The sequence below is a fragment of the Clostridium sp. Marseille-P7770 genome (assembly GCF_902143525.1).
GTDB lineage: Bacteria > Bacillota > Clostridia > Lachnospirales > Lachnospiraceae > Pilosibacter.
On the sequence record NZ_CABFVC010000002.1, the window covers coordinates 57672 to 173014 of the forward strand.

At 45.4% G+C, this 115343-nt stretch carries 103 protein-coding genes, 1 tRNA gene, 5 pseudogenes and 1 other annotated feature (2 of these 110 cut by a window edge); of the genes and pseudogenes, 99 read left to right on the forward strand and 10 right to left on the reverse strand.

Annotation, left to right across the window (positions count from 1 at the left end; all coding sequences use genetic code 11):
- From ppdK to ilvN, 3 genes are all read left to right on the forward strand, one after another.
- Positions 1-916, forward strand: partial view of a pyruvate, phosphate dikinase gene (gene ppdK, locus FN001_RS04030; protein WP_142410901.1) — the final stretch only. 1724 nt of this gene lie to the left of the window's left edge; only the last 916 of its 2640 coding nucleotides appear in the window; its start codon lies beyond the left edge, outside the window; the stop codon is at positions 914-916.
- A gap of 617 nt (positions 917-1533) precedes the next feature.
- Positions 1534-3156, forward strand: coding sequence for a biosynthetic-type acetolactate synthase large subunit (ilvB, locus tag FN001_RS04035; RefSeq protein ID WP_142410902.1), 1623 nt, complete (start codon positions 1534-1536; stop codon positions 3154-3156).
- Positions 3157-3168: 12 nt separating this feature from the next.
- Positions 3169-3642 carry an acetolactate synthase small subunit gene (gene ilvN, locus FN001_RS04040; RefSeq protein ID WP_117505587.1) on the forward strand — a complete coding sequence of 158 codons (474 nt, stop codon included), beginning with the start codon at positions 3169-3171 and terminating at the stop codon, positions 3640-3642.
- A 63-nt stretch (positions 3643-3705) separates the two neighbouring features.
- Here ilvN and FN001_RS04045 read toward each other — a convergent pair whose 3' ends face one another.
- Positions 3706-4605, reverse strand: a complete 900-nt coding sequence (locus FN001_RS04045) for a ribokinase (protein ID WP_142410903.1) — start codon at positions 4603-4605, stop codon at positions 3706-3708.
- A 219-nt stretch (positions 4606-4824) separates the two neighbouring features.
- Between FN001_RS04045 and FN001_RS04050 the strand changes: the two genes are divergently transcribed.
- The 21 genes from FN001_RS04050 to FN001_RS04150 all read left to right on the forward strand — a co-directional run bounded on the left by FN001_RS04050 (position 4825) and on the right by FN001_RS04150 (position 26950).
- Entirely contained in the window at positions 4825-5565 is a 741-nt protein-coding gene (locus FN001_RS04050; protein ID WP_185911835.1) for a LytR/AlgR family response regulator transcription factor, read from the forward strand.
- Positions 5562-6398, forward strand: coding sequence for a GHKL domain-containing protein (locus FN001_RS04055; protein ID WP_142410905.1), 837 nt, complete (start codon positions 5562-5564; stop codon positions 6396-6398). The genes FN001_RS04050 and FN001_RS04055 overlap by 4 nt, the downstream gene beginning before the upstream one ends.
- A complete protein-coding gene (locus FN001_RS04060; protein WP_142410906.1) occupies positions 6395-7276 on the forward strand; it encodes a hypothetical protein in 882 nt (293 codons plus the stop codon). Before FN001_RS04055 ends, FN001_RS04060 begins: the two co-directional genes overlap by 4 nt.
- Positions 7277-7573: 297 nt before the next feature.
- Positions 7574-7771 (forward strand): hypothetical protein, encoded by a 198-nt coding sequence (locus FN001_RS04065; protein ID WP_142410907.1) that lies wholly within the window; start codon positions 7574-7576, stop codon positions 7769-7771.
- Positions 7772-8008: 237 nt separating this feature from the next.
- On the forward strand, positions 8009-8320 hold the full coding sequence (locus FN001_RS18670; protein WP_142410908.1) for a LytTR family DNA-binding domain-containing protein: 312 nt from the start codon (positions 8009-8011) through the stop codon (positions 8318-8320).
- A 197-nt stretch (positions 8321-8517) separates the two neighbouring features.
- Entirely contained in the window at positions 8518-9351 is an 834-nt protein-coding gene (locus FN001_RS04075; protein WP_142410909.1) for a helix-turn-helix domain-containing protein, read from the forward strand.
- Positions 9352-9760: 409 nt separating this feature from the next.
- Positions 9761-10540: a VWA domain-containing protein gene (locus FN001_RS04080; RefSeq protein WP_142410910.1), complete on the forward strand. Its 780-nt coding sequence runs from the start codon at positions 9761-9763 to the stop codon at positions 10538-10540.
- Positions 10541-10550: 10 nt separating this feature from the next.
- A complete protein-coding gene (locus FN001_RS04085) occupies positions 10551-11645 on the forward strand; it encodes a PP2C family serine/threonine-protein phosphatase (protein WP_142410911.1) in 1095 nt (364 codons plus the stop codon).
- A gap of 242 nt (positions 11646-11887) precedes the next feature.
- Entirely contained in the window at positions 11888-14500 is a 2613-nt protein-coding gene (locus FN001_RS04090; RefSeq protein ID WP_142410912.1) for an NPCBM/NEW2 domain-containing protein, read from the forward strand.
- 40 nt (positions 14501-14540) lie between these two features.
- Positions 14541-17879: an FtsK/SpoIIIE domain-containing protein gene (locus FN001_RS04095; protein WP_142410913.1), complete on the forward strand. Its 3339-nt coding sequence runs from the start codon at positions 14541-14543 to the stop codon at positions 17877-17879.
- A 13-nt stretch (positions 17880-17892) separates the two neighbouring features.
- Positions 17893-18171 (forward strand): hypothetical protein, encoded by a 279-nt coding sequence (locus FN001_RS04100; protein ID WP_142410914.1) that lies wholly within the window; start codon positions 17893-17895, stop codon positions 18169-18171.
- Positions 18172-18181: 10 nt separating this feature from the next.
- Positions 18182-18460 (forward strand): hypothetical protein, encoded by a 279-nt coding sequence (locus FN001_RS04105; protein WP_142410915.1) that lies wholly within the window; start codon positions 18182-18184, stop codon positions 18458-18460.
- Positions 18461-18474: 14 nt separating this feature from the next.
- Entirely contained in the window at positions 18475-19686 is a 1212-nt protein-coding gene (locus tag FN001_RS04110) for a C39 family peptidase (protein WP_142410916.1), read from the forward strand.
- 8 nt (positions 19687-19694) lie between these two features.
- Positions 19695-20213, forward strand: a complete 519-nt coding sequence (locus FN001_RS04115; protein WP_142410917.1) for a hypothetical protein — start codon at positions 19695-19697, stop codon at positions 20211-20213.
- A 495-nt stretch (positions 20214-20708) separates the two neighbouring features.
- The gene (locus FN001_RS04120) at positions 20709-21803 is read left to right on the forward strand and encodes a hypothetical protein (protein ID WP_142410918.1); all 1095 of its coding nucleotides are present in this window, start codon (positions 20709-20711) and stop codon (positions 21801-21803) included.
- 22 nt (positions 21804-21825) lie between these two features.
- A complete protein-coding gene (locus FN001_RS04125) occupies positions 21826-22896 on the forward strand; it encodes a transglutaminase domain-containing protein (RefSeq protein WP_142410919.1) in 1071 nt (356 codons plus the stop codon).
- Between the two features lie 73 nt (positions 22897-22969).
- Complete coding sequence (locus FN001_RS04130; RefSeq protein WP_142410920.1) at positions 22970-23668, forward strand: type III secretion system chaperone family protein; 699 nt, start codon at positions 22970-22972, stop codon at positions 23666-23668.
- A 126-nt stretch (positions 23669-23794) separates the two neighbouring features.
- Positions 23795-24679 carry a metalloprotease gene (locus tag FN001_RS04135; protein WP_142410921.1) on the forward strand — a complete coding sequence of 295 codons (885 nt, stop codon included), beginning with the start codon at positions 23795-23797 and terminating at the stop codon, positions 24677-24679.
- Positions 24680-24711: 32 nt separating this feature from the next.
- Complete coding sequence (locus tag FN001_RS04140; protein WP_142410922.1) at positions 24712-25482, forward strand: hypothetical protein; 771 nt, start codon at positions 24712-24714, stop codon at positions 25480-25482.
- A 221-nt stretch (positions 25483-25703) separates the two neighbouring features.
- Positions 25704-26393 (forward strand): hypothetical protein, encoded by a 690-nt coding sequence (locus tag FN001_RS18585; protein WP_142410923.1) that lies wholly within the window; start codon positions 25704-25706, stop codon positions 26391-26393.
- Positions 26394-26710: 317 nt separating this feature from the next.
- Positions 26711-26950: a hypothetical protein gene (locus tag FN001_RS04150; RefSeq protein WP_142410924.1), complete on the forward strand. Its 240-nt coding sequence runs from the start codon at positions 26711-26713 to the stop codon at positions 26948-26950.
- A 172-nt stretch (positions 26951-27122) separates the two neighbouring features.
- Here FN001_RS04150 and FN001_RS04155 read toward each other — a convergent pair whose 3' ends face one another.
- On the reverse strand, positions 27123-27506 hold the full coding sequence (locus FN001_RS04155; RefSeq protein WP_118298823.1) for a metal-dependent transcriptional regulator: 384 nt from the start codon (positions 27504-27506) through the stop codon (positions 27123-27125).
- Between the two features lie 517 nt (positions 27507-28023).
- Here FN001_RS04155 and FN001_RS04160 point away from each other — a divergent pair.
- The 3 genes from FN001_RS04160 to FN001_RS04170 all read left to right on the forward strand — a co-directional run bounded on the left by FN001_RS04160 (position 28024) and on the right by FN001_RS04170 (position 29430).
- Positions 28024-28305, forward strand: coding sequence for a DUF2325 domain-containing protein (locus FN001_RS04160; protein ID WP_118298822.1), 282 nt, complete (start codon positions 28024-28026; stop codon positions 28303-28305).
- Between the two features lie 22 nt (positions 28306-28327).
- Complete coding sequence (locus tag FN001_RS04165; protein WP_182426567.1) at positions 28328-28915, forward strand: DUF3793 family protein; 588 nt, start codon at positions 28328-28330, stop codon at positions 28913-28915.
- A gap of 80 nt (positions 28916-28995) precedes the next feature.
- Positions 28996-29430 carry a flavodoxin gene (locus FN001_RS04170; RefSeq protein ID WP_118298820.1) on the forward strand — a complete coding sequence of 145 codons (435 nt, stop codon included), beginning with the start codon at positions 28996-28998 and terminating at the stop codon, positions 29428-29430.
- Positions 29431-29687: 257 nt separating this feature from the next.
- On the opposite strand, the gene FN001_RS04175 is transcribed toward FN001_RS04170, so the two are convergent.
- The gene (locus tag FN001_RS04175; protein ID WP_142410926.1) at positions 29688-30998 is read right to left on the reverse strand and encodes a hypothetical protein; all 1311 of its coding nucleotides are present in this window, start codon (positions 30996-30998) and stop codon (positions 29688-29690) included.
- 426 nt (positions 30999-31424) lie between these two features.
- Between FN001_RS04175 and gdhA the strand changes: the two genes are divergently transcribed.
- From gdhA to tnpA (FN001_RS04200), 5 genes are all read left to right on the forward strand, one after another.
- Positions 31425-32777: an NADP-specific glutamate dehydrogenase gene (gene gdhA / locus FN001_RS04180; RefSeq protein ID WP_142410927.1), complete on the forward strand. Its 1353-nt coding sequence runs from the start codon at positions 31425-31427 to the stop codon at positions 32775-32777.
- A 443-nt stretch (positions 32778-33220) separates the two neighbouring features.
- The gene (locus tag FN001_RS04185) at positions 33221-34165 is read left to right on the forward strand and encodes a D-2-hydroxyacid dehydrogenase (RefSeq protein WP_118298817.1); all 945 of its coding nucleotides are present in this window, start codon (positions 33221-33223) and stop codon (positions 34163-34165) included.
- 271 nt (positions 34166-34436) lie between these two features.
- Positions 34437-35618 carry a M20 metallopeptidase family protein gene (locus FN001_RS04190; RefSeq protein WP_142410928.1) on the forward strand — a complete coding sequence of 394 codons (1182 nt, stop codon included), beginning with the start codon at positions 34437-34439 and terminating at the stop codon, positions 35616-35618.
- Between the two features lie 309 nt (positions 35619-35927).
- The gene (locus FN001_RS04195; protein ID WP_118322340.1) at positions 35928-36671 is read left to right on the forward strand and encodes a zinc ribbon domain-containing protein; all 744 of its coding nucleotides are present in this window, start codon (positions 35928-35930) and stop codon (positions 36669-36671) included.
- Between the two features lie 281 nt (positions 36672-36952).
- Positions 36953-37408 carry an IS200/IS605 family transposase gene (gene tnpA / locus FN001_RS04200; protein WP_142410635.1) on the forward strand — a complete coding sequence of 152 codons (456 nt, stop codon included), beginning with the start codon at positions 36953-36955 and terminating at the stop codon, positions 37406-37408.
- Positions 37409-37614: 206 nt separating this feature from the next.
- Here tnpA (FN001_RS04200) and FN001_RS04205 read toward each other — a convergent pair whose 3' ends face one another.
- Positions 37615-39048 carry an amino acid permease gene (locus FN001_RS04205; RefSeq protein ID WP_142410929.1) on the reverse strand — a complete coding sequence of 478 codons (1434 nt, stop codon included), beginning with the start codon at positions 39046-39048 and terminating at the stop codon, positions 37615-37617.
- 634 nt (positions 39049-39682) lie between these two features.
- Here FN001_RS04205 and FN001_RS04210 point away from each other — a divergent pair.
- Positions 39683-40990, forward strand: coding sequence for a putative ABC transporter permease (locus tag FN001_RS04210; RefSeq protein ID WP_142410930.1), 1308 nt, complete (start codon positions 39683-39685; stop codon positions 40988-40990).
- Between the two features lie 140 nt (positions 40991-41130).
- Here the strand turns inward: FN001_RS04210 and FN001_RS04215 are convergent, their stop codons facing one another.
- Positions 41131-41511 (reverse strand): desulfoferrodoxin family protein, encoded by a 381-nt coding sequence (locus FN001_RS04215; protein WP_118298811.1) that lies wholly within the window; start codon positions 41509-41511, stop codon positions 41131-41133.
- Positions 41512-41903: 392 nt separating this feature from the next.
- On the opposite strand from FN001_RS04215, the gene tnpA (FN001_RS04220) reads away from it, so the two are divergent.
- Positions 41904-42344 (forward strand): IS200/IS605 family transposase, encoded by a 441-nt coding sequence (gene tnpA, locus FN001_RS04220; protein WP_142410931.1) that lies wholly within the window; start codon positions 41904-41906, stop codon positions 42342-42344.
- Positions 42307-43425 carry an RNA-guided endonuclease TnpB family protein gene (locus FN001_RS04225; RefSeq protein ID WP_142410932.1) on the forward strand — a complete coding sequence of 373 codons (1119 nt, stop codon included), beginning with the start codon at positions 42307-42309 and terminating at the stop codon, positions 43423-43425. The genes tnpA (FN001_RS04220) and FN001_RS04225 overlap by 38 nt, the downstream gene beginning before the upstream one ends.
- Before the next feature lie 445 nt (positions 43426-43870).
- Here FN001_RS04225 and pckA read toward each other — a convergent pair whose 3' ends face one another.
- On the reverse strand, positions 43871-45475 hold the full coding sequence (pckA, locus tag FN001_RS04230; RefSeq protein WP_118298810.1) for a phosphoenolpyruvate carboxykinase (ATP): 1605 nt from the start codon (positions 45473-45475) through the stop codon (positions 43871-43873).
- A 435-nt stretch (positions 45476-45910) separates the two neighbouring features.
- Between pckA and FN001_RS04235 the strand changes: the two genes are divergently transcribed.
- The 21 genes from FN001_RS04235 (at position 45911) to FN001_RS04340 (ending at position 70095) form a co-directional block, all read left to right on the forward strand.
- Positions 45911-46408 carry a MarR family winged helix-turn-helix transcriptional regulator gene (locus FN001_RS04235; protein ID WP_118607238.1) on the forward strand — a complete coding sequence of 166 codons (498 nt, stop codon included), beginning with the start codon at positions 45911-45913 and terminating at the stop codon, positions 46406-46408.
- A 128-nt stretch (positions 46409-46536) separates the two neighbouring features.
- A complete protein-coding gene (locus tag FN001_RS04240; RefSeq protein WP_142410933.1) occupies positions 46537-48354 on the forward strand; it encodes an ABC transporter ATP-binding protein in 1818 nt (605 codons plus the stop codon).
- Positions 48351-50108: an ABC transporter ATP-binding protein gene (locus tag FN001_RS04245; protein ID WP_142410934.1), complete on the forward strand. Its 1758-nt coding sequence runs from the start codon at positions 48351-48353 to the stop codon at positions 50106-50108. The genes FN001_RS04240 and FN001_RS04245 overlap by 4 nt, the downstream gene beginning before the upstream one ends.
- Before the next feature lie 133 nt (positions 50109-50241).
- Positions 50242-50460, forward strand: coding sequence for a hypothetical protein (locus tag FN001_RS04250; RefSeq protein WP_142410935.1), 219 nt, complete (start codon positions 50242-50244; stop codon positions 50458-50460).
- 82 nt (positions 50461-50542) lie between these two features.
- Positions 50543-50821 (forward strand) — a binding site (T-box leader).
- A gap of 231 nt (positions 50822-51052) precedes the next feature.
- Positions 51053-52486 carry a proline--tRNA ligase gene (proS, locus tag FN001_RS04255; RefSeq protein ID WP_118321528.1) on the forward strand — a complete coding sequence of 478 codons (1434 nt, stop codon included), beginning with the start codon at positions 51053-51055 and terminating at the stop codon, positions 52484-52486.
- A complete protein-coding gene (locus tag FN001_RS04260) occupies positions 52486-53052 on the forward strand; it encodes a biotin transporter BioY (RefSeq protein ID WP_118298805.1) in 567 nt (188 codons plus the stop codon). The genes proS and FN001_RS04260 overlap by 1 nt, the downstream gene beginning before the upstream one ends.
- 116 nt (positions 53053-53168) lie before the next feature.
- Positions 53169-54431 (forward strand): CCA tRNA nucleotidyltransferase, encoded by a 1263-nt coding sequence (locus FN001_RS04265; protein WP_118298804.1) that lies wholly within the window; start codon positions 53169-53171, stop codon positions 54429-54431.
- Positions 54432-54521: 90 nt separating this feature from the next.
- Positions 54522-55574: a protein kinase family protein gene (locus FN001_RS18355; protein WP_243121930.1), complete on the forward strand. Its 1053-nt coding sequence runs from the start codon at positions 54522-54524 to the stop codon at positions 55572-55574.
- 260 nt (positions 55575-55834) lie between these two features.
- Positions 55835-56290, forward strand: a complete 456-nt coding sequence (nrdR, locus tag FN001_RS04280; RefSeq protein WP_118298799.1) for a transcriptional regulator NrdR — start codon at positions 55835-55837, stop codon at positions 56288-56290.
- Positions 56291-56348: 58 nt separating this feature from the next.
- Positions 56349-56882 (forward strand): YqeG family HAD IIIA-type phosphatase, encoded by a 534-nt coding sequence (locus FN001_RS04285; RefSeq protein WP_118298798.1) that lies wholly within the window; start codon positions 56349-56351, stop codon positions 56880-56882.
- 102 nt (positions 56883-56984) lie between these two features.
- Positions 56985-57542: an elongation factor P gene (efp, locus tag FN001_RS04290; protein WP_118298797.1), complete on the forward strand. Its 558-nt coding sequence runs from the start codon at positions 56985-56987 to the stop codon at positions 57540-57542.
- A gap of 397 nt (positions 57543-57939) precedes the next feature.
- Entirely contained in the window at positions 57940-59277 is a 1338-nt protein-coding gene (gene mgtE / locus FN001_RS04295; RefSeq protein ID WP_405580503.1) for a magnesium transporter, read from the forward strand.
- Positions 59278-59350: 73 nt separating this feature from the next.
- A complete protein-coding gene (gene gltX / locus FN001_RS04300) occupies positions 59351-60808 on the forward strand; it encodes a glutamate--tRNA ligase (protein ID WP_118513876.1) in 1458 nt (485 codons plus the stop codon).
- Positions 60808-62781, forward strand: coding sequence for an ATP-dependent helicase (locus FN001_RS04305; protein ID WP_118513878.1), 1974 nt, complete (start codon positions 60808-60810; stop codon positions 62779-62781). Before gltX ends, FN001_RS04305 begins: the two co-directional genes overlap by 1 nt.
- 110 nt (positions 62782-62891) lie before the next feature.
- Positions 62892-63422, forward strand: coding sequence for a cob(I)yrinic acid a,c-diamide adenosyltransferase (locus FN001_RS04310; RefSeq protein ID WP_142410937.1), 531 nt, complete (start codon positions 62892-62894; stop codon positions 63420-63422).
- Positions 63423-63561: 139 nt separating this feature from the next.
- Positions 63562-63894 (forward strand): DUF1292 domain-containing protein, encoded by a 333-nt coding sequence (locus FN001_RS04315; protein ID WP_142410938.1) that lies wholly within the window; start codon positions 63562-63564, stop codon positions 63892-63894.
- A gap of 298 nt (positions 63895-64192) precedes the next feature.
- Positions 64193-66184 (forward strand): excinuclease ABC subunit UvrB, encoded by a 1992-nt coding sequence (uvrB, locus tag FN001_RS04320; RefSeq protein WP_142410939.1) that lies wholly within the window; start codon positions 64193-64195, stop codon positions 66182-66184.
- 273 nt (positions 66185-66457) lie between these two features.
- Positions 66458-66688, forward strand: coding sequence for a FeoA family protein (locus tag FN001_RS04325; RefSeq protein ID WP_118298846.1), 231 nt, complete (start codon positions 66458-66460; stop codon positions 66686-66688).
- Positions 66685-68679: a ferrous iron transport protein B gene (feoB, locus tag FN001_RS04330; RefSeq protein ID WP_118529364.1), complete on the forward strand. Its 1995-nt coding sequence runs from the start codon at positions 66685-66687 to the stop codon at positions 68677-68679. The genes FN001_RS04325 and feoB overlap by 4 nt, the downstream gene beginning before the upstream one ends.
- A 196-nt stretch (positions 68680-68875) precedes the next feature.
- A complete protein-coding gene (locus FN001_RS04335; RefSeq protein WP_142410940.1) occupies positions 68876-69652 on the forward strand; it encodes a threonine/serine exporter family protein in 777 nt (258 codons plus the stop codon).
- Positions 69649-70095 carry a threonine/serine exporter family protein gene (locus FN001_RS04340; RefSeq protein ID WP_118298788.1) on the forward strand — a complete coding sequence of 149 codons (447 nt, stop codon included), beginning with the start codon at positions 69649-69651 and terminating at the stop codon, positions 70093-70095. The genes FN001_RS04335 and FN001_RS04340 overlap by 4 nt, the downstream gene beginning before the upstream one ends.
- Positions 70096-70143: 48 nt before the next feature.
- On the opposite strand, the gene FN001_RS04345 is transcribed toward FN001_RS04340, so the two are convergent.
- Entirely contained in the window at positions 70144-71070 is a 927-nt protein-coding gene (locus FN001_RS04345; RefSeq protein ID WP_142410941.1) for a DUF5688 family protein, read from the reverse strand.
- A gap of 579 nt (positions 71071-71649) precedes the next feature.
- Between FN001_RS04345 and FN001_RS04350 the strand changes: the two genes are divergently transcribed.
- Positions 71650-71988: a cupin domain-containing protein gene (locus tag FN001_RS04350; RefSeq protein ID WP_118298595.1), complete on the forward strand. Its 339-nt coding sequence runs from the start codon at positions 71650-71652 to the stop codon at positions 71986-71988.
- A gap of 157 nt (positions 71989-72145) precedes the next feature.
- Here FN001_RS04350 and queA read toward each other — a convergent pair whose 3' ends face one another.
- Entirely contained in the window at positions 72146-73171 is a 1026-nt protein-coding gene (gene queA, locus FN001_RS04355) for a tRNA preQ1(34) S-adenosylmethionine ribosyltransferase-isomerase QueA (RefSeq protein WP_142410942.1), read from the reverse strand.
- A 230-nt stretch (positions 73172-73401) separates the two neighbouring features.
- Between queA and FN001_RS04360 the strand changes: the two genes are divergently transcribed.
- The 25 genes and pseudogenes from FN001_RS04360 to FN001_RS04480 all read left to right on the forward strand — a co-directional run bounded on the left by FN001_RS04360 (position 73402) and on the right by FN001_RS04480 (position 96587).
- On the forward strand, positions 73402-73983 hold the full coding sequence (locus FN001_RS04360) for a cysteine peptidase family C39 domain-containing protein (RefSeq protein WP_118321540.1): 582 nt from the start codon (positions 73402-73404) through the stop codon (positions 73981-73983).
- 110 nt (positions 73984-74093) lie between these two features.
- Positions 74094-74165, forward strand: a tRNA-Arg gene (locus FN001_RS04365).
- A gap of 187 nt (positions 74166-74352) precedes the next feature.
- Complete coding sequence (locus tag FN001_RS04370; protein WP_486463477.1) at positions 74353-75366, forward strand: pseudouridine synthase; 1014 nt, start codon at positions 74353-74355, stop codon at positions 75364-75366.
- A complete protein-coding gene (gene ligA, locus FN001_RS04375) occupies positions 75342-77312 on the forward strand; it encodes an NAD-dependent DNA ligase LigA (protein ID WP_142410944.1) in 1971 nt (656 codons plus the stop codon). The genes FN001_RS04370 and ligA overlap by 25 nt, the downstream gene beginning before the upstream one ends.
- A complete protein-coding gene (gene metA, locus FN001_RS04380) occupies positions 77302-78222 on the forward strand; it encodes a homoserine O-acetyltransferase MetA (protein WP_118604892.1) in 921 nt (306 codons plus the stop codon). The genes ligA and metA overlap by 11 nt, the downstream gene beginning before the upstream one ends.
- Before the next feature lie 174 nt (positions 78223-78396).
- A complete protein-coding gene (locus FN001_RS04385) occupies positions 78397-78810 on the forward strand; it encodes a MerR family transcriptional regulator (protein WP_142410945.1) in 414 nt (137 codons plus the stop codon).
- Positions 78811-79114: 304 nt separating this feature from the next.
- Positions 79115-79822 (forward strand): CpsB/CapC family capsule biosynthesis tyrosine phosphatase, encoded by a 708-nt coding sequence (locus FN001_RS04390; protein ID WP_142410946.1) that lies wholly within the window; start codon positions 79115-79117, stop codon positions 79820-79822.
- A 16-nt stretch (positions 79823-79838) separates the two neighbouring features.
- Positions 79839-80531: a YveK family protein gene (locus tag FN001_RS04395; RefSeq protein ID WP_142410947.1), complete on the forward strand. Its 693-nt coding sequence runs from the start codon at positions 79839-79841 to the stop codon at positions 80529-80531.
- Positions 80532-80558: 27 nt separating this feature from the next.
- The gene (locus tag FN001_RS04400; RefSeq protein ID WP_142410948.1) at positions 80559-81434 is read left to right on the forward strand and encodes a CpsD/CapB family tyrosine-protein kinase; all 876 of its coding nucleotides are present in this window, start codon (positions 80559-80561) and stop codon (positions 81432-81434) included.
- Complete coding sequence (locus FN001_RS04405; RefSeq protein WP_142410949.1) at positions 81404-82456, forward strand: LCP family protein; 1053 nt, start codon at positions 81404-81406, stop codon at positions 82454-82456. Before FN001_RS04400 ends, FN001_RS04405 begins: the two co-directional genes overlap by 31 nt.
- 30 nt (positions 82457-82486) lie before the next feature.
- Positions 82487-83077 (forward strand): hypothetical protein, encoded by a 591-nt coding sequence (locus FN001_RS04410; RefSeq protein WP_142410950.1) that lies wholly within the window; start codon positions 82487-82489, stop codon positions 83075-83077.
- Between the two features lie 175 nt (positions 83078-83252).
- Positions 83253-84704: a sugar transferase gene (locus tag FN001_RS04415; RefSeq protein WP_142410951.1), complete on the forward strand. Its 1452-nt coding sequence runs from the start codon at positions 83253-83255 to the stop codon at positions 84702-84704.
- Between the two features lie 162 nt (positions 84705-84866).
- Positions 84867-85136: a hypothetical protein gene (locus FN001_RS04420; RefSeq protein WP_486463478.1), complete on the forward strand. Its 270-nt coding sequence runs from the start codon at positions 84867-84869 to the stop codon at positions 85134-85136.
- A 683-nt stretch (positions 85137-85819) separates the two neighbouring features.
- Complete coding sequence (locus tag FN001_RS04425; protein ID WP_142410952.1) at positions 85820-87013, forward strand: glycosyltransferase family 4 protein; 1194 nt, start codon at positions 85820-85822, stop codon at positions 87011-87013.
- Positions 86946-87572 (forward strand): annotated as a pseudogene (locus FN001_RS04430) (sugar phosphate nucleotidyltransferase); the annotation flags it as partial. The gene FN001_RS04425 and the pseudogene FN001_RS04430, both read left to right, overlap by 68 nt.
- 120 nt (positions 87573-87692) lie before the next feature.
- Positions 87693-88124 (forward strand): VanZ family protein, encoded by a 432-nt coding sequence (locus FN001_RS04435; protein WP_142410953.1) that lies wholly within the window; start codon positions 87693-87695, stop codon positions 88122-88124.
- Between the two features lie 4 nt (positions 88125-88128).
- A complete protein-coding gene (locus FN001_RS04440; protein WP_142410954.1) occupies positions 88129-88737 on the forward strand; it encodes a hypothetical protein in 609 nt (202 codons plus the stop codon).
- Positions 88734-89816, forward strand: coding sequence for a glycosyltransferase (locus tag FN001_RS04445; RefSeq protein WP_142410955.1), 1083 nt, complete (start codon positions 88734-88736; stop codon positions 89814-89816). Before FN001_RS04440 ends, FN001_RS04445 begins: the two co-directional genes overlap by 4 nt.
- Position 89817: 1 nt before the next feature.
- Positions 89818-90711, forward strand: a complete 894-nt coding sequence (locus FN001_RS04450) for a glycosyltransferase (protein WP_142410956.1) — start codon at positions 89818-89820, stop codon at positions 90709-90711.
- Between the two features lie 143 nt (positions 90712-90854).
- Positions 90855-92201 (forward strand): O-antigen polymerase, encoded by a 1347-nt coding sequence (locus FN001_RS04455; protein WP_142410957.1) that lies wholly within the window; start codon positions 90855-90857, stop codon positions 92199-92201.
- A gap of 10 nt (positions 92202-92211) precedes the next feature.
- Complete coding sequence (locus FN001_RS18590) at positions 92212-92877, forward strand: DapH/DapD/GlmU-related protein (RefSeq protein WP_142410958.1); 666 nt, start codon at positions 92212-92214, stop codon at positions 92875-92877.
- Complete coding sequence (locus FN001_RS04465; protein ID WP_142410959.1) at positions 92864-93832, forward strand: capsular polysaccharide synthesis protein; 969 nt, start codon at positions 92864-92866, stop codon at positions 93830-93832. The genes FN001_RS18590 and FN001_RS04465 overlap by 14 nt, the downstream gene beginning before the upstream one ends.
- On the forward strand, positions 93829-95223 hold the full coding sequence (locus FN001_RS04470; RefSeq protein WP_142410960.1) for an MATE family efflux transporter: 1395 nt from the start codon (positions 93829-93831) through the stop codon (positions 95221-95223). The genes FN001_RS04465 and FN001_RS04470 overlap by 4 nt, the downstream gene beginning before the upstream one ends.
- Positions 95224-95314: 91 nt before the next feature.
- On the forward strand, positions 95315-96217 hold the full coding sequence (locus tag FN001_RS04475; protein ID WP_142410961.1) for a sugar phosphate nucleotidyltransferase: 903 nt from the start codon (positions 95315-95317) through the stop codon (positions 96215-96217).
- A gap of 40 nt (positions 96218-96257) precedes the next feature.
- Positions 96258-96587, forward strand: a complete 330-nt coding sequence (locus FN001_RS04480; protein ID WP_142410962.1) for a hypothetical protein — start codon at positions 96258-96260, stop codon at positions 96585-96587.
- A 71-nt stretch (positions 96588-96658) separates the two neighbouring features.
- On the opposite strand, the gene FN001_RS04485 is transcribed toward FN001_RS04480, so the two are convergent.
- On the reverse strand, positions 96659-97213 hold the full coding sequence (locus FN001_RS04485; protein WP_185911836.1) for an ImmA/IrrE family metallo-endopeptidase: 555 nt from the start codon (positions 97211-97213) through the stop codon (positions 96659-96661).
- Positions 97214-97258: 45 nt separating this feature from the next.
- Complete coding sequence (locus FN001_RS04490) at positions 97259-97660, reverse strand: helix-turn-helix transcriptional regulator (protein ID WP_055185268.1); 402 nt, start codon at positions 97658-97660, stop codon at positions 97259-97261.
- A gap of 280 nt (positions 97661-97940) precedes the next feature.
- Here FN001_RS04490 and FN001_RS04495 point away from each other — a divergent pair, with 280 nt between their 5' ends.
- The 17 genes and pseudogenes from FN001_RS04495 to FN001_RS04575 form a co-directional block, all read left to right on the forward strand.
- Positions 97941-98147: a hypothetical protein gene (locus tag FN001_RS04495; protein ID WP_142410964.1), complete on the forward strand. Its 207-nt coding sequence runs from the start codon at positions 97941-97943 to the stop codon at positions 98145-98147.
- A 430-nt stretch (positions 98148-98577) separates the two neighbouring features.
- Positions 98578-99216 carry a sigma-70 RNA polymerase sigma factor region 4 domain-containing protein gene (locus FN001_RS04500; protein WP_142410965.1) on the forward strand — a complete coding sequence of 213 codons (639 nt, stop codon included), beginning with the start codon at positions 98578-98580 and terminating at the stop codon, positions 99214-99216.
- 396 nt (positions 99217-99612) lie between these two features.
- Positions 99613-100512: a DUF6017 domain-containing protein gene (locus FN001_RS04505; protein ID WP_142410966.1), complete on the forward strand. Its 900-nt coding sequence runs from the start codon at positions 99613-99615 to the stop codon at positions 100510-100512.
- A 13-nt stretch (positions 100513-100525) separates the two neighbouring features.
- Positions 100526-101221 (forward strand): phage antirepressor KilAC domain-containing protein, encoded by a 696-nt coding sequence (locus FN001_RS04510; protein WP_173016727.1) that lies wholly within the window; start codon positions 100526-100528, stop codon positions 101219-101221.
- 4 nt (positions 101222-101225) lie between these two features.
- Complete coding sequence (locus FN001_RS04515; protein ID WP_118539045.1) at positions 101226-101411, forward strand: hypothetical protein; 186 nt, start codon at positions 101226-101228, stop codon at positions 101409-101411.
- Positions 101412-101452: 41 nt separating this feature from the next.
- Complete coding sequence (locus FN001_RS04520; RefSeq protein ID WP_142410968.1) at positions 101453-101953, forward strand: PcfB family protein; 501 nt, start codon at positions 101453-101455, stop codon at positions 101951-101953.
- A 110-nt stretch (positions 101954-102063) separates the two neighbouring features.
- Positions 102064-102693, forward strand: a pseudogene (locus tag FN001_RS04525) (type IV secretory system conjugative DNA transfer family protein); the annotation flags it as partial.
- A 687-nt stretch (positions 102694-103380) separates the two neighbouring features.
- Entirely contained in the window at positions 103381-105252 is a 1872-nt protein-coding gene (gene ltrA / locus FN001_RS04530) for a group II intron reverse transcriptase/maturase (RefSeq protein ID WP_142410969.1), read from the forward strand.
- Between the two features lie 144 nt (positions 105253-105396).
- Positions 105397-106545 (forward strand): annotated as a pseudogene (locus tag FN001_RS04535) (VirD4-like conjugal transfer protein, CD1115 family); the annotation flags it as partial.
- 248 nt (positions 106546-106793) lie between these two features.
- Positions 106794-106922 (forward strand): annotated as a pseudogene (locus FN001_RS04540) (Maff2 family mobile element protein); the annotation flags it as partial.
- Positions 106923-107639: 717 nt separating this feature from the next.
- Positions 107640-109517, forward strand: a complete 1878-nt coding sequence (ltrA, locus tag FN001_RS04545; RefSeq protein ID WP_142410971.1) for a group II intron reverse transcriptase/maturase — start codon at positions 107640-107642, stop codon at positions 109515-109517.
- Positions 109518-109673: 156 nt separating this feature from the next.
- Positions 109674-109772, forward strand: a pseudogene (locus tag FN001_RS04550) (Maff2 family mobile element protein); the annotation flags it as partial.
- A gap of 64 nt (positions 109773-109836) precedes the next feature.
- Complete coding sequence (locus tag FN001_RS04555) at positions 109837-110673, forward strand: VirB6/TrbL-like conjugal transfer protein, CD1112 family (RefSeq protein WP_336308449.1); 837 nt, start codon at positions 109837-109839, stop codon at positions 110671-110673.
- A gap of 79 nt (positions 110674-110752) precedes the next feature.
- Complete coding sequence (locus FN001_RS04560) at positions 110753-111130, forward strand: PrgI family protein (protein ID WP_097776609.1); 378 nt, start codon at positions 110753-110755, stop codon at positions 111128-111130.
- Positions 111131-111137: 7 nt separating this feature from the next.
- Positions 111138-113525, forward strand: a complete 2388-nt coding sequence (locus FN001_RS04565; RefSeq protein WP_243121954.1) for a VirB4-like conjugal transfer ATPase, CD1110 family — start codon at positions 111138-111140, stop codon at positions 113523-113525.
- Positions 113522-113842, forward strand: a complete 321-nt coding sequence (locus FN001_RS04570; protein WP_142410972.1) for a hypothetical protein — start codon at positions 113522-113524, stop codon at positions 113840-113842. The genes FN001_RS04565 and FN001_RS04570 overlap by 4 nt, the downstream gene beginning before the upstream one ends.
- A 28-nt stretch (positions 113843-113870) precedes the next feature.
- Positions 113871-115343, forward strand: partial view of a C40 family peptidase gene (locus tag FN001_RS04575; RefSeq protein WP_142410973.1) — the 5' portion only. The gene runs 549 nt beyond the window's last position; 1473 of the gene's 2022 nt are visible here — the first part of the coding sequence; its start codon is at positions 113871-113873; its stop codon lies beyond the right edge, outside the window.

Below are 115343 nucleotides of genomic sequence, written 5' to 3' on the forward strand. Positions count from 1 at the left end.
CAACTTAAGAAGAATGATCGTTTCCGATACTGTAGAGGCAAGAGAGGAAGCATTAAGCAAACTCCTTCCGTACCAGAAGAGCGATTTCAAGGCTATGTACAAGGCACTCGAGGGCAGACCAATGACAGTCCGCTACTTAGATCCGCCGCTGCATGAGTTCACTCCTAAGACAGAGGAAGAGATGGCAGAGCTTGCAAAGGATATGGGCAAGACTGTTGACGAGATCAAGAAGAAATGCGATGAGCTTCATGAGTTCAACCCGATGATGGGTCATCGTGGATGCCGTCTTGCAGTTACCTATCCGGAGCTTGCAAAGATGCAGACACGTGCGATCATGGAAGCAGCGATCGAAGTAAAAGAAGAAGATGGATATGATATCATTCCGGAGATCATGATCCCGCTCGTTGGCGAGAAGAAAGAGCTCAAATTCGTGAAAGATATCGTTGTTGAAGTTGCTGAGCAGGTTAAGAAAGAGAAAGGCTCCGATATGCAGTACCACATCGGTACAATGATTGAGATCCCGCGTGCAGCTCTTACTGCAGGCCAGATCGCAGAGGAAGCTGAGTTCTTCTCCTTCGGTACAAACGACCTGACACAGATGACATTCGGCTTCTCCCGTGATGATGCCGGTAAGTTCCTTGATTCTTACTACAAAGCAAAGATCTACGAGTCTGATCCGTTCGCAAGACTTGACCAGACTGGTGTTGGCCGTCTCGTAGAGCTCGCAGTTAAGGAAGGACGCGCAACACGTCCGGAGTTAAAGTGCGGTATCTGCGGCGAGCACGGCGGAGATCCGTCTTCCGTAGAGTTCTGCCACAAGGTTGGCTTAAACTACGTAAGCTGCTCACCGTTCCGTGTACCGATCGCAAGACTTGCTGCTGCACAGGCTGCTCTTCATGAGAAAGGTTACAAATAGGATATAAGATCGTAAGATCATAGAGAGTCCCTGGGATGATTCCCGGGGACTCTTTTTCTTACCTTACAAATATGAAGAAATATACATGATATATAATGGCAATAAGGTTTATTCAAATAAAAAAGATACAGTAAATGCAGAGGAACTACCCTGGCAGCCCATTTTGCATTCATGTATCTTCAAGTAAATATATTTTAGCTGATAAAGTTTGATTTGTCAATTAGGGGAAATGTGATTCTGTTGCAAACAAAAATTAGGCATAACTAACTCTGCGACATGCTCTTTGTCTAAGGCTAAACCGTCTTATTGAGAAAATTTCTTATTTAACAAACCGCTTTTCAGCGATTTGTCTGGCTGTTTTAGGTCAATAAGACCACTATTTCACTCATGCGCTGTTAGCAGCCACCTAATATCCATCCGCCGTCGTGTTTGTCAGACATATACCCGTCGACATCTGGTAATTTCCATGGATATCATGCCTTTCCACATTGACATCCCCTCTCAAAATGCGATATAATTCTTATTAATTATTCTCAAAGATTATAAGGGCAAAATCATCATTTTTTTGCCCCCAGACATCTTTTAAACGCTTACTTGAGGGGGTATTTTAAGTTATTATGAATGGTGCAGAAGCTATGGTCAAATGCCTCGAGGAGGAGGGCGTAACCAGGATCTTCGGATATCCGGGCGTTGCGATCTCCCCGTTTTATGAGGCCTTATATAATGCCGGAACCATCGAGCATGTCCTTGTCCGTCAGGAGCAGGCGGCCGGACACGCCGCAAGCGGTTATGCCCGCATCTCCAGAAAGGCCGCCGTCTGCGTCACATCTTCCGGTCCTGGCGCGACGAACCTGATCACGGCGCTGGCAACGGCCTACGCCGACAGTATTCCGCTTATCGCGATCACCGGACAGGTAAACTCCAATCTCCTTGGACGTGACGTATTCCAGGAAGCCGATATGCGTGGTTCCACCGAGTCCTTCGTAAAATACAGCTATCTTGTAAAGAGCGCTGACGATATTCCGCGTATCTTTAAGGAAGCTTTCTATATTGCTTCCACCGGAAGAAAGGGACCGGTCCTCATCGACATCCCCTGTGACGTCCAGATCGACCTCTTAAAGAAGTCTTTCGACTACACGTCCGAGGTCAATATCCGCGGATACAAGCCAAGCACAAAGGGAAATAACCCACAGATGCATAAAGTGGTCGCTGCGATCAATAAAGCGAAAAAGCCTCTGATCTGTGCCGGCGGCGGCGTGATCCTCGGAAACGGCGAGGAGTGTGTCCGCCAGTTCTGTGAGAAGAACAATATCCCGCTTGTAACAACGATGATGGGCATCGGCGTTATGCCGAAAAACCACCCGCTGTACTTCGGAATGCTGGGAAATAACGGAAAACCGTATGCAAACCGTGCCGTGGCAAACAGTGACCTTCTGATCATTGCCGGTGCGAGGATCGCCGACCGTGCCGTTCCCAAGCCGGAAAATCTGGAACAGCAGGTCAATATCATCCACATCGATATCGATACCGCCGAGATCGGCAAAAACCTCGGACCTACGATCCCGCTTGTCGGTGATATCAAGAGTATCTTCGATCGTCTGCTGCAGGAGAATATTTCCATCGATACCACAAACTGGATCGAGACACTTCAGGATATCAAGAAAAGTACGGTAGACCACCGTGTCTTCAGTGATAAACTCGTAAATCCGATGCTTTTAGTCCAGCATCTCTCTGAGAAGATGGACGATGACGCAATCTATGTTGCGGATGTCGGACAGAACCAGCTCTGGTCTGCCGACAACTATGTGATGAAGAACGGTCGTTTCCTCACAAGCGGCGGTATGGGAACCATGGGCTACTCAATCCCGGCCGGAATCGGAGCGAAGATGTGTACGCCGGACAAACAGGTCGTCGTTGTCTGCGGTGACGGTTCCTTCCAGATGTCCATGTACGAGCTTGGAACTATCGCGGTAAACAAGGTACCGATAAAGATTCTTGTCATGAGAAACCACTATCTCGGTCTCGTCCGTGAGCATCAGGAAAAGACTTACGAGGAACATTATTTCGGTGTTCAGCTCTACGATTATCCGAAATATGCTGAAATCGCCGCTGCCTACGATATGGACTACTTCCACTGCGAGAGCAACGAGACTCTCGACGCAGAGCTCGACCGTTTCCTCGCTTGCGATAATGCCTGCATCATGGTCTGCGAAGTCGACAGCCACAACAACACAAAATAAGGAGAACGCAAGATGAAAGGTATTTTTTCTGTACTTGTAGAAAATAAAGACGGTGTTCTCTCCCAGATATCCGGTCTTTTCGCGAGAAGAGGCTTCAACATCGACAGTCTGGCCGTAGGCGAGACGGAGCGCCATGATATTTCCAGCATGACCATCGTCTCCACCGGCGACCAGCGCACTGTCGATCAGATTGAGAAACACTTAAACAAGAAACTGGACGTGATCAAAGTCCGCCGCCTCGAGGAGACCCGCAGCGTCCTCCTGGAGATGATGCTCATCAAAGTCTCCTACTCTGCGACAAACCGCAGCTCTTTGATCGAGCTCTGCAGCGTCATGGGCGCCAAGATCGTCCACGTCTCCCCAAAAAGCATGGTCATCGAGTTCCATGCAGCACCGGACGTGATCACAGATTTTATTGAACTTGTGAGAAGCTTTGGTATTCTGGAGCTTCAGAGAACGGGGACGATTTGTATGTCAAAAGACTGATTATAGGCAAAAATGTCATGGATACAGGGCTTTCCTGTTTCCATGACATTTTTTTGTTATGGTTTATTTTCGCTTTGCCACAAATGTCTCCACTTCGTCATACTCCGGAATACTCGGAGCCGCCCCGTTCCGGCTTACGGCGATGGCACTGGCGGCACTTGCCGTTTTCAGGATCTCCGGAATCTCTCTTCCTTTTGTAATTCCGGAAAGGAAATATCCACAGAAGGTATCCCCCGCCGCAGTGGTATCCACTGCTTTAACTTTATAAATATCCTGTTTGAAGCACCGGGTCTTATCAAAATACCAGGATCCTTTCTCCCCCAATGTCAGGACGAACGCAGCGTTCGGATATTTCACTTTTAACTTCTCCATGATCTCTTCCGGTTCCTCGCTCTCCGCCCTGGAGATCTCTTTTCCCTCGATCTCGTTAAGAATAAAATAATCCACCAGATCCATCGGGATTGTCTTCAGGTTCTCGTTAATCGGGGACGGATTCAGCGCGATCTTCGCTCCGCTCTTCTTCGCCGTCTCAGCTGCATATCCCACATTGGAAATTTCGTTCTGGAGAAGAACGATATCTCCCTCTTCCACCATTTTTACCGCCTCATCAATCATCTCTTTCGACACGGAATCATTGGCCCCGCCGCAGATAATAATATTATTCTGTCCGCTTTGATCTACTTGGATCACCGCATGTCCGCTGGCACCAGAAAGTTTTTTTACTCCCTCTGTGTGGACCCCTGACTGGTTCAGAACGCCCAAAAGCATCTCGCCATCCGCGCCCACAGCACCTACATGATATACTTCCGCCCCAGAACGCGCAATGGCGATAGACTGGTTTAGTCCCTTTCCGCCGCAGGCCTCAGAATATGTTCGCGTCTTAATTGTTTCTCCCGGCTGTACAAAATGTTCCACGCCGTAGATACGGTCAATATTTAAAGAACCAATATTAATAATCTTCATATTATCCCCCCAACTTTGGTTTGTTCTATAGAAACTTACAAATATATTATTCTAAATCTGACTATATCACAGTGCACTCTATCAAGTCAATAATAGCAATACTTATATTAATTGAAGCGTTATTGTGGGAATTTATTGAGAATTCCGCGAACTTGAAGCGAAAAGGAAAGTATGTTATGATTGATTGGTGAAAATTGAAATACATGGGGGAACATGGAAATGAACATTGCGGTATGCGATGACCAGCCGGAAGTGCTGGATGTCGTCGAAAATATGCTGAGAGAGATTCCGGAGGTGGAGCGTGTCGAAACTTACCAGGATATCCGGCATATGAGGGATGGATTTGAAGATGGAAAACGACCGGATGTCCTGATCATGGATATCTGCCATGAATATAATACAAAAATTCCGGAGACGGAAGAGCGGCAGGAGGGAATCGATTATGCCTATGAGTTGAATCAGAAATTCCCGGAGATGCAGATCATTTACCTGACTGGATATACGACGAGATATTCCCAGCATATTTTCCTGAAGCCGGTAAACCTCGTGGGATATCTCACGAAGCCGGTGAATGCGGATATCCTTGAAAAGCTTCTTAAGATCGCAAAGGAACGACGGGCTCAGGAAGATGAAAAGCGGGTGACGATCATGTGCCGGAACCAGCAGCAGATCTTTTATCTCAATGAGATCTGGTATCTGGAGAGCAGCGCCCACCGGACCATGATCCATACATACGAAAATGTGCAGGTGTGCCATGATAAGATTTCAGATATGGAGGAGCGGATGGGTGAAACCTTTGTACGGTGTCATCAGAGCTTTCTTGTAAATATGAAGTATATCCGGCGGGTGGATCATGACCGGTTTAAGCTGGAAAACGGGGAGGAGATCCCCATCAGCAAAAAGCGGTACATGGAAGCGCGGACGAGGTATTTTCAGTATCTGGAGGACGCGGTATCATGATCGTTCTTATATTGTTTACCATCTGCCAGTTTACGCTTCTTATAATGAACCATATGCTCTTTCAGGGCATCCCGTCAGCCTGGAATCAGATAAGTATTCCGGTGGTCGCCATCAGTTTTTTTACGGAAGCAGTGCTGGTCGTAAACGGTTACCGGAACAGTAAAAATAAGGTGCTGGAGCAGAAAAAAGAGCGGCTGGAACATGAACTGAACAGAAAAAAAATGGAAGTGAAGAGCGCCGAAGTGCAGGCGGAGCGCCTGAACAAGAGGCGGGAAGATCTTCTGCGGATCGTGAAAGAGGCTGAAAACGATCTTCACACAGAAGACCGGGGATCTGCGGCGGCAAAGCTTCAGAAGGAGATCGAGAAGAACCAGGCAGGCCAGTACTGTTCCAACATGATCCTAAATGTACTTCTTGAGGAGTACGAGATCAGATGCCAAAAGGTGAAGATCCGGTTATCCGTCGATGCGCACGTGGGGGAGCTTCTGGGAATTTCAAGGATCCACCAGTGCAGCATTCTTTCAAACCTCATGAACAATGCCATGGAGGCGGTGGAATATCTTCCGGAAAGTGAGAGATGGATCCGGGTCGATATCCATGTGAAGGCAGACTATCTCGTGATTGCTGTGGAAAATCCGTTTGCTGAGAAGTATCTCGGAATGGAAAAAGGCGGCGAGCGCGGATATGGCAGCAGGATCCTTCGGGAGATCGCAAAGATGTATGGCGGAAACTGCAATGTGAAGATCGACAGTGAGAAAAAGATATATAAGAGCACGGTGATCCTGGACGCGGCGGGAACCGGTGCGGAAGAGGATAGGGGGAGATCGGCATGAACACGGATGCGGTTTTGCGCATACTGATCGGCGCACTTGGCCTGATGCCCACGACCTTTTTTCTGATGCAGACACTGAAATGGCGGGGGACAATTACAAAGGTGCTGATCCTGCAGATCATTTTCAATATTCTTTCATGCAGCGCGAAAGAATATATGAATTTGCTGAGTGATCAGGAAGTGATTGGAATGACGAGCTGGGTACTGATGGGGATCTATCTGAGTGGCATCTTTCTGTGCTTTGGCGATTCCCTGAAAAGAATCATATTGATGGTGGTAATCGCGATCGGATGCACGACGGTTGTGGAGCTTATCTGTAATGCAATATTTGTAAATAATGGCTGGCTGGTCACAGGCTCATTTTGGGGGGTCTACGATTATGTACGTGCCATGACATGCGAGACCATACTTTTAAGTCTGATCCTCATGGGAATGGTTTTCCTCATAAAGTGGAGACGATCTCTGTTCCGCGAAAAAAGCCAGATAGTCACAGCACTGATCGCAGTCAGCGTTCTCGCCGGAATGTATCCCTACATGGATTATATTTCGAAAAAGCAGCATGTGGTTTCTATCGGTCAGCAGTTCCTTTTTATCCTGATCATTATGATCTACATGTTCCTTCCGCTCATCGCTCAGGAGACAGAAAAACGTCAGGAAAATGAGAAAATGTTAAAAGCGCTGAATGACCAGTTTGAGATCGAAAAAAGTCACTTAAAACTCATGGAAGATTTCGAGACCGACCAGCGAAAACTCGAACACGATTTTAACAACCAGATGATGGTCGTTATGGGAATGATGGAGATGGGCGAGTGGACGGCCGCGGAGGATATGCTGGGGGAGATGGAGATGAGGATCGGGAAGGGTAGGAAGGGGAAGTAACAAGAGAATATAGGAGAATTGGAATGTGGGAGAAATGTCTTCGGGAGAGGATGTTTCTCTCTTTTTTGTTTATGCCAATATGTCCGGCAGGATTCGTTAGATTACTACTTTATTACTGATATTAGAACTATTTTTGTCGAAAACCGGTATGATTTTGATGACAGAGAAAACTGGAAGGGCGCATATTGTATAATTCGTAATTAAGAGGAAGTTATGTAGTTCTATAAATGAGTAAGCTAAATAGCGGAAAGGAGAAGATAAAAAATACAAGTACAAATTGTATAAGGGGATAAACAAATGAGGATTGCAGTATGTGACGATCAGATGGAAGTGTTAAACGCTATTGAAGATATACTAAAAAATGCAAAAGATTCGAATATAGAAAGTGTTGAGATTTATCAGGATATCAGACATTTGAAGAAAGAATTTCAAGATGGAAAACAACCGGATATATTGATCATGGATATCTGCCATGAATTCAACTCATCAATTTAGGAGTCGAAAGAAAGACAGGAAGGAATCGACTGCGCATACGAATTAAATCAGGAACATCCAGAACTTCAGATTATTTATATGGCTGAAGATACGACAATATATTCCCAACGTATTTTTTTAAAGCCTGTAAATTTACTTGGCTATTAAAAAAAGCCAGTTGATCCGAGAATCCTGAAACAGCTTCTCGAAATAGCAAAAGAGAGACTAAAACAGGATGAGGAAAAACGAGTAACGATCATGTGCCAGAATCACAAACAGGTATTCTATCTAGATGAGATTAGGTATCTGGAAAGTAACGCACATAGGACGATTATCCATACGTTGGGAAGTGAGTATGTATGTTATGAGAAGATATCTGACCTTGAAAAGAAAATGGTAGACTCGTTTGTACGCTGTCATCAGAGCTTTTTGGTTAATATGAAATATATTCGGAGAATTGAGAATAAAAGTTTTATGTTGGAAAATGGAGAGGAAATTTTAATCAGTAAGAGTAGATATGTGGAGACGAAGAAGCGGTATTCTGGATATTTAGATGAAGTGATGATGTGAGAAATTATGGACATTGTGGATTTTAAAGAAGAGATGAAAGATCCATACGTGAAATCAGAAATTTTGAAATTATATATTCCAGTTTGACTTGAGTACAAGATAAACATATTCAATTTGAAGATGCTGGTATTTTTTGGAGTAGAGTCTATAATGTGTTTGTAAAGATACATAAGAAAGTACTTTTGGAGGAATGGGCTGTGAGTATTGGTTCACAAGTTGCAAAGCGAAGAAGAGAGTTGAGGCTTACACAACAGAATTTGGCTGAAAAGATGGGAGTATCGTTTCAAGCGATAAGTTCTTGGGAAAGAGAAGAGTTTCTTCCAGATATAAATAAATTACAAAAATTAGCTGCGATATTAAATACTAAAATTTCTTATTTATTAGAGGAAAATGATACTGTAAGAGAATGGGATCTTCATGATATGATGTTCTCTCCTGAAAATATGCTTCGAAGAGTACGTATGTATTCACAGGCGAAAAATATGTGCGAGACGCAAAAGGCAATAAAACTCATGCTTAAATACCACGCAGGCGCTACTCGAAAGAGCAATAGAGGAGAAAAAGTTCCGTATATTACACATCCTCTTATGATGGCTTGCCATGCATTTGCATTAAGAATTGACAGTGATAATTTGATAGCGGCAATTCTTCTGCATGACGTAATAGAGGATAATGAAACGGTTTCACTAAAAGATCTTAATGTAAATGAGTCAATAAAAAAAATAATAGATCTTGTTTCATTTAGGATTGAAGAAGGGATGACAGAAGAGGAATCGAAAAGAATTTACTATGAAAAAATCGGAAAGAATAAAAGTGCATCGATATTAAAACTCTTAGATCGTTGTAATAATGTTTCGACTATGGCGATGGGGTTCACACTCGAAAAAATGAGGGAGTATATTGAAGAAACAGAAAAATACGTCTTGCCATTAGTTAATTGTGTAAAGTATGAACAGGAATATTATGATGCAGCGTTTCTGATTAAGTATCAGCTCTTGAGTGTGATTGAAACATTGAAACGTACTCTATAGATTAACTGCTTATTGTAACAAGCTTTACGGTAAAATTCAATATAGATTTTAATTTGAATAAATCTATATTGAAAGAAAAAGGCATTAATATTACTCTATAGATATAGAAAATAAGAGAGAAAGATGATTGGTAAATGTATTTTACCACATGATTTGGCTTAATACATTCAAAAGAAAAGAGGAATAGTAATATGTCAGTAGGTTATCATACTTGTCGTCATTGCAATGGAAGTGGGTATTCACCATGCCCGGTATGTAATGGAGATCGGAGAGGAAATGGTCATATGTCAAATGGAAAAATTTGTTATATGTGTCAGGGAAAAGCGGTGGTGCGATGTCCTGTATGTGAGGGGACAGGGAAAGTTGCAGATTAAAAAGATATAACTTTAAAGAATGGAGAGGACTTATTATGACAATCTTTCAAAGAGCGTTCGGTCAGAAGAAGGGAAACAATGTACAGAGATCAGTAAACAATACGACAACAAATGATAATCCAGTTATTGAGGATGTGGGAAGAGGCGGAATTCAGTGGATTACTGAGCGTCATGTCGCTTGTGTTTTCTTGCTTGACACTTCTGCTTCTATGACTGCAAATGATGCGATTGGAAAACTGAATGCTGGTCTTAGAACTTTCAAAGAACAGACAGTGAATGACTCATCTTTTGATGAGCATACAAAGGCGTGCATTGATGTTGCACTTGTTTCTTTTGGACCTGATGTCCAGGTTCAACAGAAGTTCACTGCCGTAAGTGAGATGGTGCCGCCGACATTGACAGCCAACGGTGGAACACCAATGGGTGCCGCCATTGATAAGGCATTGGATATGATTACAGCGCAGAAAGCCAGATATAACGAGATAGGAACTCCTTATTACCGTCCTTGGATTTTTTGCATTACAGATGGCGGTCCTAATGACTCATATGTTGCGGCGGCACAAAGACTCAGGAAAATGGAAGACGAAGAAAGAGTTCTTGGTTATTGTGTTGGGGTAGCAAACTTTGACCGACGCACAATGGCTAGTATTTTCAATACAGAAAGAATTTTTGAACTAGAGAATCTCAATTTCCCGGCTCTCTTCAAGTTTGTTTCCAGTAGTCTTGCAACAGTAAGGAATAGTGATCCAAATGGTGGTAGAACCATGGCCATAGAGGCACCTAGTGATTTACATACGATTAACATCGCTTTTTAAGGAGAATACCATGCTTGGTTATTATAAAATGTCAATAATAGGAACAGCACACCAAGCAAAGAAAGATGGTGTATGCCAAGATGCGAGCGATGTGGTTGTCCTTAAAAATGGCTGGGTGGTTGCTGCAATAGCTGATGGACTTGGAAGCGCAAAAAAGTCTGAGGTTGGCTCGACAACAGCAGTTAAAACTGTCCTGTCCTTTGTGAGCGAAAATCATCCAGATAAATGGCATGAAGAGAGTCTTATGTCTTTACTTAGAACTGCTTATCATAAAGCATTAAAGACAATTGTGGCTTTGTCTGAAGAGAACAGGGATGAATTATGTGATTACGATACGACATTGACGACAGTTATCTATAATGGGACAAATGCTGTTTATGGGCATGTCGGCGACGGTGGAATTGTTGCATTGTCATCATACGGGGATTATTCTGTTCTAACAAAAGCACAAAAGGGGGAAGCTTTTAATGAGACCAGTCCGCTTCGCGCCGGTCCGGAGAATTGGTCTTTCGGTGTCGCAAAAGAAGATGTTTGTTCTTTGATAATGATGACGGATGGTATCTTCGATGTTGCTTACCCTTGGCTGTTGGCAAAAACGGCTCAGCCTATCTATGTAAACTATGTGCGACCTTTCATGGATATCAGTATTTTGAAAGTCTCGACTCCTGCTGATTTTGAGAACGTCCAAGCTGAAATAACCGATTTCTTCAAGGGCTCATATAGCAAACAGATTACTGATGACAAGACCATAGTAGGAATTATCAACACGGACGTTACACCCGAAAAAAAGCCGGATGAATTCTACATGGAGCCAGACTGGAAAACGCTGGCGAAAGAGCATCACGACAGATTGTATGAACACAAATCTTCCACTAAAGATGCGGATGGATTAAACCAGGATATGGAAGTGCAATCTGATGAAGAACAAGTAGAGGGATACAACCAAAAATCTGTAGGAGCTGTTTCTTCAGAAGAGAAAGAAAAAGGTGAGCCTACAGGAAAATCCAGTCCTTCGATAGTTTCTTTGGACAAGAAAGGTACTGCTGCCGACAGAGATGCGCATAAAAAGAAGGGATTCTGGGGTAAGCTGTTTGGAAAATCGTAATATAGAATAGGGCATGCTGATATGCAGATAAACGATGTAAAGAGAAATGTAGAGAATCTATGGTCTGAAGCATCAGCTTCGTGGCAAGATGATATGTCTAAAAAGTATAAGATTGCAGTGATAGATCAAATGGAAAAACTTTTAAGTTCCATGGAGCGTTCTTGTAGTCGGCTGATACTTGCAAACGAGGAGGCGCTAAGACAGCTAAAAGAGATACAAGAATAATTATGAAGGAGTAATCAATGGCTGAATATAAAGGACTTTCCGGCAAGTTATATCAAACTCAGAATGCACCATTTGCAGGCGGCGGGGAAGGTGATGTATATGATGTTATTGGCGCATATAGCTATGTTGCGAAAGTATATAAGCCAGACAAGCGTACTACAGAGCGTGAACGTAAATTGTCTATAATGGTATCTAACAAGCCAAGTGTTATGGAACAATACGCTTGGCCAATAGATGTCCTTTATGAAAATGGACAATTCATTGGGTATGTTATGCCTAAAATCAACGGCAAAGAAAAGCTGCGAAATATTTATGTCTATGACAAGCGAAAAGGAAAACCCTGGTCTTTATTTATTGCTATTGCAAAGAACCTTTCTGCTGCTGTACATAATGTCCATGAGATTCATCAGGTGGTTGGTGACTTGAACCCCGAAAACATCTTGGTAAATCCCAAGGATGGTATGGTAACTCTTGTCGACACGGATTCGTATCACATTTCCGATTCAAACAGGACATATCGTTGCGGAGTAGGTATGCCCGAGTTCGTTGCACCAGAGCTTCAGGGTATTCACTTTCCTTCTGCTCCTTTGCCGACGTTCACGCCGGAATCTGACCGCTTTGCGCTGGCGGTGCTTATTTTCGCATTGTTGATGAATGGTGCGCATCCATTTTCATGCAAAGTAATTAGCGGGTCTTCATCGAAATTTCAGCCAATTGATAATATGCAGAATGGCAAATGTGCTTTTTTCTCGGACAGCCGTTCAAGCAACATGGATATTCCGCGTTATGCACCAGAGTTAAGTTCGTTGCCGAATAATATTCAGAGGTTGTTTAGGCGTGCTTTTGTGGCTGGTCGTAGCACTCCTTCCCTACGTCCTTCAGCTGAAGAGTGGTATAACGCTCTTGAACAGTTGGAAGATAACCTCAAAACATGTCTTAAAGACACTCAACACATCTACTACTATGGTGCAAAAGAATGCCCATGGTGTAAGGTAAATGAGAAGATGCGTTTCATCTCTCAATCGGTATTTAATAGCTTCAGTCAATCTGGCTCCAACTCTGGTTCTGGTTTTCAACCAGCGACTGCGGGGGGACAAGCACAGCAGTTTATGCCAAGTAGCTATAAGTACACACCATCTTCAAGTGTTTCAGGAAGCCAACCTTCAAAGAAAAAATATGGGGGGATTCCTATTGTTATTGTCGTCATTGTTTTTATGTTGATTATTAAATCATGTATCAACACTTCTTCTGGTAATAAGAACAATGATGATAATTTGTCTGGAGTGAGTGGATATTCTTATAGAATCACAAATAATGATACTTCAGATAAAGACAATTCAGAACAAAATACCAATAATTATGCTCTTCAAGAGACTTACGTCGAAGATGCGTGGTTGACAGATCTTGATTATGTTAAAAAAGGATCCGTTACAATTAAGCCTGATAGCACAGGACAGTCAAATACTGGAATAGAGTATTCTCATTATATGTTTTCAACCTCACCTTATAGTGAAATAGTTTACCAGTTGAACGGTGATTATGATACTTTAACTGCCTTATGGTCCATTTGTTATACTAACAGAAATACTATTGATAATAACAGCTTTGAGATTTATGCGGACGAGGTGCTCGTATATTCATCACCATCAATTACAGGAGGGGACATCCCTGTTGATGTCTCGGTTGATATTAGCGGGTGTAACTTGCTGACCATTCTATTTAAGGAAGGTATTGGTTGTGCAGAACTAGCTAATATTCGTTTATCTACAAATACAAATCGAACTCCTAATGGAACGGTGTATGAAGTTACTAATCTTCCTTGCTGGTTGACGGATTTGGATTATTTAACCAATTCAGAGGTTAGTGTGAGCGGTAGTAATATTGGAGCAACAAACACAGGAGATACATATTCGCATTATATGTCTGGAAGCTCTGGCAGTGAGATTGTTTATTATCTTAACGGTGGTTATTCAAGGCTTACGGGATTGTGGACTATTTGTCAGACATATAAAGATACAAATAAAAATAATAGCTTTGAGATTTATGCTGATAACAACTTGGTTTATAGCTCACCAAGTCTTACAGGAGGAGATTTACCAGTTGAATTCGAAGCTGATATAAATAATTGTGAAAAATTAAGAATCGTGTTTACAAACGGTAATGGAGCAGGTGAACTCGGAAATATTAGAATATATCCGGGAGAAGATTCTTCTCCTATAAATAGGTCTGTTGCGCAAATAGGAGTAGGTGGAACATGGCTTACAGACTTGGATTATCTCATGAATAATGGTGTATCGTTGAAGGGAAATAGTACGGGTACAACCAATACAGGAGAAAACTATTCACACTATATGTTTGGAAGTTCTGGTTCCGAAATCGTGTACTATTTAAATGGCAGGTATTCGTCAATCTCAGGTTTGTGGACTATTTGTCAGACAAATAGAGATACAAATAAAAATAACAGTTTTGAACTATATGCAGATGAAGTTCTTGTCTATTCATCACCAGCTCTTACGGGGGGAGATTTACCCATAACTTTTGACGTTGGTATCAATGGGTGTCAAAAGCTTAAAATTGTTTTTACTGCTGGCAACGGAGCGGGTGAACTTGGTAATATTTCTCTAAAGTAGTTTTGATTGCCGATAAAATGGTATAACGGAGTGTGTTTTCATGAACGAGTCATTATTTATTCGGGCGGTTAAGATTTCAAAATATTTTGATTCAATATTACAAGAAGATAAAGATGTAGATTCTATCTATAATAGTAACAAAGCTGAAATAGAAAAAAAATATAAAGCTAAACTTACCGAATTGGATTCAAGGAAAACCCAAAGAATCTCTTTTGCTTTAGCAAAAGATCAATCCGCTCAAAGAAATGTCCAAGATGCATTGAAAGCTTTGGCTGAAGCGGAGGCAAAAATTTCGAAAAAGTTTAAGAAGAAATATCGTCCAACAAGCCTCACACCTAAATTGCCTGATTTCCAGGAGATAGATGAGCTTGCAGTCAAGATTAATGATGGTTCATTTAGTAGTGTGATTAAGCGGCTGACCGGCATTGACGGCTATTTATCAATGATGGATATGGTAAATGACTATTTTGATTATATTGAAGCAGGAAGAATGTACCTTTGTGGAGAGCTGCAGAAAAGTTCCAGATATCTTGCTCAAGAAAAAGCAGCAGCGAACACAGAGTATGCCCGCGAAAAAGCAGTAGCAGATCAGAAAAAGAGCATCTTGATATCTCAAAATGATCAGGCGTATAACCAAGCTGGAAATGCTTTGCAAAATAAACTATTGACAGCTATTAGTGATCCTACCTTGGTGCATTATGATACCGATCTTGCCGATACATTAGAACAATTAGGTGCATTCGATGAAACCTGGGACTGTTATGAACCGAGCTTATTGTACCCTGGCCAGATTATGATAGGAGCCATTTCTGTTCCTTTTAGCATTCCTTCTCCGGTAGATCAGATGATTCAGGAAAAAATGCCTGTTGCATTCAGCTCTGGCAGAGGATTTTGTGTGCCCATGACTGTGGATATGGCAAAACCATTGCAGCTGCTTATTAACTATGATGATCGTTGTAAGACTGAAGTTATGGAGGGAATTCAGAGTATCATTTTGAAATGGATTAGGTTTATGCCCCCCTACTCATTTACCCTTACATACATTGATCCTGATGATCGAGGTTCAAATTTGGGGCAACTACAAAAACTTGAAGAAATAATTACATGGGATATTTGCAAAAAGGTATATGCATCTAGAGAAGATATTACCAGACGACTCAAAGAACTTGAAAAGTTTGTTGATGCGACCTGCTCTCGTCTTGCAGGCGTAGGTTCAGCTTACGATTACAATTTAAGCAACGAACCTGTGATTGTTCAGCATCTTGTCGTTATAAACGATTTCCCTGAAAAGATGGATCGTGCCGCTGAAGAGGCTTTGGATGTTCTAATCAACAACGCTACGAAATGTGGCATTAGTATGATCTTTACGAAAAAAGGAAATTTGTCCGAACTGCCAAATGCCGTTCAAAATACATTCATCAGAATCAATGCGTCAGTAAATGGTCATACTATTCCTCTTGAGGGTAAAATATATGATTTCCATTTTGATGGCGTATGTTCGTTTTGCGAAAAATTTATTGATGAAGTGAAAGCAACGTATAATGAGGGATTTAAAGTAGATAACAGTTTTGCTAATTTCTTCTCAACTACCTCGTTCAATGGCTACAGAGAATCCACACAGGCGTTAGCCATTCCATTTGCGGTCGACTCAAGAAAGAGGATTGTTGAACTTGAATTGGGTGGCGCATTAACGGCCCATGCCCTGATATCAGGATCAACTGGATCAGGAAAATCTACTACTTTGCATATGCTCATTACATCCATTATTCTGAATTATCATCCGGATGACGTTGAACTGTGGCTCGTGGATTACAATAAGGTTGAATTTGCAGAATACCTCTCCAATATGCCACCTCATGTTAAGCTTATAGGATTGGAACGCGGTACAGAATTTACATTTAGTTTGTTGTCAAAGGTCAACGAAGAATGCCAGCGTAGGATGGAATTATTTAAGCAGGTCGGTGTGAGCAATATTACCGAATACAAGCGCAAATTTGGTGTTCGGTCACTTCCACGAATCATTCTGATTATAGATGAGTTCCATCAAATGACACAGGCGATTCAAAATGAACAGGAGTACGTTCTTATACTGGAAAATATGCTTTCTGAATACCGTAAGTTTGGTCTTTCCTGTGTATTTAGCGATCAGGCAATAGGCGATGGTCTTAGGGGATTGACAGAAAAAGGAAAGAAACAGATTCGGACTAGAATTGCAATGGCCAATGATATGTCTGAGATTCGGGAAACCCTTTCGATTGACAACAGCTTCTATGATGATGCATTGAAGAATAAAATCAATCGCATGGATAAGGGGGATGTAATTTTTAAACGAGGAATCAAAGATGCTGTGGGTGAAACACAGATTGTCATTGATAGATACCGTACTGTTTATGTTACAAGGAATGAGAGAGTCAAAAGCATAGAATTAGCCAAGAGGATTCTTGGTAGTGCATATTTAAAACCAGATGTATTGGTTATTGACGGAAAGGGACGCAAGTACTGTGATGAATTGGTTATTGAAAAGTATGAGAAAGTTAATGGAGGGCCAACACCATCAAATATTCCGATATATATTGGTACTCCAACAAATCTGAACCCCTGTTTTTGCTTTTCATTACAGGAGCGTCTAGACTCAAATGTTATGGTTATCGGAGCCGATACCGAAATGAGGGCAAGCGTTATTATTTATACAATCAGCTGCTTTTCTCGGATTTTGGAATCTGAAATTGTTATTATTGCTGATAAAAAAGATGAGCTTTACACACAATTTAAAACCGAGTTGGAATTACTCTCTGATGAACACGTTCACATTATAACGGACTTAGAAGAAGTATGTGCGTATACTAATGGACTTCTTGAAAGCGGCAGAAATGGCAATCATCCTAAAACGCTCATGGTGTGGTTGGGCATTGAATCTATCGGTGCCGATTTGAGCATGTTTCCTAATAAGCTGAATATTCGGACTGAAAATACAACCATAAATCACAATGCGGTCAATGATTTGATGAACGAGATTGACTCTCTGCTTGCCGATTTTGATGAGCCGGGAATCAGCAAAACTGATTCAGAAATTGACAGAGAAGAATCTTCTGATAGTATTGTTTATGATGCTAGAGACGATATCTGTGAGTTGATTTCAAAGGGGCCGAGATTTGGTATCCACAGCCTTGTCACCTACTCTTCGGTAAAGATGCTTAGGCAGTCTCGCTTTGTAAAGCTTGAATGCTTTGAACATAAGATTGCTTTTGCAATGAGTCGTGACGATTGGAGTAATTACATGGAGCGGATTCATTACATCGCCGATTTGGATAATATTTCGGCCGTGTATTATGATGGCGGCTCTACAACTCACATTTTTAGACCATATTTGCTTGGATGAAGGAGAAATTAACATGAGTGAGGGTATGATAATCAGAGATCCCGATGAGATAGAGAAGTTTGCCTTGGAAGTTGAGGCCTACTGTGCTGAGATGAAGACTGCTTGCAACAACCTGAAGAGTAGGCTTTCAAGTGCAGAATCTGGAATGAAAGACAGAGTATCCCGAAAAGCTTTGCAGCGTATAGAACAGCTGGCAGAAGATTTACTGGTCGGTCTGCCTGCTGTTGAGGGAACAGCAGAGATGCTCAAGAAAGCAGCTAAACCATTGAAACAGGCTCGTACTTTGATGTGAGGTGATTAGAATGAGTGAACAGATTGAAGCTTCGTCAAGATCAATAATAGAATTAACGAAAGGCATCAATGAGTGTATTAAAAAGATTTCTTTTCTGAACAAAGAGTTATCCGATCAGCTTAAGACGTTGGGAAACACTTTCCAAGATGAGGGTTATGCAGTAATTCAAGGCTATGTTTCAAGTTCTCAAGCCAAAGTAAATGAAGCGGTTCCAGATTTGAAAGTTGTTATGGAAAAGCTGATTGAGTATGCACATTTGCTGCAAGAATCCGAGAAGAGCATTACTTGATGGTGTGAAAGAATATGATTGGACAAATAATTGCAAATGCATCTAAGTTATTTGCACTGGATGATGATCTAAAAAATACTACATCACAGATTGATTCCGTTATCGCTGATAACGAAGATTTAATTCGGAATACGAATCAATATATATTAGATGTTCTTGATATTTGGAAGGAACGTCAGACCCAAGCATATGAAAAGTTGATGTTTGCGCAAGAGAGATTAGCCAGGGCTGAAGAAGGCGATAGAGATAGCGAAGATGGGGATGTTCCTTATTATTACTATCAAGCTGTAGCTACCTGTCAGGCTGAGTATGATGGAATATCGGATGTTTGTGTAGCAATTGAAAGGATAAATGATGACTTTCTAGCTGCTTCTTCATCATATAAGAGGGAAATGGAGGCATCACGGCATGAATACATCAGTGCTCTTCAAAAAAGTTCACATGTGCTTACTCAATATGCTGAATTGGTTAGAAAATCCTCCTCGATAACATCTGGTGGCACTTCAGTTGTAGGAACTGGTTTCATTGCTGGTCAATCTGGAAGTGACAATACAACGTCGACAGGACAATCATCTTCTGAACATGGTGAGGGAAGTTTTAATCACACATTTGGACTAAGTTCTACAAAACAGACTTGGGCAATTGAATCTGATGGAAGCATGGTATTTAATACTCCTGTTGAAACAGGTGGGAAGCTCGACTCAAAACAAGGGAAAGTAAATGGTTTTTGGGGAACATGTGGGTTGGTTTCATGTGTCAATGTTCTTCGCCTTGCAGGATATCCAGCTACAGAAAGCGAAGTGGTTGAATATGCATCGATGACTTCTGCTGGGTCTGGCAGAGGTACGTTGTGCACTACAAATTCTTTCCCCGAAGATAATGGGGGAACATCCGCCAAAACGCGGCAGCAAATTCTTCAACACTTTGGGATAAATAGTGAACTTAGTGAAGCTTCAGTAGATAACATTGCTGATGCTATATCCAATGGACGAGGTGTAATAATCTCAGTATATGCAGGAATGCTCTATAATGGATGGTCAAATCACAGAGATCTCCATGCCATAACAGTCACGAGCGTAAAAAAAGATCGCTATGGAAATGTGTTGGGATTTTATGTGTGTGATTCCGGTACGGGGGGCGTGGATAATTCAAAATTCTACACTACTTTCCAGGTCGGAAACGCACTGTCGGGCAGGCCAATGAATGTTACATCAATTATCCGATAGGAGGATTTATGGGCGAAGAAATGTCATACGATCAAATATATAAGGTTCTGCTGTCAGAAGGAATTGAGGAGTATGTTCCTGATGGCATCTCCATTTCTCATCCTGTGGTGGATTTTAGAGATGGCACAATAGTTGATTGTTTTCTGCTTTTTTCAATTTCCTGTGATGGATTGAAATATACTGTTCCAACTGCTAGGATTCTCATTGATTCTGCAAAGAAAGAAGTAGTGGAATACAAAACGGCTGAAGAAATGCCTTTTTCTGTTTATGATGGGACTGATTATTTTACAATCGATATCACGAATAGTGATGCAGAGAAAACGCAGAATATAGAACGAGAATATCAGACTTTGTATATGAAGATTAGAGAGCTTGCCTTTAAAGAGAAACTATCAACAAATGATAGAAAAACCGTTGTCCAATATATTAAAATGTTAAAAAAAGTTGAACTAAAGAATATACAACCGTTTCTATTCGAATTAGGGCAGTCATTTTTCAAATGGGCAAAAAATGTAATCAAAAAGTGATATGTTTTTGATGATAGTGTAGTTGCTCTTTTCTGAAGGCGTTTCATTACAACATTTTAAGAGATTTATGAATATCTGATAATGCTCTGGAATTATGGCTAATTTTGTTCGCAAGTTGAGTCATTGGGTATAGAGGGCATATTCCGCAGAATCTGGGTTTGCAAATTACGCTCAAATGGAATGCCAGTTCCGCTACTGCGGAACGGCTATTCCATTTTTAACGGTACGAAGTACCGTTAAATGACCTCATTCTGTTTCACGCATATTTATACCGTTCATCTCAAGACGATATGTATGGTGCTTATCTGTGATTCGTGTAAGGCACGCATCAGCATAGGTATTATCAGCAAACATATTGGGGTATTAAAAGAAAATATCATTGCTATACAACGAAAAATGATCATGCAGAATTATTTTTAATGGAAATTGATGATACGTTGGAAAAAGAGACTTGCGAAGAATAAGGGATTACCAATGGGATAAGGAGAAACTACAATGAGAAAAAGCTTATCGACATTTTACCGCGATAGTCTTTCAGACACAGCCCAATTTTACTATGAAACTATCAACAAACTTGCTATTGAACGTGAAGATAAATTCAAAATAAATTTTACCGACCCTGAGCTTGATGAAAATATCACCGCATCGATAGAGGCATTGCGCAATGATCACCCAGAGTTCTATTTCTTAAATGGATTTTCAGTAGAGGGGGATGAAATTCAGCTCACCTACAAGATGTTAACCACAACCGCTGACCTGGATAAAGTAATGGACAGAATCACTTTTGAGGCAAGAAGAGGTTCAAGCCGTTTCTTTCAAGCGGCAGCGGTATACGATTATATCGTAACACATATCTCAGAGCGTCCAAGGTATGAGTCGCCGTTGCTTCACGATTCAACTATCATTAATCCGGCACTCTTTCATATAGGAAATAATGAAGGTTGTTGCCGTTTGATGGTTTATGCGATGCGTTATCTCGGCAATAATGCTGCTGTCATGTGCCAGGGAGACGCCTTTTACTGCCTTCTGAATCTTGATAATGTTCTATTTAAGGTGGACTTTTTGAAGAATAAAAAAAACGCACTTGAACAGTGCCCTGAAAGCGAAAAAAGCAGCGAATGGCTCTTGGATCTTCCAGTAGAGGTGGCTGCCAGAGAGCTAAATTATATGTCGAGTCCTTTATTCCAACAGGTGGTACGCGATTTGGTTGAGACTGAAGATGGACGTCAGCTTTTATGTACATACTTTATGAAATACGAATTTACATTTGAAAATTTATCCTGGGATTTTCTGCGTGCTATTTCCAAAACAGGATATGATACCAACACGGAACAGATGTTGGAACAGATGGCGAATGTACATTTTATAAAAGCTTTGAATGCTCAAAATGGCTCAGCGTATTATCTTGAAGAGAATCGGAATCAGTATATGCAGGTCATGACACAGCTGCATCCTGAAACACCGGAAGAAATTTTATGGGTGCAGATAGGAAAGAAATATCCTGATATCGCAAACAAATATAAAAAACGCCTTAATGAGTGGATCTATAGATGCGACATGACTGAAATTACACCTTTTTGGAAGGCATAAACGCGGCCGGGAGTAATCAAAGATGAATCATATAGTGGAAATCTGCGTGTCGACTCCAGAAGAATTAAAAGAAGCGATGAGTTTATCCAAATACTGTTTTTGGAGAAAAAGCGTCATTTCCATACAATATAGTTATGGAGTTGAAAAAATTAGACGTGAGATTCGAGAAATCGATAGCGATTTTGGTTATTGTTTTGCTGGCACGCAGCTTGAAGAATATTCAACTGATATATCTACAGAATTGGGAAAGGGTTATAATGTAGGTATTACATCTATCTTTAATGCTGACGTTGAAGACTTGATTTATCTGGGCTCAGAGATTGCTGAGATTTTGAATCAGGAAATCCTGAATAGCGAAGATCCATATGAAAAGATAAAGAAATTCGATGAGTTTATAAAAGAAAGTTTTCAGCTTAAAAGCCCAAATAAGATTGGCAGATATCTGGCCAATATATTGTCAAAAAATAGCGCTAAGCTGTATCAGACAGTTAGCGCAATCGCAACCCTGACACTCTCTCAGATGGGTATCAAAACTCTTTTGATATATGGTAAAGCACATGAGATACATAGTTGGAAACCCCATGTGTGGAATGCTGTAAAAATTCATGGGGCGTGGGTTCATGTCGATTTCGGATATTCCATAAGTTCCATGTTTCTCCCTAATAGCATGTCTCTTTTGGAGGAAAAGTCTTTCGTTGCGACACATTTGTGGAATCACGAAGTGTATAATGACACATCAATGGAGTTGGCATGGCAGAAAACATATCCACGATATAAAGCATCTATCCGGGCGGATGAGAAAACCATTGTGCTCAATGGAGTGAGCATATTATTGGAAGAGCCTTTAATGATCTATAGAAACAATCGGCTATGGATAGATTTGTTGAGCTTGATACGGATATTAGGCGGATTTTTGTTGGTGGATCCAGACTCAGGCTTCACAAATATCTATTTAAACAACTGTAAAAAGCCTTTAAAAACCAGAATGGAACAATATAAGAACCGTTTTTTCGACATAAAAATCTTAGATGATTTCTGCAGCTGCTTCCATGACGGAATGAACATCGAAATTGATATTTATTTCGGAAATTAGAGTTGCTGCTTCATAGTACTATACAGGGCGTCAATGGATTAAGAATAACTATACGTATGGAGATGATCGTGAAATGGACAAAAACAATAGGACGGATTTTGATGGTATTAAATCTGGTGATGAAGACGAACTTGATATATCCGGTTCTCTCGATATAATTGCACAGATGAAAGCCGCACTCGCTGAACTTGAGAGAAGAGAAAAAGAACTTGATCCAGAAGAAGAAAAACTCTTTATGTGTGTTCAGGAAACCTTATTAGAACACGGATTGAAATATATCTATGACGCAGACACTCAGAGAGTGATCGAAGTTATGCTCGGGGAAGATAACATGCCATTTCGGATGCAAATTAACCTGAAAGATTCAAGGCTGGTCTGCAGGTCGACTTTCCCATTTCGAATTCAGTGCAATTCGTTGGCATTAGTTGCGCTGTACATAACTGAATTCAATGCGAAAAGAGAGCTTCCAAGTATAAAAATGGACATGGAAAAAGGCGAAGTCGTCATGGAATATTCGTATTTTCTTAAGACGTCGATAGAATATGATAAAAAGCGTTTATGGTTCTATATAGATGCCTTGATTAGTCCGATGTTCGATGCTTACCAATGCCTGCATCGATTAGCAGTGGGAAAAGTCTCCAAGGATTCGAAAGATTATTATAGAGCACTTCTCGAAAAGTCGCTGGCAGTTATTGATGGTCACGAAGAAGATGAGCAGTATATTAATTATGGATCAAGCGGGCTGAAAGGGGCGTTGGAGTTTAAAGACTGATGACAAGAAAATGTCATGAGAGAGTGAAGGCGAACATGCGGAAGGGAGATATATAATGTATCCGGTCCTAAAAAAGGGACACGTTTGCGGGGCTTCATAGACAAGAATCACCGTATACGCCCCTATATGGAAAATGCTTATGGAAAATTTGAACTTGAAAGAGGGCTGTTCTATGAACTCTTAGATGCAGATGGAACGGAGCCATTTAAACCGCCGTACAATGACCCACAGATACTTGCTGATTTGAAAAAGTACGGCTTAATTGAAACACCAAGATTTATGCGAGTCGGGCGAGAGACGCTCTTCATTCTGATAAATCTTAATAAAAAATTTAAACATAGAAGCATTTTTAAGGTATTAAACATGTTTCTTCCAATTGTATCTGTCAGTATCTTTGTATTAGGGGTATGTCAGCCGGGAATAAAAAACGTGCATGTTGGAGATGAGTGCAGCATGCCGCTTCTCATTTTCCTTAGTATGTGTTCGGTCATTTTACATGAAGCGGGACACTTACTGGCAGCTATTTCAGCTGGCCAGAAAATCGACCATATAGGAATCACGTTTTGGAGCATAATTCCGACGGGGGCATATGTATCTGTCGATGATAAGATAAATTCACGAAAAAGTGAGCAGATGCAGTTCGGACTGGCTGGGATTGAAGTAAATCTTTTGATTACAGGGATTTGTCTGATTCTGATCGGCAGACATTATGATTGGGCTTATGAGCTGGTTAACATTGCGTTTTTCAACATTATTCTTATAATTGGTAATATAGTGCCAATTCCAGGGCTTGATGGTGAGAAGGCATTAAGTGTACTTTGTGGAATAAGCAGTATTGGTAAAGTTGCTCAAAAGAGTCTGTTCGATAAGAAAAGGCGGCAGCGTCTTTTGCGTACGGGCTGGTCAGGATATATCTGCTTTTTTATTTTCTGTCTGGTTATGTTTTCGCGAGTCATTCCTTTACTGTTTCTACTGCTTGAGTGGAAAATATTATGTTCCATACCTTCTTAAATAGAAAAATACAAAGGGGAATTATAAAAATCATGAATATTTTGTATAAAATAGGCGATCTCTACAATTTGTTGGTAGATGCATTGTTTTGGTTATTGTATGACAAAATTGGCATTAAAAAGGTAAAGCGATTCTATTTGAACGTTCTAATTTTGATTAGCATTCCGACATTATTATTGGTCATGCTTTCATTTGTTTTTTCGTTGGAGCTGGCATTCGATCCATACAGGCTAGTAGGCATATTTGGGAAGAAAACATACTCAATGTTGATTACTTTGCGCCGTCCGGCGTATGTGGTGAGTGTTGTTGCTTGTGTGATTTTTATTAAGAGAACGAAAAAACAGTTGAGAAGTGCCGGCTTGGATAAAAGGACACGTTTAGGGCTGCTGATATTCCTGTTGATGACGGTAGTGTTTGTGTCTGGCAAGGTAATTAGAACATGTGAGAATTATATATATAAGCACTATGGTGAAGCACATACATCGGACTACATAGATTATGAGTTTGCTTATCCGAATATATCGGTGGAGATACTCACCTACCCGAATGAAACCTGGTTTCAAAAAGCATTAAAAACACAGGCGACCTTTGAACGATTTGTAGGGGAAATTGTACCCGATGTGGGCGGCAAGGCCCTGAGAACGGAGGAAGTTCCTGAAGACTGGTGGAGACTGAAAGTGTGGCGTAGAATTGCCTGGTTAGAATATTACTCTGGTGACTTCTTTTGGTTGGTTTTTTGTTGGTGGCCGCTAGGGATGGTTACAGGGGCTGTCAGGACGAGACCGCGTAGACGGGAAAAATGATGAAAGTAATCGACATGGATGGCTTCTATCTTTTAGCCTAATGGCCTTATAGCATAAGACGAAAGTGGTTTCAAGATTCAAAGAATATTTTCTCATGTCATTTCCTTCCGCCCCCATTTTGCCACTTTTTCATAAGAGAAGCGTAAGACTCGTCAAGTTGCATTTCGTCCAGAGATAAGCTATAATGGAATGAGTGCTAAATTTAAGTGAGGTGGATCGCTATGAAAAAATCGATCAAGACAGCCATTTTCACCTGCGTTTTCGCAGTGGCATTCCAGATCACGGCGTTTGCGAGCTTTTCCTGGAAGGTGGAGAATGCGGAGAGTTCTTATGTGGGAACGACGAATGCGACTGTGACGAATACATCAGGAAAGAAGGAGACGGAGGACGCTCCGATCGTAAAGAGAGGAACCGTCGTGACGTTTACGGAGGCGGCAGCGAGTGCGACTTATACGGTAAAGGCATATGATGGGATGGGAAATCCGATCCGGGATTTCAGCGCGTCTCTCGGAACGGTAAGGAAAGGCGGTACTCTCCAGTATACACTGGACTGGAACGCGAGAAAGTCGGAAGGAAAGTCCTCGTACACAGGACAGGCCGGTGTCTTTGAGATCCAGGCGAAGGATTCCGACGGAAAGACATGGAGACAGAGATTTGTGATCAATAATGTCTGCGCGTCAGGTGTGCTCTCCAATATGTACCTCTACAGCAAAGGCGCTCTCTACCAATGGAAGAGCAATTCCAAAGGCTGGTGGGTGGACAAAAAGTCCGGCGGCTACCTCACAAATGCATGGTTCCAGTCTCCGGTGAGCGGACTCTGGTACTATATGGGCTCTGACGGATATATGCTGACGAATACGACAACTCCGGATGGATATAAGGTCAATGCAAGTGGTGTGTGGGTGAAATAGCACTGCACTATAAAAATTCTGGAAAAGTCATGGCAGGAAAAGCCCTGTGTTCAGATATTCTACGGATCTGAAATGCGAAATATCGGTAAAATGTCGCCATAGTGTGCGTGTAAAAAAATCGCATGTCATAAATGATAATTTACTTAAATGAGAAAAGTTCTCAATAAGAATCTTCCATTTTCTGCAAAAAGGTGTATGATAAAAATAGTTAGCAACACCTAACAAACGGCTCGCGATCCACCCGGATCACATGAAAAACTTCCGATGGGAACGGCCGCTTTTAACGTAACTCCTGCGGGAGGGAAATGGAGCAGTTCATGGGAAGATTTTATCAGCTTTCAAAGAAGATTTCGGAGCAGGAGGCATCGGAGATCATGCGGGAAGTCCTGGAGCTTCCGGATATCCGGGATGCCGAGCTTGTCGATGACCGCAGCCGGGTCAGAGTTGAGACGAAGGACAATGCGTTTGTCGATGTGATGAGTACGGTTGTAAATATTTTCCGCCGCGTGGCAGGCGGATGCGAGCTGTCCTTTGCGGGATTCGCTTATAAGGACTGAGGAGCAATAAAAAGAAAAGTGTGCGGAAAATCGCGCGCGGCAATAAAAAGCGCAGGATCATGGACTTATTGGAGTCTGTGATCGCTGCGCTTTTTTTTGTTGAATTGCATTTCAGACATTTTTAAGGACGTTCATAATGAAAATGGAACTTTCGAGAGAAGTTTTACATTACTCAATTCTTCGCTTCAGAAGAATATTTCTTAATATGTTCCTTGATCGCCGCAAAGCTCTCTGCACTGATATCATGTTCGATCCTGCATGCATCCTCGAGAGCTGTCTTTTCACTGACTCCGAGGTCCATCAGCCATTTGGAGAGGGCCGTGTGGCGCTCATAGATTGTCTCGGCGATCCGGCGGCCTTCGTCGGTCAGCGTAATGTGTCCCTCGTCATTTACCAGGATCAGATTGTTGACCCGGAGATTTTTCATTGCGACACTGACGCTTGGTTTCGAGAAGCCGAGTTCGGTCGCGATATCGATAGAACGCACATACGGCTGTTTTTCACTTAACATTAAAATTGTCTCAAGATAATTTTCAGCGGATTCCTGGATTTTCAAATAATTACCCCCATATATTGGAACATCATGCAGCTTTGTGCCGGAAATCTCCGGATTAAACAGAGCTGCGTCTGCAGGTGTCAGTCAGTTAAACGAAGTTTACAGGATTCTTTATCTTCCTGTTCATGTCTTATCACAGTCAGCATAACGTGTGTGCAAGGTTGCCTTTTCACGGGCATGGAGTGCCCGTGTATTGTAACGAGTGCAGACCTGTTGAACAGTTATAATTCGTCCTTCTACTATAACACAAGATATGGACTGAGTCAAAGTTAATTCCACTTGTTTTTGAAAATCTATAAAGATTTTTGAACCGAAAAGTCCAGATCGGCAGCATGAGTGATCGGGCTGTTCGCTGCCATTTCGCGTGGCGGGATAAATGCGATAGGACCATACGATTAACTAAAACTAACTAATGAGAAAAACTCTCAATAGCAGATATTGACATTGAAGTTAGTATATGCTAACCTTATATCATCAGTTAGACGGAACTAACCTTTAAGCAAAGGAGGAATATTACATGAGCGTTGTTATTATCGGCGGACATGACCGCATGGTCAGACAGTATAAAGAAATTTGTGAAAATCATAAATATAAAGCGAAAGTTTTTACCCAGATGAAGACAGGACTCGATAAGCTGATCGGAAGACCGGATCTTTTGATCCTGTTTACAAATACGGTATCCCACAAGATGGTACGCTGCGTACTGGACGAGGTGGATGAGGACCGTACCGATATCGTCCGCTGCCATACGAGCAGCGGAACAGCACTGGCTGAAATCCTCGAAAAGCATAGCGCGTGATGTTCAGAAAGGCGGTATACGCATGAGCGAAGAGATCTTCGGGGCAGTACAGAAGCTCCCGGTGAACGGAACGAAGAAGCAGGTTGTTTTGCAGTGCGCGCCGCTTCTCACAGGGATCAAATTATCGAATCTCCTGAACGTACGGGCAGATCAGAAAGAGGAAGTGTTCCGGATCTTTGAAGGATCACCGGTCTGCTGCAGAGTGCTCTATGAATTTCAAGGAAGGTTGTCCATCCTTTTATATCGTCCGGGAATGCTCGCGGCATACTTGGAACGCGAAGATGTAAAAAAAATGATGACATCTTTCGGGTATGAAAATCCGGATCTGGAAGAAACTTTGAACAGGATCGCGGATGCTTATCAGGATCATATGAACGGAAAACGCGGTTTTCCGCATGAGATCGGACTTGTCCTCGGCTATCCGCCGGTGGATGTGGAAGGATTTATCGAAAAAGAAGGCAGAGATTTTCTGTACTCCGGATACTGGAAAGTATATGGAAATCTGGAAGATACATTAAAAACATTTGAAGCTTACGATCAGGCGAGAGATTATGTGATCGGCATGACCGGAAACGGGAATGAAATCAGGGATATCCTGGCGGCATCGTAAATACCGCCGGTTCCAATTATAAAAGCGGCGGACGGCGAGATCCGGGTTACCGCAAAACAAATTTCAGGAGGAAATCAAAAATGGATAAGGTTATTGTTGCATACTGGTCCCAGACAGGAAATACAGCTGCTATGGCTGCAGCAGTCGGCGAAGGAATCACAGAGGCAGGAAAAGAGGCTGTTGTCACAGATATCTCTTCCGTTTCCATGGATGACTTAAAGGAAGCTTCCGCTTTCGCACTCGGATGCCCGGCAATGGGAGCTGAGGTTCTTGAGGAAGGCGAGATGGAGCCGTTCGTAACAGAAGTTGAGGCTTTCGCTGCTGGCAAGAAGATCGGTCTGTTTGGTTCCTATGGCTGGGGAGACGGCCAGTGGATGAGAGACTGGGAAGACAGAATGAAAGCTGCAGGCGCAACTGTTGTCGGCGGTGAGGGCGTGATCTGCCAGGAAACACCGGATGACGATGCACTTGCAAACTGCAAGGCACTTGGAAAAGAGCTCGCTGCATTAGCATAAGAGAGCAACGGCAGAGAAGCGTGCCGGGAAATATTTTAATAGGAAGATAAAAAGACACAGCCGGGAGAGGATGCAGTCCCGGCTGTGTCTTTTTTGTTTAACAGGAAATTCCGATGGAACTTCCTGTTAAACAAAAAGGCACTGCGTGCCTAAGATGCGCACTCGCGCGAAGATGATGGTTGTCGCAAGCGACCGCGCTCGGCGCGAGAATGTGTCTCGGCACATTCTTTTTTATTTCCAAGCATTTGGCATGAAGATCAGAAAAACGTCCGTATAAAATTGCCCTTGCAGAACCGGTACTGCCTTGTCGGACGGCCTTTTCCCTCCTGCTTCTGCGACTCGATCTCTTCTATTAAATTGGAGTCGAGGAGCTGCTGAAGGATCCGGTTGCAGCTGCGGCTTGTGATATTGAGCCACTGGGAGAGGGAGGCGGCTGTCATGACCGTGTCTTTATCCATCTGGAAGAGACCGACGATCTTTAAGAGATTGCTCTCATTGATCCCATTCTTCTGGGAGTAATCAAGCGCCCTTGTGTTGGAATAACTGTAGTTTAAGGATCTGGTGAGGGAGAGCGGTCCTGTGAGAGCGTTGTCCTCGCCGGAGATGACGAAACCATCGTTCTTTCCGTATTTGACTGCTTCCTGCAGTGCGAGATCTGCCTGGTAATGGCTTTCACCCAATGATTTTCCGAATCCGGCACCGAGACGGAATTCGAGGTCGCCCTTCTGGTCCAGGAAAGCGATGAGATCCTGGATCCTGCTGAAACTGCTTTTATAGAGATCACTGTCGAGAGCGAGTTCGAACCGGTTAGAGACGGCGTGAATGGCGAAATCGTAATTGTATTCCTTTCGGAAATCCAGGAGATATTTGTGCAGCGTGATCTCCAGATATTCCCGGTCCTGGGAAGAAATATTATCCGGATAGACAAGCTTTATGAGGATCACGAGCTTGTTGAGCTGGCTTTTCTGCTTTAAGCGGATGGAGTTTACCGCGTGGCGGATCGAGTCGCGGACCATCTCCTCGGTCGGAAGAAAGTGGATATACGGGATCTGGAGCTTATTGAGGACCTCCAGCTGATTGGTCGTTCTCGTAAACATCATATCGATCTTTTTCTCTTTCCACAGCTCCACGGCGCGTTCCTTTAATGTCTCATAATTATAGACGGGATTTTCAAAGCAGTAGGGCATGTGCTCCGGATCCAGGTATTTTTTCAGATTCATGAAATCATTGACCGGAGTCAGAAAATCGATATAAAGTCTGTTCAGCGGAACATCCGGGTAATGGATCACGAAATTTAAAAGAATGGACAGGAGCGTCTTCTCTGTATAGGAAATAAAGGTACAGGGGACTTTCAGGTCGTCCACATGCGTCAGAATATAGGAATATCCGAGCTCACCGGAGAAGAAGAGGACATCCGAGATGTCTTTACACTGGTCATATATGTCCTTAATTTCCTCCAGACTCTCGTAGACATACTTGTGAAATACGCATCCGAAATCGTTGTGTTCGATCGCTTTATCGATGACAGCCATTGATTTTAAAGGACTTATGATGCTGATACTGATCATGGCCGAACCTCCTTTTATATATGAAAAAACGATATAAAGACATGCTATTAATGACAGCCATGTCGATAAATCGGCTTTTGTAAGAATCGTACCACAGATTGTTGACAAAGTCAAAAGGGTATGTTAGAATAAAGACAAATAAAGGACGTAAGCAAAATGAGTCTTAAATAAATCAAGGGATTCGAAAGATCCGTATTGAGGGAAATACAGAAGCTTTCGGATCGCGTGATGCAGCGAGAAATCCTGTATACATAGTGAAAACAACGTATTATATATGGTATTCAAACTGTATATACAAAAGATACAAAAGTTTTCTCGGAAATCCAATTAAGGACTTGATTGAGACTCACGAGCAAAGAAAAGTCTTTTATTAGTGCAAAATGGCACAGGGGTTTAAGAACCAACATTTAAGGAGGTATTTGCGAGATGAGCAAGTATGTTGAGAGGGTAATTGAGGACGTAAAAACTAAATACGCTAACGAGCCGGAGTTCTGCCAGACTGTAGAAGAAGTATTATCTTCCTTAGGTCCGGTTGTAGATGCACATCCGGAGTATGAGAAGGTTGCCCTTCTTGAGAGAATGGTAATCCCGGAGAGAGTTATCGAGTTCCGTGTTCCGTGGGAGGATGACAACGGAAACATTCATGTAAATACAGGTTACCGTGTACAGTTCAACGGAGCAATTGGACCGTACAAGGGAGGTTTAAGATTCGCACCGAGCGTAAACCTTTCTATCATGAAATTCTTAGGTTTCGAGCAGACATTCAAAGATAGCTTAACAACACTTCCGATCGGCGGCGCTAAGGGTGGTTCCGACTTCGATCCGAACGGCAAGAGCGACAGAGAAGTTATGAGATTCTGCCAGTCCTTCATGACAGAGTTATATCGTCACATCGGTCCGGATGTCGATGTTCCGGCTGGTGACCTTGGTGTTGGCGGACGTGAGATCGGTTATCTGTTCGGTCAGTACAGAAAATTAAGAGGCGCTTACGAGAACGGCGTATTAACAGGTAAGGCTCGTTCCTTCGGTGGTTCCTTAATTCGTCCGGAAGCTACTGGTTTCGGTGCTGTTTACTACCTTGACGCTGTTATGAAACATGAGAATGATACATTACAGGGTAAGACAGTTGCAGTTGCTGGTTTCGGTAACGTAGCTTGGGGCGTTGTACAGAAATTAGCTGAGTTAGGTGCTAAGGCTGTTACACTTTCTGGCCCGGATGGATACATCTACGATCCGGATGGAATTACAACAAAAGAGAAATTCGACTTCATGCTTGAGATGAGAGCTTCTGGACGTAACAAAGTTCAGGACTACGCTGATAAGTTCGGCTGCAAGTTCGTAGCTGGAGACAAGCCGTGGGGCGAGAAAGTTGATATCATCATGCCGTGTGCTACACAGAACGATGTAGACCTTACACAGGCTAAGAGAATCGTTGCTAACAACATCAAGTACTACATCGAAGTTGCTAACATGCCGACAACAAACGAAGCTCTTAGATTCTTAATGGATCAGAAGAACATGGTTGTTGCTCCGTCTAAGGCTGTTAACGCTGGTGGTGTTCTTGTATCCGCTCTTGAGATGAGCCAGAACAGCGAGAGAATCTCCTGGACAGCTGAAGAAGTTGATTCTAAACTTCATCACATCATGACAGAGATCCACGATGGTTCTGCTGAGTGTGCTGAGAGATATGGCCTTGGTTACAACCTGGTTGCAGGTGCTAACATGGTTGGTTTCCAGAAGGTTGCAGATGCTATGATGGCTCAGGGTATCGCTTGGTAGTTTGAAGCGAACCTCGGATATCGAAGCCCGCGGTTTCTAAAAACTGCATAAGGGCACTAGGTACTGAATATAGGGGATGCTGTCGGGGAGTGTGCCCGACGGCATCCCTTTTCTGATTCGTTGGAAAATGGATCAGAATTACTGCTGATGAGAGAATTTACTGTTTGTTTTTGTAGAAAAATGAAATATATGGGAATGTTTGGTGCAGATTCCGGATATTTGTCTGTGAGAGAAAAACAGTAAAGCAGAAGCGGGGAAAAAGAACATTTTATTCACAAAATGCTCAATGTGAATAAAATATTCTTTATTAAGAAAATAAATCAAATTCGCGAAAATACTTTACAAAATAATGCACTTCAAGTAAGATAGATGAGTACGGGGTATGATCCTCCATGTGGTTGATGGAGGAAAGGAACATTGTCCTGAAAGGAGAGTTTTTTATTATGAATTGTCTTATTATCGACAAAGTATGGGGTGGAATCGCTGAGGAACTCAGCAAAGTTATGAATGTTAAGACAGCTGCTAATCTTCCGTGCAGCAAAGAGGAGCTTATCGCAGAGATCGGTGATGTTGATGTCCTGATCATGCGTGTAGACCCGAAGATCGACAAAGAGATCATCGATGCTGCAAAGAACTTAAAGGTTATCGGTGTTTGCTCTGTTGGTTTAAACCACATCGATATGGATTACGCAAAATCCAAAGGAATCCAGGTATTCAACGCACCGGGCTTAAATGCAAACGCAGTTGCTGAGCTGACATTCTCCAAGATGTTAGATATCTCCCGTGGAACATTCGTAGCAAACTACGATGTAAAAGTAAAACACGAGTGGGATAAATATAAATTCGAAGGCCGCGAGCTGAGAGGCAAGACTCTTGGTATCATGGGCTTTGGCCGTATCGGTCAGCGTGTAGGTGAGCTTGGCCGTGCATTCAAGATGAACATCGTTGCTTACGATCCGTTCCTTCCGGACGAAGTATTCAAGCAGCAGGAGGCTACAAAGGCTTCTATCGACGAGCTGATCAAAGTTTCCGACTTCATCTCCATCCATGTACCGCTGACACCAGAGACAAAAGACCTCTTCAACAAGAAGTCCATCGCTGAGATGAAAGACGGCGCAGTTGTTCTTAACATGAGCCGTGGCGGTATCGTAAACGAGGCTGATATGTACGAGGCTCTGAAAGAGGGCAGAATCGGTGGCTATGCAGCAGACGTTATGGAGAACGAGCTTGCAGGCAGCGGTTTAACCGGTAATGACACATTCGCTAGCCCGCTGTTCGACTGCGACAACTTCATCGTATCTCCGCACATCGGCGCTCAGTCCGTAGATGCTTCCAAGGATATCGGTGTTCACATCGTTGCTAAAGTGAAAGAGGCTCTTGGCTTATAATTTACGCGAACAACGAGCCAAAGTCCGCGCTTGCGCGAGACCTTGGCGATTGTCGCGATAACAAGGGGAAACTCGCGAAGCGTGTTTTCACTTGTTCATAAGATACCAGGGCCAAATGATCAGAGATCTGATGCGGATTTACCCGCATGAGGATGTTTGATCCCGGGTCCCATAGAGGGCAAATTGAGAGCCTGGTGGCTGATCGTCGCCAGGTTCTTTTTGCTTTATAACTGCTTCAGAAATAACATAGCAATCATAAGGAGGACACATTATGAGCAGTATCACAGAGTCAGCAAAGGCTTTGACGCCTAAATTATCTGAGATCAGAAGAGATTTTCATATGCATCCGGAGGTTTCCCAGCATGAGGAGAGAACAGGAAAGAAGGTTGCTGAGTATCTGAAAGCGATGGGATGCGACGAGGTTCATGAGAATGTCGGCGGATACGGCGTAGTCGGTGTGATCAAAGGAAAGAAACCTGGCAAGGTCGTAGCACTCCGCGCAGATATGGACGCGCTGCAGATCCAGGAGATGAATGAGGTTCCGTATAAGTCCCAGAATGACGGTGTGATGCATGCCTGCGGACATGATAACCATATGACGGGACTCCTCGGTGCTGCGATGCTTCTCTGCGAGAGAAGAGATGAGATCGCCGGAACCGTAAAGCTGATCTTCCAGCCGGCAGAGGAGATGTCTCCGGTCGGAGGTTCCAGAGGAATGCTTCATTCCGGATATATGGACGATGTGGAAGCTGTATTCGGACTTCATGTATGGCCGGATCTCCCGCACGGAAAGATCGGCGTGAAGGCAGGTCCGTTAATGGCTGCGACCGATCACTTCACGATCAATATCCACGGTAAGACTGCTCACGGCGCAAAACCGAATCAGGGAATCGATGCAGTCGTTCTCGGCTCCCAGTTCGTTATGGCTGCCCAGACGATCGTCAGCAGAAAAGTGGATCCGCTTGACAATGCAGTTGTTACGTTTGGTATTTTCAATGCCGGAACCAGATACAACATTATCGCCGGCGACTGCACACTCGACGGAACAGTCCGCACATTAAATGAGGACACACGCGCGATGATCGAGGATTCCATGAGAAAGACTCTCGATGGTCTCTGCCTGCAGTCCGGTGCGACAGCTGAGATCAACTATGGTCACGGCTATCCGGCACTCGTAAACCACGAGGAGGACGCAGAACTGATCCGAAATACAGCGATCGAACTCTTCGGCAAGGATGATGTTGTGGACGTAAAACTCCCGGCAATGCCTGCAGAGGACTTCTCCTTCTATCTGAAAGAGAAGAAAGGTGCATTCGTATGGCTTGGTACCGCAAAACCGGAGCAGGATCCGGTATGGCCGTTACATAACAGCCGTTTTGATGTCGATGAGGATATCCTCTGGAGAGGTTCTTCCCTTCTGGCACAGACTGCGATCGATTATTTAAATAAATAATGGATTATTTTGGGGCGGCGGTCGGAGCAAAATCTGACTGCGGCCCCTTTGTGCACATAAGGATGTGTACTTGCGCGATGTTTGAGATTATCGCAGGTGACCGCGTGGGATGCCCGGATGTGCCAGGGCATATCCTTTGTTACTTTTCATGGGTAGGAATTTTCTGAACTGAAAATTCCGTATGATATCGTTGTGGTCGCGGATTTTGCCGATTCGGAATGCGAAGCATCGGCAAAATCCTGTTACAGTGCGCGGGCATGGAGTGCCCGTGTACTGTAACTATCCTTTTTATAACATGGAGGAGACTATATGACAGCAGGAAACGCGATCCTTGTGATCGCAATTTTTACCGGACTCGCGCTGATCGGGGCGATCTTTTTTGTGATGTTCAAGGTCCGGCAGATCTCGCGGGAATTTTTCGGAACTCCCAGCCTGATCGAGGGGCTGAAGCGCCAGGAAGCGTTGGAAGCTGACACACCGAAATCCGTATCCGGAATGACGAGTGTGGAGCTCCCTCGGATCGAGAAGGATTTCCCGGAGTTTCACTGGCCGGAGTGGAAACAGAGGTGTGAAAATCAGCTAAAAGGCTATCTGGAGGCCTTGGAGCACCGGGATCTTTCTTATCTTGGAAACGTGTCCCTGTCATTGAAAGATCAGGTCCGCCTGAAGATCGAGGAGATGGAGGAGAAGGAGATCCGGGAAGAATTTGATGCGATCCATGTCCATCAGACGGAGATCTCCAGATATGACAAAAACCCGGGAAAGTGCAGGATCAGGATCCAGTCCTCTGTGGAGTATCTGCATACATTAAGGACGCCGGATAAAAAGAAAAATGTGGAGCGGGAAAAAGAGCAGCACCGCTTTAATATGGAACTTGTTTATATCCAGGATATCACAAAGATCAGGGACGGAGAGACTGCGATCGGCGTCAGCTGTCCGCATTGCGGAGCTCCGATCGCGGGACTTGGAGACCGTGTCTGCCCGTACTGTGGAGGCGCTGTTGAGCCGGTGAATGTGAGAGTGTGGGAGCTGCACCGGATCGAAGAGGTGTGAAAAGAGAGACAGTCGCCAAGGTATCGCGCAAGCGCGGACTTTGACTCGTTGTTTGCGTAAATAAAAAACGTGTGAAGAATGATTACTCATTTTCACACGTTTTTTTATTATGGACTTTAGTCTGTTGAGCCCATTGGAGTTTTTCGCTGATCCGAAAAATGGAGATGGGCGAAACAATAAACCACCCGCTATGCGGGTGCGCGTCGATTGTTATACAAAAAATTACCTTTCCGTTTACAATAAAGTTGTTCAGGCTATATTGCAGAAAGGAAAGGTAATTTATGGCGAAGAAAGAAAATTCACTCGCACATACGAAATGGATGTGCAAATATCATATCGTCTTCACACCTAAGTATAGACGAAAAGTAATCTATTATCAATACAGAGAAGACATTAGAGACATTATAAAACAATTATGCAGTTATAAAGGCGTACAAATCATCGAAGGTCATGTGATGTCGGACCATGTCCATATACTAGTAAGTATTCCACCGAAAATGAGTGTATCTTCATTCATGGGATATTTAAAAGGGAAGAGTGCGTTAATGATGTTCGACAAGCACGCAAATTTAAAGTATAAATTTGGTAATCGTCATTTCTGGTCAGAAGGTTATTATGTTAGTACAGTAGGACTAAATGAAGCCACAATCAAGAAATATATTCAAGATCAGGAAAAGCATGATATTGCAATGGATAAATTAAGTGTAAAAGAATATGAAGACCCTTTCAAGGGTTGAGGCTAAGTAGTATCAACACCCCTTAAGGGGTAGCGACGAGTCAAGAGCAATATGGCTTGAACGGAGCTGTGGGAAGACTGCGTAAGCAGGATTCCCATAGCTGAAAGAGAAAGCCAGCGCCTTGAGACGCTGGCCTAGTAACGGTGGGCTTATAGCCCTAGTGCAAACCACCCTTTTGAAGGGTGGTGGTGACTTTTAGATGAAAATTATTTTGCTTTCGCAGTTTCCCGCTTTTTGATCTCCGGTAAGATCAGACCAAGTGCTGTGAGCACTACCGGTGTGATTACATTTAATGCTGTGGAAGCGATATCGCCTTCAACATACATTCCGAGGAGACAGCAAGCTGCGGTTACGAAGAAGCACCAGCCGCCTGCAACAAGGGCAACTGTCTGGTTCTTTGTAAATTTGTACTCCGGGTTGAACTTGTTGAGGGATTTTCTGAGAGCAATGTATGCTGCGAATACCCACAAGTAACGAAGCGGCATGGTTACAGAGTTCAGTTTGTTTAACTGAGTCAGAACGGATGCAGCACCCGGTACGAAGGACTGGATCAGGATGATGCTGCCGGATAAGCAGATAACCATCTTGATACCGTTGATGTATGCGCCATGCTCATTCTTCTTTAAGAGGCCGGACGGAACGAACTGTCTTGCGTCCTCGTTGTCAAGAAGTATACGAAGCGGAGCGTCGATACTTAATACAAGTGTGGAGAACTGACCGATGGCGTTGCATGCTGCGTAGATAACGAGCAGGAGGTTGCCAACATGATAGTACTCACCGAGCTTCTGGAAGGACCAGTAAGCGCCGTTGGAAACGTAGGACTTGAAGCTGTCTGTGCTCTCGTTGATGACAGCCGGATCAAACATCATGCCCATCGCGATACTTCCGAGGATCGCGCAGACCATAACCATAACGGCTAACATGATCATACCCTTCGGGAATCCCTTGGACGGATCTTTTACCTTATTTACATAAGGGGAGATCTTCTCGCATCCGCCGACTGCGAATACAAGGATGGAAAGGGATGTGAAGTAGTTCACGTTGAACTGCGGGATCAGACCTTTTACTGTGTAATCAGCAGATACGAAACCGCCGTTCGGGTTGATGACCGGTGCTGCGAACATCATTAAGATGAACAGGATGGACATTACGAACATACTGGAACCAGCGATCGTCGCTAATTTCTTTAACGGGTTTAAGCCGCGGCTTGCAACCCAGCAGAAGAACAGGAACACAGCGAGTGTTGCCATCTGTACAGCGATCGTCGGGAATGTGTCGTAAGTGGAGCCGTTCTGGAATACCATCCAGCTTAATGCCTTTAATCCGCCGCTTCCTTTACTTGCGATGTAAGTTACATGGCAAGCCCAGTAAGTCCAGCCAGCGTAATAAGCGCATTTCGGGCCGATCGTTTCGTGGATCCAGGAGCTCACGCCGCCGCCGGACTGTTTGAACGCGGAGCCGAGCTCACCTACCATCAGGGCATACGGAACGAAATAGAGAGCGAACATCAGAATCCAGCTGAAGATTACCTGTACTCCGTTGAAGTAAACGAAGCCATTCAGCACGTTTCCGAATCCCCAAACCGTGGAGAATGCCATGAAGGCCAGGGTGTACCAGTCGATTTTCTTGGTGTTTTCCATAAGAGACCTTCCTTTGATATAAAATTGTATTTGTCCGTTTGACACGAACCTATTTAGTATAACATAAATTTTTGAAAAGATGAACCATTTATTATAAGGAAATAAATGAGATTTGGTTAATAAAATTCGGCGAAAACTGGATACAGCGTGAAAAAATGCAGAGTTCAGATGAGATTATAAAGGAAAAAACAGGATTCCGGAAAAATAAAAGGGAGATTACAAAAGGGGAGCGAAAAAGTAAGAGCGAACAAGATCTGAATGTCTTTGCTATACGGATAAATGTGAAATACTGGCGGAAAAATCGGAAATGGATGCGGAATACCATCAGAAATTTCCTGACGGATCCATCCCGGAGGAGAAAATATTACAAAAATATCCTTTATTTTGGTAGGTAAATAGGAAAAAAACAGAATAAAAGAAAACTGTAACTGCGGATGCAGGGATTATTTTGTGGAAATTGGATTTCCGGTTTTCTGATTATGTGGTAAAATAGTAAAATATCTATTCAGACGAAGCCGGAGAGGCGGATCGGATGGGAGAAAGAAGAGGAAGACTATGAGGGGATGAAAAAGCCTGCAGGATATTATTGATGCGGTGGGAGCCGTGAAATTACAGAGAGGACAGGTGATGAAGGATGGGATATTCCGGATATGAGTGGCTGTGGCTGTTTTTTGCCTACAGCTTTTCCGGCTGGGTTCTTGAGACCGTGACAGCGGCGGTGAGGCAGAAACGCTTTGTAAACAGAGGCCTTGTAAACGGACCGCTCTGTGTGATCTATGGAATTACCGGATCTGCACTGATGCTGGTATGCAGAGACCTCAGGGGGATCTGGCTGTTTCTTGGAAGTATGATCTTTTCCACGCTGGCGGAATGGATCGCCGGTCATGTGATCGAAAAAATGTACCATGAGCGCTGGTGGGACTATTCTCATGTGAAATGGAATCTGGATGGCTATATCTGTTTTCCGGTCTCCGTGATCTGGGGTATTCTGGGATTTGTCACCATGCGATGGGGAGCGCCGCTTCTGATTGGCGTATTCCGGATGATCCCGGTGACTCCGGCCCATCTTGTGATCTGGATCCTCAGCGGGATCCTGATCCTGGATGTCGCGGCAACTCTGTGCATCCTGTCCGGAAGAAGCCGGAGGATCCGCCAGTGGCAGGGCGTTGACTCCTGGCTGACCGGTGTGAGTTCCAGACTTGAGCGCCGGATCTACGGCTGGGTGGACCGAAGGATCCAGAATGCGTACCCGGAAGCAACTTACCGCAGGGAGCTTCAGGCCGAGACCGAGCAGAGAAAGACCGTCTTTGCCTACGGACTCTGTTTCTACAAGATCGCACTTTTGCTTGTTGTCGGCGCATTTTTGGGAGATATCGTGGAGACGATCTTCTGCCGGCTGACGGCAGGAATCTGGATGAGCCGGAGCAGTTTTGTCTGGGGTCCGTTCAGCATTGTCTGGGGAGTGGCTCTCGCGGCGGCGACGATGCTTTTGTACCGCTACCGGAAATATTCGGACCGCTTTCTGTTCTTTATGGGCACATTTTTAGGAGGCGCGTATGAATATACCTGCAGCGTCATGACGGAGATCATGTTCGGAAAAGTATTCTGGGACTACAGTAAGATCCCGTTTAACCTTGGCGGGCGCATCAACCTTCTGTACTGTTTTTTCTGGGGGATCGCGGCGGTTGTCTGGATCAAAGGGGTTTACCCGGTGATGTCCGCCTGGGTCGAGAAGATCCCGATCCGCTTTGGGAAGATCGCGACATGGCTGCTCCTTGTCTTTTTCTGTGTGGGTATGGCGGTTTCCGGACTGGCGTTGATCCGGAGCAGTGAACGGGAAAAGGGAATCCCGGCGACATCGTCCTGGCAGCAGGAGATGGATGAGCATTATGGGGATGACGTGTTGAAAAAGATCTATCCGAATGCGCTGAAGGTGGATTAAGGGAGAAAAAGTTAAGATGGATAAAGAAAAGCAGCAGCAGATCAAATATCAGCTGCTGCTTTTTAAAACGCGCATTTTTGAGGGCTGCCGGGGCAGCTTCCGTTGTTTTTATGAGAGAGAAGCTTCGGGCAGTGCGGGAGTTATGCTTCCGCTTTCCAGAGTCCATGAAGATTGCAGTACTCATAAACTGCGATCAGCTTTTCACCGTCAGCGAGGAAGAACTCTGCTTCTGGTTTATCTTCCGGAGTAAGAGAACGGCAGTGGGTTCCGAAATTTGTCTCGATCAGGATCCACTGGATATAGTGTTTTTCCATCATCGGATGTTCCACAGAGCCGACTTTTACGGAAACTTTATTTCCGTTTACTTCGAAGGCCGGGACATGTTTTTCGTGTGCACCGTCCGAAGTGCCGGGGATCAGTTCCGTCATTTTCTCTCCGCAACAGACAACCGGGACGCCGGAATCGTTCATTTTTGTGATGATATTTTTGCAGTGATTGCAGATATAGAATTTTACGCTCATAGAGGACCTCCTTGTGAATAATCTAAAATAATAATAGTAACTGTTACTGATATAATACCATAAGAAATACCATATTGCAAGGATTATTTAACAAGAATCAGCAAGAATTCTCCCACCTCTATAGATGGTGAGATGAATTGCTATCTCTTGCATAGTGCCATAGTTGGCATGTAAATATCAGATTATTGCACATAACTGTGCTGTGTATTGTAAACTTCTCATATATTGATTTTTGCAGTCGTGCTATATCATCAATTCTGCATACAATGAATAAGCCTGAAGGGAAAATAGATTGCAGATTAAGCAGAACAAATGTTCTGAAATGTAATAGACAAATGATTTCATTTGTGATATAATTAAATCAGTCGAAATAGAAAGAAAGGCTGATAAATATAAGAGAACTTGACAATAATGCACATTCAGTATTTTTACTCTATTATCATCTGATTCTGGTCGTAAAGTACCGGAAAAAGGTCCTGAATGATCCGATCTCGGATCGCGCACGAGAAATCTTTGAATATATCGCGCCCAAATATCATATCACCCTGGAAGAGTGGAATCACGATGAGGACCATGTCCATATCATGTTCCGTGCCCATCCGAAGTCGGAACTCAGTAAATTTATCAATGCCTATAAAAGTGCCAGCAGCCGTCTGATCAAAAAAGAGTATCCGGAGATCCGGCAGAAGCTCTGGAAGGAAATGTTCTGGAGTCAGAGCTTCTGCCTCCTGAGTGCCGGCGGAGCTCCGATCGAAGTGATCCGTCAGTACATCGAGACACAGGGGGAGAAAAAATATGAACGTAGTATACCGGTTTCGGATCTATCCCAATAAAATACAGCAGGAACTGTTTGCAAAAACATTTGGATGTGTCAGGTTCGTATATAACCGGATGCTGGCAGAAAAGAAGGAATGCTATGAAAAGACCGGAAAAAACCTGAAGGTCACTCCGGCAAAATATAAGGCAGAATTTCCATGGCTAAAAGAAGTGGACAGCCTTGCTCTGTGCAATGCCCAGCTGCATCTGCAGACTGCTTATAAAAACTTTTTCCGGGATCCATCGTTTGGATTTCCAAAATTCAAGTCAAAAAAGAATCCTGTTAAAAGCTATACCACAAACAGTGTAAATGGAAATATCCTGTTAAAAGAGGGGAAGCTGAAGCTCCCAAAGGCAGGCTGGATCCGGATCCGGCAGCATCGTAAGATCCGGGGAGATGCCTGCCTGAAAGGCGCAACCGTCTGTATGGAAGCTGATGGTCGGTATTATGTTTCTCTTCTGTATTTTTGTGAAGAAAAGCCGGTGGAAACAAGGAACATAAGGCAGGCCGTCGGACTCGATTTTTCCATAAAAGAACTATATGTAGATTCCAATGGAAAACATGCAGGTTATCCGCACTATTTCAGAAACAGCCAGGAAAAACTGGCGAAAGCGCAGAGAAAACTGAGCCATTGCCGGAAGGGGAGCAATCGTTATAAAAAACAGCAGAAAAAAGTGGCGCGGATCCATACACATATCGCTCACCAGAGAAAAGATTATTTGCATAAAGAATCAAGAAAGATAACCAATTTCTATGATATCGTATGCATCGAAGATCTGGATCTGAAGACGATGAGCGGGGAACATCATTTTGGAAAAAGTGTCCATGATAACGGCTGGAGAATGTTCACAGATTTTTTGCAGTATAAACTGGAACGGGAAGGAAAGAAACTTGTCCGCATCGACCGCTGGTATCCCAGTTCCAGAACATGCAGCTGTTGTGGAAAAATAAAACATGATCTGAAACTGGAAGATCGGGTATATCTTTGTAACTGTGGAAACCGGATGGACCGTGATGAAAATGCGGCAGCCAACATCTGTCGGGAGGGTCTGAGAATATCCGGGATCATATTAGAAAAGAGCGAAAAAGCATCATAAAAAGATATCAGCCAAAAAGAACCGTGGGACACACGGGGATCGCTCGTGAATGCTTTGCCCAACGGGGCAATCGAACGAGAAGCCCTCACTTCAAGCGTGAGCTAAGTGGTGGGAGTATGTCACAAATAGAATAAGATTTTTAGCTCTCAGTCTGTATTTGTTGGGAGTCAGAAGAATAAATTTACAGGCTTATGATTTATGGAAAGCCACAGCAGCAAAACACAGGAAAATCTGGCTACAGGATCACACCGTGGATTTTCCGGGTTATGTGAGAGTACAGAGTGGAAAACCGGAGAAAGGATCGATAAAAAGAAGTGCTGGGAACGGGAAAAAGAGCTTGGGACAGAAGAGGGAGTTTTGTCCGGCTGAGATAAAAAAAGGACGCTGCAGATTTTGCAGCGTCCTTTGAAATTGCGAAATGGAAGCAGTTCCAATAAATTTAAGATCAGATCTGCGGGCCAGCGGCAACAAGTGCTTTGCCGGCTTCGTTGCTCTCGTATTTTGCGAAGTTCTTGATGAATCTTCCGGAGAGGTCTTTTGCTTTCTCTTCCCAGTCAGCAACGTTTGCGTATGTATCGCGTGGGTCGAGGATCTTGGAGTCAACGCCCGGAAGCTCGGTCGGAACTTCGAAGTTGAAGTACGGGATCTTCTTTGTCGGAGCGTTTAAGATATCGCCATTTAAGATCGCATCGATGATTCCACGGGTATCTTTGATGGAGATACGTTTTCCGGTTCCGTTCCAGCCTGTATTTACGAGGTACGCCTTAGCGCCGCTCTTTTCCATCTTCTTAACGAGCTCTTCCGCATATTTTGTCGGATGGAGTTCGAGGAATGCCTGACCAAAGCAAGCGGAGAAGGTCGGTGTCGGCTCTGTAATTCCACGCTCGGTTCCGGCAAGTTTTGCTGTGAAACCGGACAGGAAGTAGTATTTTGTCTGCTCCGGAGTCAGGATGGATACCGGCGGAAGTACGCCGAATGCATCTGCGGAGAGGAAGATCACGTTCTTTGCTGCCGGACCTGCGGAGATCGGGCGGACGATATTTTTAATATGGTCGATCGGATAGGAGACACGGGTGTTCTCAGTTACGCTCTTGTCAGTGAAATCGATCACGCCGTCCTTGTCGAGAGTTACGTTCTCGAGAAGAGCGTTGCGCTTGATCGCATTGTAGATATCCGGCTCGGAATCTTTATCGAGGTTGATAACCTTCGCGTAGCAGCCGCCCTCGAAGTTGAATACTCCGTTGTCGTCCCAGCCGTGCTCGTCATCACCGATCAGGAGACGTTTCGGATCTGTGGAAAGAGTTGTCTTACCGGTTCCGGAGAGACCGAAGAAGATTGCGGTGTTCTTGCCTTCCATATCAGTGTTTGCAGAGCAGTGCATGGAAGCGATGCCCTTTAACGGAAGGTAGTAGTTCATCATGGAGAACATACCTTTCTTCATTTCTCCGCCGTACCAGGTGTTGATGATAACCTGCTCGCGGCTTGTGATATTGAAGACAACGGCTGTCTCGGAGTTTAAGCCGAGTTCCTTGTAGTTCTCAACTTTTGCCTTGGATGCGTTGTAAACAACGAAATCCGGCTCGAAGTTCTCGAGTTCTTCAGCAGTCGGTTTGATAAACATGTTCTTTACGAAGTGTGCCTGCCATGCGACCTCAACGATGAAACGGATCGCCATGCGGGTATCTTTGTTTGCGCCGCAGAATGCGTCGACAACGAAGAGTCTCTTATTGGAAAGTTCTTTTAATGCGATATCTTTTACTGCCTTCCAGGTTTCCTGAGAAGCCGGATGGTTGTCGTTCTTGTATTCGTCAGATGTCCACCATACAGTATCTTTGGAATTTTCATCCACAACGATAAATTTATCTTTCGGTGAACGGCCGGTGTAGATACCGGTCATAACATTAACTGCTCCGAGTTCGCTGACCTGTCCTTTTTCATAGCCTTCGAGTTCCGGTTTCATTTCCTCCTCGAATAACATTTCATAAGACGGGTTGTAGACGATCTCTGTGGTTCCGGTGATGCCATACTTGCTTAAATCAATCTTTGCCATCGCTTATCTAACCTCTTTTCATAAATTTGATGAAAATTTTGTACATGTTCAGATTTGAACAGGTACCATTACCTGGAATTTTTACAGGCAATAATGATATCTTTCAATTCCATTATACATGAAAATTGGACAAAATCAACAACAAAATAGCAAACTTTGTTAAAATAATATCATTCTTTTGCTGCGATACGTTTCTTGCACTGAAATTCTAAGAAAATAAAGGAAAGACGTTATTTTCGAAGGAAAAGAAACAAATTGCAGTTGACAAAATTAGATAGTTGCACTATCATCCAAATTGGTTGATAGTACAACTAAAAAGTATACATCTGCGGGCGGGACCGGAGATGGCTGCAATAGCGGGAGAAGCGCATAGAGCGCGTTTTGAACAGGCGGAAAGGTTTGACGGAAAGAATTCTGCCAGGAAGGAGATCATATATGGATCAGACGGAGAGAAAGATGACGAAGATCGCCCGTGAGGTCGGAAAATTTACGGTGCAGACGATGAAAGAAGAGGGGATCGGAACGGCGGAATTTGATTTTATCCATCTTGTCCGCCACAATCCGGGGATCACCCAGACGGAGGTCCGAGAAAAGTTAAAGATCGATAAGGGCGCCGCGGCAAGACGGGCGGCGAGTCTCGAGGCGAAAGGGTATCTGGAACGGAAGCCGAATCCGGCGGACGGCCGGAGCCAGCTGCTCTTTGCGACGAAGAAGGCGGAGGAGCTGAAAAATTCAAAGGCGGAGATCGAGACGATCTTTTATGAATGGCTTTTAGCCGAACTTCCGGAGGACGAGAGGAACAGATTCTGCGAGACACTCGATAAGCTGTACTTGCGTTCAAAAAATGAGAGGCGTGCAGGGTTTGAAACGGTCTCTAAGCTCGTCGCAGAGCGGCAGAAAGAGGGAAAAGAAACAGAATCCGGAGATTTCTGATCTCTCAGAATGGAAAACTTTAAAAGCGAATTCTGAAAGAGAAGATTGTTGTCACGAACACTGCGGCCGGTATACAGACCATCAGAAGGAACAAGCAGTGAAGCATGACAAAAGAGGAAACGATCATCATGAATAAAAAGAAACTTCATCCGGACCGGATCCTGGATTATTTCCGGGCGGAATGGAAGGTCCTGGCACTGATCATGGTGTCTGGACTGATCTACAATCTGGGGCTCATGGCGGGACCATGGTTTGAGGGAAAAATGGCGGGCTGCCTGATGAGGATCCTGAGCGGGGCGGAGCGGTTCCCGGCAATGCTCCGGCTGGCGTCTGCTTACGTGATCGTGATCGGGCTGGTGCAGCTGGCCAGATACATCAAGCGGTTTTATGTGCGCCGGTTTGCCAACAATGTGAACAGGAGGATGAAGAGGATCCTCTACCGGACGCTGGTACATAAATCGCGTGTGGAGCTGGAGAAAGAGGGCGCGGGAAATGTCATCACGAAGGCGATCTCCGATGTGGACGACTGCGTGGAAGGCATGAGAAAGTTCACGACGGAGATCTTTGACACGGGCGTGGCGCTTCTCGGCTATATGGGAATGCTGTTTTACTACGACTGGAGACTTGCACTCTGTTCACTGATCTTTCCGCCGTTTTCCTATATTATTGCGGAGAAGATGAAACGGATCGTCCAGAGAACGGGAGCGGCTTACAAGGAACAGACCGGAAAGCTCAATGCGGCAACTCTGGACCGGATCACAAACGCGATCACATACCGGGTGTTCGGATGTGAGAAGGAGCGGGGAGAAGATTATGAGGTCCATCTGAAAGAGTATGAGCGTGCGGCAGTCAGGGCCAATATCTGGAACGCGGCTCTGCCGCCGGTCTACAAGGTGATCGCGATGGCGGGGACTGTGATGATCCTGTATTTTGGCTCTAAGAACATCCTTGGAAGCGGCTGGACGAGCTGGGATGTCGCAGCATTTACGACCTTCCTCGCGTGCTATACGAAGCTCTCCGACAAGTCCTCGAAGGCGGCGAAACTCTTCAACGCGGTCCACAAGGCACAGGTGTCCTGGAAGCGGATCCATCCGTATATGGAGCGGGCTGCTCAGGCTGCGGAGGAGGATGAGATCGCGGAGCAGACTGAAAAATTCAGTGCAAAAACAGGCGAAAGTCATACGGAACACGGTGTCATTTCCGCAGATCATCTGACATTCAGCTATCCGGGCAGTGCGCCGATCTTTGAGGATCTTTCCTTCACCGCGAAACCTGGACAGATCATCGGCATTACCGGTCCGGTGGCGTGCGGAAAATCAACGCTCGGAAAGATATTTCTCTGCGAATATCCGTATGAAGGCCATCTGACATATGGCGGCAGAGAACTCTCCTCCTGTACGGAACAGGAGCTGAGCAGACTCATCGGATATCTCGGACATGATCCGGAACTTTTGGGCGACAGCATCAGAAATAATGTTCTTTTGGGAGATGACAGTGATGTCTGGACATGGCTGCGGGCTGTATGCTTTGATGAGGAGGTCCGGGAGATGGAGGACCGGGAAGATACGGTTGTCGGAAACAGCGGCGTCCGTCTCTCCGGCGGTCAGGCGGCTCGCCTTGCCCTGGCGAGAACGCTGTGCCACGGAAAGCCGGTGATGATCCTGGATGATCCGTTCTCGGCTCTGGACAGGAGCACGGAGAAACAGGTGTTTGAACATCTGAAGGAGCTCTCGAAGGACCGGATCGTATTCCTGATCTCCCACAGACTGTATCTGTTCCCGGAGTTCGACCAGGTGATCTGGATGGAACACGGGACGGGAACATGCAGCACGCATGAGAAGCTGATGGCAGAAAATAAACAGTATGCCGAGTTGTATCACGCGCAGGCTGCGGAGAAAGAGTCTGATGGGAATGAAAATAGTGGGGAAAGGAGGAAAAAGCAATGAGTGGAAAGAAGAATATCAGTGCGGCATCGATCATCGGAAAAACGGTCATGCGGGAAAAATGGCTTTCCATCGGGATCGTTCTGACGGTGACGGGAGCGGTTGTCGTTTCTCTGCTTCCACCTCTTGTTCTCGGAAAAATCATTGACCGGATCGCCGGCGGGAATTTTTCGGGATTTTCCATGGCTGCGGAGTATTTTCTGCTGATCTTCCTGACCGGGGCGTTGGAGTCCCTGAGAGAGAGCTTCCTCACTGTCTTTGGTCAGAAGATGACGTATTCGTTCAGGAGCGAGCTCTCCGATAAGTTTGTCCGACTGAGTGCAGACACATTAAATAAGGAAGAACCAGGAGCTGTGGTTTCCAGGTTTGTCGGCGATGTTGACACCGTGGAAGCGCTGTTTACCTCCGGGATCATCAGCATGTTCGCGGATGCATGCAGAGTCGTCAGCATTTTTGCGGTGATCTGGTTCCAGAACCGCGGACTCGCACTGCTCTTGATCGTTCTGATCCCGGTGATCTTTGTGTTCACGAGGATCGTACAGAAGCGGATGCTCACGGCGCAGCTTGCAAACCGTGTGGCGGTGAGCCGTGTCACAAACCATGTTCCGGAGACGATCCGCTGTATCCGGACGATCCATACGCTTGGAAAAGAGACGTACATGGAGAAACGGTATGATGACTATATCGGGGAGAGTTATTCCGCGATCGAGAAGACAAACTTCTACGATGCAGTCTACTCACCGGTGATCCTGTTCCTCAACGCGGTCGCCGTTGCAGCCGTGATGCTGCTCGCCGCGTCCGGAAATGCGAAGGTCCTGGCTTTGTTCGGCATGTCCGTAGGAACGTCGGTTGCAGTCATCAATTATATTTCCCAGGTATTCTCCCCGATCGAGAATCTCGGAATGGAGATCCAGACGATCCAGTCGGCGGTTGCCGGTGTATACAGGATCAATGAGTTCCTGGCGAAACCGGAGAGGGAGAGCATGAAGGAGACCATGCCGGAAAATTCCGGGAAATCGGAGCCGGGAAAAGAAAAGGACAGAGAGACTGATACCGGAGATGAGCGGAAGGAAAAGAAGAACACAGAAGGAAAACCGTGCATGGATCACGGGGGATCGAAAGAAGAACCCTGTGTAGAATTTAAGAATGTCACGTTCGGCTACGATGACCATGTTGTTTTGAAAAATTTAAGTTTCGCGATCTACCCGGGCGAGCAGGTGACGCTGACGGGGCGCACCGGCACCGGAAAGAGTACGATCTTTAAACTCCTTCTGGGACTTTACCGGCCGAATTCCGGTGAGGCGCTGATCGAGGGCGAGGAGGCATACCGGATCCCGGACAGGGAGAAGCGGACGAAGTTTGGTTATGTGGAGCAGTCGTTCCACATGGTCCCGGGGACGGTGCGCGACCAGATCACGCTGTTTGATGCGGCGATCGGGGATGAGGAGGTTCAGGCAGCTGCAGAGCTTGTGGGACTTCACGAGACGATCATGGGACTGGACCAGGGATATGACACGTTATGTAAACCGGAAATCTTCTCTCAGGGACAGTGGCAGCTTTTGTCTATCGCAAGGGCGGTTGCGGGAGAGCCGAGGATCTTGCTTCTCGATGAGATCACGGCGAATCTGGATGCAGATACGGAGGAGATGGTGCTCCGGGCGCTGAAGAGTGCGTCTGAGGGGCGGACGGTGATCTCGATCTCGCATCGGGTTTATCAGAGAGATGCGGGGGAGAGAATCAGGTATTTGGAGATTTGATTTTCATTTACAAATTAAGGAAACGGGAATATAATAAGCCGAAGAAAAATACCGCTTTTTGTCAGGTTTGCATTCGGGAATCTTTGGTCCCGGAGGGCACTTTCCGGGCAGAGCGGTCTGACGGGAGGTAAAAATGCCAATTTTATTTGCAATTGTATTCCTTGTGTTGATCTTTAAATGTGTCGGTCTTGTCCTCGGAGTCTGCGGAAAGCTTCTTGGCGCGGTCCTCAGTCTGTTTGGATTTATCGTATCGATCGCGATTGGAGCTGTTGTGTTCGGACTTTCTACGGCGTTTGCGCTGGTGCTGTTATGTATCGCGGCAGTATGGCTTCTGATCAAGCTGATCTTTTAGAGTTTTGCTGAAGCGCTAAAATCCGCGGCGGAGTCTTGACAAACGGGAGAAAATCCATTAAAATCCATCATATATGCATATCAGACAGGCATTGAAGAGGGAAAGTAGATGAAGGGCGGCATTCCAGAGAGAAAGCGGAGGGTGAGAGCTTTTATGTGCGCGTCGTTGAACCGGCCTCGGAGCTTTGTGCGAGAGATGGAAAATGTCGTTATGGACAGCTAAGATCACGGAGATCGGGATTGCTGCGGAACGACTGCATCGTTAAGTACAGCGTAGATCCGGCGTTAACGGATATCAGAGGAGAGTTTCCGCGGCAGGCGGAAGCTAATTTGGGTGGTAACGCCGGCTGTCGGTCCCTTGTGTGGGGAGCGGCAGCCTTTTTTATTCAACAGGAAAGTTCGATGGAACTTCCCTGTTGAACAAAAAGGCACTACGTGCCAATGATGCGCACTCGCGCGAAGATGAAGGCTGTTGCAAGCGACCGCGCGAGACGCCTGAATGTGCTAGGACACATTCCTTTTTAACAGGAAATTCTCCGCATCTGAAACAGAGAGACATGCAGACAATGAATTTTTATATAAAGGAGAAAACAATGGCAAGAGACAAGAAACTTGTGGAATCCATCACTTCCATGGAAGACGATTTCGCGCAGTGGTACACAGACGTTGTAAAAAAGGCAGAATTATGTGATTATGCGAGCGTAAAGGGCTGCATGGTCATCAAACCGGACGGATATGCGATCTGGGAGAATATCCAGCATGAGCTTGACAAGCGCTTTAAAAAAGCAGGCGTAAAGAATGTTTACATGCCGTTATTCATTCCGGAGAGTTTACTTGATAAAGAGAAAGACCATGTCGAAGGTTTCGCACCGGAGGTAGCATGGGTGACTCAGGGAGGTCTTGAGCCGCTTCAGGAGCGTCTCTGTGTCCGCCCGACATCCGAGACTCTGTTCTGTGATTTCTACCAGAAAGACATCCACTCCTACCGTGATCTTCCGAAGGTTTACAACCAGTGGTGTTCCGTTGTGAGATGGGAGAAGACGACAAGACCGTTCCTTCGTTCCAGAGAGTTCTTATGGCAGGAGGGCCACACAGCTCATGCGACTGCTGAGGAAGCTCAGGAGAGAACGATCCAGATGTTAAATCTCTATGCTGACTTCTGTGAGGATTTCCTTGCGATCCCGGTTGTCCGCGGACAGAAGACAGACAAGGAGAAGTTCGCAGGTGCAGAGGCAACCTACACGATCGAGTCCTTAATGCATGACGGTAAGGCACTTCAGTCCGGAACCAGCCACAACTTCGGGGATGGTTTTGCGAAGGCATTCGGAATCCAGTATTCTGATAAAGATAACCAGTTAAAATATGTTCACCAGACATCCTGGGGTATGACAACCCGTATGATTGGTGCGATCATCATGGTACATGGTGACAACGAAGGTCTTGTACTTCCGCCGAACGTAGCTCCGACACAGGTTGTGATCGTTCCGATCCGCCAGCAGCAGGAGGGCGTTCTCGAGAAGGCAAGAGAAGTGGAAGAGGTTCTCTCCAACTTCCGCGTAAAAGTTGATGATTCCGACAAGAGCCCGGGCTGGAAGTTCTCTGAGTCCGAGATGAGAGGAATCCCGGTTCGTGTAGAACTCGGACCGAAGGATATCGAGGCAGGACAGGCAGTTCTTGTCCGCCGTGATACTCACGAGAAGATCACAGTTGCATTAAGCGAGATCGCAGAGAAGGTTGACGAGCTCTTAAAGACGATCCAGCACGATATGTACGAGCGTGCGAAAGCACATCGTGACGCGCACACTTACGATGCCCACAACATGGAAGAGATGAAGGACATCGCAGACAACAAGCCGGGCTTCATCCGTGCAATGTGGTGCGGCTGCCAGGAGTGCGAGGACAAGTTAAAAGAGCAGGTAGGCGTTACATCCAGATGTATGCCGTTCAAGCAGGAAAAGCTTGCTGATACCTGCGTATGCTGCGGCAAACCGGCAACCAAGATGGTTTACTGGGGCAAAGCATATTAATGAAACGATGGGATATCAAAGACCTGACGCTCGGGGGGCTGTTTACAGCCCTCATCGCCGTCGGGGCTTTTCTTAAGATCACGATCCCTGTCCAGCCGGTGCCGATGCATTTTACGCTGCAGTTTTTCTTTGTCCTGCTGGCGGCTCTGCTCCTGGGATCAAAGCGGGCGTTTGCGAGTGTGATCACATATCTTGTGATCGGACTCTGCGGACTTCCGATCTTTGCGACGGGCGGTGGACCGGCGTATCTGTTAAAACCGACGTTCGGATTCCTGATCGGCTTTGCGGCGGCTGCTTTTGTGACCGGACGTGTATATGAGATCAGAAAGAGCACATCATTCTTCTGGCTGTTGTTTTCCGCGTTCTGGGGACTTCTCGCGGATTATGCCTGCGGAATGATCTATTTTTATGTGTGCAGCAATTTTGTCCTCGGCGTGAGTGTCGGCTGGAAGCTTGTGTTTATCAACTGTTTCCTCCTGACGGTCGGTGAGGATTTTATTTTATGTATTCTGGCGGCTGTGCTTGCAAAACGGCTGATCCCGATCCTAGGGAAGCTTGCAAAGTAAGAAGAAAATCCGGGTCGGTCTTTTGAGCAACGGTTCGGCAGGGCAGGCAGTACAGACAGAACCTTGTGGAGTTTCGAAATGAAATTTCCGATAAAGAAAAAGGAGGTACCGGACCAGTGAGAATTGAGATGCCTTATGAGGCGGAATGGATCATTGACAATATACGAAGCCACGGATATGAGGCGTTTATCGTCGGCGGCTGTGTCCGGGACGCCGTTCTCGGAAGGATCCCGGGGGACTGGGATATCACAACCTCTGCAAAGCCGGAGCAGGTGAAGGAGATCTTCGGAAAGACAGTCGATACGGGATTGAAGCACGGCACGGTGACGATCATCAAGCATGGAAAAGGCTATGAGGTGACGACATACCGGATCGATGGGGAATATCTGGATGGGAGACATCCGGAGACCGTGGAATTTACGCCGGATCTGAGGGAAGATCTGAAACGCCGGGATTTTACGATCAACGCCATGGCATACAGCCATGAGACGGGGATCGTGGATGAATTTGAGGGCATGGAGGATCTGAAACGCCGGGTGATCCGGTGCGTCGGCTGTGCGAGGGACCGCTTTACGGAGGACGCGCTGAGGATCCTAAGGGCTGTCCGGTTTGCCGCCCAGCTTGATTTTGTGATCGAGGATGAGACATACCGGGCGATCGCCGAGATCGCGCCGAACCTGGTCCATGTCAGCAAGGAGAGAATCCAGGTGGAGCTCACGAAACTCCTGCTCTCGGATCATCCTGAGAAGATCTGGATGGTGGAGGAGACCGGGATCGCATCGTATGTGGCCCCGGGATTTCCGGAGGTCTTTGAGCGGGAACTCCGGGAGAATGAGCCAGAAAGCGGAAGCATGATGCAGGAAAAACGGAATGACCGGGAGATCCTTAAAACATGCTGGAAGGGTGTTTCCTCCCTCACGGCGGATAAGTCCCACCGGTGGGCCGGATTTCTGCGCCATATGAAGCCGGAAGAAGCGGTGAAGATCTTACGAGGCCTGAAACTTGATAATGATACGATCGGGAACGTGAAAAACATGCTGAATGTTTTTCAGACACCTCCTGGTGCGGATAAGATCGAGATCAGAAGAGCCCTGAGTAAGGTTACGGAGTACCAGTTCCTCGGTGCCATGCAGTTAAAGAAAATGGACGGAGACCAGAATGTCCCGGAGATCCTGCATCTTTTTGAGGAGATCAGGGAAGCTGGGGACTGCGTAAGTCTGAAACAGCTTGCGGTCAATGGCGGTGATCTTCTTGCGATGGGACTGGAACATGGAAAAGAGATCGGAGACGGACTCCTGTATCTTTTGAACATTGTGATCGAACATCCAGAACTGAATAAAAAAGATATATTATTAGAAAAAATTAGCCAATTCAAATAATACCAGAAGAACATTGTATGAAGGACATCTGCCGGGAATCCGACAGGTGTCTTTTGCTGTTGCGGATGTATGCTTGTGGGAATAATCACCATGGTTTTCTCATATCTTGTGCAGAAAGCTGGAAAAGGTCAGAACGGGATATGGGGGGATCAAATCGTGATCGACTGGAAAGAAGAGGCAGAGAAAACGTATGGATTTCAGGTGAATACACTGCGGCGGGGACGTGGGTCCTGGATCCTGGAGACGGATCAGGGGCTGCGGCTTTTAAAGGAATATCGGGGAAGCGTGAACCGTCTGGAGTTCGAGGAGGCGGTTTTGCAGTCTCTGGACGGGATGGAGACGGTAAAGGCAGATCAGTATGTGAGAAACTCCGAGGGAGAACTTTTATCTTCGGCGGAGGATGGAAGTCGGTATATTGTGAAACAATGGTATGCGGACCGGGAATGTGATCTGAAAGATGAGAAGGAGCTCCTCTCGGCGGCCCGGGCGCTGGCGCTCCTGCACCGGCAGTTTCGCGAAGTAAAGAGGCAGGCTGAATGGAATATGAGATCCATGGTCTCGCCGCCGCTTTTTGAAGCGATGCGCCGCCATAACCGGGAGCTCAGGAGGGCGAGAACGTTTATCCGGGGAAAGCGGAAGAAAAATGAGTTTGAGCTCTGCGTGATCAGGAATTTTGAGTGTTTCGCGGTGCAGGCAGAGGAAGCGGAGCAGGGAATGGAACGGCTGTATGAAAAACATGGTGAGGAGATCATGAACGGATATGCGGTCTGCCACGGGGAGCCGGACTACCACCATATTCTGATCGGAAACGGATATACGGCAGTGACGGAATTCAACCAGATGCACCTGGGTGTGCAGATGGAAGACCTGTACTATTTTCTCAGGAAGATCATGGAAAAACATGACTGGAATGAGCGCCTGGGGAGACAGATCATGGAGACGTATGAGCGCGTGCTGCCGATCACGGAGCTGGAACGGCAGGTGCTTTACTATCTGTTCCGGTATCCGGAGAAATACTGGAAGCAGATCAATTTTTATTACAATGCCAACAAGGCCTGGGTGCCTGCGAAGAGCACGGAGAAGATCAAAAAACTGGAGGCACAGCAGAAGATGCGCGAGAAGTTTATCCGCTTTTTTTCCTAGTTGGGAATTTTCTGAACCGGAAATTCCGTATGATACCGTTGGAGTCGCGGATTTTTCCGATTCGGAATGCGGAGCATCGGCAAAATCCTGTTACAGTGTGCGGGCATGGAGTGTCCGTGTACTGTAACATGTTTATCCGGGTGCCTGAAAAATAATGAGTGTACAGGCTTGCGGAACAGGATTGTTATATGATAAGATATGGTATAAAAATGCGGCTGTGACCGGAATATAACAGACAGCCGCACAAAGGAGGAAATCCCATGAAATGTCCATTTTGTGGTGCACAGGATACAAAAGTCATCGATTCGCGCCCGGCGGATGACAACAGTTCGATCAGACGCCGCCGTCAGTGCGAAGAGTGCGGGAAACGTTTTACGACGTATGAAAAATTAGAGACAATGCCGCTTATGATCATCAAGAAAGATGACTCCCGAGAACCGTACAACCGGGAGAAGATCGAGAATGGGATCCTTCTTTCCTGCCATAAGCGCCCGGTCTCTTCGGAACAGATCACGAAGATGATCGATGAGATCGAAAAACAGATCTTCAGTATGGAGGAGCGGGAGATCCCGTCCGTGACGATCGGTGAGCTTGTCATGAAAAAGTTAAAGATGGTGGACGAGGTTGCCTATGTCCGTTTCGCGTCCGTCTACCGGGAGTTTAAGGATGTGAACGCATTTATGGAGGAGCTCGCGAAGTTCCTGAACAATAAATAAGAGATGGGGAGAAAACTGCAAAGGGCTGAAAAATTCAAGCCGAACGCAGGGCAGCAGTATGTTTGAGACATTTTATCCGGGAAACTATGTGGACAGTGCATATGAGATCCCATACGAAAAACTTTATGAGAGAGGATATCGCGGGATCATCTTTGATGTGGACAACACGCTGGTTCCCCACGGTGCACCGGCAGATGCGCGGGCGATCGAATTGTTTGAGCGGCTCCGTGCGATCGGGTTTTCGACCTGCATCCTTTCCAATAATAAAGAGCCGCGGGTATCTCCGTTCGCTGACAAGGTGGGGAGTCCCTATATTTTTAAGGGCGGAAAACCGTCGAGAAAAGGATATGAGCGGGCCATGGAACGGATGAAAACAGACCGCGACACGACATTGTTCGTCGGGGATCAGCTTTTTACGGATGTCTGGGGCGCAAACCGGACAGGCCTCTACTCGATCCTCGTAAAGCCGATCAATCCCAAAGAGGAGATCCAGATCGTCCTGAAACGCTATCTCGAGGCGGTAGTTCTCGCGTTTTACAGGAAACGATTGAAAAAAATGGGGCAGACAGCCGGGGATTTTTGCAAAAAATAGTTGAAAACCGCAGTAGAATAGTATAGAATAGGATAGAATCAGCTATTAGCGTGAAATGTGAAATAAAATAATTGGAAACAGTTTTAAGGAGGATTATCATTTATGGTATCAGCAGGTGATTTCAGAAATGGCGTTACACTCGAAATCGATGGACAGGTCGTACAGATCTTAGAGTTCCAGCATGTAAAACCGGGTAAAGGCGCTGCTTTCGTTAGAACAAAATTAAAAAACGTGATCAACGGCGGTGTTGTTGAGAGAACTTTCCGTCCGACCGAGAAATTCCCGGCAGCAAGAATCGACCGTGTGGACATGCAGTATCTGTATGCAGATGGTGATCTTTACAACTTCATGGATGTAAACACATACGAGCAGATCGCATTATCCACAGATGTTGTTGGCGATGCATTAAAGTTCGTAAAAGAGAACGAGACTGTTAAAGTCTGCTCCTACAACGGCAAGGTATTCTCTGTTGAGGCTCCGTTATTCGTAGAGCTTGAAGTAACAGATACAGAGCCGGGCTTCAAGGGCGATACAGCTACAGGCGCAACAAAGCCGGCTACTCTTGAGACAGGCGCTCAGATCAACGTTCCGTTATTCGTAAACCAGGGTGATCGCGTTAAGATCGATACACGTACTGGTGAGTACCTTTCCAGAGCTTAATCTGCAAAAACAAGTTTCAGAATCCCAGGGAACCAGGTGTTTCCTGGGACTTTTTTTACCCTTTTTTGTGCGAAAAATTGCGTAACAGGTTGCCAATTGGGTAAAATTTTCTTATAATGGAAAGGACAGAGAAAGGAAGTGAACACATAATGGAAGGTCGAAGTCATACGATGGAGGCAGACGCACACCCTGAACCGGTGGCAATACGCATGACCGGGGGCTGCTGTTATGTGTGTTGCCGAAATCAATCTGTTCAGTTGTAACCGGTGTCTTTGGATTTACCGGATGCAATGGCTTTGTCTCCATGATCGCATGAATCTTTGCCGGAAATTCCGGGCAGAAATAACAGATTGTGGGGGAAAAGAAAATGCCGAATGATGGAAATGAAACATTTGACATGGAGCATCTTCTGGAGCTGGCAGAGGAGAAAAAATACCGCCTGCTGAAGGAAGAGCTTGTGGAACTGAACGAGGTGGATATCGCATCGTTCATCGAAGAACTGGACTCTGAGCGCACCGTGATCGTGTTCCGGATGCTGCCGAAGGCGCTGGCGACCGAGGTATTTGCCGAGCTTCCGGTGGACAAGCAGAGCCACATCATCAACAGCATCACAGATAAGGAGCTTTCCGAGATCGTGGATGAGCTCTATGTGGATGATGCCGTTGACCTGGTGGAAGAACTCCCGGCGACGGTGGTCCGCCGTGTTTTACAGAACACGAAGCCGGAGACGAGAAAGCTCATCAACCAGTTCTTAAACTATCCGGAGAACAGTGCCGGAAGTATCATGACAGCCGAGTATATCGGACTGAAAAAGAACATGACGGTGGAGCAGTGTTTCGCCTACATCCGCCATCACGCAGTAGATTCCGAGACAATCTACACCTGCTATGTGATGGACGAAAAAAGGATGTTGGACGGTGTGATCACGGTAAAGGACCTTCTCCTTCAGCCGTATGAGCGCCAGGTCGGCGATATCATGGACACGCACGTCATCAAAGCGAAGACGACCGATGACCAGGAGCTTGTGGCCGATACGATGAACAAGTACGGACTTCTCTCCATGCCGGTCGTGGACAGTGAGGACCGTCTGGTCGGGATCATCACGGTCGACGATGTCATGGAAGTCATGGAGGAAGAGGCGACCGAGGACTTCGAAAAGATGGCAGCCATGCTGCCGAGTGAAAAGCCGTATTTAAAGACGGGTGTATTCACACTGGCGAAGAACAGGATCCCGTGGCTTCTGATCTTAATGCTTTCCAGTACGATCACAGGTGGGATCCTTGTAAAATACGAGAATGCCTTTGCGGCGATCCCGCTTCTCGTGAGCTTTATCCCGATGTTAATGGATACCGGCGGAAACTCCGGAAGCCAGAGCAGCACGATGATCATCCGTGGTATGGCTGTCGGTGATATCGAGCCGAAGGATATCCTAAAAGTCGTGTGGAAGGAAGTACGGGTCGGTCTGATCGTTGGATTTGTGCTGGCGGTGGTCAATTTTATCCGCCTGATGATCCAGTATCCGGGAAATACGATGATCTGTCTGACGGTTGTGATGAGTCTTTTCTGTACCGTTATCGTCGCGAAGACGATCGGATGCACGCTGCCGATCGGGGCGAAAGTATTAAAACTTGACCCGGCGATCATGGCGTCGCCGATGATCACGACAATCGTGGATGCGGTGAGCCTGATGGTGTACTTTAATCTGGCGTGCCATCTGCTGGATATGACGGTGTAGAGGATGGAAATGATAAGAATGTCTGTCTGCGGACTTATCCGCGGATAAATATATATTAACAGGAGTATGGATTATGGAAAAAGTAAGAACAAGATTTGCGCCGAGCCCGACCGGCCGGATGCATGTAGGTAATTTAAGAACAGCTCTTTACACATACCTGATCGCGAAGCACGAGGGTGGAGATTTCATTCTCCGTATCGAGGATACAGACCAGGAGCGCCACGTTGAGGGCGCCGAGGACATTATCTACCGCACACTGGCAGAGACAGGCCTGGTCCATGACGAAGGTCCGGATAAGGACGGCGGCTACGGTCCGTACGTTCAGAGTGAACGTCAGAAAGCCGGGATCTACATGGAATATGCGAAAAAACTTGTGGAAAAAGGTGAGGCTTACTACTGCTTCTGTACCCAGGAGCGCTTAAATACATTAAAGAAGACCGTAAACGGTGAGGAGATCATGGTTTACGATAAGCATTGCCTGCATCTCTCCAAAGAAGAGGTAGAGGCAAACTTAAAGGCGGGAATGCCGTTCGTCATCCGCCAGAACAACCCGAAAGAGGGAACCACCACATTCCATGACGAGATCTACGGAGATATCACAGTAGACAACGCAGAACTCGACGACATGGTCCTCATCAAATCCGATGGATACCCGACCTACAACTTCGCAAACGTTGTGGACGACCATCTGATGAAGATCACACACGTTGTCCGCGGAAATGAGTACCTTTCCTCCTCTCCGAAATACAACCGTCTCTACGAGGCATTTGGCTGGCAGGTTCCGATCTATGTACACTGCCCGACCATCACAAACGAGGAGCACAAGAAATTAAGTAAGAGAAGCGGACATTCCTCCTTCGAGGATCTTCTTGAGCAGGGATTCTTAACAGAGGCGATCGTAAACTTCGTTGCCCTTTTAGGATGGTCTCCGGCAAACAACCAGGAGTTCTTTACACTTGAGGAGCTTGTAAAAGAGTTCGATTACCACAACATGAGCAAGTCTCCGGCTGTCTTTGATATGACAAAGCTCCGCTGGATGAACGGCGAGTACATCAAGAAGATGGATGATGACAAGTTCTTCGAGATCGCAAAACCGTACCTTGAGGCCGTGATCAAGAAACCGCTGAATTTAAAGAAGATCGCCGGAATGGTAAAGACAAGAATTGAGACTCTGCTCGATATCGCGGATCAGATCGATTTCTTCGAGGAAATGCCGGAATACAGCGCAGATATGTATGTTCATAAGAAGATGAAGACAACAAAAGAGAACTCCTTAGAGACATTGAAGGAAGTTCTTCCGATCCTTGAGGCGCAGGATGACTTCAGCAATGACGCTCTCTTTGAGGCTCTTTCCAAATACGTTGCCGATAAGGGCGTAAAGACAGGCTTCGTAATGTGGCCGATCCGTACCGCAGTGTCCGGAAAGCAGATGACTCCGGCAGGCGCTACTGAGATCATGGAGATCATCGGAAAAGAGGAGTCTCTGGCTCGTATTAAGAAGGGAATCGAACTTCTGGAAGCAGCAGAATAATGGATTTTAATCAGGCACAGATGACGGCCCTGGAACACCGGGATGGACCGATGATGGTCCTCGCAGGTCCGGGGTCCGGAAAAACGACAGTAATTACACACAGAATCAAGAGACTGCTGGAGGCGGGCGTTGACCCCTCCGGCATTCTTGTCATTACGTTCACAAAAGCGGCGGCCACGGAGATGAAGGAACGGTTTCTGAGACTGGCGAGGGAAGAAGACGAAAAGCGGAAACAGGCGGAGCAGGGAGCAAAGTGTGCGCAGAGAACAGGCGGGAGCCGGACGGGGGCGGAAAAGCCCTTTTTTGGAACTGCTGATCCTGGTCCCCGGAGGCGCGAAGCCTGCGGGACGTCTCTGGAGGCGGCAGGTTCCCGTGTGAGCTTTGGAACCTTTCACTCGGTCTTTTACCATATCTTAAAGTGGGCGTACCGTTTCCCTGCCGGAAATGTGATCAGCGGGGAGGAAAAACGCCAGTATTTTAAGAAGTTTCTCGATGAATCGGAGATGGAGGTCGAGGATGAGGCGGAATTTATCTCATCCATCATCAATGAGATCAGCTACGTAAAAGGCGAGCGCCTGGATCTGAAATACTACTATTCCCAGAACTGTCCGGAAGAGTGGTTTAAAAAGCTTTATGACGGGTACGATGAGATGCTGAAAACGACGGGAAAGATCGATTTCGATGATATGCTCGTCATGTGCCATGAGCTGTTTACGGAGCGGAAGGACATCCTGGCAGCATGGCAGAAGAAGTTTAAGTATATTCTCGTGGATGAGTTCCAGGATATTAACCTTCTTCAGTATCAGGTTGTCCGGATGCTGGCACTGCCGGAGAACAATCTCTTTATCGTCGGAGATGATGACCAGTCGATCTACCGGTTCCGCGGGGCGAAGCCGGAGATCATGCTCGGCTTTGAAAAGGATTTTCCGGGGACAAAACGGGTGCTTCTGGGAACGAATTACAGGTCTACAAAGGAAATCGTGGAGACCTCTCTTCGCCTTATTGAGCACAATAAGGTCCGGTTTGAGAAGAAGCTGGAGCCGTTCCGGGGATCCGGGCGTCCGGTGGATTTCCGGGTTTTCGATAATCCCGGACATGAGATGGACACGGTGGCACAGAGTATCCGCGCGTACCATGACGCCGGGTATCAGTGGAGCGAGATCGCGGTACTGTTCCGAACAGGGGCAAATTCCGGCCTGATGGCGGAGCGGCTGATGGGCTATAATATTCCGTTTAAGCTGCGGGATGTGATCCCGAATCTTTACAGCCACTGGATCGCGAAGGATCTCTTCGCCTACATGGAGATCGTGGCGGGCAGCAGGAAAAGGTCCGATTTTTACAGGATCATGAACCGGCCAAACCGCTATTTCAGCAGGGATGCCTTTGATACGCCGATTGTATCCTTTGACCGCCTGAAATCCTTTTACCAGGATAGGGACTGGATGGAGGAGCGGATCTGTGACCTGGAGGCGGATCTTCGCGCAATGGCGCCATTAAAGCCTGTGGCGGCAGTCAACTATATCCGGAAGGCGATCGGATACGATGACTATCTGCGGTCCTATGCAGAATTCAGGCGAATGAAGCCGGAGGAACTTTTCGAGACGGCAGATAAGCTCGCGGAGAGCGCGGCGGAATTTGCAACCTTTGTGGAGTGGAAGGAACATGCGGCCCGGTATGAGGAAGAATTAAAGAAGCAGAATCAGGAAGAGCGCGAGGAGACGAAAGACCGCGTGACTCTGTCAACGATGCACAGTGCAAAGGGACTGGAATATCCGGTCGTCTTTGTGGTTGATGCGAATGAGGGGATCGTTCCACACCATAAAGCGGGTCTGCCGGCGGATATCGAGGAGGAGAGACGGCTGTTCTATGTCGCCCTGACACGTGCGAAGGACCGGCTTCATGTAGCGGCGGTGAAGGAGCGGTATCACAGGAAGACGGATGTTTCCCGGTTTGTGGAGGAAGCAGGACTGTGATCAAGTCGAATGTACGTGGGACCTGGTGAGCAATTCTGGTCAGCGAAAGCTGACAAATTCCTCACGGAATTACTGCACTTTGCACTCTGTTTTAAAAAGCGAGGAGAAACATGGGACTTGTTCATATTTACTGCGGAGATGGAAAAGGAAAGACGAGCGCGGCGATCGGACTGGCCGTCCGGGCGGCAGGATGCGGAAAACGCGTGGTGATCGCGAGATTTTTAAAGACGGACAATTCCGGGGAAGTGGAAATTTTAAAGAAAATCCCGGAGGTTACGCTGATCCCGTGCCGGAAAACATTTGGCTTTGTACGGTCGATGGATGAAGAGACGAAAAGGGAATGTGCGGCATACCACAGAGAGCTGTTTGGCGAAGCGGTGAAACTCGCGAAACATGCGGATCTTGTGGTGTTTGACGAGATCATGGCGGCTGTAAATTATGGAATGGTCCCGGAACACGACGTCCTGGAATTTCTTGAAAACCGCCCCGGAAGAGATCAGACGGACGGACTGGAGATCGTTCTCACTGGGAGAGATCCGTCGGAGAAGCTGATCGCGGCAGCGGATTATGTCTCGGAGATCTGTAAGAGAAAGCATCCGTTTGACCGCGGGATCATGGCGAGACGGGGAGTTGAGTATTGATTGCTTCTTTTTAAAAGTAGCAATTCTTTCTATTGATTTTATGGCAGTTTACTGGTATCCTATAAAAAATGGCAGCCGGGACAGAAAAGAACCGCTGCAAGAAACGGCAGGATGCCGGAAATGAGAGGAATTTGAGCTTATGGCAAAGGACAAAAATATGAATCAGGATGCTGTAAACGATGAGGAGATGACCGTGACTCTGACACTGGATGACGGAACCGAGTTAGAGTGCGTGGTCCTCACGATCTTTGAGGCGGCTGATAAGGAATATATCGCGCTTCTTCCGTTAGACGGAAATGAGGCTGAGGATGGCGAGGTATACTTATACCGCTACACAGAGATCAATGGAACTCCGGATATCCAGAACATCGAGAGCGACGAGGAGTACGAGATCGTTGCTGATGCGTTCGATGAACTTCTCGACACCGAAGAGTACGACGAGATTGTAGGCGAGGACGAGCTGGACGACTGATTTAAAAAATGAGAAACAGCAGTTTACCATAATATGAACCGCTAAGGCGGCGTTTCCGACTTCCGATAGAAGGAGAATGGGGACGCCGCCTTTTTACGTGCAATATACGTGCGGGGCGTGGGATAGCGGGAACAAATGAGGGATAGAACATAAGTTCGAAATAGCTGTACATTTCTATATAGACATGGTATACTTGAAAGCAGTTAAATATATTTTCAATTCCAGGATGCGAGACCGGAATAATATGAAAGAAGCATGAAACTAAAAGAGATGAAATAGACTGAATCAGGAGGAAACCATGGATCATTTTGAACTTGTATCAGAATATCAGCCGACCGGTGACCAGCCGCAGGCAATCGAACAGCTGGTAAAAGGCTTCAGGGAAGGCAATCAGTTTGAGACACTGCTCGGTGTGACTGGATCCGGTAAAACATTTACGATGGCGAACGTGATCCAGCAGTTGAATAAACCAACACTTGTGATCGCGCACAATAAGACGCTGGCAGCACAGCTTTATTCGGAGATGAAGGAGTTTTTCCCAAATAATGCGGTGGAATACTTTGTCTCCTATTACGACTACTATCAGCCGGAGGCTTATGTGCCGTCGACGGATACTTATATTGAAAAGGACTCCGCGATCAACGATGAGATCGATAAGCTGCGCCATTCTGCGACAGCGGCCCTTTCTGAGCGGAATGATGTGATCATTGTAGCTTCAGTATCGTGTATCTATGGTCTGGGAAGCCCGATCGATTATAAGAACATGGTGATCTCGCTGCGCCCTGGAATGGAAAAAGACAGAGATGAAGTGATCCACAAACTGATCGATATCCAGTATACAAGAAATGAGATGGATTTTAAACGAGGAAGTTTCCGTGTGCGAGGAGATGTGCTGGAAGTATTTCCGGCATACTCCGGAAGTGAGGCGTACAGGATCGAGTTCTTCGGGGACGAGGTGGACCGGATCATAGAGATCGAGGCGCTGACCGGAGAGGTGAAGGCACAGTTGGAACATGTGGCGATCTTCCCGGCATCCCACTATGTCGTTCCGAAGGAAAAGATGATGCGTGCGACTGAGAATATTCTTGCAGAGATGAAGGAGCAGGTAACCTTCTTTAAAAGTGAGGATAAGCTTCTGGAGGCACAGAGGATCGCTGAGCGGACAAACTTTGACGTGGAGATGATGAGGGAGACCGGATTCTGCTCCGGGATCGAGAACTATTCCCGCCATCTCGTGGGTTCCGCACCGGGGCAGCCACCGTGTACGCTGCTCGACTATTTTCCGGATGATTTTCTGATCATTGTGGACGAGTCCCATATTACGCTTCCGCAGGTCCGCGGCATGTATTTTGGTGACCGATCGCGAAAAAAGACACTGGTGGATTATGGCTTCCGTCTGCCGTCCGCACTTGATAACCGTCCGCTGAATTTTGAGGAGTTTGAGACACATATCAACCAGATGATGTTCGTGTCGGCGACGCCGTCCACTTATGAGGCGGAACATGAACTCCTGCGTGCGGAGCAGATCATCCGCCCGACAGGGCTTCTGGACCCGGAAATCTCTGTCCGTCCGGTGGAAGGACAGATCGATGATCTGGTGGGCGAGATCAATAAAGAAGTGGAAAAGCACAATAAAGTTCTCATCACGACGCTCACAAAGCGTATGGCGGAGGACCTGACGGATTATATCAGGGAAGCCGGAATTCGTGTAAAATATCTGCACTCGGATATTGATACGCTGGAGCGTGCGGAGATCATCCGGGATATGCGTCTGGACGTCTTTGATGTCCTTGTCGGAATTAACCTTCTCAGAGAGGGACTCGATATCCCGGAGATCACGCTTGTTGCGATCCTGGATGCGGATAAAGAAGGATTTCTTCGTTCAGAGACATCCCTGATCCAGACGATCGGGCGTGCGGCCAGAAACGCGGAAGGTCATGTCATCATGTATGCAGATACGATCACAGATTCCATGCGGGCCGCCATCGACGAGACGAATCGCCGCCGGGAGATCCAGCAGAAGTACAATGAGGAGCACGGAATCACACCGCAGACGATCAAAAAAGCAGTCCGTGATCTGATCGCGATCTCAAAGGCAGCCAGCACGAGTGAGGAAGAATTTAAGAAAGATCCGGAGTCTATGGATGCAAGGGAACTGGAGAAACTTGTAAAGGAACTTACAAAGAAGATGCGCCAGGCGGCAGCGGAACTGAACTTTGAGGAAGCAGCTAAGCTGCGTGACCGGATGAAGGAAGTGAAACAGATGCTGCTGGAACTGGAGGATCATTAGAACGCGCAGCAGGAAGAAGCAATATTTTTGTATTCCGGGGAAATGCCGTGGAAGGATTTTACAGACGAAGGTATGTGACTGCTATAAAAAAGGAAAAAGGACTGGGAGACAGAAGCTCTCAGTCTTTTTGATATGTGCACACATGCCTTTGCCCGCACCGGGCGGACGAATGTACCGGAATACGATTATTGACAATTATTCTCAATAAGAATACAATATTTCCAGATGACAGGAAGACTGCTATCGACTATGATAATGAAGGATGGACACAGGATGAAACTTTATGAAGGAAAGATTGGCACAACGTACCTGGTCGAATCGGTTCATGTGGAAGATGCGATCAACCGGCGTCTGGAAGCGCTGGGTGTAAATGAGAATACTCCTCTTCTTGTGATGAACAAGAAAAACAGCGGAACGATGATCATCAAAGTCCGCGGAACCCGTCTGGCGCTTGGAAGGCGGATCACAGGCGGGATCGAAGTTAAAGAGGAGGCGGCATCATGAGTGGGACAGAAAGACCGATCAATGTCTGTTTTGTGGGAAACCCGAACTGCGGAAAAACAACCTTGTTCAATGCATTTACCGGTGCAAAATTAAAAGTGGCAAACTGGCCCGGCGTTACGGTAGAGCGGGTGGAAGGAGAGACGAGCTATAAGGGCAGAAAGATCCATGTGATCGATACGCCGGGTATCTACAGCCTGACTTCCTATACAATGGAAGAACTCGTCACAAGGCGCTGTATCGAGGAGGACGATGTGGATGTGATCATCAACGTCGTTGACGCGTCCTCACTGGAACGAAATCTGTATCTGACGCTGCAGCTTCTGGAATTAAAGAAACCAGTAATTCTGGCACTCAACATGATGGATATCATCGAAGAGCGCGGAATGGAGATCGATCTTCACCGTCTCCCGGAGATGCTGGGCTCGATCCCGGTCGTTCCGGTATCAGCGAGAAAGAGGACAGGACTCGATGTTCTGATGCATGCAGTGGTACATCATTATGAGGAAGGACCGCAGGGGGTGATCGTTCACTATGACAGGACGATCGAAGACCGGATCCAGAGAGTGGAGGATCTTCTCCGTGAAAAATATCCGGACCTGACGAACCTTCGCTGGCATGCGATCAAGATGCTCGAGTACGATAAGGAGGTCATGAAGGACCATCCGATCGAATTTGAGAGTATCGTTCCGGAAACTCTGGAAAAAGAGATCATCAATGAAAAGTATGACTATGTGGAATCGGTTGTCAACGAATGTCTCTTTAACAAAGAAGAAAAATCACAGATGACGGATCGGGTGGATCGTCTTTTGACGCATCCGGTTCTCGGAATTCCGGTATTTTTCGGGATCATGGCACTTGTATTTTTCCTGACGTTTACCGTCGGAGATTTCCTGAAAGGTTACTTTGAACAGGGACTGGAACTTTTATCGTCGAGTGTACTTTCAGGGCTGCAGGCTGCGGGTGCCTCCGACTGGGTGATCTCCCTTGTTGTTGATGGTGCACTTGCTGGAGTAGGAGGAATCCTGACATTTCTGCCGAATATTTTTATTCTTTTTCTCGCACTTGCATTCCTTGAGGACAGCGGATATATGGCGAGAGTGGCATATGTCATGAATGAGACGATGGGAATGGTCGGACTTTCCGGTCGTGCGTTCCTTCCGATGCTGTTAGGATTTGGCTGTACGGTTCCGGCAGTCATGGCGACAAGAGCGTTGGAAAACCAGAGAGACCGTTTAAAGACGATCCTCATCACGCCATTTATGTCATGTTCAGCAAGGCTGACGATCTATGTACTCCTTGCTGATATGTTTTTTCCGAAGTCGGCGATGTTAGTGGCATATTCCCTGTACCTTGTCGGAGTTGCGATGGCGATCATCATTGCGCTGATCGTACATAAAACGACAGACAGCAAGACGGAAAATGCCCTTTTGATCGAGCTTCCGGAATACAAGATCCCGAACTTGAGAACTGTAGCGATCTACGTCTGGGAGAAAGTAAAGGATTATCTGACAAAGGCAGGAACAACGATCTTTCTCGCATCGATCATTTTATGGTTCGTCATGAATGTGGGACCGACCGGATTCATCACAAACGTTGCGGACAGCTTTGCTGCAAAATTCGGTCAGATCCTGGTGCCAGTATTAAAACCGGTCGGACTCGGAAGCTGGCAGATCGCGGTAGCGCTGATCTCAGGAATTTCCGCTAAGGAGGTTGTTGTTTCAAGTATGTCCGTACTCTACGGGATCACAAACATCAACTCGGCAGCAGGAATGGCAGAACTTTCCGGAATCCTTGGGGGAACAGGATTCACGGCTGTCAACGCGTATGCACTGATGGTATTCTGCCTTCTCTATACACCGTGTATCGCCACGATCGCCACGATCAAACGTGAGACACAGTCTTGGAAATGGACCCTGGGGATGGTCGTATTCCAGCTTGTACTCGCCTGGATGGCGGCATTTGTCGTATTCCAGATCGGAAGCCGCCTGTGATCTTTGAAAGAGCAAAAATATTGAGAAGCTCCCATCTTCTGACGAACACTCAAAAGAAGCAGTCATTAGAAGAATAAGTGGGTGAAAAGAGAACAGTGCAACAAATCACGGTCAGGTTTGCGCTGATATGTCAGACTCTGTGAAATTACTGACCGTGGATCGGAACAAGAATCTGAAGGGGTAAAAGGGGTAACAGATGAACGAAAAAACTTTGCTTGAGGCCGTGGTGCTGGCAGGTGAGCTCATGCTTGTCAGCGGCGCGGAGATCTACAGAGTGGAAGATACTATGAACCATATGTTGAAACGCTCCGAGTATGAGCAGACGGAGACGATCGTATATGGAACAGGAATCTTTGTCACGTTAAGCGATCCGAATAAGGAACCGCTGACCCGGGTCAAACGTGTCGCGGACCGGTGTACAAGTATCAACCGGATCTGTCTGGTGAATGATGTGTCGCGCCATTTCTGTGAGGGAAAGATCACCGTGGAGGAGGCGCTGAGACAGCTGCGTGAGATCCAGTCACCGAGGACGATCCAGTATGACTGGCTGACACAGGGACTGGGGTACGTTGGGGTTTCGGCGTTTTTCGCCCCCATGTTCGGCGGATCCTTTGGAGATTTTCTGGCAACGATCGTAGTCGGTGTCTGCCTTGCGGTCGCGGCCTGGATCGGAAAGACGCTGAAATTCAACGATTTCTGTTTTAATGCCTTTGGCGCCTTTGTGCTGGCATTTTCAGCCATGACGGTCTGTCATTCCTATCCGGGGCTGAATTCTGATACGATCATTGTCAGCGCTGTTATGCCTCTTGTCCCCGGGGTGACGTTTACGACGGCGATTCGTGATACATTGAACGGCGATTATGCTGCCGGTTCTGCGCGGATCCTCGAGGCGATCGTTGTGGGACTTGCGGTAGCATTTGGAGTCGGAGCAGGACTTGTCGCTGCACGCAGTCTGGAAGGAGGACTTTTATGATCATACAGGTATTCAGTGCGTTCTGGGCGATCGCGATGTTCTCGATCCTGACGGAAACTCCAAAGCGATTTTTACCATATGCCGCATTTTCCGGCGGTTTCGCCTGGTGGGCGTATTTGGTGATCAATAACCTGACACATTCCACTCTTCAGGCAACGTTTTTTTCGATCCTTGCAATGGCATTTTTAAGTCATATCCTTGCAAGGATCAAGAAAGCTCCGGTGACGGTTTTCCTGATCGCGGGAATCCTTCCGACAGTTCCGGGAGCAGGGATTTACCGGACTGTATATTATCTGATCCAGGGAGATCAGGCGCTTTCCACGCATTACCTGATCTCAACACTTCATACCGCAGGAGCGATCGCCCTGGCGATCTTTATTACAGATTCTGTCGTAAATCTCGTACATCTCTATCATGAAGGAAGTCATGCGAGAAGAAATTAGGCGGTGAGCTCGTTGGAAGCCTTGTGGGAGGCGTGCGGCAGGCGGGATCTACAAAAGAGCTTCGGAGTTGTCAGCGTAGATCTCCATCCGGTCGGTTTCTCTGCGGTAGCGGTACAGATGGTCAGAGAGAAAGTCTTCCGGCAGGATCGACTCGCGGTTGACATTCCGGATCGTATTGCAGAAGACATGGTAATCACGTTCCGTAAAAGCTTCAGAATCAGCAATGATCAGGACCTCGTGGATGCTGGAGGGAAGGATGAGAAGATCTTTCTCAAACGCATCCGCGAGGTCTTTTAATTTGTCCGGATAGAGTACGCAGGCGGCTCCGTGGTGAGCGGAGCTGTTGGTAAGGACATAGAGCGTCGGAACCGGGCAGTCTTCCGGAACAAAATCGATGGAACCGGGGAAGTATTCCTCGATCACTGTCTCAAGGCGCCGGAAACTTGCCGGATAGATTCGGGGAGTATTTTCCGCTGCGAGCGAAAAAAGATCTTCCGGCGTCAGATTCCAGGACGCGGACACCACGTTTGTGATGACGGAGCTGATCTGAGTTTCCCCTTCGGATTCTATGACTAGGGAGAAGATGACCGCGAGATCAAGGCAGGGGATCCAGGGAATCGTCTTTAAAAGTTCCTCGTTTTTATCCTGGGAGACGAGACGACAGGTGATCCGGTCCCGGAAATCTTCAAAATGGTTCAGGGAAGTGAGACCCGCCACGGAGAGCGGAAGCTCCGTATCAGTGATCGATACCATGTAATCGCAGAGCTCGGACATAGAATGTCCTTTTTCAAACTGTTCGTACAGCATCTCAAGGGAGATCACGGGAGAGCAGTGTTTTCCTGCTTTTAAGAGAGCCAGGGAGTCGAGGACGACCCCGTTGTTTTTCAGAACGTGTTCCCGGTGAATGGAATAGCCGGTGTCAAGCATGTTAAAAAGCTCTTCCTGCAGTGCAGCACAGAATTCTTCGTAGTTCATTGTAATACCTCCTGATGTGTTTTCAGATTCATAGATTTGATATTTGTGACGTGTAAGAATAGAATGTGTGTAACGATCCAGCCGGACGGATCCAGGGGATGAAGCTGGTCCCGGAGTTTACAGGTCGGCAGTCAGACATCGGGAAGAAGCTGCCGATGGAAATTTCTGTAAGGAAAGGATTGGACCGTTACGGATGTAAAACAAGTGAAAACACGCTTTGCGAGTTTTCACTTGTTATCGCGACAGTCGCCAAGGTCTCGCGTAAGTGCGGACTTTGGCTCGTTGTTCGCGTAAATAAAAGGATAGGTGTATTCTATCGAAATCCAGTTCGAAAATCAATCGTGATGATTCACAAGAATTGCCCCCTGAAATTGACATGCGGACGAAAAAATGTTGTATTTACAACACACAAAAGGAAGATATCGTGGTAGAATAGCAGTAATATGATCCCAGGGGGCAAAAGTCAGAACTCTGATGCAAGTCTGCCCACAGAAAGATCTTTGCCCCTGGAATCCGGCAAGACTGATACAGGTTAAGAGACGGATCATGGTAAGATCCGGACGGAAAGGAAAAAGAAAAATGGCTTTTATCAAAAATATCGACCATGAAAAAGTTTTAAACCTTGCTTCTCAGATCACAGCAGCACCGGGACAGATCGTCAGCAAGACTCTCGCCCAGAATAAGGCAGTCAGCTTGACATTGTTTGCGTTCTCCAAAGGTGAGGAGATCAGCACGCACGATTCTACCGGCGATGCGATGGTTCATGTGATCGAAGGCGTCGGTCAGTTCACCGTAGACGGTGTGGAACATATCTGCAAAGCCGGAGATGTTCTCGTTATGCCGGCGAAGAAACCGCATGCAGTGTTTGCAAAAGAAGATTTCAAGATGCTGCTTACTGTGATATTTCCACTGGATTGATCGTTATTCTGGATTCTCTGGAAAAAGGATGTGCCCCGACAGGTCCGTGTGTCCTGCAGAAGGAAAGAAGGAAAATTTTAGGAGAAAAAAGGTTGCTGTAACCAAAAAAGATCCCCGTGTGATCGGAAAGTCACACGGGGATCTTTGACATCAGTGGTCAATGAATAAACATTGCATCTCCGAAACTGAAGAAACGATACCGTTCTTTGATTGCTTCCTGGTACGCATTCAGGATATGTTCGCGTCCTGCGAGAGCGGATACGAGCATAACAAGCGTGGACTCCGGAAGATGGAAGTTTGTGATCAGGCAGTCCAGGATCTTAAACTTGTATCCCGGGTAGATGAAGATCTCGGTCCAGCCGCTTCCAGCCTTTAAGATCCCGTCATCACCGGTTGCGGATTCCAGGGTACGGCAGCTTGTGGTTCCAACGCAGATCACACGTCCGCCGTTTGCTTTCGTGTCGTTGATCTTCTTTGCCTCAGATTCCTCGACTATATAAAACTCGGAATGCATATGATGCTCCTCGATCGTATCCACTTTTACCGGGCGGAAAGTTCCGAGACCGACATGAAGAGTCACATGAGCGATCTTTACGCCCATGTCTTCGATCTCCTGTAAAAGTTCTTTTGTGAAATGAAGACCGGCAGTCGGAGCTGCTGCGGAGCCCTCATTCTTTGCATATACCGTCTGGTAGCGGTTCTTATCTTTTAACTGGTGAGTGATGTACGGAGGCAGCGGCATCTGGCCGAGCTTATCGAGAATCTCCTCGAAGATCCCGTCATACTCAAACTGGATCAGGCGGTTTCCCTCATCTACTACATCGATGACCTTGCCTTTTAAGAGACCATCTCCGAAGGAAACTTCCGCGCCGACTTTCATCTTCTTTCCCGGTTTTACAAGCGTTTCCCAGACATTATCGGATTTTCTCTTTAAAAGCAGGACTTCGATCCCGGCATCAGTTCCGATCTTGTGTCCCATGAGACGCGCCGGGATAACTTTTGTATCGTTGATAACAAGGCAGTCGCCTTTTTTCAGGTAATGCAGAATATCGCGGAAATGACGGTGTTCCATTTCTCCGGTCTTTTTATCTAATACAAGCAGCCGGGAAGCAGAACGGTCCTCAAGCGGATCCTGCGCGATCAGTTCCGGCGGCAGTTCAAAGTTAAAATCTGTTACATTCATTTCTCTATCTCCTGTCTGGTATCCTTATCAAAAAGTTCCATGCCATTGTAGCAGAATCGGGAAGAAAAATCAATGAGGCGCGCAGGAATATGGGGAAAATCGGTGATCATCTGCAAAATGCTCGGACAGCAGCCGGGAAATAAAAATATATCTTGTTGTTTTAAGGTTATGGTGGTACGATAGGAAAATCAAAAGCATGGTACATGCGGCAATCGGAAGGAGCAGTTGCAATGAAATATATCAATCAGTTAGAACACAGAGATATCCCCTATGAACATAATTTAGACCACGGCGGAGTGCCGGAGGAGAAGCGGAATGTGGCTGCAGCAGGCTGCGGACCGAGCTGTCTGTGCATGATGGTGGATGCGCTGACTCTGTCAACCTATGAACTCACAGACTGCCTGAAATTATCCAATGAGGTTGGCGCGAACCGTGAGATCGGAACGAGCCTGAAGATCCTGGGCCCCGTCGTTGCGGAAAGGTTTAACCTGAATTATGGGGAAACGAGTGATCTGAATGAACTGAAGGCGCACCTGGCAAAAGGCGGACTCGCCATCGCAAATTCCGGCGGAGACCGGGAAGGGTATACCGGGGTGTTCACTCATGGAGGACATTACATCCTCGTTGTATCGGCCGATGACAATGAGGCGTGCATTCTGGATCCGTCCTATAAAGAAGGAAAATATGAGGAGCCGGGCAGGGATGGAAAAGCGAGAGTCGTAGATGGCTTTGTTTACTGCAGCCTGAAAGTTCTTGCGGAGGACTGCGCAAACCGTACTCCGTCCTACTATCTGTTTTCAAGAAAGCATTAAAAATATGAAAAGCGCGGCAGCCGGGAAATGGAATTGGGTAAAAAAATATACAAAAAAATAATTCTCATCCCCTTGCATGAATCAGAAAATTATTGTATACTATTAGAGATGCATCTGTAGCTCAGTGGATAGAGCAGTGGCCTCCGGAGCCGCGTGCGTAGGTTCGATTCCTATCAGATGCATTTTTTTATGCGTCCGTCAGATCGGGAAAATGTCCTGACCCTGATGGGCGTTTTTTCTTGCATTCATACTCCGGAAACGATATAATGGGTCCAATAAGGAAAATAAGCGTTACAGTGCGTGCTCATGGAGCGCCCGTGTACTGTAACAAATAAGCTGCAGTTGAGAATACAAAAAGGGAGAAAGAGATTGGAAGGAACGATTCGTTTAAATAAATATCTGAGTGATGCAGGCGTCTGCTCGAGAAGAGAGGCAGACCGGCTTGTGGAGAATGGAAAAGTCATGGTGGATGGTGAAGTTGCTGTGATGGGAATGCAGATCCGCCCGGGACAGAAGGTGGTCTGTGACGGAAAGCCGGTGGGAGAGAAGGAAAAAACGGTATTCCTGATCGTAAATAAGCCCCGTGGGATCGTCTGCACGACTTCGGATAAGGATCATGCAGAAAATATCGTCGAGTTTTTAAACTATCCCCAGAGGATCTATCCGGTCGGACGTCTTGATAAGGATTCCGAGGGACTTCTCCTGATGACAAATCAGGGAGATATCGTCAACAAGATCCTGCGCGGCGGAAATGCACATGAAAAAGAGTACGCGGTGGCTGTCGATCATCCGGTGACGGAAGAATTTTTAAAGCAGATGTGCGAAGGCGTCCGCATTGAGGATCTCGACGTGACAACAAAGCCATGCCGTGCTTGGAAGACCGGAAGCCACACGTTCCATATCGTTCTGACGCAGGGATTAAACCGACAGATCCGCCGGATGTGCCGTGCGCTCGATTATCATGTGATGAATCTGAAACGCGTGCGTATCATGAACATCCAGCTGGGTACATTAAAGCGCGGGGAGTACCGGGAGCTGACGGAAAAAGAGCTGAGCGATCTGATGAAACTGGTGGAAGGTTCGACGAATCTTCCGGCGAGAGAAGCTGCGAAGATCGGAAAACTGGCGGATCCGGCAAAAGCGGCCGGAAAAACAGCCCGCTCCGGGTATCAGGGAAAGAAGAACGACAGGAAACCGTTTGTAAAAAATGGTGAGAGAAAGCCGTTCGAGAAGAAGAGCGGAACCGGAAAGGTCTGGAGAAATGTCCGCGAGGACAGCGAAAAGAAGCCGGAAAAGAAAGCCCCCGCATCCCCGGAAAGCTGGAAACCGGGTGCGCCGGAGCGCAAGGAGCATAAAATATGGACGACAAGATCAAGAGGATGAAGGAGCTGATCCCGCTTCTCTCTGAGGCATCGAAAGCCTATTATCAGGAGAGCCGCGAGATCATGAGCAACTTCGAATATGACAGGCTTTACGACGAACTCCTGAAACTGGAACAGGAGACAGGGACGGTGTTTGCCGGAAGTCCGACCCAGAAAGTCGGATATGAAGTCTTAAGTGAACTTCCGAAAGAGCGCCATGAGCGGCCGATGCTTTCTCTGAATAAGACGAAAAGCGTTGACGAGCTCCGGGAATGGCTCGGCGGACAGAAAGGACTTTTGTCCTGGAAGATGGACGGGCTGACTGTGGTCCTGACATATGAGGACGGGGTCCTTGCGAAGGCGGTCACACGCGGAAACGGCGAGATCGGCGAGGTGATCACGCCGAATGCCCGGACGTTTATCAATATTCCGACCTCGATCCCGTATAAGGGTCAGCTGATCCTGCGCGGGGAAGCGGTCATCAGTTATTCGGATTTTGAAAAGTTAAACGATTCCATCGCAGATGTGGATGCGAAGTACAAGAATCCGCGAAATCTCTGCAGCGGTTCCGTGCGCCAGCTGAACAGTGAGATCACGGCATCCAGAAACGTCCGTTTTATGGCGTTTGCACTGGTGCGGGCGGATGGCGTTGACTTTAAAAATTCGAGAAAAGAGCAGTTTTTGTGGCTCTCCGGCCTGGGATTTGAGACGGTTGAGTTCGTGGAGGTGACGGCGGAGACACTCTCCGACGCAGTCCGCGGATTTGCGGAGAAGATCGAACATTACGATATCCCGTCGGATGGTCTTGTACTGCTTTATGATGATATCGCCTATGGACAGTCGCTTGGGCGGACGGCGAAATTCCCGAGGGATTCCATCGCTTTCAAATGGGCGGACGAGATCCAGGAGACAACGCTTTCCTACATCGAGTGGAGTGCGTCGAGAACAGGACTCATCAATCCGGTCGCCGTGTTCGAACCGGTGGAGCTTGAGGGAACGACGGTGAGCCGCGCCAGTGTCCATAACATCAGCATCATGGAAGGACTGGAGCTGGGGGCCGGGGACCGGATCACAGTCTACAAGGCGAACATGATCATCCCACAGATCGCGGACAACCTGACAAGAAGCGGCGTCCGTGATATCCCGAAGATCTGTCCGGTCTGCGGCGGGGAGACGGAGATCCGCAGTGTGAATGATGTGAAGTCCCTCTACTGCACAAATCCGGAGTGTCAGGCGAAAAAGATCAAGAGTTTTGACCTGTTTGTGAGCAGGGATGCGTTGAATATCGACGGACTTTCCGAGATGACGCTGGAGAAGTTTATCGCAGCGGGATTCATCCATGAATTCGATGATATTTTCCATCTGGACCGTCACCGCGATGCCATCGTGACGATGGAGGGATTCGGGGAGAAATCCTATGAGAATCTTATTCAGGCGGCGAAGACTGCGTCCCATACGACGCTGCCGCGGCTGATCTTTGGCCTCGGGATCGCTGGGATCGGTCTTGCGAATGCGAAAGTGATCTGCCGTCATTTCGATTTTGACCTGAACGCCATGCGCGGGGCCGACGCGGAGGAGCTTTGCTCCATCGACGGGATCGGCGGTGTGCTCGCGGATGCGTGGGTGAAGTACTTTAAGAATGATAAGAACAATGAGATACTGGATCATCTGCTGGCGGATCTGACTTTTGAAAATGAAGTGAGAAATGAGGAACAGACGCTGGCCGGAAAGACTTTCGTGATCACAGGCTCCGTTGAGCATTTTGCGAACCGCAAGGAACTGCAGGAGAAGATCGAGTCTCTCGGCGGAAAAGCCGCAGGCTCCGTGTCTGCGAAGACCAGTTATCTGATCAATAATGATGTGACATCCAATTCGTCAAAGAATAAGAAGGCAAGAGAACTTGGCATTCCGATCCTTTCCGAAGAGGATTTCCTGAAGATGATAGGAGAGGAAAAAAATGCCGATTAAAATACAGAATGGATTGCCGGCAAGAGCGATCCTTGAGAGTGAGAACGTATTTATCATGGATGAGGATCGTGCCCAGAGCCAGGATATCCGTCCGCTGGAGATCCTGATCTTAAATCTCATGCCGTTGAAGGAGGACACAGAGACACAGCTTTTAAGAGCCCTTTCCAATACACCTCTGCAGGTGGAGTGCACTTACATGACCATGTCCACTCATGAGTCCACCCACACCTCCGCCAGCCACTTAAATAAGTTTTATGTGACATTCCCGGAGATCAAGAAGAAACATTTCGACGGAATGATCATCACCGGCGCACCGGTGGAGCTGATGGAGTTTGAGGAGGTCAACTACTGGGAAGAGCTGACCCGGATCATGGAGTGGAGCAAGACCCATGTGACATCCACCATGCATCTGTGCTGGGGGGCTCAGGCCGGACTTTACTATCATTACGGAATCCCGAAACACTTACGGAAAGAAAAACTTTCCGGTGTGTATACACAGAAAGCGCTGGATAAGCGTGTTCCGTTACTCCGAAGCTTTGACGATTACTTTAAGTGCCCGCATTCCCGCTATACAGAAGTGTGGGAGGAGGATATTTTAAAGCACCCGGAACTCCGGATCCTCGCTAAATCCGATGAGGCAGGCGTCTTCCTTGTCATGAACCAGGACGGAAGCCAGATCTTCGTCCAGGGCCACCCGGAGTACGACCGTATGACCTTAAACAACGAGTATCACCGCGACCTCAACAAAGGCTTAAATCCGGCACTCCCAGTCCACTACTATGAGCATGATGACCCGTTCTCCGTTCCTCCGCTTATGTGGAGAAATATGGCGAACACGCTGTATACGAACTGGCTGAACTACTACGTATATCAGGTTACTCCGTATACGCTGGAGGAGGACACGGAGTAGTTAAAGTCGGTTTATTCACAAAAAATGTTACGATGTGTCAAATATGACGTATGATCATGCCGTGCTTGGTGAAAATCTGGAACTTAGCAAAGATGCAGCAAAGTGGTTTACGGAAGAAAAAGAGCGTCTTGAAAACAGGCAGGCAAGCAAAAAAGTCATGGACAGGATTCGGAAATGTTTGGACTTCCGATTTCAACTTTGCGCTATTATGACAAGCAGGGGCTTTTTCCGGGAATGGAAAGAATTTCCGGCATCCGTAAATTCAGTGAGAAAGAGATTGAAGCATTACGTGTAATTGAATGCCTGAAACGCTCCGGTCTGGAAATCAAGGATATTAAGCAGTTTATGGACTGGTGTGAGGAGGGAGCAGTTACTTATCCCCAACGAAAAGAACTGTTTGAGAAGCAAAAGAAAACAGTGGAAGTTGAAATTGAACATTTAAGTCGTGTGTTGGATTTGATTAAATTTAAGTGCTGGTATTATGAACAAGCCATGCAGGACGGCAACGAAGATCGTGTACATAGTATGATACCGGATAAGCTGCCGGAGGATATTCAAAAGATGTACGATCACGCACATAAAGAATAATAAAGAAATGCCGCATATTTTCCCTTTAGAGACAAATATACGGCATTATTAGTATTCAAACGGAATTACTATGTCCTTCGGACAATCCTCATTTTTACAGTACAGCAGATAGGAAATTGCCGCTTTTGTATATTTGTTGGACTTAATTGTGTCCCAGTCTGATAATTTCTGCTGTTTTAGAAAAAACACAATTACAGAGATAGTAATTGCTTTTTATGGGAAATAGTGCTACACTGATTCCGTATGTCGAAATATGGCATAAAACGGTAAGGATGGTAAACAGACCCATACGGAGACAACAAAGATGATAGATATACATGCTCATATTTTACCGGGAGTGGACGATGGCTCGAAGAATCCTTCGGAGACCGAAAAACTCCTAAAATTATCATGGAAGCAGGGAGTGACAGAAATCATTGCCACTCCACATTTTTCCCATCATACAGATTTTGCCGGACTTCGCGAGCGATACGAGCAGACAAAGAAAGCGGCACAACGAATTGATCCCAGATTTAAAATTTATCTTGGACAGGAGATCCTGTACTTTGAAGGAATGACTGACTGGCTGGATCAGGGAAAAGCCCTGACATTGGCGGATAGCCGGTATGTTCTTGTGGAATTTCGTCCCGGTGACAATTTCATCAAGCTTTCACGGGCAGTACGCGAGATTGTCTCGGCGGGATATCTCCCGATCGTTGCTCATATAGAGCGGTATGACTGCCTGAGAGAAAAAGGAAGGACTGCAGAGCTGATCGGTCTCGGTGCATATCTTCAGATGAATGCCGGGAGCGTCCTCGGCGGGATCTTTGATAAGGACGCAAGGTGGTGCCGGGAAGAGATCACGAACGGCAGGATCCACTTTATCGGAACAGATATGCACAATACCGGGGAGCGGCCGCCAAGGATGTTAGATGCCTGGAAAAAGCTTGGGAAAAAGAATGAAATGTTAAGAAAACAGATCTTCTGGATCAACCAGAAGTATATCCTGAAGGATAAGACATTAAAACGATAAAAGGAAAAGGGGAATTATGCAAAAGAAATTTGAAGACGATGATGAGATCGAGATCGACCTCTTAGAACTGTTTTATGCGCTGAGACATCGCTGGTGGGCAATTCTTCTCGCACTGGTCATAGGAGCCGGAGCGGCAGGTGTCTATACGAAAAAGCTGATCGCGCCGCGTTATCGGTCGACCTCGATGGTTTACGTCCTCTCCAAGGAGACAACGCTTGCCTCCCTCGCCGATCTCCAGATCGGAAGCCAGCTTACAAAGGACTACAGCGTGATCATCAAGAGCCGTCCGGTCTTACAGGAGGTCATCGACAAACAGAACCTCGATCTGACGACGGATGAGCTTGGAAAAATGATCACGATCGACAACCCAAGTGATACACGAATCCTTTCGATCACTGTTGAGGACATCGAGCCGATGCGGGCAAAGGCGATCGTTGATGAGGTAACAAAATCCGCTTCCAATTATATCGGAGACATTATGGAAATGGTTCCGCCGAAGGTCATCGAGGATGGCATTGTTGCGGTGAAGCCGAGTTCTCCGAGTGTTAAGAAAAACGCAGCGGTCGGCGGACTTGGACTTGCCGTTCTTGTCTGTGGTCTGATCTGCTTAAAGACGGTTCTTGACGATACGATCAAGAGTGAAGAGGATGTCGAGAAATATCTCGGTCTTTCCGTCCTTGCCGTGATCCCGGATACAGAGAAAAAGTAAGGCAGGGGAGAACAGGAGAAAAAGCACATGGCATATATTGAGTTAAAAAATATTGAAAATACCGATTACTTTTATCAGGAAGCGATCAAGACACTGCGTACGAACCTCCAGTTCTGCGGAAGCAGTGTCCGGGTCATCATGTTTACAAGCACGATACCGTCGGAGGGAAAAAGCTCAACGGCGTTTGCGGTAGCAACATCAATGGCGAGCATCCGGAAAAAGGTTCTGTTTATCGATGCGGACATCCGGAAATCCATGATGGTAAAGACCCACGAGATCACCGGTCATACCTCCGGACTTTCTCAATATTTAAGCGGTCAGAAGGCCCTTGAAGAAACCGTCTATGCGACAAATGTAGAACATCTGGATGTGGTCCTCGCAGGACCCTACTCCCCGAACCCGGCAGAGCTTTTAGAGGATCCGACCTTTAAAACCATGATCGACTGGGCAAGAGAGCGCTACGATTATGTTGTGATCGATACCCCGCCGATGATGAACCTCATCGATGCTGCTATCATTGCGGAGGAGGCAGACGGAGCCGTTCTCGTAGTTGAGAGCGGAAATGTCAGCTACCGGCTCGCCCAGCGCGTGAAGGACCAGTTGGAAAAGAGCGGCTGTCGGATCTTGGGAACTGTATTAAACCGTACCGACGGCGGAAACAGCAGCGGCTACTATAAAAAGTATTACAGAAAATATTACAAAAAATACGATAAATATTATGAAAACCGTTCCGAGCGGGAAGACGATGAGGTAACCTTAGCGTCAGCCGCCCTGGAAAGGGCAATGACGGCGGAACCGGAACAGCCGGAGCAAAAGCTTTTTACGGAACCGGAACAGAAGCCGGAGGCGGAGCTTAACGGAAGGAAAGCAGGATGCAGCAGAAAAAGAAGAGACAGAAATTAACATGGATCGTTGCTGCCGTTCTCATTCTCGGAGGAATCTTTTTCGGAATCAATACGAAAAGGCTGTATCAGGAGAAGCTTGAAACAGATGCAAAGGTTTTGACCTTACAGGAGGAGAACCGATCTGCAGAGGAAGAACTCTCCGATTTCGGTCTGACCCATGATACGATCGAGTATCAGGGAACGACATATAAACGAAACACCTACGTCAAGGCAATCCTCTTAATGGGAATCGACCGGGATACCGATCTCTCCGAGCCACAGCGTGCAGGAGAAGGCGGACAGTCAGACGGAGTGTTCCTCATCGCAGAGGATACTGCAAGGGACACCATAAAGATTCTCTCGATCCCCCGGGATACGATGACAAAGATCATCCTGACGGATCTCTCCGGAAATATCCTGGGAGAGGATTTGCAGCATCTGACGCTTGCTTACGCCTACGGCGACGGTCGGGAGTTAAGCTGCGACTATATGACCCGGGCGGTGACAGAGCTTCTCGGAGGACTTCAGATCGACGGCTATGCGGCAATCAGCATGAAAGCCCTCGGAATGATCAACGACTCGGTCGGCGGAATCACCGTGACGATCGATGATCCGGGAATGATCGATCGGGATCCTGCCTTTCAGCTTGGCGAAACGATCACCTTAAAGGGCGATCAGGCAGAGAAATATATCCGCTACCGCGATATTGAAAAAGCACAGACCGCAATCAGCCGTTTAGAGAGACAGCAGATCTATATTGAAAAATTTTCACAGGCCGTAAAACAGACGGCAAAGCAGAAGGAAGGATACTTTACAGACCTTCTGAACGAACTTGCCCCGTATATGGTGACAAACCTCACAAAGGACCAGCTTCTGGAAATGGGGATGGCATTCTTAAAGAGCAGCCAGACACTCGGCGACGGGGATATTGAGATGCTTCCGGGCGAAGGAAGAGAGACCGATTGGTACGATGAGTACATTCCGGACCTTGAGAAGACTCAGGAGATGATTCTTAACCTGTTCTACAGGGTTGAGAAATAATACCATATTTTGAAAGGAATGGTGATAGGTATGAAAAAGAGAGCAGTAATGGCAGCCATGGTTGCTGCACTGGTACTTTCTCAGGCTACGACGGCATTTGCCGCAGGCAGCACAAGCAGCGGCGGCAGCGGTCGTGCGACTGTAAGTGCAACGTATGCTGATGAAGTCAGCATCACGTTAAACGGAAATACCACAACTCCGAACTACGGCGGAGAGGCATCAAACGGCGCAACAAGCGTAGCCTTCGTAAAGGGTGACACTCACGCAGTGGCAGGTCTTCCGAACGGCATCGTTGATACGATCAATGCCATCAACAGAAACAAGGCAGATCTTGCAAATGTTGGTACAGGTCTTGATCTGAAAGGCTACAATGCCCTGATCGGAACTCATGCGATCATGACGTATCAGGCAGGAACAAAGGTTGAGAAGACAGGCGATGTTTCCATCGATCTGTATGTTCCGAACCTGGTGGATGGTCTTGGCAATGTAGAGATTCTCTTCTACAACAACATGACCGGCAGATGGCAGCTGATCAAACCGGCTTCCGTAAACACAAAGACAAAGGTCGTAACTGTAACGATCCCGAACTCCGGTACCATTTCCGTTATTTATAAAAAATAAGGAACGGATCCGGTTTCATACCCGGGTGTGCCGCCTGGATGACAGACGGCGCATCCTTCCGGAAAAACATACGAATAGCAGACGATTTTAGTGAATTGGAAAACAAACTGCATCGTTCTTGATCGATGCAGGATCAGATAAATGTAACATATCAAGGGGAAATGAGAGAAAAAGCATGTATCGCAAAGATTCACAGGAATGGTTAAAACACATCGATTTTATTCTTTTGGATTTGATCTGTCTTCAGGCTGCCTTTTTGCTGGCATACGCCGTAAGCGGATACGGGTTCCATCCGTACCGTTCGATGCTTTATCGAAATGTTGCGGTCATTCTGGAGTACATAGATCTGTTCGTCATCTTCTTCAACGGCACCATGAGCGGCGTGTTGAAGCGTGGATATTATAAGGAATTTACCGTTACGGTCAAAAATGCCCTGTTCATCGCAGCTTTGACGATCCTGTACCTGTTTGCTCTTCAGCAGGGACAGAATTATTCGAGACTGGCGTTGTTCCTTATGATCCCGATTTATGTGGTCATCACCTATCTCACAAGACTTTTCCTGAAGTCAAGATTAAAAAAACAGATGGAAGAGGGAACAAAAACCTCCCTTCTGATTATCACCTCCCAGGATATTGCCCACCGGGTCGTAAAAAGCATGAAAGAAAACAACTTCGCCCGCTATATGATCAGTGGCGTTGCCCTTGTGGACGCTGACTGGGTCGGAAATGTGATCGAAGGGATCCCGGTCGTTGCCGGAACGGAAGATATTCCGGAGTACGTCTGCAACGAATGGATCGACGAGGCACTTATTGTGATCTCTGATGAGCTTCCGTACCCGAAGGAGCTGATCCGTGTTCTTACGGAGGCCGGTGTGACAACCCATTTAAACCTCGCAAAGATTACAAGCATGCCAGGAAAACGACAGTTTGTCGAAAAGGTCGGCGCCTATACCGTTTTAACAACGAGCATGAATTACGCCTCTACGTTCCAGCTGATGTTAAAAAGAGGAATGGATATCGCAGGCGGTCTTGTAGGCTGCTTCCTTACAGGGATCATCTTTATCTTTGCTGCACCGGCAATCTATCTTGCATCTCCGGGACCGATCTTCTTTACCCAGGAACGTGTCGGAAGAAACGGAAAGCACTTTAAGATTTATAAATTCCGGAGCATGTACATGGATGCGGAGGAAAGAAAGGCAGAGCTTATGAAAGAAAACCGTCTCGGTGACGGAAAGATGTTTAAGCTCGACTTTGATCCGAGAGTGATCGGAAACAGGATCCTCCCGGACGGAACAAAAAAGACCGGGATCGGCGACTTTATCCGCCGGACAAGCCTGGACGAGTCCCCACAGTTCTTTAATGTCTTAAAGGGCGATATGCCCCTTGTCGGGCCCCGCCCGCCTCTGATTTCAGAGACGAACCTTTACGAGCCGCACCACAAGGCACGGCTTGCGATCAAGCCGGGGATCACCGGGATGTGGCAGGTCAGCGGCCGTAGTGACATTACCGACTTTGAGGAGGTTGTCAACCTCGATAAGGAGTACATCAACAACTGGAATATCGGGCTCGATATCAAGATCCTTATCCGTACGGTATTTCTTGTAGTCAAAGGAGAAGGGGCGATGTAGAAGAAAAGGAAGATCAAGCCAACGGTGATCGCCGCAAAGCGGGGACTGCGGTTGGCTTATCGTTTTTAGCACGGTTCAGGAGCAGACAGGATTATGTGTTTGATGAATTATTAAAAAAACTATGGTTTGCCGCTACCTTATCACGGAGCCTTGGAGAACTTTATGAAAGATAGATTTGCAGTGTCCATGTTCGGACAAAAACGATTGTCCCGTGAGGGTGGGATAGAGATTGTTGTAAAAGAATTATGCACCAGAATGGCAAGAGATGGATGTCAGGTTACCTGCTACAACAGATCTGGTCATCACGTGAGTGGCGCAGAGTTTGACAATAAAATTGAATATGATGGAATCCGACAGAAATTTGTTCCAACTATTGAAAGAAAAGGGGCTAGAGATATAATAGGGTCAACCAAGAAAACCTACGATAAATAAAGGATTTTGACGGATCGACTCGTTCAACAAAAATATTTATTTGCTGACAGGCTGCGGAGAAGCTGAAATCCAGAGGTTATAGGTGGGAGGTTTTGGTGCAGCTCTGTTTTGACCCACAAAATGAGCAGCAAGTAAAAAATCAAGGAGAACGAATCGAGCCTACGGTGGATTGCCATTGAGTGATCCGCCGTGGGCTTGTTTGCTGCTTTATTAAATGAAGAATTAGTGAGGGAGAACAGCACTATGAGAAATTATAAAACTGCTGTGGTTGGCACGGGGGAGTGTGAAATAATATGGGCAACCAAAAATAATCCTGATTTCATGCGGGTTTGCGCGGCTTGACCTTTTTACCTCAACTTGTTTCTGCTTGTCATGGTGCGTTACGGTCAGCGTGTTTTCAGGAGTTAATGGCTTCTGGTTGCGCTCTATACTTAACCCACCACAGCGAAAGCTGATAGAGCAAAAAACAGAATAAGGAGGTACGAAGGCGCGCCTGCGTATAGATTGCTGCTGCAATCTGTATACAGGCTTGTTGTTGTACAATGAAGTAAGTTGAGGAGTAAAAGAATACGATGGAAAGAAATGTTGTTTTTAATTATGTGGTAGACACATGATTAAAAAGAAAATACTATCTCTGCAAAATTGTATATAAAATTTAGTGAAATTATGAGGGGTATTTGGAGATGAGAAAGAATAAAATCAGAATATTGCATGTGGCGCAGGCAGCAGGCGGCGTGGATCGCTACATCCGAATGCTTCTCAAGTATTTGGATAAAGAAAAGTTTGAGAATATCTTGATTTGTTCGCAAGATTTTCATGAAGAAGATTACAAAGGTTTGGTTGATTATTTTGATCAGGTAGAAATGACAAGAGCCATCGGAAGTAATGATTTAAAGGCAATTAAATCGGTTAGAACACTAATAAAAAAATATAACCCCGACATTGTCTATGCGCATTCTAGCAAGGCGGGGGCAATTGCTCGTGTTGCGGATATTGGACTGAAAAATCATTGTGTGTACAATCCACATGGTTGGGCTTTTAATATGCGTTGTTCTGCAAAGAAAAAGGCTGTATATACTGCTATTGAGAAGATTGCAGCACCATTTTGCGATAAGATCATCTGCATATCGGATGCAGAAAAAAAATCAGCTCTCGATAAGAAAATTTGTAAAGAGAATAAACTGCAGGTTATCTTTAACGGTGTCGATATTGAAGGCTATGAAAATGGGGAACACGGTGTAGTTAAGAGAAGAGATCTGAATATTCCAGAAGAAGCATTCGTCGTCGGTATGGTTGGACGAATGAGTCCACAGAAAGCACCTGATGTTTTTATTAAGATGGCAAAACAAGTTAAGGATAAAGTGCCTAATGCACACTTTATTATTGTTGGAAATGGAAATCAGGAAACTAAAATTAGAAAATATGCGGAGGACAACAATTTCTCGGAAAGCTTACATATTACAGGATGGGTTGATAATCCGATGAGTTATGTGGAAATTTTCGATGTCGCGTGTTTACTGAGTCGCTGGGAGGGCTTTGGTTTAGCTTTGCCGGAATATATGATGGCAGGTAAGCCAATCGTGGCGAGCAGAGTGGATGCTATCCCTAATATAATACGGAATGGAGAAAATGGTTTGCTTGTTGAAGCGGATGACGCTCATGGAGCAAGTGAAGCTGTGTTACAAATCTATCAGGAAAATGATTTGAAAGACAGATTGGTGACACAAGGATTGGAAGATGTGCATAACAGATTTAATGCTCGGAGAGTTTCTGCGGAGCATGGGAAGCTTTTCGAGAGAATAATGGAGGATGAAGGGCATTATTTTGGCAGGTGGTTCAGGCACACGCCTTTATCCATTGACAAAGGTAACAAGTAAACAGCTCTTGCCAATCTATGACAAACCGATGATTTATTATCCGATGTCTGTCCTGATGGACGCAGGCATCCGTGACATTTTGATTATCTCCACACCGCAGGATACACCTCGATTTGAGAACCTGCTGGGTGATGGACACTAGTTTGGTGTGAACTTGACCTATGCTGTTCAGCCGTCTCCGGATGGACTGGCACAGGCCTTTATCATTGGTGCCAACTTTATCGGCAATGAATCTGTGGCTATGGTGCTGGGCGACAACATCTTTGCGGGTCATGGTCTGAAGAAGAGATTAAACGCAGCAGTGGAAAAGGCGGAAAACGGCAAGGGCGCAACGGTGTTTGGCTACTATGTGGACGATCCGGAGCGTTTCGGCATTGTGGAGTTTGACAAGAACGGTAAGGCCATTTCTATCGAGGAAAAGCCAGAACATACGAAGAGCAACTACTGTGTCACCGGTTTGTACTTCTATGATAACCGTGTGGTCGAGTTTGCTAAGAACCTGAAACCGTCTGGTCGTGGTGAACTGGAGATTACCGATTTGAACCGCATTTATCTGGAAGGATGCAGAGGAAAAATGAAGAACAATAGCTGTTTTTCCTGGGAAATGCGATGATAATAGGAACAAAGAATTAGTGATAAAATATTCTAAAACTATGAGTGCTTAGACAAGGAAGACGAGATGAAGAAATATATAAGATATATTCCGCTAATTTTCTCCTTACTTTTGATATTTGGATTGACTTTTCAAAATGGGGCTGAATCGAAGCAACTAACAGAAAGTACACAAGCTGTTATTGGAAATGTTGTAAGTAGTTCATCAAAAGCAAATTGGTGGAATGACTATATTTTAATGAGAAAACTTGGACATATACCAGAATATTTATTGCTTGGTGGAAGCGCATATTTTGTTTTTGGTAAATGGTTGAAAGCTGGAATATTTTGTGTGACTATTAGCTTTATTGATGAAGTTGTGAAGGGACTTCTTCCGGGGAGAGAATTTGATTTCATAGATATGAGATTTGATTTGATAGGGTATGCGATAGGAATTGCATTAGCGCTGGTTGGAATTGAAATATGGAAAAAAATCAAATGTAAAAATATAGGGAGTTAATAGAATGATTGAATTGTTAGGCCTGCCGGGAGCAGGAAAAACAACATATGCAAAGAAAAAATTGGGCGATTATACAAATATACTTGAAAACAATATATATTCCGATAATAGAATTCGTCAAAATTTGAATAAAATTGTTTTCTATGTTTTTTTTGCCGCAAGAAACCCAAAACGCTATTTACTAGGCATAAATAGATTAAATAATATTCATTTTAATTCTAGAAAAACCAAGATTAAAATGAATTTATATTTATTTATGACATTGGGACTATTAGATAAATATAAAGATAAAGATGTTCTAATTGATGAGGGATTGGGGCAGGTCCTATGGGCATTTTATTATAATTCTAAAGATTCTATTGAAGCGATTAACGGTATTTTTGATATGTTCAACGAGTATTGTTGTGATACGGTGTTGTTTATCAGTGCGGAGAAAGATGAAATAAAGAATAGATTATTATTGAGAAAGAATAATGGCGGTTCAGAATTGCAAAAGGATTTGTTATCAGATGATAAATATTTGGATTTCGCAATAGAGTGTATGAAGCGAGTGCTGTCAATGCTTGAAAAGAAAGGCATCAAGTATTTTGTTATCGAGGAGAGAGAAAAATGAGAAAAGTTCTGTATTTGATTAACAGCTTGAAAAATGGTGGCCCAGTTAATATGTTATATAGTTTGTGTAAATATTTAGATAATACGCAATACAAGATATATGTGATGGCACTCAAGAAATGCGATATTAATGCTAGAGATTTTAGCAATTTAAATTGTGAATTAATAATTATAAATGAAAATAACAAATTGAAAAGGATAAATAAAGCATTCGAAGAGATTAAAAGAATTAGTCCGGACATTATACATTCACATGGTGGACTGGCAGATTGGATAAACGTTCATACGAAAAATGGGTCTAAAAAAATAACTACTATTCATTGTGATCCGGATATTGATTTGATAATGAAATATGGAAAGGTTAAAGGAACTATTGTAGCCAATATCTTTTTACATAATCTAAAAAGAATGGATTGTCCAATAGCCTGTTCAGAAACTATATCAAACAAAATTTATGAAAATCGAAAAGTTAAATTTGATTATATCAGAAATGGAATAGATCCTACAATGCTTGTAGTCAATAAATCTATTAAAAGAAGTGAGTTGAAAATTGAAGAATCAGATACAGTTTATGCGTTTTGTGGATATTTATCTAAAAGAAAAAATGTCAAATTTTTAATAGAGGTGTTCAATACACTTCCAAATAATTATAAGTTACTAGTAATTGGAGATGGGGATGAACTAGTTGCATTAAAAACATCTGCAAAAAAAGATAATGTGATATTTGTTGGAAAAGTTTCAACTCCTGCAAATTATTTGCAATTATCTGATTATTTTATATCAGCATCTCTATCTGAAGGTTTACCTATGGCAGTAATGGAAGGGATGGCTTTAGGTTTGCCGCCTGTGTTATCACGCATAGATTCACATATTGAGGTAAAAAAATGTTGTGAAGAAGGAATAGAATTATTTGATTTGGATAATGTTGATGATTTATCAACTATCATTAAAAATAAAGTTAAAGATGATAAAATTAATAGCCTAGTGAAAAATTGTGCTTATAATTATTTGCATGCAAAAAGAATGGCCTTAGAATATCAGGAAAAATATAAAGATTTAATTCGGAATGGAGACCAGTAATATGATATCGATTGTGATGGCAACATATAATGGTAAGAATTTTATTGAAGAGCAATTAGAGTCTTTGAGAAATCAGACGCTAATTGCGGATGAAGTTATTATTGCAGATGATCGTTCAACTGATGGGACGTATGAATTTATTCTTGATTATATAAAATCACATAGCTTGGAGCAATGGTCTGTTTATAGGAATGAGAATAATCTAGGATATTCTAAGAATTTTTCCAAACTTCTAATGAAGGCATCAGGAGAGATTATTTTTTTAGCCGATCAAGACGACATTTGGCATAATGATAAAGTAGAACAAATGTATTCTGTTATGGAAAGCAATAAGCAAATACAGTTACTGGCTTCTAATCCGCATCCATTTTACGAAGGAAATAAACCGCAGAAGGTCAATTACGAAAAGTTTTATGGCTCATTAATAAAGATTAATCGCTTGGCATCATGGGTTAAGCCAGCCAGACCTGGATGTACCATGTGTATTAGAAGAAGTCTGCTTGAATATTATGATGAAATATGGTTTGATGGTTACCCGCATGATTGTCTACTTTGGGGCTTAGCGGTGTTAAGAGGAACAGCATACCTTTTTAATAAAGACACTATTGAATTTAGACGTCATGATAATAATGCATCGAGTCGTATGGCTCATACGTCCAGTAATAGAATTGATAGGATGTATAAGGAGACGTCTATCATCAAAAATATGCTGAATAGCAACTTCCTTACAAAAAAACAAGTAGAATTCATATCGAAACAATACAAAGTGTATTGTAAAAGAATAGATCTTTTAAGCAGAAGATCTGTAACAGGAATTGTGAAGATGGTTTCAGTTCTAAATTATTATTCACGGAAACGATTGTGGCTTACAGATTTGTATTATGTCTTAAAATGAGTATTCGGACTCCCTGAAGATAAAAAGCAGAATACTATTGAAAACTGTTTTGAAGGATTCAGCAGTATAAGAAGTTTTGAAAGGAATTATATTTAGAATGATAAAAGGGCATATATTGGAACAGGAAGGAGATAATCGTAAAAATGCTAGTTGTATTATGGATATGCACTATCATAATTTTTATGTTAGCATATTTGATTAATAAAAGAGATCTTCTTGCCCCATCGGTTCTGTGCAGCATGATATATGTAATATGTGTAATGTTTACTGTATTGAATCAAAAATCATGGGGAATTGAGTATTCGGACAAAGCATTTTGTGTGATGATAATAATGATATTATCGTTTGTACTACCCTCTGTGTTTTTTAATATAAAAAATAATAAGGTGGGAATACAATCAGATTATGAATTGGAAATCATAGAATTCGACAAAGGAATACTTATAGGATGTCTTATTGTCGATATACTTATCTCTATTTATTACTTTAGAGAGGTTTATCGCATATCCCTTATTGGTGGAAATCCACTCGGAATAGCAGGAATGTTCTCTTATTATAGAATGTATACTGCTAATAATGCTGATGCAGAGGGATTATCTACATTAGCAAATCAGTTTCTCAAGCTAGGAAGGTCATTTGGTTTTACGGCATTGTTTATACTTATGTACAATAATCAAATTGATCGTAATATAAAACGGGATTATTGGCTAATCCCGTTTGTAGTATTAACAGCACTTCAAAATATTATTGGAGGTGGTAGAGGATACATTTTATGGTTGGTTTCTACTGGCTTTATGACATCCTATATTATCACTATGAAAAAAAGTGAATGGAAAAAAAGAATATCCTTTAAGTACATCAAAATTGGATTGAAACTTATGGCTGCTGTATTTGTAGGATTTTATTTATTGAAATATGTAGTACGAGTGGGTAATACAGTAAATTCTATTTTGGATTATATAGGATATTATGCAGGGGGCTCAATTCAAAATTTTAATTTATATTTAGATAATCCACCAACAGGAAGCCGGCAAATATGGGGCCAAGAAACATTCATGGGTGTTTATTCCACATTACAGAAATTTGGATTTGTTGATGTTTCTGGGATATATTTGACAAATTCAAATTTGGAGTTTAGAAGGTCAAATGGTGTTTCTATTGGAAATGTTTATGGCGCTGTAAGAAGATATTATAATGATTTTGGTATTATGGGGGTAATTGTTTTACAGACCATTTGCTCTTTCTTCTTCAATGCTTTTTACGCCAAGATTAAACAGCAAAGCAAACAAAAATCGAAATTTACGTATTTTTTGTATGCATATTTGTCTTATCACGTATTTGAAATGCCTATCGATGATACCTTTTATAAATCATTCATTTCATTCAATTTTTTGACAACATTGATTGTATTATTTGCGGTGTATTATATATTTACCTGTGTAAAAATTAGAGGATTAAAGATTAAGTATAGAAAAAGGAATATTGTTTAGGTGAAGATATATGATAAGAAAAATATTAAATTACGTAAAAGATCTAAAAATACGCAAACTTTGGAAAAAAAACAATAAGCATAATCATACAAGCATAGGTTACATTACAACTCCAAATTTATTAAAATTAATTCAAAACAATGGAGTGAATGTTGGAAAGAATACATACGGAAAGTTAAATATTAACTATACTGGAGCTCCCAACGAAGCATTAACAATTGGAAATAATTGTTCGATTGCAGGAAGCGCAAATTTTTTATTGGGTGGTGAACACAATTATAAATGTATCACTACATTTCCATATAGGTATAGAGTTTTTGGTTTGACTAATGATGTTAGATCGAAAGGACCAATCAAGATTGAAGATGAAGTCTGGATTGGTGATGGGGCATGGATATTGTCAGGGGTTACAGTAGGCAAAGGTGCAATTATCGCAACAGGTTCAATCGTAACAAGAGATGTGCCACCATACGCTATTGTGGGCGGCTCACCTGCCAGAATAATTAAATATAGGTTTTCGGAGAGCATTATAAAAAAAATCATTGGTATTGATTTGGCTAATTGTGAGTTAAGCGTAAATCAATTAGACTTGCTCACTAAAGATATTACCGAAGAAAATGTCGATAGTATTATTTTCGGACTGACAAGAGGTGAAGATATAAGTGAAAAAAATTAAAGGAAAGATTAGAAATATTATTTCGATATATCGCTATTTTGGGCTTTCGTTAGGATGTTATAATTTTCTGTTGTCTATTCCGTTTATAAAACATATTTCGTTGTGGAAGAAAATTAATAAAAAATACTACAGATTGTGCAAAGACTACCTTTATTCACATTACTTGTCAGATTATAGCTTCGATGATAGTGATGAAATTGGAAGAATAGATGAAAACTCAAATATTTGGGTATTTTGGTGGCAAGGGATTTGTAATGCTCCTGAATTGGTGAAAAAATGTCTTAGTACGATTATTAAGTTTAAGGGTAAGCACAATGTTGTAATCATTGATAAGACGAATCTTATGAATTATCTTGATGTTCCGGATTTTTTCTGGAGTAAATTGGAAAATAATGAGATTTCTATTCAACATTTTTCTGATTATATAAGAACTAGGTTGTTATATAAATACGGTGGAATATGGATGGATGCGACATTATTTTTGACGGATAATGTGGATGAAGATCTGACTAAATATGGATTTTATACGATAAGACATGGGGAACGATCAGATTATCATATTTGCGAAGGAAAATGGTCTACATTTTTTATGGCGTCATGTAAAGGAAACAAATTTTTTAAATATTTAGCAGATTTGCAAGAAAAATATTGGAGGAATGAAAAATATCCGATTTGCTATTTGATAATTGACTGTTTTATCTCTTTGTTGGTTGATGTATCCCCGTTTTGCAGAGATCAAGTCAATCAAGTTCCGGTAAACAATACTAAAACAATGCAATTAGCAAAAATGTTTACAAAAGATTATTCTGATGTAAAAGAGAGTGTTGATGAAATTATAAAAAACACAAAAATAATTAAATTATCTAATAAGTGCAAGGTGAATACGAGCCCGGATAGTGTTTATTATTGGCTTTTAAATGTATACGATAATAGAGAGGAGAAAACAGCCTTATGAGAAAAGGACTCCTTAAGGTAATGATCGCTAATTTAATTGGTTTGGTAATTAGCGTCGTTACTAATTTTTTGATTCCAAAATATGTTTCAGTTGATTCTTATAGTCTTATAAAAACTTACGCATTGTATCTGACGTATGCGGGTTTTTTTAGTATTGGATACAATGATGGTATGTACTTGAAGTACGGAGGAAAAAACCTTGATCAAATAAACAAAAAGGAACTTGCGGATAATTTTTTTAACTATTCAATATTAATAATTTTAATGCAGCTTTTTGTCCTTGCTGTAGGGTTGTTTCTTAATGATAATATTGTGATTGCATTTTCTTTCGGAATAATATCGTATAATATATTAGGCTATTTGAAGTCATTATATCAGGCAACTGGTGAATTTGGAGCTTATAGCAGGGCGTTAAACATAGAAAAAGTATCTGTATTTATTTTTAATTTAATTTTAATTTATATTATTAAATCAGATAACTATTTGTGGTACATTTGGATACAGGTTATTATAGGATTAGTTGTCACTGTAATACTGTTGCTAAAGTTAGAAACAAAGGTTAGATTCCTGAAATTAGGTTCTCTAAATATGAATGAGTATAAAGAAAACATCTCATCAGGAATTATTCTTATGCTTGGTAATTTTTCTAGTAGTATTTTTACTGGGTTAGATAGATGGTTTGTTAAGATTTTATTGCTGTCATTTGATTTTGCTATGTATTCTTTTGCTGTGAGCATGGAAAATATAATAAATGTATTCGTTTCGCCAATAACTGTATCAATGTATAATTACTTTTGTAAAAAACCTAGTCTAAATGAAATTAAGAGTGTAAAGAAATTATCTTTGATATGGGGATTTGTTGTTATTTCGGCTGCATTTCCTGCAAAATGGATATTGGTTCATTATTTAAATACTTATCTTGCGGCGAATGATGTGATTTTTCTATTGTTTGGAGCACAAGTCTTTTATATTGTAGTTAAATCAATATATGTAAATTTATATAAAGCAGAAAAGCAACAAAATATTTATTTGCAACAGATGGTAGTAATGATTGTCTTAGGTGCAGTACTAAACGCGCTTTTCTTTGCTGTCTATAATAGTACTATTTCGATTGCTTTTGCAACATTTTGTACATCCATTATTTGGATGCTCATTTGCGAGTACAAAGACAAAGAATTGAGATTCAGTAATAAGGAGTATCTTTCTTTATTCGTAATCATGGGAACTTATTGTTTTTGTGGATATAAGCTATCTCCAATTTTAGGCTTGTGTGTGTATGTGGCCGTAACGGTTATAGTCTGTTATTTTTTTATGAAAGAGACAGTTTTTTTTGTAGTTAAAAATATTATGTATTATTTAAATAAAGTAAAGAAACAACTATCAGGAATATGATGAAAAATGTGTTAAAGAAGTGATATTTTTAATTGCTCGAAAAGAGAAACTAATAGACTAAATTATGAATAAACTGCGAGAGGAGAGAACTATGAAAACAACATTACTTATTATGGCAGCCGGTATTGGCAGTCGCTTCGGAACAGGAATCAAGCAGTTAGAGCCAGTGGATGATGCTGGACATATCATCATGGATTACTCAATCCATGATGCGATTGAGGTTGGTTTCAATCATGTGGTATTTATTATCCGTAAGGATATCGAGAAGGAATTCAAAGAGGTCATCGGCGATCGCATTGCCTCCATTTGTGCTTCTCATGGTGTCACTGTGGACTACGCATTTCAGGATATCAACGATATTCCGGGAGAACTTCCGGCAGGTCGGACAAAGCCGTGGGGAACCGGACAGGCTGTGCTTGCAGCAAAGAATGTGATTGATACCCCGTTCATTGTGATCAACGCAGATGATTACTATGGCAAAGAAGGTTTCAAAGCAGTCCACGAGTATTTGGTAAATGGCGGCAAGTCCTGTATGGCAGGCTTCGTGCTGAAGAATACTCTGTCCGATAATGGCGGAGTAACCCGTGGTGTTTGCAAGATGGACGACCAGAACAATTTGACTGAGGTTGTGGAAACCAAGAATATTGTAAAAACTGCAACTGGGGCAGAAACAGACGGCGTAGCTGTTGATGTTGACTCTTTGGTTTCCATGAACATGTGGGGATTGACTCCTGACTTTTTGACTGTGCTGGAAGATGGCTTTAAGGAGTTCTTTAAGGAAGAGGTCCAGGGTAATCCGCTGAAAGCAGAGTATCTGATTCCTATCTTTATCGGTGAACTGCTGGAGCAGGGAAAAATGTCCGTAAAGGTTCTGAAGACCAACGACACCTGGTATGGCATGACCTATCACGAAGATGTCGCAGCCGTAAAGGACAGCTTCAAGAAGATGCTAGAGAACGGCGTGTATAAGGCTGATTTATTTGCAGATTTGTGATATACTTGAGCCATCATAATAGGAAAGAGGTTTGTGTCCTATGCCCAGAACCAAAGGTAGCAAGAATAAGCCCAAAACTGTGACTGCTGATTTTGCAACGCAGATTGCAGAAAAGCAGTCCGCAAAGGAAGCACTCACAGCTGAGATTGCATCCATCACCGCAAACATTGACACTCTGAAGGCTGATTTGAAAGCAAAAAAGGCTGCTCTGAAGAAGGCCGAAAAAGAAGTGGCCACTCTGGTAGCAAAGAAGGCAAAGGCAGATGCTAAGGCTGCAGAAGAAGCGAAGAAAGCAGAAGCGGAATCCGTTCTGAAGAAGTTGCTTGCCGAAGGCATGAGTGCCGATGAAATTCTCGAAAAACTGAAATAACACGAAAAACCCGTGATGGACAGGCATAACGCACCGTCCATTACGGGTTTTAGGGTTATAAGAAAATACAGTTATCCGGCGGCCACATCAAACTGAAAATGTGCCGGCAGGTTGAGCTGCTTGATAAATGCATGGTGCTGGGCTTGGTAGTGCCGAAGATCATACCCCAGATGATGCAGTTCAAGAAGCTTTACCAACACCAGATTGATATGAATGCGTTTGGCATCGGCAATCTGAGCAGCATCCATCTTGCGTTTCGTCATCTGATAGACTTCCTCACTGTCTAGCATCAGGTGGGATGTGAAAGCGTTATGCTCATAAAGAAGGATGTGCTTATCCTTAATGGTCAGAAACTTGTTCAGAGTATGCAAGTCCATAAGAAGCTGATGCTCCAGATAATGTCCGAGCGCATAACCGCACACCATCTGCTTTGTCTGTTTGTCTAGCTGGCGATTGATAAGGATCAGTGGCTTATCAAAATAGAGTGAAAGCAAACCCAACATATCTTTAATGCGAGATGTTTCACTGATGTCCAGACTGCAACTGCGCGCGATCTGTTTGATGTTGCGAGTTCCGACATTTTGGACAAGTTCATTAGCAGCTTGGTGAATAAATGCAGAATCCATAATGTGATCTCCTTCCGGGGATAGCATAGTGAATAGAACAGTGGTTCACAGGTTCATTATTCGTTCCTTTTCTCGTTTTTGTTCTCGGTACTTAAAATAGGCTTTGTGCATTTCATACATGATGCCGTCCATATCCTGCGGGGTCAACTCTCCGCTGGCAAATAGCTCAGTAAGCTCAAATGCGAGATGCTGGGCTTCTATTTTGCCCTTTTTTCCGTAGGCTTCGGCGGCACGTTCGATAAATAAAGACTGATCCGGCTGTAAATAGGTCAGAGGTACATGGAATATATCGGCCATCTTTTCAAGCATTTCAATACTGCGAGGGTAGCGGCCATCACGCTCCCATCCGATGATCGTTCGTTTGTTGATACCCAGACATTGTGCCAATTCGTCCTGTGTTAAAGAATGTTTCTTTCGTAGATCGCGAACTTTCTCTCCAAATTTCATGTTTGCAACCTTTCTATGGCGTAGTTATCGTGCTGTAACAATGTGCAACGGGATTTGTAAATATTCAATCTGGAAGATGCAACGAATTTTCACATTTTCCTCTTGACACGGCGACACGACTTGCTTATAATATATGCTATATTCTATCATCTTTTGGATTATTATACCGTAAAAAACGTAAATATGCAAGTCGAAAAAGGTGAAAAAAGAGCGGAAGTTCAAAAGGTGAAATTGAATAGAAAAAAGAAACTTAAACCAACACAAAGGAGGCCGTGAGAAGATGAGCAACGGAGAACATGAAATCCGCACCCCAAAGGGGCTGCGGATCGGGAATCGCAGTGTCGTTGATGGAAAGAATATGCTTCAGATCAAGCGTGGTGGCTGTGAAGATTATATTTCTGCTGAATCTCTGGTGGAGTGTATTCACGGCCTTCCCGTGAAGAGTATCGAATTTTTCACAGAAGAGAACCAACGGAAAGAAGCCTGAAGCAGAGTGCTTCATCGGACACTGAAAGCGCAGAGGTGGAATCTTAGGCGGCACTTGGTTAGCCGACCAGCTCCACCAGACGTTCTTTTGGGTCTACAATATAATATCTGTTTGTTTAGAGCGATACCGTAGCAATATGTGATATAGGCCGGAACAGAATGAGCGAATGCAGCGCAGTAGTGCGCCTGTGAGTAACTCATCCTGTTCCGGTTTTTTTAATTTTTTTTTCAAAAACACCTTGCGAAATGCCCTTCCAGCAATTCTATATATGAGAGACTAAACATCACACCTTAAAAGTGAATCATGAAATAGCGATGCAGTAGGAGAAGTCTTAGACTTCCCGTTCAAAAAAAACGGGTAAGTCTGGGACAACTTTTGCTGCATTTTTGTTTCAGACCGCCCGCAGCCAAAAGGCAGAAAGGTGGACATTATGATGACATTCAAGGATCTGAAAAAGCTTGTTGAACTCCCTTCGTACAAGGAACAGCGTGTTCCAACCGTGAAGGCACTTGAGGTATCTGGTGTGCCAGTGGTAGCTGAGAAGATTCTGGAAAATCATGGAAGCATCAGTGTCTACCAAAATGGTTATGTGATTTACCGGGCGCATAAAAGAGTGACCGTTTTCTCGCTTCGCAACTGCGTACATTATAAATATGATGCACTGGAGGGTGCGGGGCATCACATTGAGGAAGAGGAATTTGATGAATACGAGTGGCACATCCGTCTGGTTCTGGAAGGAGAGGATCGTATTTTCATGAACTACGAGATCATTCAGGGAAAATGGATGCCATCCCGTGAGGATAGGGAGTATAAGGAAGAAATCCTGGAGGGAGTCGATGACGCAGTCAGTACACTGGAAAGAATGATAAGTGAGGAAAGAGTGGAAGAACTGCTCTCTACTTTGACTGATTTGCAGAGAAAAGTCGTTCACATCCACCTATTCCATGGTCTTTCTTTTACAGAGGCGGCAAAACACCTTGGCATGACCCGCCAGAATCTTACCGGAATTTATAACGCAGCAATTTACAAGATACAGAAAAAGCACTTCCGGGCACTGTGCAGTTGCTAACATATTATACATAATCAAAAGATGAGCCGTCCAATCACAGAAAACAATCTGAATTGGGCGGCTCAAAAATTTTTTTGAGTTTTTTTCAAAAACACCTTGCGAAATGACCCTTCTCCGATTCTAAGGATGAGAGGACAACACAAAACCCCTCCACAGGAACCTTGAAAATTGAATAAGCCATCCCAGAGAGATACTTCTGATATTGAATGTGCATCCTGCGTGTCTTGTCAGAGAAAACGCCGCTGAAATATGGGGCAGGAACGGGCTGGGGCAGAATGGCAAAGCTCAAATAACAGCAGATACAATGCGGCGGAGTGTCGAAAGATGCTCCGTCGTAGGAATGTACTGTTATTTATAATAGTGCAAATCCAGAAAGAGGGGAGGTGATGAATCTACATGAAGTACCCGTATTTCAGAGGTCTGGAAGCAGACCGATACAGTTTCTACCGTGTGCCGAAAGCACTCATCAAGGTAGACCTGTTTGAAAAGATGTCCGGCGACGCAAAGCTGCTGTATGCTGTCTTGCTGGATCGGATGAATCTTTCGCTTAAAAATGGCTGGCAGGATGAGAATGGAAATGCCTATATCATCTGTACGATAGATGAGATCATGGATTCGATTCGATGTGCCAGACAAAAAGCGGTCAAACTGCTGGACGAGCTGGAACATGAATATCAGCTTATTGAGCGGCGCAGGCAGGGCTTGGGAAAGCCGAACCTGCTCTATGTAAAAGACCTCTATGCGGGACTTTCACAATCGAACTACTGGAAGTATGAAAATCAAACTTCTGGTGGTTTGAAAAGCGAACTTCCGGGAGTATGGAAATCAAACGGAAGTAAGACTGATATAAATAATAATACTGATAGTAGTGAGACTGATCTAATCTATTCTGCACAATCTGGTGAAAACATATCCGGGGAGATGCGGGAAGATGAAAGGTATCGCTTCTATTTTCAAGACAAGCTGGAAATCCCAATCTTAGAGAAGAACTTCCCACATGACCGGGAAATCCTGATGGAGATTCTGGAACTTCTTGTGGAAACCGTAACCAGCAGAAAGAAGTTCCTGCGCATTTGCGGGGAAGAAAAGCCGAAAGAGGTGGTCAAAAGCCGCCTGATGAAGCTGGATTCCATGCACATCCAGTATGTAATGGAATGCCTGAAAAGCAATACCACACAGGTACGAAACATCAAACAATATCTGCTTGCTACACTGTATAATGCTCCGACCACGATTGACAGCTATTACGCTGCACAGGTCAGACATGATTTCGGATGGGGCGGCAGAAGCAATTAAGGAGGACGATGCAATGAGCGTGTTTTTTATGGATTTTGATATGGCTCCCTCGGTGATCTGGGCGAGAGACTTGTACGACCAGATGCAGATTCGGAGTGACTTCCGCAAGTGGTTCCCCCGGATGTGCCAGTATGGATTTGTGGAGGGCCGGGACTATGAGTTCGTTCCCCGTGTCCGTCCGCAGGATGAGGGCGGGCGCACGGTGCAGCGGTATGTGAAAGACTACCGGATTACGCTGGAGATGGCAAAGCAGTTGTACAAGCTCCATCACTTCCACAAGAACGACTGTTTCCGCAGCTGCGAAGGACAGCACTGCATGGGAACGGATCACTGGATGCAGGCAGTCATTGAACTGCTGCATCAGCACAAGTGCAAAAGCCACGCGCCGCCGAAGCGTTTTTACGAATCACAGCCGCCCGATTCGCTGGTGACAACGACACAGATCGCAAAAGAGTACGGCTGCGGTGCAAAGGTGTTCAATCGTCTGCTCCATCTGCACGGTATCCAGTACCGGGCCAATAACCAGTGGGTGCTGTATGCAAAGCATCAGGATAAGGGATATACTGCAAACCTTGTTTTCCGGCTCCATCGGAGTGATGGCAGTGCAGTGGAAAAGCTGCATACGGCATGGACGCACAAAGGCAGGAAGTTTCTGTACCACGAACTGAAACGGCGTGGGATTCTTCCGATGGCAGAACAGGAGGGGTGAGCCTATGAACTTTACGAATAGCCCGTTTGAACGTATGATGCGCCAGCGTCCGGGAACGGACAGTGACCATCCCTGCATTTCCTGCCGACACCGCAGGGAGTGCGGCTACATGATGCACCAGTGCAGAAAGAAATTTCGTTCGGTCTTTGGCGATACGGCTCCCCCGGTATCAGGCACAGTCAGTGTCTGATGCCGTTTGGATAAAACTATAAACCGGAAAGGAGGGCGCAGGTGCAGGATGAAGTAAACGAAAAAACGATGGCATTGTGCATCAAAGGCGGAAAAATCTCGGCGCAGCTTCTGAAAGCAGCACTGACAAAGCTGCTTTCAGAGATCGAGAAGAAAAAACAGCAGTCGAAGAAGATGGGAGGGCAGAACCGATGTAAGAGAGGAAAGCAGAGCATCAAGAGCCTGCAACAGAGCGGCGCACAGCTTACCAATATCGTTGTCACGGACAATAACATCAAGTCGTTTGACCGGGTAGCTCGGAAGTACGGCGTTGATTATAGTCTGAAAAAGGCAGAAAAAGAGGGGAAAACCGAATATCTGGTCTTTTTCAAGGCAAAAGATGTGGATGTTATGACGGCGGCATTCAAGGAATATACCGGAGTTTCGCTGAAAAAGGAGCAGCGGCAGTCCATCCGAAAGAAGCTGGAGCAGGCCAAGGAGCGTGTTGCCAAGCACCGGGAGATCACCAAGGAAAAGATGAAAGACAGAGGGCAGATGCGATGAGCCAGAAAAAGAAAACGACCGCACAGAGCAAACGTCCGCGTAAAGCCCCCTCTAACCAGACAGGTGGAACGGCATGGGGCAAGAAAGCAGCGGCGGCAATCAGCGGAAAGATGCAGTCGGCAGATGTGAAAAAGCTGATCCTGCTGAATTTTCCTTACATTATCGCCTTTTACATGGTGGAGAAAGCCGCATGGCTGTACCGACACTGTAATGGCGATACCATCGTGGACAGGCTGATGGTTCTTTTTATGAACTTCGGTCTGGCCTACAAAAGTTATCTGCCAAGTGTCCATCCGTTCGACTTGCTGGTGGGTCTGATCGGTGCAGCAGCACTGAAAGCCGTGATCTACTTTAAGGGAAAGAACGCAAAGAAGTATCGTCAGGGAGAGGAATACGGCTCTGCCCGGTGGGGCAATGCCAAGGACATTGAACCTTTTATTGACCCGGTATTCGAGAATAATGTGCTGCTCACCCAGACGGAACGGTTGATGATGAGCGGCAGACCAAAGCATCCGAAGTATGCCAGAAACAAGAATGTCATTGTGATCGGCGGCTCTGGCAGCGGCAAGACACGGTTTTTCGTAAAGCCCAATCTGATGCAGATGCCCGAAAAGGTCAGCTATGTCTGTACTGACCCGAAAGGTACGATCATCATTGAATGCGGAAAGATGCTCTCGGATGCCGGGTACAAAATCAAAGTCCTGAACACGATCAATTTCAAGAAGTCGATGCACTATAACCGTGCGACTTGTTCGTCGCTGAAAAGGCGGCGCACAGCGCTGTTGCAATCAGTTCTGTGAACTGATAATTCGAGAGGTGGAATGAAGGGGTAACGCCCTGAAACGCCTCCCCTGATACTCCGGCATGCAGAGGCCAAACTCTGTGTGAAGCCCGGTAAAGTCGGCAGAGAGATGCCGTAACAGGTTAAGCTGACGAAAGCTGTCCAGAGGTGGACGGTGCATCCTATATGCCGGGGATCTATAAGATACCCATGGTGAGAATGACAGAGATGTCTGACGAAGCTCCCGAATGTAAAGGTCTAAAAGTGCCACACTCAGAAATGGGTGTGTGGGTTAAAGCCCAGGCAGTACGGTTTAGTAGAAATGGCTGTTACGAAACGCCGTGGCACGTTACAGGCGTGTCCAAGCTGTCAGGCCCAGAGGGAACACCTAAAGGTATGTATGTACAGATAGGATTATCGGAACAAGGAAAGGCAGGAAGTCTACTGGATAATCCGGCGAAGAATAATAAGCGGATGAATTCCTGCTGAAAAGCAGTGGTCGAACCGATGATATCGTCTGCGAAAAAGAGGACGGTTAGGAATGGCCACAAATCAGGCAAAACGTCAGCAGTACACAACCACTATTCATGCAGTCGAGTAAGAAAAAGAAATTGTCGCTCGGTTTCATAGAAATGGGGTGATGTACATGGCACAAAAAGCTAAGAAGAAAAGCAAGTTGCGCCATGCGGAATACTATGACATGCAGAAAACCTTTGACAGTCTGTATGCCGACAGCAAAAGCGATGAAGTCTTTGGGCATCTGATGGATATCATCAGTGCCCCAAGCAACATCAAGCTGGCATTCAGAAATATTAAAGGCAATGATGGCAGTCATACCGCAGGCACGGATGGGCGGACAATAGAATCATTGGCAGTCATGCCAGAGGATAAGTTTGTAAAGCTCATCCAGAAACAGTTCAGGAGGTATGAACCAAAAGCAGTAAAAAGAGTAGAAATACCAAAGCCAAACGGAAAGATGAGGCCTCTGGGAATACCGTGTATTATTGACCGAATAGTACAGCAATGTATTTTGCAGGTCATGGAGCCAATCTGCGAAGCAAAGTTCTATGAGCACTCTTATGGGTTCAGACCGTGTCGGAGCGCAGAAAATGCGATTTCCTATGCGTATGGACTCGCCCAAAGGAACAAGCTTCACTATGTAGTAGATGTGGACGTTAAAGGATTCTTCGATAACGTCGACCACAGAAAGCTGCTGAAACAGATCTGGACTTTAGGTATACGGGACACCAAGTTGATTCAGATCATCAAGGCCATGCTGAAAGCGCCAATCGAAATGCCTGATGGAGAAACCGTCCTCCCATCTAAGGGAACGCCGCAAGGTGGTATCCTTTCACCATTGCTGGCGAACATTGTCCTCAATGAACTGGACTGGTGGATTGCCTCTCAGTGGGATGAAATGGTGAGGCACATGAAACATCCGTGTAAAGTGACCTACTATCCAAACGGCGCAGAGAAAAAGTGCAACAGTTATACAGCCTTGAAGAAAAGCAACCTCAAGGAGATGCGGATTGTCCGTTATGCGGATGATTTCAAGATATTTTGCAGAACCAAAGAGGATGCAGAGAAAACCTATTATGCAGTCAAAGACTGGCTATGGAAACGGCTAAAACTGGAAGTGTCTGATGAAAAGTCAAAAGTGACTAATCTCAGGAAACGTGACAGTGAGTTTCTGGGTTTTCGCATAAAACTGCGGCGCAAAAGTAACTCGTGGGTGATAACTTCAAATGTCTGCGATAAAGCCATACACAGAATCAGCAAGGAAATGGCTGACAGTGTCAAGGCAATACAAAGTAGTAAGACGGCTGAAGAAATAAGCCTGAATGTGGGGGACTATAATGCCAAGGTTATCGGAGTGCAGGACTATTACTGCATTGCGACAAGGGTCAACTTGAATTTCAGCGATATCGCCCGTCCAATCAATGGACAGCTTCTCCATCGTATTGACGGAATCAAGAAGCAGGGCGAAATCAAAAACAGATATCTAAGGAAACGGTATGGAAAATCGAAGCAAATGCGATGGATTGGAGAAACGCCACTGGTTCCATTAGCCTACGTGCAATTCAAGATTCCAATGCGGAAAAGCCGAAAAATCAATCCGTATACGTCCGAAGGTAGAGCAGAGATACACGACAATCTCAGGGTTGACGTAAATTCAATGCTCTGGCTGATGAGGCATCCGATACCGACCGAATCAGTGAGATACAACGACAACCGGGTCTCCCTCTACGCAGGGCAAGACGGTAAATGTGCAATCACCGGGAAGAAACTGGATGTTCAAACCTGTATCTGTTACAGGAAAACAAACGACTGTAAGAAGGGCAATGACAGCTACCAGAACCTGTTGCTTCTTTCTTTGCAGGGGTTGGCAATAGTCAGCTCGGAAGACATGATGTCTGTAGTGGCGTTGGTGAAGGAATACTCTCTGAATGCCAAAGTTATTACCAAAGTGAACAAACTGCGTGCTACCGCAGGACTGCCGCTACTGGCAGCAAAGTAGCAAACTTAGCCAATGTGAAAGAGTGATTGTGTATCACTGCTGAAACTATGCTTGATGGAACGCCGGATGCGGTGAAAGTCGCATGTCCGGTGTGAAGTGGGGGAAAACCCGGAGATAATTTCAAAGGGTTACCTATCACTATCGTTCCACTATATCCGCAGTGAGAAAGATATTCTGAAACTGGTCAATACGATCATTGCCAACACGAAAGGAGACGGCGAGAAGTCCGGCGAAGATTTCTGGGTCAAGGCAGAACGCCTGCTCTACTGCGCACTCATCGGCTATATCTACTATGAAGCCCCGGAAGAAGAACAGAACTTCTCCACGCTGCTGGAATTTATCAATGCCAGCGAAGCCCGCGAGGATGATGAAGAGTTCAAGAATCCGGTCGATGAACTATTTGAGGATTTGGAAAAGGCTAAACCAGAACACTTTGCCGTGCGGCAGTACAAAAAGTACAAGTTGGCGGCAGGCAAGACCGCAAAATCCATCCTTATTTCCTGCGGTGCGAGACTGGCTCCATTTGACATTAAGGAACTGCGTGACCTGATGGCATACGACGAGATGGAGCTGGATATGCTGGGCGATCAGCGCACCGCAATGTTCGTTATCATTTCCGACACGGATGACACCTTCAATTTTGTGGTGTCGATCCTGTACACACAGCTATTCAATTTGCTTTGTGATAAGGCGGACGATGAACACGGTGGCAGACTTCCGTACCATGTGCGGCTGCTCCTGGACGAGTTTGCAAACATCGGTCAGATTCCAAAGTTCGATAAACTGATCGCTACCATCCGCAGCCGTGAGATTTCTGCTTCGATTATTCTCCAATCGCAAAGCCAGCTAAAGACCATTTACAAGGATGCCGCAGAAACCATCATTGGCAACTGCGACACGATGCTGTTCCTTGGCGGCAAGGAAAGCTCCACCCTCAAGGAGATTTCTGAAACCCTGGGCAAGGAAACCATCGACCTTTACAACACATCGGATACCCGCGGCAACAGCCCCTCTTTTGGCACGAACTACCAAAAGACCGGAAAAGAACTGATGAGCCGGGATGAGCTTGCAGTCATGGACGGCAGCAAGTGCATCTTACAGTTAAGAGGTGTCAGACCATTCCTGAGCGATAAGTTTGATATTACCAAACATAAGCGGTACAAGGAACTTTCGGATTTCGACAAGAAAAACGAGTTCGACGTAGAACGCTACCTGAAACACGAACTGCGGCTGCTCACCACGGAAGAATTTGACCTTTATGAAGTGGATGTGACCGAACAGGCACAAGGATAAGGAAGGAGGCTTTTATCAACAGCAAGCGATACACCCTCCCACCCGTTCGGGCAGACCCTGAACAGGTGATCCGTATGACCGACACGAAATAACCACCATCTATCATGTGATTCCAAAAGGCTGACTTTATTGAAAATGAAAGGAGAAGCCAGAATCGCAGGAAGCGGGCAGCACCGAAGATGTGCCAGCCCGCTTTCCTTTTGGAATCGCAAATATTCATCAAATCTGCGGTCTGGCGAAAATAATATATGGAATTCTTTAATCAGTCTATTACCGTTCTGCAGACTCTCGTTGTGGCTATTGGCGCAGGTCTTGGCGTTTGGGGTGTTGTCAATCTGATGGAAGGATATGGCAACGACAATCGTGCGATGCGTTCCTGACTGAAAAGGTCAGGCACAAGTTGAAGGACTAAAGAAGTCCAGAATCTTGGAGAACTGATATTTCGATGGATGAAATGAGGGAGTAACGCCCCGAAGCGTCCGCACTGATACTCCGACTGGCATAGGCGCGCAACCGCCGATTGTCAGAAGCTCGGTGAAGTCGGCAGAAAGATGTCGTAGTTCTGGCCGCAAGGTCAGAGCCGAAAGCTGTCCAGAGGTGGACGGTGCATCGGATATGCCGGGTGTCAGCCGCCCATGGTTAGTATGTATGGAAATACTGACGAACTTCTGAATGTACAAGTCTAAACGTTGATACCATCGAAATGGTGGTACTCCTTATATGGAGGTATTCGTGGATGAGTAAGAATGGTTGTTATGAAAGTCCATGTGCCGTTACAGGCGGCACGATTCGGAAAGAATTGAATACAGGCTTAGAGGAAGAACCTAAAGGTGGCCCATGATAGAAATATCGGAACGCAGGAAGCTGAAAACATTTAGCCTGTTGCAAGGCTGTGAGATGGTGGATGGGAATACCTTCGTGAGAGGGCAATAACCATTCTTTGTTTCAGTGAAAGTAGTGGCGTAGTACCTGTGAAACCGTGAAAAAGTAAGCGGTGGAGGGAAGGCCACAAGTCGAATTCAGTGAAAGTAACATCAAGATACAACAAACACAGCTTCGAGTAAGACTAAGAAAATCCAACCCGAAAGGAGAGGATGCCTGTGTTGACTTCGGAGCGGCGAGAAAAGAAGCAAGGAAAAATCCGAAACTCGGAATACTACGGCATGGAATCCATCTTTGATACGTTGTATGCGGAAAGCAGGAATGGCAAAACATTCAATCACCTCATGGCAATCATTGAGAGTGAAGAAAACATTAAACTGGCATACCGAACTATCAAAAGGAACCATGGAAGTAAAACGCCGGGTGTAGATAAGAAGACAATACGAAATCTCGCAAAATTAAACGAGGATGAGTATGTCCGCCTTGTAAAGAAGAAATTCAGTAATTACCATCCTCGCCCAGTAAGGCGTGAGGAAATACCAAAGGATAATGGGAAAACCAGACCACTGGGGATTCCGGCAATCTCAGACCGTATCGTGCAGCAATGTATATTGCAAGTCATGGAGCCAATCTGCGAAGCGAAGTTCAGTGAAAATTCTAACGGATTTCGCCCAAATCGCTCCGCCGAAACTGCCATTGCACAGTGTTGCAGGTTGATTCAGGTACAACACCTGTACCATGTAGTAGACCTTGACATTAAAGGCTTCTTCGACAATATCAATCACACAAAGCTGATACGGCAAATATGGTCACTTGGTATTCGGGATAAGAAACTGCTGTGCATTATAAAACAGATGCTAAAAGCCCCTGTTATCCTGCCAAATGGTGAAAAGATTTACCCAACCAAGGGTACGCCGCAGGGCGGAATTCTTTCTCCACTGCTGGCTAATATCGTGTTGAACGAACTGGACTGGTGGATTGCATCCCAGTGGGAGAATATGCCGACCAGAACGGAATTCACGATACGGCAGAATCGTGCAGGTGCAGAAATAAAAAGCCATGTCTACCGGGCATTGCGGCGCAGTAATCTGAAAGAAATGCACTCGGTTCGGTATGCGGACGATTTCAAGATTTTTTGCTCATCCCATACGGATGCAGTAAAGGCATATCATGCAACAGCCAAATGGTTAAAAGACCGATTGGGACTGGATATCAGCCCGGAAAAGTCGAGAATTGTCAATCTGAAACGGCAGTATTCAGAATTCCTTGGTTTTAAACTGAAAGTGCAAAAGCGCAGCAACAAGTACGTTGTAAAATCGCATATGTGCGATAAAGCGTACAAGAAAGTTCAAAAGAAGCTCACAGAAGAAGTGAAAAAGCTGGAACACTCGGCAGATGATAAGGCTCAGTTCATGCAGCTGATGACCTACAATGCTGTGGTGGCAGGAATACACCAGTATTACTGCATTGCAACGGCTGCTTCTGAGGACTTTGGAAAGCTGGCTTATGGGGTCAAAAAGCAGATGCACAATCGTCTGCGGAATGACCTGACACGCAAAGGCGAACTGAAAAAAGGCTATATCAAAGAAAAGTATGGAAAAAGCAGTCAACTGCGATTTCTGCATGGACGGCCAGTAGTTCCTATTGGATATGTTCAGAGCAGAAATGCCCAGCACAAAAGGAAGTCGGTCAACAAGTATACGCCAGAAGGTCGGGAACTGATTCACAAGAATCTGAACATCGACACTAAGACGATGCTTTGGCTGATGCGAAATCCTGTGCAGGGCAGGTCGATAGAATACGCAGATAATCGAATTTCTCTGTATGCAGCGCAGCATGGAAAATGTGCAGTGACGGGTTCAATCATGGAAGCCCATGATATCCACTGCCACCACAAGAGGCCTGCTGCGAAGGGCGGCACAGATGAATACGGAAACCTCGTTCTTATATCGGCTCCCGTCCACAAACTTATCCATGCTTCTGACATGGCTACCATAAAGTTTTACCTGAACCTTCTCAATCTCGATAGTACGCAAATTTTAAAGCTGAATAAGTTTCGTGAGATGGCAGAAATGCCTTTGATTGATTAAAAATCTTTTCTTGTTCAAGCTACGAAGTGTGTAAGTTGTATTGCAAGCCCTGTGCAACTGAATTCGATGGAACGCCGTGTGCGGTGAAAGCTGCACGCACGGTGTGGAGCCGGGGAAAAGTTGGAGATCATATCAAAGACTTACCTATGGCTATCGGGTGCAAAGTCCCAGGGCATGAAGCAGCTCATGAGCGGTGGCGGCGTCATTCTCATCGGTACGCAGCTGATCCCTCTGCTCTCTGGTCTGTTCGGCTAAGCACCCGCGATAGGAGGTACTCCCGCCATTGTTCGATAATATCTTTGCAGCCATCGAAAAATGGATGCGGGAACTTCTGACAGGAATGGTGGAGTCCAACATGAGTACGATGTTCACGGATGTCAATGAAAAGACAAGTGAGATCGCGGCTCAGGTTGGACGCACTCCACAAAACTGGAACAGCAGCGTTTTCAGTATGATTCAGAACTTATCAGAGTCGGTGGTAGTTCCGATTGCCGGAATCATCATCACTCTGGTACTCTGCTATGAGCTGATCTCGATGCTGACCGAGCGAAACAACCTGCATGATGTAGATACATGGATGTTCTTCAAGTATTTTGTCAAGGCATGGGTCGCAATCTATCTGGTCAGCAATACGTTCACAATTACAATGGCAGTCTTTGACGTTGGACAATCGGTGGTCAATTCGGCTTCCGGTATCATCAACGGCGAGACTGCCATTGATGTTAGTTCGCTGTCCATGCAGATGCAGGCGGCGATGGCAACCATGGAGATCGGTGAACTGGTGGTGCTGGCTCTTGAAACCTTCCTTGTCAGCTTCTGCATGAAAATTATGTCGGTGGTGATAACTGTCATTGTCTATGGGCGCATGATAGAGATTTATCTCTATACATCGCTTGCCCCGATCCCGTTCGCAACGATGAGCAACCGTGAATGGGGTCATGTAGGAACCAATTATTTCAGAGGGCTGTTCGCCCTTGCATTTCAGGCATTTCTGATGATGGTCTGTGTGGCGATTTACGCAGCACTGATTTCTTCGGTGCGGATTTCCAGCAATATGCACTCCGCGCTGATCGGCGTTGCAGCGTATACCGTGATTCTGTGTTTCAGCCTGATGAAAACGGGAAGTCTGTCCAAACAGATCTTCGGCAGTCACTAAAACCGGGAAAATCCGAGGAAAGGAAAGGCAGCAGACGAAAGCCGTATCCCGGCGGCGTGTCTGGCTGTCATGGTGAAGAATGGCTTATGTAACGATCCCGAAAGACCTGTCCAAAGTCAAAAACAAGGTCTTTCTCAATCTGACAAAGCGGCAGCTCATCTGTATGGGCTTTGCGGCATCCATTGGTGTTCCGTTCTACTTTCTCACACGGGGAACACTTGGCACAAGCAACGCGGCGGCGGGCATGGTGCTGCTGATGCTCCCGGAATTTTTCTTTGCGCTGTTCGAGAAAAACGGGATGCACCTTGAAACCATCCTGACGAACTTCATCAATGTCCGTTTCAAACGTCCGGCGGTTCGCCGCTACGAGATCGAAAATCTGTACGAATATGAGCCGGAGAAACCTGTAACACCAAAAGTGAAGAAGGGAGGCATTATTGGGAAAAGAAAAGGATAAGAAGCCGCTGTTCGGCGGCATCTTCCAGAAATTCTTCAAGCCGTCTGCAAAGGCAGAAGCAAAAAAGAAGAAAGAGCATCACTTGACCGTGCAGCGGTCGATTCCGTATCTGGAAATGGGACGGGACGGCATCTGCCGGGTGGAGGAACATCTGTATTCCAAAACCGTCCGCTTCTATGACATCAACTATCAGCTCGCGCAAAACGAAGATAAGAACACCATTTTTGAAAGCTGGTGTGACTTCCTCAACTACTTTGATTCCAGCATCCGCTTTCAGCTTTCGTTCATTAACCACAAAAGTGATATGAGCGAATACAACAAGGTCATTCAGATTGAGCCGCAGCATGACCAGTTCGATGATGTACGCATGGAATATGCGCAGATGTTGAAACAGCAGCTTGCCAAGGGCAACAACGGTCTGGTTCGGACGAAGTACATCACGTTCAGCATTGAAGCCAAAAGCGTGAAAGAAGCAAAGCCCCGGCTGGAGCGTATCGAAACCGATATTCTCAACAATTTCAAGGTGCTGGGCGTAAAAGCATATCCTCTGAATGGTGTGGAACGCTTACAGATCATGTACGAGATGTTCCATCAGGAGGAAGAACGGAAGTTTGAGTTCAGCTATGACCGCATCCTGCAAAGCGGCATGACTACCAAGGACTTCATTGCTCCGACCAGTTTTCTGTTCAAGAGCGGCAAGGACTTCCAGATGGGAGATACTATCGGCGCAGTATCCTATCTGAACATCCTTGCCCCGGAACTGACGGATAAGGTTCTGGCAGAGTTTCTGGACATGGACAAGAATCTGGTGGTCAGCATCCATGTGCAGTCGGTAGACCAGCTCAAGGCAATCAAACTCATCAAGGGCAAGATCACAGACCTTGACCGCATGAAGATTGAGGAACAGAAAAAGGCGGTGCGTTCCGGCTATGATATGGAAATTATTCCGAGTGACCTTGCAACTTATGGTGGTGAAGCCAAGAAGATTCTGGATGATTTGCAGAGCCGCAATGAGCGTATGTTCCTTATTACGGTGATGTTCCTCAATGCTGCGAAAACCAAACAGGAGCTGGATAGTGCAGTGTTTCAGACGGCTGGTATCGCTCAGAAGTTCAACTGCACATTGAATCGACTGGACTATATGCAGGAGCAGGGGCTTATGAGCAGTCTGCCGCTGGCCAATAATCTGGTTCCCATCAAGCGGGCATTGACTACAACTTCCACCGCCATCTTCGTGCCGTTCACCACACAGGAACTTTTCATGGAGGGTGATTCCCTCTACTACGGTCTGAATGCAGTGTCCAACAACATGATTATGGCAGACCGAAAACAGCTCAAAAACCCGAACGGTCTGATTCTTGGAACACCGGGCAGTGGTAAGTCGTTTAGCGCAAAGCGTGAAATGACAAACGTGTTCTTCACGACAACGGACGATATTATCATCGCAGACCCGGAAGGCGAGTATTATCCGCTGGTCGAAGCCCTGGGCGGGCAGGTCATTCATATCTCATCCACCAGCCGGGACTACATCAATCCGATGGACATTAACCTGAACTATGCGGACGATGATAACCCGCTTGGCATGAAATCGGATTTCATCCTTTCCCTGTGCGAACTTATCATGGGCGCACGGGATGGCATGGAGCCGGAAGAAAAATCTGTCATTGACCGATGCCTGCCGCTGGTCTATCAGAAATATCTGAATGACCCGAAGCCGGAAAATATGCCGATTCTCGGTGATTTATATGACTGCCTGCGGGAGCAGAAAGAACGGCAGGCGCAGCGTATCGCCACGGCATTGGAAATCTACGTCAATGGTTCGCTGCGGGTGTTCAACCACCAGACGAATGTGGAACTGTATAACCGCCTTATCTGCTTTGACATCAAAGAATTGGGCAAGCAGCTCAAAAAGCTGGGTATGCTCATCGTGCAGGATCAGGTGTGGAATCGTGTAACCATCAACCGCAACGCAAAGAAAAACACACGATACTACATTGATGAGTTCCACTTGCTCTTAAAGGAAGAGCAGACTGCTGCATACAGTGTTGAAATCTGGAAGCGTTTCCGAAAATGGGGCGGCATCCCCACGGGTATTACGCAGAACATTAAAGACCTGCTGGCAAGCCGGGAGATCGAGAACATCTTTGAAAATAGCGATTTCATCTATATGCTGAATCAGGCATCCGGCGATAGGCAGATTCTTGCAAAGCAGCTCAACATTTCGCCGTTCCAGCTTTCCTATGTGACGAACAGCAACGAGGGCGAGGGACTGCTGTTCTACGGCAACACCATTATCCCGTTCAAGGACAAGTTTGATACTTCGCTGAAACTTTATGGCCTTATGACCACGAAACCGAATGAAATTGCAAAATACAGGGAGAAGAAAGACGCATGATGAACGAGAAAAAACTGAGCCAGATGATCCTGAAGCTGCATGACCGTGCTGAGGCAGCAAAATACGATGGCGATTCCAGCCCGCCTTATCAGGAAGTGGAAATGCTGAATTTCCACGATGAGGAATCGGTGGTGCATACGGTGCTGGAGGACTTTTACGCAGTCGGCGCACTGGCAGATGAACTGACCCACGGATTCCACATGGAAGAACGGGGCTACATCGACCGCACGGAGGTCAATTCCCGGCTGATCGCTTTTGCCAGGGAGCTGGAGCGGATTCTCGATAAATGGGAGACTCATGCAGTCCTGATTGCATGAGTTTCCTGCCGGACGGGAGGTGAATCCGATGGCAGACAAGCGATTCCGGGGCAGAGATAAAATCGTCCAGAAAATGACCAAAGACGGTCTGGTGGAAGAGAATCTCCGCACCGGGGAAACCAAGTCCGCAGTTGAAGAAGAACCACCGAAGCAGGAAGATTCGGAAAAAGACGCTGCGGAAAGTGCAGAAGAAACCCCTGTTGTGGAAGAAGATGTGTGCATGGATGCCGAGGATGGAGAGGAGGAAAAGCCCCGGCGCAGCACCGCCAAGCAGAGTACAGAATATTATAAAGCCCATCAGGAGGATGGCAAAGCGAAAGAAAAAGATGCTTCGCCAGTAGACGAAGATGCAGAGCCTGCGCCGAAGAAAAAGGGCCGCTTATCGTTTGATGATGAGCAGCAGGGCGGCATCGTCCGGGGCGCAGGGCTGGGCATTAAGAAGGTGGCGAAGAAAGGAGTGGATACCGCCACTGGTTTTGCCCATAACAAGGTGCATCAGGTCGAAAAGGAAAACTCCGGTGTGGAGTCGGCGCACAAGAGCGAAGAAACGCTGGAAGGATTGTACCGCTTCTCTAAAGGCAGGAAAAAGACCAGAGAAAAATCTGCCAGAGCTGAGAAGAAAGTCGAGGTTGAGAAAAAATCCAGCCGTCTGAAATTTTCGGAGAGTGAGGGCGGCATGGCCGAAGAAGTGGCAGAAACGTCACTGAAAAAGAAACCGCACTTGCCACCACCGACTGCCGCAGGAGGTGAAGCAACAAAGACAGTCGGTTCAAAATTCTATCAGAAAAAGCAGTATAAGGATGCCTATGCAGCAGCCAAGCGAGGTCGGAAAGCTGGAAACGCTGCCAGCAAGCAGGCGGCAACGGCGGCGAACACGCTTGCCGAAAAAGCAAAAGCGGCGGTGCAGGAAATCGTTGTGCAGAACAAGACCCTGTGGGCGGGACTTGGCATCGCAGCACTGATGCTCATGCTGATTATGGGCGCATTTTCAAGCTGTTCCGCAGCGATCCAGGGAACGGGCAGCACCTTTATCGGAACGACGTATCCTAGTAAGGATGCTGACATGAAAGGTGCAGAAGAAGATTATCTGGAACTGGAAAAGAAGCTGGATGAGCAGATACGGCAGATGGAGTCCACACATCCCGGCTATGACGAATACCGTTACCAGTTGGACGAAATTGGGCATGACCCTTATCAGCTGATCTCTCATCTGACTGCCGTATATGAGCAGTTCACCAGAGGACAGGTGAAAACCGTCATCAAGTCGCTGTTTGAGCAGCAGTATCTCCTGAAAGTCTGGGAAACGATAGAGATTCGCACACGCATGGAAACCAGAGTAGGGATTCGGCCAACGATTGACGCTTTTGGAAACGTCAGCATGGAAACCTATACCTATCAGGAAGAAGTGGAGTATGAGTACAAAATCCTCAACGTCCTACTGAAAAATAAGGGCTTTGACACCATTGCCAGAAAGAACATGGATCGGAAGCAGACTGGGCGG

What these genes read in the sequence shown, in the direction of transcription:
- FN001_RS04105 (WP_142410915.1), top strand. Translation starts at nt 18,182, where the DNA reads ATGAGTGAACAGATTGAAGCTTCGTCAAGATCAATAATAGAATTAACG.
- FN001_RS04420 (WP_486463478.1), top strand. Translation starts at nt 84,867, where the DNA reads ATGAAAGATAGATTTGCAGTGTCCATGTTCGGACAAAAACGATTGTCC.
- FN001_RS04060 (WP_142410906.1), top strand. Translation starts at nt 6,395, where the DNA reads ATGAACACGGATGCGGTTTTGCGCATACTGATCGGCGCACTTGGCCTG.
- FN001_RS04245 (WP_142410934.1), top strand. Translation starts at nt 48,351, where the DNA reads ATGAGTGGAAAGAAGAATATCAGTGCGGCATCGATCATCGGAAAAACG.
- FN001_RS04140 (WP_142410922.1), top strand. Translation starts at nt 24,712, where the DNA reads ATGAATATTTTGTATAAAATAGGCGATCTCTACAATTTGTTGGTAGAT.
- FN001_RS04215 (WP_118298811.1), bottom strand. Translation starts at nt 41,511, where the DNA reads ATGAGCGTAAAATTCTATATCTGCAATCACTGCAAAAATATCATCACA.
- FN001_RS04090 (WP_142410912.1), top strand. Translation starts at nt 11,888, where the DNA reads ATGGCTGAATATAAAGGACTTTCCGGCAAGTTATATCAAACTCAGAAT.
- ilvN (WP_117505587.1), top strand. Translation starts at nt 3,169, where the DNA reads ATGAAAGGTATTTTTTCTGTACTTGTAGAAAATAAAGACGGTGTTCTC.
- FN001_RS04445 (WP_142410955.1), top strand. Translation starts at nt 88,734, where the DNA reads ATGAGAAAAGTTCTGTATTTGATTAACAGCTTGAAAAATGGTGGCCCA.
- FN001_RS04510 (WP_173016727.1), top strand. Translation starts at nt 100,526, where the DNA reads ATGAGCGTGTTTTTTATGGATTTTGATATGGCTCCCTCGGTGATCTGG.
- FN001_RS04450 (WP_142410956.1), top strand. Translation starts at nt 89,818, where the DNA reads ATGATATCGATTGTGATGGCAACATATAATGGTAAGAATTTTATTGAA.
- FN001_RS04205 (WP_142410929.1), bottom strand. Translation starts at nt 39,048, where the DNA reads ATGGAAAACACCAAGAAAATCGACTGGTACACCCTGGCCTTCATGGCA.
- FN001_RS04390 (WP_142410946.1), top strand. Translation starts at nt 79,115, where the DNA reads ATGATAGATATACATGCTCATATTTTACCGGGAGTGGACGATGGCTCG.
- FN001_RS04325 (WP_118298846.1), top strand. Translation starts at nt 66,458, where the DNA reads ATGAAACTTTATGAAGGAAAGATTGGCACAACGTACCTGGTCGAATCG.
- FN001_RS04475 (WP_142410961.1), top strand. Translation starts at nt 95,315, where the DNA reads ATGAAAACAACATTACTTATTATGGCAGCCGGTATTGGCAGTCGCTTC.
- FN001_RS04055 (WP_142410905.1), top strand. Translation starts at nt 5,562, where the DNA reads ATGATCGTTCTTATATTGTTTACCATCTGCCAGTTTACGCTTCTTATA.
- FN001_RS04385 (WP_142410945.1), top strand. Translation starts at nt 78,397, where the DNA reads ATGTTTGGACTTCCGATTTCAACTTTGCGCTATTATGACAAGCAGGGG.
- FN001_RS04065 (WP_142410907.1), top strand. Translation starts at nt 7,574, where the DNA reads ATGAGGATTGCAGTATGTGACGATCAGATGGAAGTGTTAAACGCTATT.
- FN001_RS04115 (WP_142410917.1), top strand. Translation starts at nt 19,695, where the DNA reads ATGGGCGAAGAAATGTCATACGATCAAATATATAAGGTTCTGCTGTCA.
- FN001_RS04285 (WP_118298798.1), top strand. Translation starts at nt 56,349, where the DNA reads ATGTTTGAGACATTTTATCCGGGAAACTATGTGGACAGTGCATATGAG.
- FN001_RS04440 (WP_142410954.1), top strand. Translation starts at nt 88,129, where the DNA reads ATGATTGAATTGTTAGGCCTGCCGGGAGCAGGAAAAACAACATATGCA.
- metA (WP_118604892.1), top strand. Translation starts at nt 77,302, where the DNA reads ATGCCGATTAAAATACAGAATGGATTGCCGGCAAGAGCGATCCTTGAG.
- FN001_RS04425 (WP_142410952.1), top strand. Translation starts at nt 85,820, where the DNA reads ATGAGAAAGAATAAAATCAGAATATTGCATGTGGCGCAGGCAGCAGGC.
- FN001_RS04085 (WP_142410911.1), top strand. Translation starts at nt 10,551, where the DNA reads ATGCTTGGTTATTATAAAATGTCAATAATAGGAACAGCACACCAAGCA.
- proS (WP_118321528.1), top strand. Translation starts at nt 51,053, where the DNA reads ATGGCAAGAGACAAGAAACTTGTGGAATCCATCACTTCCATGGAAGAC.
- pckA (WP_118298810.1), bottom strand. Translation starts at nt 45,475, where the DNA reads ATGGCAAAGATTGATTTAAGCAAGTATGGCATCACCGGAACCACAGAG.
- FN001_RS04210 (WP_142410930.1), top strand. Translation starts at nt 39,683, where the DNA reads ATGGGATATTCCGGATATGAGTGGCTGTGGCTGTTTTTTGCCTACAGC.
- FN001_RS04485 (WP_185911836.1), bottom strand. Translation starts at nt 97,213, where the DNA reads ATGGATTCTGCATTTATTCACCAAGCTGCTAATGAACTTGTCCAAAAT.
- FN001_RS04100 (WP_142410914.1), top strand. Translation starts at nt 17,893, where the DNA reads ATGAGTGAGGGTATGATAATCAGAGATCCCGATGAGATAGAGAAGTTT.
- FN001_RS04170 (WP_118298820.1), top strand. Translation starts at nt 28,996, where the DNA reads ATGGATAAGGTTATTGTTGCATACTGGTCCCAGACAGGAAATACAGCT.
- FN001_RS04185 (WP_118298817.1), top strand. Translation starts at nt 33,221, where the DNA reads ATGAATTGTCTTATTATCGACAAAGTATGGGGTGGAATCGCTGAGGAA.
- queA (WP_142410942.1), bottom strand. Translation starts at nt 73,171, where the DNA reads ATGAATGTAACAGATTTTAACTTTGAACTGCCGCCGGAACTGATCGCG.
- FN001_RS04260 (WP_118298805.1), top strand. Translation starts at nt 52,486, where the DNA reads ATGAAACGATGGGATATCAAAGACCTGACGCTCGGGGGGCTGTTTACA.
- FN001_RS04515 (WP_118539045.1), top strand. Translation starts at nt 101,226, where the DNA reads ATGAACTTTACGAATAGCCCGTTTGAACGTATGATGCGCCAGCGTCCG.
- FN001_RS04045 (WP_142410903.1), bottom strand. Translation starts at nt 4,605, where the DNA reads ATGAAGATTATTAATATTGGTTCTTTAAATATTGACCGTATCTACGGC.
- FN001_RS04225 (WP_142410932.1), top strand. Translation starts at nt 42,307, where the DNA reads ATGAACGTAGTATACCGGTTTCGGATCTATCCCAATAAAATACAGCAG.
- FN001_RS18670 (WP_142410908.1), top strand. Translation starts at nt 8,009, where the DNA reads ATGTGCCAGAATCACAAACAGGTATTCTATCTAGATGAGATTAGGTAT.
- FN001_RS18590 (WP_142410958.1), top strand. Translation starts at nt 92,212, where the DNA reads ATGATAAGAAAAATATTAAATTACGTAAAAGATCTAAAAATACGCAAA.
- ltrA (WP_142410971.1), top strand. Translation starts at nt 107,640, where the DNA reads ATGCCTGTGTTGACTTCGGAGCGGCGAGAAAAGAAGCAAGGAAAAATC.
- FN001_RS04315 (WP_142410938.1), top strand. Translation starts at nt 63,562, where the DNA reads ATGGCAAAGGACAAAAATATGAATCAGGATGCTGTAAACGATGAGGAG.
- gltX (WP_118513876.1), top strand. Translation starts at nt 59,351, where the DNA reads ATGGAAAAAGTAAGAACAAGATTTGCGCCGAGCCCGACCGGCCGGATG.
- FN001_RS04560 (WP_097776609.1), top strand. Translation starts at nt 110,753, where the DNA reads ATGGCTTATGTAACGATCCCGAAAGACCTGTCCAAAGTCAAAAACAAG.
- FN001_RS18355 (WP_243121930.1), top strand. Translation starts at nt 54,522, where the DNA reads ATGGTTTTCTCATATCTTGTGCAGAAAGCTGGAAAAGGTCAGAACGGG.
- FN001_RS04135 (WP_142410921.1), top strand. Translation starts at nt 23,795, where the DNA reads ATGGAAAATGCTTATGGAAAATTTGAACTTGAAAGAGGGCTGTTCTAT.
- FN001_RS04340 (WP_118298788.1), top strand. Translation starts at nt 69,649, where the DNA reads ATGATCATACAGGTATTCAGTGCGTTCTGGGCGATCGCGATGTTCTCG.
- FN001_RS04175 (WP_142410926.1), bottom strand. Translation starts at nt 30,998, where the DNA reads ATGATCAGTATCAGCATCATAAGTCCTTTAAAATCAATGGCTGTCATC.
- FN001_RS04345 (WP_142410941.1), bottom strand. Translation starts at nt 71,070, where the DNA reads ATGAACTACGAAGAATTCTGTGCTGCACTGCAGGAAGAGCTTTTTAAC.
- FN001_RS04395 (WP_142410947.1), top strand. Translation starts at nt 79,839, where the DNA reads ATGCAAAAGAAATTTGAAGACGATGATGAGATCGAGATCGACCTCTTA.
- FN001_RS04470 (WP_142410960.1), top strand. Translation starts at nt 93,829, where the DNA reads ATGAGAAAAGGACTCCTTAAGGTAATGATCGCTAATTTAATTGGTTTG.
- gdhA (WP_142410927.1), top strand. Translation starts at nt 31,425, where the DNA reads ATGAGCAAGTATGTTGAGAGGGTAATTGAGGACGTAAAAACTAAATAC.
- mgtE (WP_405580503.1), top strand. Translation starts at nt 57,940, where the DNA reads ATGGAGCATCTTCTGGAGCTGGCAGAGGAGAAAAAATACCGCCTGCTG.
- FN001_RS04310 (WP_142410937.1), top strand. Translation starts at nt 62,892, where the DNA reads ATGGGACTTGTTCATATTTACTGCGGAGATGGAAAAGGAAAGACGAGC.
- FN001_RS04410 (WP_142410950.1), top strand. Translation starts at nt 82,487, where the DNA reads ATGAAAAAGAGAGCAGTAATGGCAGCCATGGTTGCTGCACTGGTACTT.
- FN001_RS04360 (WP_118321540.1), top strand. Translation starts at nt 73,402, where the DNA reads ATGAAATATATCAATCAGTTAGAACACAGAGATATCCCCTATGAACAT.
- FN001_RS04095 (WP_142410913.1), top strand. Translation starts at nt 14,541, where the DNA reads ATGAACGAGTCATTATTTATTCGGGCGGTTAAGATTTCAAAATATTTT.
- FN001_RS04240 (WP_142410933.1), top strand. Translation starts at nt 46,537, where the DNA reads ATGAATAAAAAGAAACTTCATCCGGACCGGATCCTGGATTATTTCCGG.
- FN001_RS04195 (WP_118322340.1), top strand. Translation starts at nt 35,928, where the DNA reads ATGACAGCAGGAAACGCGATCCTTGTGATCGCAATTTTTACCGGACTC.
- nrdR (WP_118298799.1), top strand. Translation starts at nt 55,835, where the DNA reads ATGAAATGTCCATTTTGTGGTGCACAGGATACAAAAGTCATCGATTCG.
- FN001_RS04400 (WP_142410948.1), top strand. Translation starts at nt 80,559, where the DNA reads ATGGCATATATTGAGTTAAAAAATATTGAAAATACCGATTACTTTTAT.
- FN001_RS18585 (WP_142410923.1), top strand. Translation starts at nt 25,704, where the DNA reads ATGAAAAAATCGATCAAGACAGCCATTTTCACCTGCGTTTTCGCAGTG.
- FN001_RS04190 (WP_142410928.1), top strand. Translation starts at nt 34,437, where the DNA reads ATGAGCAGTATCACAGAGTCAGCAAAGGCTTTGACGCCTAAATTATCT.
- FN001_RS04415 (WP_142410951.1), top strand. Translation starts at nt 83,253, where the DNA reads ATGTATCGCAAAGATTCACAGGAATGGTTAAAACACATCGATTTTATT.
- FN001_RS04250 (WP_142410935.1), top strand. Translation starts at nt 50,242, where the DNA reads ATGCCAATTTTATTTGCAATTGTATTCCTTGTGTTGATCTTTAAATGT.
- FN001_RS04505 (WP_142410966.1), top strand. Translation starts at nt 99,613, where the DNA reads ATGAAGTACCCGTATTTCAGAGGTCTGGAAGCAGACCGATACAGTTTC.
- FN001_RS04120 (WP_142410918.1), top strand. Translation starts at nt 20,709, where the DNA reads ATGAGAAAAAGCTTATCGACATTTTACCGCGATAGTCTTTCAGACACA.
- FN001_RS04480 (WP_142410962.1), top strand. Translation starts at nt 96,258, where the DNA reads ATGCCCAGAACCAAAGGTAGCAAGAATAAGCCCAAAACTGTGACTGCT.
- FN001_RS04050 (WP_185911835.1), top strand. Translation starts at nt 4,825, where the DNA reads ATGAACATTGCGGTATGCGATGACCAGCCGGAAGTGCTGGATGTCGTC.
- FN001_RS04235 (WP_118607238.1), top strand. Translation starts at nt 45,911, where the DNA reads ATGGATCAGACGGAGAGAAAGATGACGAAGATCGCCCGTGAGGTCGGA.
- ltrA (WP_142410969.1), top strand. Translation starts at nt 103,381, where the DNA reads ATGGCACAAAAAGCTAAGAAGAAAAGCAAGTTGCGCCATGCGGAATAC.
- FN001_RS04500 (WP_142410965.1), top strand. Translation starts at nt 98,578, where the DNA reads ATGATGACATTCAAGGATCTGAAAAAGCTTGTTGAACTCCCTTCGTAC.
- ligA (WP_142410944.1), top strand. Translation starts at nt 75,342, where the DNA reads ATGGACGACAAGATCAAGAGGATGAAGGAGCTGATCCCGCTTCTCTCT.
- FN001_RS04160 (WP_118298822.1), top strand. Translation starts at nt 28,024, where the DNA reads ATGAGCGTTGTTATTATCGGCGGACATGACCGCATGGTCAGACAGTAT.
- feoB (WP_118529364.1), top strand. Translation starts at nt 66,685, where the DNA reads ATGAGTGGGACAGAAAGACCGATCAATGTCTGTTTTGTGGGAAACCCG.
- ilvB (WP_142410902.1), top strand. Translation starts at nt 1,534, where the DNA reads ATGAATGGTGCAGAAGCTATGGTCAAATGCCTCGAGGAGGAGGGCGTA.
- FN001_RS04080 (WP_142410910.1), top strand. Translation starts at nt 9,761, where the DNA reads ATGACAATCTTTCAAAGAGCGTTCGGTCAGAAGAAGGGAAACAATGTA.
- FN001_RS04165 (WP_182426567.1), top strand. Translation starts at nt 28,328, where the DNA reads ATGAGCGAAGAGATCTTCGGGGCAGTACAGAAGCTCCCGGTGAACGGA.
- tnpA (WP_142410635.1), top strand. Translation starts at nt 36,953, where the DNA reads ATGGCGAAGAAAGAAAATTCACTCGCACATACGAAATGGATGTGCAAA.
- FN001_RS04110 (WP_142410916.1), top strand. Translation starts at nt 18,475, where the DNA reads ATGATTGGACAAATAATTGCAAATGCATCTAAGTTATTTGCACTGGAT.
- FN001_RS04130 (WP_142410920.1), top strand. Translation starts at nt 22,970, where the DNA reads ATGGACAAAAACAATAGGACGGATTTTGATGGTATTAAATCTGGTGAT.
- FN001_RS04435 (WP_142410953.1), top strand. Translation starts at nt 87,693, where the DNA reads ATGAAGAAATATATAAGATATATTCCGCTAATTTTCTCCTTACTTTTG.
- FN001_RS04405 (WP_142410949.1), top strand. Translation starts at nt 81,404, where the DNA reads ATGCAGCAGAAAAAGAAGAGACAGAAATTAACATGGATCGTTGCTGCC.
- FN001_RS04350 (WP_118298595.1), top strand. Translation starts at nt 71,650, where the DNA reads ATGGCTTTTATCAAAAATATCGACCATGAAAAAGTTTTAAACCTTGCT.
- efp (WP_118298797.1), top strand. Translation starts at nt 56,985, where the DNA reads ATGGTATCAGCAGGTGATTTCAGAAATGGCGTTACACTCGAAATCGAT.
- FN001_RS04495 (WP_142410964.1), top strand. Translation starts at nt 97,941, where the DNA reads ATGAGCAACGGAGAACATGAAATCCGCACCCCAAAGGGGCTGCGGATC.
- uvrB (WP_142410939.1), top strand. Translation starts at nt 64,193, where the DNA reads ATGGATCATTTTGAACTTGTATCAGAATATCAGCCGACCGGTGACCAG.
- FN001_RS04555 (WP_336308449.1), top strand. Translation starts at nt 109,837, where the DNA reads ATGCGGGAACTTCTGACAGGAATGGTGGAGTCCAACATGAGTACGATG.
- FN001_RS04335 (WP_142410940.1), top strand. Translation starts at nt 68,876, where the DNA reads ATGAACGAAAAAACTTTGCTTGAGGCCGTGGTGCTGGCAGGTGAGCTC.
- FN001_RS04570 (WP_142410972.1), top strand. Translation starts at nt 113,522, where the DNA reads ATGATGAACGAGAAAAAACTGAGCCAGATGATCCTGAAGCTGCATGAC.
- FN001_RS04490 (WP_055185268.1), bottom strand. Translation starts at nt 97,660, where the DNA reads ATGAAATTTGGAGAGAAAGTTCGCGATCTACGAAAGAAACATTCTTTA.
- FN001_RS04305 (WP_118513878.1), top strand. Translation starts at nt 60,808, where the DNA reads ATGGATTTTAATCAGGCACAGATGACGGCCCTGGAACACCGGGATGGA.
- FN001_RS04150 (WP_142410924.1), top strand. Translation starts at nt 26,711, where the DNA reads ATGGGAAGATTTTATCAGCTTTCAAAGAAGATTTCGGAGCAGGAGGCA.
- FN001_RS04455 (WP_142410957.1), top strand. Translation starts at nt 90,855, where the DNA reads ATGCTAGTTGTATTATGGATATGCACTATCATAATTTTTATGTTAGCA.
- FN001_RS04125 (WP_142410919.1), top strand. Translation starts at nt 21,826, where the DNA reads ATGAATCATATAGTGGAAATCTGCGTGTCGACTCCAGAAGAATTAAAA.